Source organism: Alicyclobacillus sp. CIJ1 (genome assembly GCF_057538885.1).
Map to the genome: position 1 here is coordinate 111,294 of NZ_BAAJPH010000117.1, position 112,877 is coordinate 224,170.

Sequence of the window (112,877 nt, forward strand, 5' to 3'; positions counted from 1 at the left end):
AGGACGCGGCGCAGTCCGCTTACCAAGCGTCTAAAGACGCGGCGCAACAAGGCGCCGAAACGGTGAAGGACGCGGCAAATCGGGCGGCGGAAGCCACCAAGGACGCGGCACAGAAGGCCGCCGAACCGACGAAGAACACGGTCGAACAGGTGAAAGACAAAGTGACTTCGAACGCGGAAGTGACCCCTTCGGAGGCGCGCGTGGAGGACGCGAAGCAGACGGTGAAGGAAGGCGTGGAATCGGCGAAGGACGCCGTCCAGCGCGGGTTGGAGCAAGCCAAGGAAGCCGTGGAGCGCGGCGCCGACGCGGCGAAGGACGCGGCGGATCGAGCAGCCGACAAAGCGAAGGATCAGTTGCACGAGTAGCGCGCGAAATAGCGCTTGGGGGGAATGAAGGTGAATCTGTTTGACCGCTTGCTCTTGTTCGTCCTGTCCGTCGTAGCCCTGGTCCTCGGCGTCGCCGTGGTGCTCGTTGGCGCGGCCGTCCCCATTGGCTGGGCTCAAATGGAGCTTACTCGACAGCCGTACAACATCGTGACGATGGTCGTGGGCGGCGTGACCGCCCTCATCGCCATCCGGTTCCTGTTCTTCCGGCGGCGGCGGGATCCGAAACTGGACGCTGTGATGGTTTCGGGCGATCACGGCCCCATCCGCATTACCTATGACACCATCGTGCAATTGGCCAACCGGCGCGGATCGCAGCTCAGAGGCGTGGCCTCTTTCGAGACGGTCGTGCGCCAGGGCCAGGGAGGACTGATTCTGACGCTGCGCATGCGCGTGTTGCCCGACATCGACATCGCCGCGCTCGCCAAGGAAGCGCAGAACGCAGTCAAGTCGTACCTGGAAGAGACGACGCACGTCCCTGTCGAGCGCGTCCTCGTCCAGGTCACAGAACTCGGCGACAGCAACCGAGCCATGCGCGTTTGGAGTGGTACCGGTGCGTGAGACCCTGCGAGGCGCTTGGGAATGGTTCGTGAACCTGCCACATCGCTATCATGGCCTCATATTGGGCGTCGCCGTGTGGGTGGTCTGGATGATTGTCGGATTCTGGCGGATGGTGTTGCTCGCCGTGTTGGCAGCCCTGTTCTACTGGTTCGGGCGCCTCTGGGAGCAAGAAGGATCCATCGCCGGGATTGCGGAGCGGCTGCTAGCTCAATTGGCCAGTCGCAGGCGCCCCCGCGACGGCATGTGATCAAATAAAGCCGCCGAGCACAGGCTCGGCGGCGTCTTTCGTCTTCGTGTCTTCGTGCTTCTATCAACGGTTGGCCTCGCCGAAGTCGACGCCTTGAACGTATACATGGATCTGCGTGTTGTCCATGCCAATGTACCGATTGAGCGCGTCCGCCACTCGCTCCTGCACGTTCACCGCCGTGTCATAGATGTTCACGCCGTACTGCACAATGATGTACAGGCCAACCTTGACGTCATCGCCATTCGGACCAATTTGGACATCGACACCGCGCTCCAGATTCTCGCGCCTCAGCACCTCGTTCAGCCGATCCATCACCTGGCGGCGCGGGGCCATGCCGGCCAACCCGGGACACTCCAGCGCGGCCATGCCGGCGATCTTCGCGACGACTTCTTCCGCAATCTGCACCTTACCCAGGCTGGTCTCCACCGTCTTCGGCATCCTATCACTCCTACAGGATTCATAACTTTCCTCTATTGTACCATGTATTTTGGCATGTCGCAAAGGATTTTTCATCGATTTCAATCCAGCGCTCGTTCATCGAAATCTTCCGGCACATGTGGCGAAACTGTGTTACAATGAGAGCCACATGCGAATGTCGGCCATATCGCGGCCTCAGAGGGGATTTTCATGAACGACGCGCTGCGCTTGAAGATTTGCGATCTCCTTCACGAAAACGCGAAACTCAGCCCTGAAACCATCGCGCGCATGCTCGGCGAGACGCCGGACGTGATCGAAAACACCATCCGAGAGTTGGAGCAGGAAAAGGTCATCCTGCGCTACTCGGCTGTCGTCAACTGGGATAAGCTCCCTGTCAATCAGGTGACGGCCGTGATCGACGTCAAGGTGCTCCCGCAGCGGGAGGTAGGCTTTGACGCCATCGCGCGCAAGATCTACCGGTTCGACGAGGTGAAATCCGTCTCCCTCATGTCAGGGGGTTACGACCTTCAGGTGACGGTCGTCGGGAGAGACCTCCGGGAGGTGTCCCGGTTCGTTTCCGAGAAACTGGCGACGCTCGAAAACGTGACGTCCACGGCGACGCACTTTCTGCTCAAGACGTATAAATCGGATGGCGTCATCTACGACGATACAGATGGAGAAAGGCGACTGATGATCACGCCATGAACACGCTGTATGACCGTTTGTCGCCCGTCGTTCGCAACCTCCCCCCGTCCGGCATCCGCCGCTTCTTCGATCTCGCCAGCCAGATGCAGGACGTCATTTCGCTCGGCGTTGGCGAGCCCGACTTTGTGACGCCTTGGCACGTCCGCGAGGCGTGCATGTATTCGCTGGAGCAGGGGTACACCACGTACACGCCCAACCGGGGGCTCCCTGAACTGTGCGTGGAGATCGCGAAATACCTCACCAAGTTTGGCCTGACGTACGATCCGTCTCACGAAATTCTCGTCACCGTTGGGGGCAGCGAGGCCATTGATCTTGCCCTTCGCGCGCTGGTGTGTCCGGGCGACGAAGTCCTCATCCCCGTGCCAACGTATGTGAGCTACAAGCCGTGCGCGCTGCTCGCGGGCGCGGATGTGGTGGAACTGCCCACCTACGCGGAGCACGGATTTCGCCTCACCGCGGACGCGTTGGAACGAGCCATCACCCCGCGCAGCAAGGTGCTCGTCCTGTGCTTCCCGAACAATCCGACCGGCGCCGTGATGGACAAGGAGGACCTCCAGGCCATCGCGGACGTGGTCCTGCGCCACGACCTGTTTGTGGTGTCCGACGAGATCTACGCGGCGCTAACGTATGGCAGCCAGCACGTGAGCATCGCCGCCATCCCCGGGATGCGCGAGCGGACCGTGGTGGTGAGCGGCATGTCCAAGGCGTACGCCATGACGGGCTGGCGCATCGGCTACGCGGCCGGACCAGAGCCCATCATCTCGGCCATGCTCAAGATTCACCAGTACACCATCATGTGCGCGCCCCACATGGCGCAGCGGGCCGCGCTCGAGGCGCTGCGAAACGGAGACGACGAGCGGGATCGCATGGTGGAGAGCTATGACAGGCGGAGAAAACTCATTGTGGCGGGTCTGAACGAGATTGGGCTTCCGTGCCACGAGCCGCGCGGCGCGTTCTACGCGTTCCCCGACATCCGCCCCACCGGGCTCAGCTCGGAGCAGTTTGCTGAGCGCCTGCTTCTGGAACAGGGCGTGGCCGTGGTCCCCGGGAATGTCTTTGGCGATCCCGGCGAGGGGTTTGTCCGCTGTTCCTACGCCACCTCCGTGGAGCTGATTGAAGAGGCACTCCGGCGAATGCGCGCGTTTGTGCAAAACCTCGCGTATCACCCGGTGCGGTAGAACGCGGCGCGGGCGCTGATGAAGCGCACAGTTCAACCGAAAAGCGCGCTGTGCATCTGTCCTCCGCGGGCGCAACCTGCGCCAGGCCAGCGCTCTCTCACACTGTCTCCTGCACCGTCACCGCCGCGGCGCGCTTCGCGTCGCGTGCAAGGAGGGCTCCGGTCAGGCCGATGGCTGTGAATAGCACAGGGATGAGCAGGCCCACGTGAAATCCGAAGGCGCGATCGTCCGGAAACTGGTCGAGGGCCGCGCCGAACAGCGAGGGCAGGAGAACGGCGCTCAGAAATCCGCCCATGTTGGCAAAGCCAGACACCACGCCGACGCGGTCGACGGGAAACGTCTGTCGAACGATGGCGAACGTCAGCGAGCTGCCGCCGTTGCCAAAGCCAATGAGGGCAAAGAGGAGAGGCACGAGGACAAACCACGGGCGCACGCCCATGGCAAACCATGCGAGCCAGCTCAGGAACGTGACGGCGTGGACGAGCGCGTAGAGCCGCTTCACCTGGCCAAATCGGCTGGCGAGCCAACTGGTGAGCGGCCCACCGACCATGGCGCCCACAAGTCCCACCATGAGGATGGCGCTCGCCGCCGATCTCGCCATGTGAAACACCTGCATGAAGTAGGCCACGCCCCACGATCCCATGAAGCCCACGTACGTGCCGACGAGGCCAAAGTGACACATGGCGAGCGCATAGGCCTGCCGCGAGGTGAACGTCTGGCGGATGGCCTCGCGGACGCTCGCGGGCCGCACCGGCTCGCCCGCCCGTTGAATCTCCCCGGCAAACATCCGCCTCGGCCGCCGCACGAGGACCTCATACAGCGCCGCACAGAGCCCAAAGAGAACCAGGCTCACGCCCACAAACAGGCTGCGCCACCCCCACGCGCGGATCCAGAGCGCGTACGGCACGGTCGCGGTCAAAGAACCGAAGCCAGCCGCGACGCCGATGACGCCGAGCAGCGCGACGAACTCTTGGGCTCGGAACCACTCGTTGATGACGGCGACCAGGTTGACGAAGATGGTGGCATCTCCCACGCCCACAAGGAAGCGGGCCACCAAGAGCACCCAGGCGTGCGTGGCGACGCCCGTGAGCAGCGTGCCGAAGGCGTTTGTCAGGGCCCCGAAGATCAAAAAGCGATTCGGCCCAAACCGATCCGCCAAGATGCCGACTGGCACCTGGAGGATGGCGTACGCCAGAAATTGCATGCTGTCCAGCAGGCCAAGCGCGCCCGCCGAAATGTGAAACTGGTTCATCCACTGGTTGGTCACCAGTCCCGGGGCCGTGCGCTGGCTAACGATGAGGTAATACGCCGCGAGCGCGGTGAAGAACACCACCCATCGATATGGGCTTTCCTGACGGGTCAATCTCGTCACTCCCTCGAGAAACGAGAGAAAACGGAGGCCCAGTACAGCCTCCGTTCTCTCATCTTCCGCGTCCATTGTATCGCGCGACCGGCGGATGGGCCAGTCGGCGAGTGACATCACTTGCGCATCGTGCTGATATCGATCACGAATCGATACCGTACGTCCGATTTCAGCACGCGCTCCCAGGCCGCGTCGATCTCGTCGGCCGAGATGATTTCAATCTCGGGCGTCACCCCGCGTTCCGCGCAGAAGTCGAGCATCTCCTGCGTCTCGCGGATGCCCCCGATGCAGGAGCCCGCAAACGTCCGGCGCTGCGTGATGAGCGCAAACGCGTTCACCTCCAGCGGCTCCGGCGGCGCACCGACATTGACCAGCGCACCGTCTGTCTTCAGAAGGCCCAGATACGCCGTGATGGGGATCTTCGCCGAGACCGTGTTGATGATGAGATCAAACCGGCCGGCGAGTTGGCGGAACGTCTCGGGATCGCTCGTCGCGTAGTACGCCTTCGCCCCGAGGCGCAGCCCATCTTCCTTCTTGCGCAGCGACTGGGACAGTACCGTGACTTCGGCTCCCATGGCCTTCGCGAGCTTCACGGCCATGTGCCCCAGCCCACCGAGGCCGACGACGGCGACTTCTTTGCCGGGCCCCGCCTGCCAGTGGCGCAGCGGCGAGTACGTCGTGATGCCCGCGCACAAAAGCGGAGCGGCCTTGTCGAGAGGAAGGGCGTCCGGGATACGAAGGACGAAGTCCTCCTTCACGACGATGTGCGTGGAGTACCCGCCCATGGTGTACTGCCCGTAGCGGTCGACGCTGCCGTACGTCTGGATGTTGCCTTTCACGCAGTACTGCTCATCGCCGCGCTTGCAGTTCTCGCATTCGCCGCACGAGTCGACCATGCAGCCGACGCCGACGCGATCGCCCGGCTTGAACTTGGTCACCTGGCTGCCGACTCGCGACACGACGCCGGTAATCTCGTGTCCGGGGACGAATGGATAGCGCACCTCGCCCCACTCACCGCGGGCCGAGTGAATGTCCGAGTGGCAAATGCCGCAGTAGTGAATTTCAATCAGCACGTCGTCGGGCTGAAGTTCGCGACGCTCAATCTCGATGGCGTGAAATGGGCTTTCCTTGCTCAACACACCGCGAGCTTGTGCCTTCATGTGAAGACCTCCTCGCTTCCCTATTACACATGGATGTAGTAAGCTGCAATCGTGTACCATTGTAGCGCAAGCCGGGCTTTGCGCGATGGACACATCGAGTCGCGCTGCGCATTAGTACACACTCGCGACAACGTTGTTTCGAATCCGACGCTGTGTTTTGCGAATGCCCATCATGCATGCAATGAGGAGGCATCGAGTTACCCGATGGACCGCCGTGTGGTGAAATCGCGCCAGGCCATTCGCGATGCGTTCGTGGCGCTCATGAAGGAGAAGGATTTCGATCACATCACGGTTCAGGACATCACCGACCGCGCCAATGTGAGCCGAAAAACCTTCTATCTGCACTTTCTCGATAAATACGACCTGTTGGATCGCGTCATCGAAGACGCCATCCGCGAGATGGACGAGTTTGGCCAATGCGTGTGCGATCTCGACTGGGTACCCGCCACTGAGCAGTGCTTTCAGTACCTAGCGGATCGGTACGACTTCTTTGGCACCATGCTCACACAGGCTGGCGCTCCGTACTTTCGCCGGCGATATGTGGAATCCTGTATGACCTCATTCCGAGAGGAGATTCGCAAAGTCGTAGGGCGCCATCCCCTGCCCGAAGAGGATGCCATCCTTCAGTTCGTGGTGCACGCCTACGTGGGAACGGTGGAGTGGTGGTTACAGCAGGGGATGCCCTACTCGCCCAAGGTGATGGCGGATCGGGTGGGGCGCATGCTCGAAGCGGTTTACGCACAGCTGCCGTCGCTGCGGCAACCCGTGCGCGCGGGCGAGAACTCGCCCACCTCGCTCGCCCAGCTCGAGGCCGGCGCGTGATGGCAGAAGGCGCTCCCCCTCCTCGGGCGTCGAGCGTCGGAGAGGGAGCATCGGCGATGCCCGCAGATCACGAAAGGGCCAGGATGGCTTCGCCCAGTACGTCGACGATGCGCTGCACCTCGGCCTCGGAGACCACGAAGGGCGGACACAGCGTGACGACGTTGTTGCCGCCCGGCGTGGTGTCCCCGTTTTTCCCGACGATCACGCCGCGCTGCCGACACGCCGCGACCACGCGCCCGACGAGTTCTGGCGCAAGCGGCGCACGCGTCGCGGCATCTTCCACCAACTCCACCCCCGCCAACAGGCCAAACGTCCGGATGTCGCCCACGTGAGGCAGGCCCTGCAGGCGTTTCAGTTCTGCCGCGAGCAGATCTCCGAGGATTCGAGCGCGATCGACCATGTTCTCTCGCTCCATGATATCGAGCGTCGCGAGGCCCACCGCACAGGAGGCCGGATGGCCGCCAAAGGTGTTCACGTGGCGAAGATGCGTGTACGCCTCGTCCCTCGCGAACGCCTCCTCGAATAATTCCGCCCGAACCGCCGTCGCCGCGAGCGGGAGATAACCGCTCGTGATCCCCTTGGCCATGGTGACAATGTCGGGGCGCACGCCATAGCGCTGATGCCCAAACGGCGCGCCCGTCCGCCCAAAGCCGCAGATCACCTCGTCCACGATGAGTAGCGCGCCGTGCCGATCGCAGGTCTCGCGCAGTTTGGGCAAGTACCCGTCGGGCGGCACCAGGACACCGCCGCCCGTGATGACGGGCTCGGCGATCACGGCCGCGACCGTCTCGTCCACTTCCCATCGCATCACGTCGTCCACGTATTGCGCGCACTCCATCGCACACGTCGACGGCTCCTTCCCAAACGGGCAGCGGTAGCAATCCGGCGGCGGAACGTGGACGAAGCCAGGCGCGAGTGGCTCGTAGCGAAACTTGCGGTCAAACTGCCCCGAAGCGGCGAGTGCCCCCATCGTGTTCCCGTGGTACGCGCGGTACCGGGAGACCACCTTCCATCGGTGAGGCTCGCCTCGTTGGGCATGGTACTGCCGCGCAATTTTGAAAGCCACCTCGTTGGCCTCGGAGCCGCTGTTGGAGAAGAAGATGCGGTACTCGGCCCCAAGCCACGTGGAAAGCCGCTCCGCCAACTCGATGGCGGGCATGTGCGTGTGGGTCAGCGGATAATACGGCATCTCCGTCATCTGACGGTAGGCCGCTTCTGCGAGTTCTTTTCGCGAATAGCCCAGATTGACACACCATAGCCCTGACATCGCGTCCAGATAGCGGCGCCCCTCGGCGTCGAGAACGTACGCGCCCTCGCCGCCCACCACCGCCATCGGATGCCTCGCCGCCTCGTGCGTCACCATTCCGTGCCACACGTAGCGCCTGTCCTTCTCAAGCCACGCCGACGCACCCGCGCCAACCAACTCCTTGTCGACCGCCATGGGCATCCCTCTTTCGCGTCCGTGGGTGAATCAGGTTGAGACCAGTGTACCATACGTCTCTGGCCTGCGATCCCGGTAGAATTGCCAAGTCTCGCGGACCTCGCGAATGACTTCTCGGTCCATATCCGCAATGACCACCTCATCCCGATCTCGAGCAGCCACCTTCACGAAATTTCCCCGGGGATCGACGAGATACGACTGCCCGTAAAACTCCCCCATGTTCCACGGCGCTTCCCAGCCTACGCGATTGATGGCACCCACATAGTAGCCGTTTGCCACCGCGTGCGCAGACTGCTCCAACTTCCAAAGGTATTCCGACAGCCCTGCGACCGTTGCGGACGGGTTGAACACAATTTCGGCACCGTTGAGGCCGAGAATGCGGGCCCCTTCCGGGAAATGACGGTCATAGCAGATGTACACGCCCACCTTCCCGTACCGCGTGTCGAAAACAGGATAGCCTCCAGTGCCAGGCTTGAAGTAATACTTTTCCCAAAACCCCGTTTCCGGACGTTCGCCAGCCTGCACGTGTGGAATGTGGTGCTTCCTGTATTTCCCCAAATAAGTCCCATCTGCGTCGATCACGGCCGCTGTATTGTAGTAGACCCCAGGCATCGCTTCCTCGTATAGCGGAACCACGAGCACCATCTCGTGCCGCTTGGCCACCTCCTGCATCCATTGAACCGTGGGTCCGCCTGGCACAGGTTCGGCAGCCCGATACCACTTCGGCGACTGTTCCGCGCAGAAGTACGGAGCAAAAAACAACTCCTGCAGACACGCGATCTCGGCTCCCTCCGCGGCAGCCTCCTCGATCATCGCCACGTGCTTTTCAATAGCCGCCTTTTTGTGCTCCTCCACGCTTCGATCGCCTGGAAGCTCGTGCTTCGCTTGAATGAGCGCAATTCGGACGTACCTCGACACCTATGCCCCTCCTCGCTGTCACGGGTGTGCGCTGACGTTTGTCACTGGATGCGCGCCGGCGAGTTCAGCCATGGCACCATTTCGATGCATGCGACCGGACACACCGCTTCGCAAAGATTACAACCCACGCACTTCTCCACGAACACACTCGGCACGCGGGCTTCGGTATCTCCCGGTGCGATGGCTTGATGAGCGGCATCCAGGCACGCGATGTAACACTTGTAGCAGCCGATGCATCGGTCAGCGTCGATGGAAGCCACCACACGGTGGTCGAGATCGAGCGACCCAAACGGCACGTAGTTCGGCAGCGCCTTCCCCACAATATCGCGCACGCCACCAATCCCATTCTCGTCCAGAAAGCGGTTCAGGCCGTCGACCAGATCTTCGATGATGCGAAACCCGTGTTGCATCACCGCCGTACACACCTGCACGGCCGAGGCTCCCAACAGCAGGAACTCCACCGCGTCCTGCCAGGTAGAAATTCCGCCGATGCCCGAAATGGGTACGCAGACGGCGTCGTCCTTGGCACATTCAGCCACCATGTACAGCGCAATGGGCTTGACGGCGGGTCCACAGTACCCACCGTGCGTCCCGAGCCCCGCAACCGTTGGCCGGGGCACCCATGACTTCAGATCCACACCGATAATGGAGTTGACGGTGTTGATCAGACTAATGGCGTCCGCTCCGCCTGCCACTGCGGCCCTTGCAGATGCGCGAATGTCGGTCACATTCGGGGTCAGCTTGGCGATGACAGGCACCGTCGCAGCGGACTTGACCCACGCTGTCTGGCGCTCAATGAGATCCGGGTGTTGCCCGACGGCCGCGCCCATCCCGCGCTCCACCATGCCGTGTGGACAGCCGAAGTTCAGCTCGATCCCGTCGACGCCCGCATCCTCCACCTTGCGCACCGCTTCTTGCCACTGCTTTTTGTCCGGTTCAATCATCAGGGACGCCACGACAGCTCTATCGGGGAATCGGCGCTTGACTTGCCGAATTTCCGCCAGATTGTCTTCAAAAGGCCGGTCTGAGATGAGTTCGATATTGTTAAAACCGACCATCCGCTTATCTGCAAGGTGAAGCGCGCCGAAGCGCGAAGACACATTGCGCACCGGCCGATCGGTGAACGTCTTCCATACCGCCCCTCCCCATCCCGCTTCAAACGCGCGCTCCACCTGAAAGCCCGTATTGGTGGGAGGAGCGGATGCGAGCCAAAAGGGATTGGGCGAGCGGATGCCTGCCATTTCGACTGTCAAGTCGGCCATGCGAACCCCTCCGTCGCTAGCCCATTTTCAACACGCCGTGACAGGACGTCTGTCAGCATCGCGCGCGCAGCCCGTTTCCCTTGTTCAACGGCAACAACCACCGTCGCGTCTGCCCCTTTCCCGCTCCACACGCAATCCCCAGCGGCATACACTTTGGGGCGACGCGTGCGCCCTTGTTCATCCACTGTGACGACGCCGTCGCGGTGCGGGACTTGGAAGGCGTCGAGCAGATCCCGTCGACGCGTTTGCCCGATGGCGACAATGACCTGGTCTGCCGACAATCGCTCCTCACGTTCCGCAAGCCGCCATGCACCGGACGGATCGAGCTCAGTCTGACGGCATCTGACTTCCTGGACCGCGCCATCGCCCACGAATCCTACCGGCATAAGCCGCCAACGAAATTGCACACCTTCCGATTTCGCAAACGCATACTCGAAGCGATATGCCGTCATTTCCTTCTCGGAACGCCGGTACACGATGGTCACGCGTTCCGCACCCAGGCGGCGCGCCGTGGTCGCAGCATCCATCGCGGTGTTTCCGGCCCCAATCACCACCACCTCGCGACCCGCACGCGCGCGCCCCTCCTTGGCCATCCGCAAAAACGTGAGGGCGTCGATGACGCCATCGAGGTCCTCGCCCTCAATGCCCAACCGCTTACCTGCGCCAAGCCCGCACGCGAGCAGAACTCCGTCGTACGAATCCAAAAGCTCATGGGGCCGCACATGCGTCCCGACTTCCACCCCTCTTTCGAAACGAACACCCAGCGAGAAAATCGTCTCCGCTTCGGCAACTGCCACGTCCGCCGACAGCCGAAACGACGGAATGCCGTACGTGTTAAGACCTCCCGGAGATTGTTCGCGCTCGTAGACAGTGACCTGCGCACCGGCGAGCGCGAGTTCCTTCGCGGCAGCCAGTCCCGCCGGCCCCGCGCCAATAATGGCAAATCGATACGGAATGGGCTGAGACGGCGGATCATACAGCACCACACCACGCTCGAGTACCGCATCCGTCGCGTACTGTTGCAGACGGCCGATTTCCACAGGTCGCGAGGATTTCCCCCAAACACAAGCGCCTTCGCACAGTTCGTCCGTCGGACACACCCGCGCGCAACTCGAACCAAGCGGGTTCGCGTCAAAAATGGTCTTGGCCGCGCCCACTCGGTTGCCCGACGCAATTTTGCGAATGAACAGCGGAATGTCGATCCCGGTCGGGCAGGCCCGAACACAGGGCGGATCCTCGCAGAACAGGCACCGCGCGGCCTCCGCCATCGCTTCCACGTCGCTCATCGTCGAAGACCAAGGTCCTTGAACGACCTCTGCACCCATCCTCTGCGCCACCTCCATTCGCCCGTTCATGCGTCGACGAGTTCCGCCTGAAGCTGGCGCGAGTCGTCGAAAGGCACTTTCTCTCCGTACGCGGCGGAATACGGGCTGCATGGTACAAATCGCCCGTCCTGCAAGGTACCCACGTACTTCCCCTCTTGGACGATCACGTTTCCTCGAAGCAGGACCCACTGCGGCTTTCCCTGCACGACAAACCCTTCGTACGCGTTGTAGTCGCTGTTTTGATGCTGCGTTTGTGCCGTGATCGTGGTGCTGCCGGACGGATCGTAGATGAGAAGATCCGCGTCTGCGCCCACGGCGAGCGTCCCTTTCCGCGGGTACAGGCCCATCAGTTTTGCGGGTTGGGTGGAGATGAGATCCACCATGCGAGACAACGAGATTCTTCCTTGGCTCACGCCGTAGGTGTAGATGAGCTGCACCCAGTTTTCAATGCCATTCAGTCCGTTCGGGATCTTGCGGAAGTCGTCCCTGCCCATGTGCTTCTGCTCACGGAAATTGAACGAGCAGTGATCCGTCCCGATGGTCTGCAGAACGCCTTCGGCCAAGGCCGTCCAGAGCGCCTCCTGATGCGACGCATGGCGGAGAGGAGGAGAACACACGTACTTGGCACCCTCAAATCCAGGCAGCGCCAGATAAGATTCGTCGAGCAGCAGATACTGTGGGCAGGTCTCTCCGTACACGCGCTGTCCACGGTGACGCGCGCGCCGAATCTCTTCCATTGGCTCGCGCCCAGTCACGTGTACAATGAAGAGCGGTGCGTCGGCAAGTTTCGCAAGCGCAATGGCTCGCCGCGTCGCCTCGGCCTCCACTTCCAGCGGACGACTTTCTGCGTGATATCGAGGCGCTCGTTTGTTGGCTTCATACAGCCGATCTTGCAGCAGCACGACCGCATCTCCGTTTTCTGCGTGCACCATGACGAGCGCACCGACCTCGCGCGCGGCCAAGAGCGTCTGGAATAGCGCCGTATCGTCCACCATCATCTCGCCCTTGTACGCCATGAACACCTTGACGGTTGTGACGCCGCGTTTCACTGCCTCGGGGATTTCCGCAATCACCTCCGGCCGAGGGTCCGTGATGGCAACGTGAAGGCCATAGTCAATCGCGGTGCGGCCATCGGCCTTGTTTCGCCATGTTTCAATGGCCTCCACTAGCGTGCCCCCACGCCGCTGAATGGCGAAGTCCACAATCGTTGTAGTTCCTCCGATAGCAGCCGCAATCGTTTCCGTGTCCCAATCCGCGCTCACTGTGCCGTTAAACGGCATTCCCATGTGCGTGTGCTCGTCGATGGCGCCGGGCATGACGTACATGCCCGGCGCATCGATGATGTGAGCTTCGCCCGAAGGCCTTACAAGACCCACCTGGCGGATGACGCCGTCCTCAATCCACACATCTCCCACAAACACGTCCGACGCCGTCACAATCATCCCGCCGCGAACCCAAACTGCCGTCACGTCGCTCGCCTCCTGCCTACTCGATGTCCCCGACGAGCCAGTCGTCCTCGTGGCGCACCGGATCTTCACCCAATGTCATGAGCATCGCGTAACAGAGACCTCCCACGAAAAGCCCCAAGAACCAAGAGTAGTTGTACAATTCCGACAGAGAAGGCACCAGCAGCCCGATGAACGAGGCCAAAAGCCCTGCGCCCAGCGCAACCAAGGCCTTTGGATTCCATCCGGCGCGGTAGCGGAACCCGCCGTCCGCCGTGTAAAAGGCGTCGACTTCGTACTGCCGCTTTCGCACCAAGTAGAAGTCCGCCATCATGATGCCTGCAACAGGTCCCAGCCCACCTCCTATCGCATTGAGCACGCTGAAAATCACGCCGCCGTTGTCGTACCACGCCCAAGGGGCGAACAAAAAGCCCACGACAATCGCAATGAGCCCGGCTCGCACGAAGTTGAGCCGCTTGGGGAACATGTTGACGAGATCGTAGGCGGGTGAGACGAGATTGGCGGCGACATTGACCGACAACGTGGCGACAACCAGTGCGAGACAACCGAGCACCTGCACCACCGGATTGTGAAAGTGCCCGATGAGTTGAACCGGGTCAATCACGGCTTTGCCGAACGCGATCAAGGTACCCGAAGTAATGACAATGCTCATGAACGAGAACAGGATGGCTGTGCCCGGAAGCCCAATGGCTTGCCCCACCACTTGGTCTTTTTGCGAACGCGCAAAGCGCGTGAAATCCGGGATATTCAGCACGAGCGTGCTCCATGAGCCGATGAGCCCCGTCACGGTGAGGCCGAACACGCTCCAGAATTTCGCGCCGTGCAGTCGAGACGGCTCTGCGAACGCCGGTCCGAACCCGTGCGCGACGGATAGCGCCCAGCCTACGAGTCCGAGCCCCAAGACAATGACGAGTGGCCCGGCCCAGAGTTCGAAGTGGCGAACCCGTTCAATGCCGTGCGACACAATCCACGCGTGTAACAGCCAAAATGCGAGCACAGCAATCAGCATGTTCAAGCCCATGCCGATGACGTGATGAGCGCCGAGATGGTTCCAACCAGGAATGAGCGCGCCGAGCACGGTGGACAGCGCCTCGCTGCCCGAGTACGCCTGAATCGAGAACCAAAAGATGGCCACGAACGCCCGGAAAAAGACTGGGATTTGAGCACCTCGGTGACCGAACGCGGCCCGAGCGAGCACGGGAAAAGGCAACCCATATTTGGCTCCCGCGACACTGTTCAGGCACATCGCGAGGATGAGGATGGCGTTGGCCACCACCACGGTGAAGATGGCTTGCGAAACGCTCATGCCAAGCCCCAAGAGGCTTGCAGCCGTCTCGTACGAGACGATGTTGTGCACCATGCCCATCCACACGGTGGTGAAGTTGACCCAACTCCACGTCTTTTTTTCGGGGGAAACGGGGGCCAAGTCCTCGTTGTATAGCGACGGATCATACGGCTGTGTGAACGACGTCACGCTTTCGACCGGTTGCGCCACGGATTCTCTCCCCTTTCGAAATCGAGAATGTGATCTTGCTTCGGATCTTAGAGAGAGAACCGAACACCAGCAACCAGATATGTAATGTTATCTTACTTAAACCGCGTTTTCGTGCGATGTCTCCGAAGTGACCCGTCGACCTTTGTGCGCCATTCACAACCTATATGTCATGATATCTATCATCCATATGCAATGCCCAGGAGGTCCGCCAGCGTTCCTGCCACAACACGCGTGGCGAGGGCGAGATCGCGCAGGCTCACGCGCTCGTCCGCACGATGTCCGCGCGCATCCGCGAGGTGGCGCGGCCCTGCGCCGTACATGATGACCGGAATGCCGAAGGATGCGAAATGCCGCGCGTCCGTGTACAGCGGCACCCCCTCTGCCGGAAGGTGTTCGCCGATGACAGCGAGCGCATTCCGTTCAAGCGCTTCGTGAAGTGGCGTACCAAGAGCAAGGGGGCGCAAGCTTTCGGCGCGCAACAGTTGCGTCACCTCACAGCGCACGTCCGGGAACGGACGAACGCTCTCCGCGATGACAGCTCGCAGCTCTGCCTCGACGAGATCCAGATCCTCTTCGGGAATGACACGGCGATCCAGCCGGATCACACATGCGTCTGGCACGACGTTGGTGTGGATGCCGGCGTGGCAGGTGCCCACCACTAGCGTGGGCCGTTCAATGCCCGGCACCCGCGAACGAAGGGTGCCGATCTCGTCCCGATACCGATACAGGCGAGTCAACAAGGCGTTCCCCGCCTCCAGCGCATCCGCGCCGAGATGGGGCATGGCCGCATGGGCGGATCGCCCCGTGAGCCGGACTTCCAGGTGCAAACAGCCGTTGTGTGCCACGCCCAGGGTGTACGTCGAACCCGCGCACAGGGCGTAATCGGGCGCAATCGCGCCCCGCTCCAACAGCCGGCGCGGGCCGAGGTGACCGCCAGTCTCCTCGTCCATGTTGAAGACCAGCGCGACTCGCCCGCGCCCCGCCGCGCCGAGGCGTTTCACCGCCAGCGCCGCAAACGTGTAGACGGCGATGTCGGATTTGGATACGGCCGCCCCCCGCCCGTAGAGATAGCCGCCGTCGATCACGCCTCCATAGGGCGGGTACGTCCAGCCAAGGCCCGGAGGCACCACGTCGCCATGCGCGTTCAGGACCACTTCAGGCCCTCCGTCCCCGAACGACAGCCTGGCGATGACACTGCCGGCGGCCACCTGCCCATAACGAGCAGCCTCTTCTCCCTCGACGAGATCGGCCTCTACGGATTCGATGCCGAGCCGCTCCAAGGACACCTTCAACTTCTCCAGCATGGATCGCGCGTCGCCAGGCGGATTGTCCGTCGGCGTTTGCACCAGGGACTGAAGAAACGCCACCTCCTCGCTTATCGCGTCGTCGACCAGCCGCCACAGATCAGGCTTGCACGGCATGGCTCGGCACCCCCGTTTCCCCGAAGGCCCGCCGCATCACCCGTTTGGCGGATCGGTCGGCTCGCTTCAGAACGTCGCCGCGATCGAGCGTCAGAACCACGCCGCCCTCCATCACGATCCGCCCGTGAATGATGCTCATGACCACGTTGTCGCGCGTCGCCGAGTAGACCACGCGGCTCACGGGATCCACGCCGACGGAGGGATAGGTGTGAAAGTCTCGGAGATCCAACAGAATGATGTCCGCGAGCTTGCCGGGTTCGAGGCTCCCCATTTCGCTCGCGAGACCGGCCACGTGCGCGCCTCCCACGGTTGCCATGCGCAAAACGTCGCGCGCCGACAGCGCCAGCGCACCGCGCGTCACCTTCTGCAACATCGCGGCATACCGCATCTCGTGGAACATGTCGAGATTGTTGTTGCAGGGCGCTCCATCGGCACCCAGGCCCGTTTGGCAGCCCGACGACAAGAGCGCGGGAACATCGGCGATCCCAGAAGCCAATTTGCAATTGGAACCGGGGCAATGAGCGACGCGCACGCCGCGGCGCGCCAGGATTTGGCGCTCATGCTCATCCAGCCAGACGCAGTGAGCCAAGATGAGCCGTTCGTTCGCCAAACCCAGGTGGTCCAGATAGACCACGTTGCGCATGCCTCGGCTGGCCTCCACGAGCGCGATCTCGTCCCGATTTTCAGCCGCGTGCGTGTGAACGTCGACCTGGTACTTGAGAGACAAATCGCGGACCGCCGTGAGCAATGGCTCTGAGCACGACAACACGAAGCGCGGGCAGAACGCGTACCGAATGCGCGACTCGTCTCGGCCGTGCCACGCCTCAAGCAGGCGCACGCTCTCCTCCAGCGAAGCCTCCGTCGTCTCCTGCAGCCCGGGTGGCACGGCTTTTCCGTCATCCATCATGGCCTTGCCAGAGACGGCACGGATGCCCGTCTCTCGAATGGCGTGAAAAGCAGCCTCCGTGTGGTGCACCGTCTCCATATCCACGATGGTCGTGGTCCCGCTCCGAATCAATTCGCCAATTCCGAGCATGGCGGAGTCATAGACCGACTCCTCGTCGTGCGCCGCTTCGAGCGGCCAGATTCTCGTTCTGAGCCAATCCAAGAGTTCCAGGTCATCCGCCATGCCGCGGAACAAGGTCTGACAAAGGTGAACGTGCGTCTGCACAAATCCCGGCATCGCGACGAGCCCCTTCGCCGAGATGACGCGATCGACATCGCCCGGGTGTCCCACATCGCCCACAGCAGCGATTCGCGAGCCATCGATGAGCAAGTCTCCTTGGACGATCTCGTCGCGAGCATTCATCGTGATGATCTGCGCGTCGTGAATCCAAATCCGCATGGCCGACCTCCTGCGCGCCGGTGGCGCAAACCGATTTTCGTCGAGGATAGCAGATGGTGAGCATCTTGTGTGAGATATATTGACCAAAATGAAGCTCTTCGTTTTTGGAATCCCCATTGCGTAAGATGTATTGACGCAAACGACCGGCGCTCTGTACAATCGCACCAAGTTGCGTGGCGAGGTGAGGACAACGAGTATGGCACCGAGTGCATGGCGAGAACTGACGAAAGCCGCCTTCTTGGAGATCTACGGAGACTCCTTCGAACACTCCCCGCACTTCGCCGCCCGCCTCTATGACCTCGGCCCATTCTCCGATTGGGCGGAGGTTGAGCGCGCCGTGCGTTCCGTCGTATTCCAGGCCCCGCTGCCTGAGCAGGAGGCGCTCATTCAGGCGCATCCTCGCCTCGGCCAACAAAGTCCCATGAGCGCGTTGTCCTCACAAGAACAGCGTCAATCGGGACTCGCGAGCCTTGACCCCGAGCGAGCAGCCGAACTTCAACAGCTGACGCGAACATACGAGGAGAAGTTCGGATTCCCCTTCATTCTCTGCGTACATGGAAAGCATGCCGAGGACGTCCTCGCATCCGTCCGCGAGCGCTTGAACCAGACTCAGGAGGCCGAATTTCAGCGAGCCCTGGAAGAAATCTGTCGTATCGCACTTCAGCGCCTGAAGGCTCGAGGCGCTGTGACGCGATGATGAAGGAGGTCGTGAGGATGGAGAGCCGCTCCCCGCTCGGCATCTACTACGGAAAAGACGATGTCTACGTGTATCGCACGTGCCACACACCCCTTCGCGCCTGGACGCGGATTCACGAATCGCCTGTCGAATTTCGCAATCAGACCGTCTTTGGCGCTCGGGTCCGAATGGCCGTCGAAGGCGACGCGTTCCTGCCGTCGTTTCGCGATGGAGACAATCGGGACGTGATCGCCACGGACTCGATGAAAAATTTTCTGCTTCGGCACGCCGCACTGTACGAAGGCCCTTCACTTGATGGTTATCTTGCGTTTGCAGGGCGCCGCTTCCTCGAAACGTATCCTCACGTGCGCGCCGTAGAGCTCTACGCAGACGAACAAGTGTTTCGTCCGGTCCCCGTGCCTGGAGCGGAAGGATTCGAGGACAGCACCCTCGTCTTTCTCCACAGCCGCAACGAATGGTCCACCGCCGAACTCCGCATGGAACGCCGTCCGGACGGAACCCCTTGCGTGGTATGGCATCGATCCGGCCTGGACGGTCTGCACCTGATCAAGATCCGCGGCAATTCGTTCGTCGGCTACATCCGCGACGAATACACCACTTTGCCGGAAGACGCCAACCGGCCCCTGTACGTGTTTCTCAGCGCTCGGTGGACATACGTCGATTTCCAGAGCGCGCTTTCGGATCAAGCGACAGGGTACGTCCTTGCGGAGCAAATCCGCGATCTCGCAGGAGCGGTCTTCCACGCCCTGAATACGCGGTCCATCCAACACCTGATCCACCGGATCTGCGCGCTAGCGCTGGTCCGTTTCCCGCAGCTCGAGTCCATCACGTTCCAATCGCAGAACCGGACGTGGGAGCGCATTGTCGAAACAGCAGACGGACGCGGACAAGTCTACACCGAGCCCCGCCCGCCTTTCGGCTTTCAGGGAATCACCATGACGCGGGACGACCTGGCGGAACAATGGCCACACTTCGAGGCGGAATGGGAGACCGCAACATGATTCGCGGGTGTATCACGACGCACATTCTCGATCTCGCCCTGGGAGCTCCTGCTAGCGGGATTGAGGTGGAACTCTGGCGTCTTGTTCCACAAAGGCAACCTTATCGCGTGAGCAAGTGCAGGACCGGACCCGATGGCCGTCCGCCCCGGCCCTTGTCAGAAGATCACGCCATCGAAACAGGGGAGTACGAAATCGTTCTTCACACAGGGGCGTACTACGCTGCAAAAGGCAGGTTAGCGAGCGAAGAAACCCTATTTCCTGTCGTACGTGTTCGATTCCACATCAGCGCACCTTCACAGCACTACCACGTCCCCGTCCTCATCACCCCGTCCAGCTTCACGGCGTATCGGGGCAGTTAGCCCCATACGCCGCACACCCGATAAGTCTGCGGATCCGCGCGAGTCATCAGCCGATGAATGTGCAGCGCCAGCCGGATCTGCAGCGTCGCATCAGGGTCTTTCAGCGACATCTTGCACAACTGCTCGCATTTGCTGAGACGGTACAAAACAGTGTTTCGATGCAAGTACAGTTGCTTGCCTGTCTCCGCCACGTTTCCGTGCAAATCGAGAAACGTGGCCAACGTATGCAGTAAGACATCTCGCTCATCCGTCGGCAGCGCGAGAATGGGCCCGAGGACGGATTTGAGGAATTCGCACAGTTTTTCACGAGGAAGAAGATGCACGAGATCTGAGAGATTTCGCACACAGGCCATTGCAATGACGGGACAGTCCCCCGCTCGGCGCTGCTCGTCTTCCAACGCGCTCCATGCGTCCTTCAGCGATCGCGCCAAACCCTCCGCGCTGCCCACTGGATTGCCAACCCCAATCGACACGGGGTATCCCATGGCTATCCAAGCCTGGGTTTGGAGGGCGCGAAACGTCTCCTCCGTTCCCACCTGGTCCTGACTGGGAAGATGGCGGACGACGGCCACATGTCGATTCCACAGGAAAACAGCCACATCTTCCCCCGCTTCCCGGAGCCATCGTTTGCTCCACTCCGCGAGCCGCTCCATTTCGCGCGACCGAGGGATGGCCGGCCGGATCTGCGTGTCGCGAGATATCACAAACGGTCTAAGCAAGACACATTGGTGCAGCGCGGCGCGGTGAATACCGTAAGGCTTGCCGGCCGTGACGATCTCGGCCTCGGTCGCAAGTTCTCCGGAGACCACCGCCTCAAAGTACGATTCCGACGCACGGCACGCGCCATCGCGCACCGCAAGCCGCTTCCCCATTTCCACAGAGAGAACGGGCATGACCTCAGCCATCATGCGTTGAAAACCCGGCAGATGACTCACGCGTCCTCCGACCGCGACCAGATACGCACACGGGTGATCGAGCCACACAGGAAAAGCCTCGACCTCGGTTCCTCGACTGCCGGATCGCACGCACATCCAAAGGCTCTTTCCCGGTTCGGCCGACACAGCTGTCCAGCGACCGGGCAACACCTCCGTCTCTCCCACGCCGTCACTCGCCGCCAACTGTTCTCCCGTCCATTCCAACAAGGCGAACGGGCGGCCGATAGCCCTTTCCAACGAGTTGAGGAGATCGTCCAAGCTCCTGCCCTCCATCATCCATCTGGCAAACTCCCTTTGCGCTCGCATCGATTCCAACCATTCAGCTGCCCGCCGGTCCATCAGATGGGCAATACAAGCCGACACAATCTCCCCCAAAGCGTATGTGTTCGGCAATTCGATCAGCGGAAACGCCGCTTCACGTGCTGCGTCCACAACTTCTTCAGGGATCGAGAACCAAAAGCGCTGGGTTTTTAATGCAAGTCCTGCACACCCCTTCTTCGTCATCTGGCGAACCAGTTCGACCAGCTTCTCGGTATCTCCTTGGAGAGCGTAAGCCGTTGTAACGAGAAGTTCGTGAGGCTTTAGGAAGTCGAGAATATCCGGCGCGTCCATCATGTTGACGGACTCGACCGTACGCCAAGCTCCCTCTTGTCCAGCAAGCCAACGAGCGCCTTCAAAAACCGGAAGCGCGAACAAGTCTGACACACGCATGGCCCTGCCCCCTCGGGTTATAAAACATAACGTTAGAGTCCGGAAACTCACGGCTATATGCGAATTATACGATGATTTTCGCGGAATTTGAGTATCAGATCTATCGATTTTCTCACATTCATCCGATTACAATGAGGCTGAACTCAAACTTTGTCATGATCATTTACATCTCCATGAAAGGACGATGCCAGTGTACGACGTCGTTCTGCGCAACGGGCTCGTCGTGACGGAATCCACTGCGCTGATGATGGATTTAGCCATTACCAATGGGCGGATTGCGGCGATGGGCTCCATTGAGGGCCGCGCGGCGGTGCAGGTGGATGTATCGGGGCACTGGGTGATGCCTGGCGTCATCGACGCACATGTACACCTCAACGAACCGGGCACCGACTGGGAGGGATTTGAGACAGGCTCCCGCGCGCTGGCCGCAGGAGGATGCACGCTGTTCGTGGACATGCCGTTGAATGGCGTCCCTCCGACGATCAACCCCGCGGCGCTCATGGAGAAGAAAGCCTGCGCAACAGGTAAGTCCGTCATCGACTTCGCGTTCTGGGGTGGGCTGGTGCCTCATCGCTTGGATGAGCTCGAGCCGCTCGCCGAGGCAGGCGTTCTCGGGTTCAAGGCGTTCCTCTCCGCGCCCGGTGGTCCCAGCGCAGACCACGGTTATGTGCAAGTCGATGACGCAACGTTGTATGAAGGGATGCGCATTCTGGCGCGATTAGGCCTCCCCTTGCTCTTGCACGCGGAGAACGGGGCCATTGCCGACGCAATCCGGAGTCAGTTGGAACGGGAGGGGCGCCTGACGGCCCGCGACTACGCAGCCTCGCGGCCCCCCGAAGTGGAGTGGGAAGCGGTGCAACGAGCGCTCACACTTGCCGAGGCGACGGGCTGCCGACTGCATTTCGTACATATCAGCACCCCGGAGTCTGTAGATCGAATTCAAGCGGCCAAGCGAAAGGGCTTGGACGTGACACTAGAAACATGCCCTCACTACCTTGCGCTGACTGTCGACGACTTTGAACGGCTTGGACCCGTGGCCAAGTGTGCACCACCCCTCCGCGATGAACAGACGCGCCTCGCACTTTGGGATCGCCTTCGTCGAGGACTCATCGACGACGTGGCGTCGGATCACTCGCCGTGTCCAATGGACATGAAACGGCCCGCATCCAGCAATTACTTCGAGGTTTGGGGTGGAATCGCCGGAGGACAGTCGACCCTGGAGGTCATGCTCGACGAAGGCCTGCGCCAAGGACTGCGACTTGTAGACGTGGCCCGCCTCACCGCGACGCATCCCGCCAAGCGGCTGGGCGTATATCCCCGAAAAGGCGTGATTCAAATTGGATCCGATGCCGATCTCGCCATCGTCAACCCGGCCGAGCGCTATACGCTGAGACCCGAACATCTGTTTCAACGCCATCGCCACAGCCCGTATATCGGCAGGACGTTCTCTTCGCGCGTAGTGCAAACGTGGTGCCGTGGCCATTTAGTGTATCAGGCACACGGAGAGCCCACATTTCCAACCGCAGGCATTGGCCAATGGATTCGGCCTACGCACTCGTCTCATGCGGAAGGGGCGTGAAAGCATGTCCATTTCTCACACGCCGAACTTGCGGCCGAGCGCTCAATCCTTGGGTCACGAAGCAGTGCATCTGCTGCAATCGTTGGCCCAATTCGGCAGCGTGCCGGAGGGGGGTATCACGCGCCTCGTCTATACCCCCGCGTGGCGGGAGGCACAAGCGTGGCTGGAACGAGAGATGACGTCCAGAGGACTCCTGACGTTCTGGGACGACGTGGGCAACCTCTACGGCCGTTCCGAAGCGGCCCCTCCCGGTGGACGCCGCATCCTCACAGGCTCTCACGTGGATACAGTCCGCCAAGGCGGACGCTTTGACGGCGCTGCCGGCATCGTGGCCAGCCTCATCGCCGTCAGTTGGCTGCGAGCCACGTACGGCCCGCCCAACTTGCCGCTAGACGTCGTGTCGTTTGCAGAAGAAGAGGGGGTGCGCTTCCCGGTCGCCTTCTGGGGATCGTCGAACGCCTTAGCGGCGGCAGAAGGCCGCGAACCAACTCCCCTGCCTCGCGTGCTCGATGAGGACGGGATCGACATCGAACGCGCCATCCGGGACGCGAATCTACCTCCCGCATCCTGGCGATCCCGACAACCGGTCGGCGCCTACGTGGAACTTCACGTGGAGCAGGGCTCGAAGCTCGAGGAGGCCGGCGTGGATATTGGTGTCGTCACCGCGATTGTCGGTCAACGGCGTTATTGGATCGAAGTCGTGGGCCGCGCGGGGCACGCGGGAACGGTATCGATGCAAGCGCGAGTCGATGCCATGGCATGCGCTTGCAGTCTGCTGAACGAACTTCTTGAACGGGCCGCGGTCATTCCAGACCTTACGCTGACGGCGGGACAGTGGCTTATCGAACCTAACGCCGTCAACGTCATCCCTGGACGGGTGACATTTTCCTTAGACGTGCGCCATCCCTCCGAGCGGCAGCTTGACCTGTTTGTTCGCGAGATAGAAAGCGTGTGCTCAAGCATCGCCGCCGACCGCCGCGCCTCCGTGCACTTGACCTCGTGGATGAAGCAGTCCCCCGTGCCGATGGATCCATCCATCGTCTCACTGATCTCAAGCGTCAGCAACGATGCGGGATGGAGTTCCATGCCCCTTCTCAGTGGAGCAGGCCACGACGCGCAGACGTTTGCGGGCAGCGTGCCGTGCGGGATGATTTTTGTCCCGAGTCGAGGCGGCGTCAGCCATGCGCCGGATGAATTCACATCGGGCGACGCACTCGGGCGCGGAATCGACGTCCTCATCCGCGTGCTCTACGCGCTGGCGTACGAGTCGTATCTCCCTTAACCTAAACCTGCGTGTCCTTGTCAGCGACAGGAGGCCACCGCCGTAGGGCGGCAGCCCCCTGTCGTGTTTCCGGGCGCTATCCTTCGTCCCTGTGGTCCGTTTCCTCCATCACACGTCGCACCGCGCGCAGAATCGATAGATATCCGGTGCATCGGCACAGGTTTCCGGACAGCCAAGCGCGGATATCCCCTTCGCTGGGCGACGGCAGGGCGTGAAGCAGAGCCCGGACCGCCATCACCATTCCTGGCGTGCAGTAGCCACACTGAAGCGCCCCTTCCTCCACAAACGCGCGCACAATGCGGTCAGTTTCGAGATCGTCCGCGCCTTCGATGGTGACCACAGACCTCCCGCGCAGCCGAAACGCCGGTGTCATGCAGGCGAGTGCGGGGCGTCCATCCACCTCGACAGTGCAAGCTCCACATCTTCCGATCCCGCACGAAATCTTGGTGCCCATCATCCCAAGTTCGTCCCGCAACACGCGCACGAGCGGCGTACAGGGTGGCGTCTTCACCATCACCGGCTTTCCATTCAGGACGAACTCGACGCAATCCGCTCCCGGCCCGAGGACGTCCATTCCTTGGAGGCATCGCTTGGCATCCAGCGCCACAAGGTCTCCCCCCTCTTCGCCATCTCGTCAAGCAGTACATCCTGACGAACCGGTAGCGCCGTAATCCACACGCCTATCGCGTCGTGAATGGCTGCCGCAATGGCCGGTGCGACGGCCACCGTGCCGATCTCCCCCACGCCACGCGGTCCGTGATCGTCCTCCACCTTTGGGATGATAGCCTCCAGTTCCATCTCCGGCGCATCCAACGCCGTGGGAATGAGGTACGTGTCCAGATTGCGCGTGACGTAACGCCCTTCGTCCATCAGCGCATCTTCCATGAGCGCGAATCCCATCCCCATGACGCCACCGCCTTCAATCTGCCCCACGTACCCCATTGGGTTCACCACGCCGCCAGCCCACACGCCTTGGTGCAGGCCAGTCACACGCACCTCTGCGGTCAGCAGATCCAAGTCGACCTCGGCCACCACGCCGGCGAAGGAGTAGAGGTAGTGAGCGCCGTCCTGAGCCCACGTGTCCGGCGTCACGGGAAAATGGGATGCAATCTCGACCTCCGGCAAGTCGTCTCCTGCAGCGGCCGCGAGATCCGCGTACGACGCCACGAGGCGCCCGGCGTTGCGCTCGTGCACCCCGCCGGGTCCTAGGCGGAGCTCCGACTCGCGGCGTTCGGCAACACGAGCCGCGAGGGACAACATCTTCGACTCCCAGCCGGGTCGAATGCGCTTGAGCGTGTGCCACACCATGCCCGTCGCTCGAGAGGCCGTGGATGAACCTGATCGCGGCACCCGAGACGTGTCGCCGAGCACCACCTCCACGTCTTCAACCGCACAATCGAGCAACTCCGCGGCCAGGAGCGGAATAGCAGCCACGATGCCTTGACCGCACTCCTCAAACCCAAACGCGAGCTCAATCTTCCCATGACGCGTCAAACGCACCCGGCCCCCGGTGTGATCCGGCCGCCGCAGCCCGAGCCCCCCGCCGTGCATCGTGACAGCGATGCCTATCCCTCGGCGATGGTAAGCGGACGCACGGGTCCTGGCATGCCGCGACTGAACCTCCGCGCGCTTCCGCTCCACAAAGGCGAGGACTTCGTCCGCACCTTCCGTCGGCGCGATGGTTTGACCAAGTGGCCCGCGATCCGAATGGGCGCGAAAGTTGCGCCTGCGCACCTCGAGCGGATCCATCCCCAGCGCGGCCGCCAAACGGTCCATCTGTCCTTCAAGTGCAAACGTCACCTGGTTCCCGCCGAAGCCGCGAAACTCCCCTGCCACGCCGCAATTGGTATGCACCGAGTAACCGCGCACGCGGACGTGATCGATGACGTAAGGACCGGTGGCATGCTCCACCGCGAAATCAAGCACCGCCGGGCCCAGCGTCGAATACGCGCCCGTGTCAGCCACGATGCGCACGTCGTGCGCGAGGATGCGGCCGTCCCGAGCGGCTCCCGTACGCATCCAGATTCGCATGGGATGGCGCTTCAGCCCCGAGCGAACGGACTCCGCCCGGGATTGGTGAATTTTCACGGGCTTCCCGGTTGCGAGCGCGAGCAGTGCCAGATACGGCTGGACGTTCAACTCATCTTTGCCCCCAAACGAACCTCCAATGGGGCTTGACACGATGCGAATGCGTTCCTCAGGCCAGCCAAGGATGCGGGCCAACTGGGCGCGATCGCCATAGCCGTGCTGCGTTGGGGCGTACAACGTGAGTGACCCATCCGGCTCGGGTATACACAGGCCGCCCTCGGTCTCCATATAGGTGTGCATTTGGCGGGGCGTCTCGTACACCGCTTCGACGATCACGGCCGACGCGGCAAACCCTTGCGTCACGTCGCCTCGCGAAAATGTCCTGCGATGCAGCAGGTTGCCTGTCGGATGGAGTTTGACGGACGTTCGCCTCAGCGCTTGCTCTGGCTGGGCGACCACCGGAAGAGGCTCGTATTCCACTTGGATGGCCGCGAGCGCTTGTTCGAGCGAAGCACGGGAATCCGCCGCAACCGCGGCGAGAACGTCGCCCACGTACCGAACGCGGTCTTCACAGAACACAGGTTGATCCTGGATCACGATTCCGTATCGATTCAGCCCTGGGACGTCACGCCATGTGAGCACAGCGCGAACTCCTGGGATCTGCTGCGCACGAGATGTATCGATATGGCGGATGCGCGCATGGGGATAGTCACTTCGCAGCACGCCGCCAATCAGCATGCCGGGATGATGCAGATCCGTCAGATACCGCGTACGTCCGCGGGCCTTTTCCCAGCCGTCCGGGCGCGGAATCCATGTTGGTAAGCTCCGAAGTTGGTCGCGATCCACCGCTCACCCCTCCTCCAGCGCACTTGCCACAAACGCGGTCACCAGATTCGCCACTACGACTCGCCGATATTCCGCAGTGGCGAACGCGTCGTCATAGGTCCACATTTCCGACTGAATCATGTGGTGAAGTTCGCGCAAGAGAGACGGCCGCAGTCGCTCTCCGCGAGCCAGAGCTTCGACCTTCGGGAGCCGGTGCGGCCAGTGTGCGCCCCCGCCCACAGCTACACGCAGGGCACCGACTGTGCAAGCATCGTCGACTTCAAGGGAGGCGGCAATGGTCACGAGCGCGGGTTGAAAACCGGCCCTCCGGCCGACCTTCCGCATAAAGTACCGAGCGCGCTCCGATTCCTTCGGAATGTTCAACCTTGTGATCAACACATTGGAAGCTGTGTCGCGAGAGTTCAACCATTCGGAAACTGACTTCTCCTCCATCTCGCCTTCATTCCAAGTAAGTAAACTTGCTTGGGAGACGAGCAGGTAGGGCACCAAGTCGCCCTGTGCCGCGAGGTTTCCAATCAAGGTTGCCTGTTCGCGCAGAGCTGGAGCACCGACAAAGCGACACACCTGGTGCAGATGAGGCCAACGTCTGCGGACGGCGGAACTTCGTATCGCCTCCGCCAGCGTCACCCGCAGTCCTACCTGGAGCCCGTCGTCATCTTCGACAGGCGCGCGGTCCTCGTTGGCAATGTCATCGACGCAGATCCATTCGCTCGGCACGGCATCTCCAGAAGCAGCGCGCAGCTGTAACCACGTTGAACCGGCCACGTAGCATGCGCTATCCCCGAATGCTTGTTTGCATGCCCACGCCTCGGCGAACGAGGTCGGCAGCCATACACGTGGCTCTGTCACGCCCATCACCTCCCAGCGACATCCAAAGTGACGTCGCACGGGCGTAATCCGCCGGCGTGTCGACGTCGAAAATCAGGTAATCGTCCCACAACGCCCTGCGCGCGTTGGACACAGGGCTCTGAGCGAGCAGCGGACCTAAGCCGCGATCGCCCGCGAGCTCGGCGCGAAGCTCCCAAACAAGCTCCGTTCGCACGATGAGGGGCGGCATGGGCGGGCCATGGCCAAACGAGACATACGCCGCTTCGGCATGTCGCGAGAGCGTGTGGACGAGATCGTCCAACAGGGCGGACGTCACGAAAGGCTGATCGGCAAGGGCGAAGAGGATCGCATCTGCGCCTACATCGCGCGCGGCTTCGACTCCACAGCGCACGGATGCCGACAAGGGCAGACCGACGGGCATGGTGCGAACATGCACCGGCTTGCGACTGAAGGGTAGCGTCAGTGAAGCGCTCCGGGTTTGAACCCAGACGACCTCGTTGACCTCGCTCTGCAGGAGCGACCGCAGCCCCCACTCGCCGAGTGGGGCATCCCCGAGCGGCAGCGACAGTTTGTCACAGCCCATTCGTGTGCTTCGACCTGCTGCGAGATACACGCCGACGACCTTCATGTCCATCCCGCCTCTGCCGTGTCCATCAAAACGCCGCGGGCGTGAGCCTGCCTGCGCCTACTTTGGGTGCGAATGAGTTCTGCCACGATGCTCACGGCGATCTCGTCGGGCCCTTCTGCACCGATGGGCAGTCCCACCGGCGCGTGAACGCGGTACCCGGCCGGTAGATTAGAGCGTATTCGCGCTGCGCGCTTGCGCGACGCGAGGAGCCCCGTGTAGAACGGTGAAACGCGGGCGAGGTGGCGCAAAATCGTCAGATCGCGCTCATACTGATGCGTGATCACGAGGACGTGATCGTAGGACGACACCCTGGCGGCCGCGACCGCTTCCTCTGTGCCGGTCAGAAGGAGCTTTGCGTGCGGAAAGCGCGCACGGCGCAGGAGTTCCTCCCGCCAATCCCACACCACCACGTCGAAGCCCGCGCGGTGCGCGAGAGACACAATCGGCGGCACATCCGGGCCGGCTCCGAAGATCACCAGGCGAGGACGGGGCTCATAGTACACGTCCCATTCGGTTTCGGCAGGCACGCCTACCGCAGGTTTGACGGGAACGCTGTAGCGAGCCACGAGGCGACCGCCGACGTCGCACATGACAGTCACGCATCCGAGCCCTTGATGCCACACGCGGCGGACGCGCGCAAGAGGAATGGACGACGGAGATGGCCATCCCGCATCCGCGCTTGGTAGGGCCCATGCTGCCAGGATGCCTGCAAACATGTGCTCGAGATTATCGGTCCACGGCTCCAATAGGACGGTCAGAACGCCGTCGCAACCGGCGCCCGGTCCAAAGCCGAGATCGTCCGTCCGGCGGAGGTCGTAGACAAGAAGTTGGGCGGTGTCGCGGACACCATCGGACTCCACTCGTGCGCGCAGATCCGCCTCAAGGCATCCTCCCGAGATGACGCCTAAGCTGCGGCCGTTGGGATGAAAGGCCATCAGCGCACCGGAAGGCAAGTAGGACGATCCGGCGACGTGCACGAGGCTCGCGACAGCCCAGTTCGATTCAGCGTGCAGACTGGAGAGAAAGCGAGGCACATACATCGCACTCACCCTGAAGGTATGAAATCTAACATGAAGGCGACGCTTTCGCGTCATTTTACGCGTGAACCGTCGACATTTCAATCACTATACGTCGTAATTCTTAACAAAAAGGTCAGCTGCACTTTTGTGAGATCCACCGAGTTCGGAAGTTACCTTTCGGAACTCGCAATGGTCGGGGTTGACCATGAGGCGTACAATGTAAGAGGATGGTGAGGTGAACCCATGGAAACGCATGACATGCGCCGCGGGGTGGTGCACTCCCGCGTGACGCGGCTTCAGGCCATCGTGATGTGCTCTACGCTCGGCCTGATCTGCGCCGCCTATGTGGCCGTCGGAACACTCATCCGCAACCTACCGGCTCGTTCTCCAGAATGGTACTGGTTAGACCTTCCTGGTTTCGCACTGCTGGCTTGGGTCGCGGCCGCGTATGCCATGTGGCGAGGCGATGGCGAAGAAATCGCGATCCGTTGGCAAGAAGGTTCGCCTACCTGCGAGATCGCGGGAGGTTCCCATCAGGGGACTTGGACGGTATTGGGCAAGTCGAGCAGCTCGAGCGACTGGGTGGCCGCAGTGATGTTCCTCACGGCCTGTGCCGCAGGTATAGCAGCCTTGGGCGTCAAGGAGCTTGTGCAGGCGCATGATGCCCACGGGCTGGCGCAGGGCCTTCAGACGCTGTGTGATGCCGCGGGTCCCAGCCTGCTGATTCTCTTGAACTGGCCATTCCATGCGCGGCCTTATCGCCACGTGATGACCCTGCGGCGCGGTACGGAGCGGATGCGCGTCTTGACTTGATGGGAAAGCTGAATCACCCGGCTGACGCAGTCGCTCGCCGGTCACGCCAGTTCGTCCTCGATCCAAGTCAGGTACTTGCCAATGCGGGCATCCGGGTTGTGGCGCAAGGACTCGATGTCCTGCCGCACGGGAATCTTGCCTGCCATATAGAAGATGCGGGCTGCGGTCCCGACTGCCAAAGCGTCCTGCGACGGCATATCGCCGTAGCCGTGTTCAAAATGCGCCCAGCATTCCAAGGCGTCGGGCCGATTTTTGAGGTGCAGTTTGACCACGCCGTGATCGAGGGCCCTGTGTCCGTATCCGCATTCGTCGAAATCAAGACAATACCAGCTTGGTTCCCGCACCACAATGTTTCCGAAATGAAGATCCGCGTGGATGAAGCGTCGATCCGGCTCGAGAGCGCGGAACCTCTTCTCGATTTCCTCCGCCACGGAGACACAACGCCTTTTGTTCACCGCGCTCAATGACTCGAACTGAAGCAAATGGCGAAGCGGCTCTCGCACCGCGCGTTGAATATCGTACACGGGCCGATTCAAAGCCCAATCCTCGGGCTTCGATTGCATGATGGCGTCCGCGCCGATGTGGAGCGCTTTCATCAATTCCCCAAGACGGCGATAGTCTTCGCTGGAGGGTCTCTCGGGCGATTCCCCTTCGATGAACTCAAAGACCGCGTACAAGCGTTCACCGTCTGAACCGACGAGCCGTGTGGCGAAGTCTCCTGCTGTATTCGCAATCACGTTGGGCACGTTGATGTCATTGCGCAGCGCACACATCCACGCAAGTTCGGCCAGTATCTCCTGTTCACGGTACCTTTCCCGTCGATAGCGCCTCAGAATGTATCGCATCCCTCGGGTTCGAACGAGAAACGTATCGTTCTCCCCCTGATGAAGCAACTGAAAGTCCGTGTCGTCCTGATGCCAGCCATACAAGGCTGCAAGCCTCAGCCTTTCTGGATGGCCCAAATGACCCGAGCTGCACGAAAGCATGTCGTCACCTCTTTTCCTCAGGCGATGGCGCGATTCCTTGCGCGGCAGCGGCGCGGTAACCCGCATGGGCGGGCCAAGCCAAAAAGCAAAAGGCGAACCGGGGCTCTCCCGGTCCGCCTCTCGTCTTCATTCCACCGTCACGCTCTTCGCCAGGTTCCGCGGCTTGTCGACGTCGTTGCCCCGCGCCACCGCGGCGTAGTACGCCAGCAGTTGCAGCGGAATCACCGCCGCCACGGGCGCGAGGAGCGGCATCGTCTTGGGCAAATAGATCACTTCGTCCACCGTCTTCTCGAGGTCCTCGTTGCCCACCCACGTGAGCCCGAGGACGAACGCGCCGCGCGCCTTCACCTCGACGATGTTCGACAGCGTCTTCTCATACAGTTCCGGCTGCATCGCGAGCGCAATGACCGGCACGCCATCCGTGATGAGCGCCAGCGTCCCGTGCTTCAGTTCGCCCGCCGCGTACGCCTCTGCGTGAATGTAGGAGATTTCCTTGAGCTTCAGCGCGCCTTCGAGCGACACCGCGTAGTCAATGCCTCGCCCGATGAAGAACGTGTCGTGCGCATCCTTGTAGCGCTTCGCAAACGACTCAATTTGCGGCGCCGTGTCCAGCACCTGCTCCACGACCTGGGGCAGATTGTCGAGCGCCGCCAGCACCTCGCGCGCCTTCTCCTCCGCGAGCGTGCCGCGGCTCAATCCGAACCGCACGGCCAACAGATAGAGCGCCACGAGCTGTGTGGTATACGCCTTCGTCGAAGCCACGGCGATCTCCGGCCCCGCCCACGTGATGATGGTGCTGTCCGCCTCGCGCGCGGCCGAGCTGCCGACCACGTTAGTGATGGCCACCACGCGCACGCCGCGCTTCTTCATCTCCCGCATGGCCGCCAGCGTGTCCGCCGTCTCACCCGACTGCGTGATGGCGATGACCAGCGTGTGATCCGTCACGATGGGATCGGAATACCGGTATTCGGACGCAATCTCCACGTTGACGGGAATGCGCGCGAACGCCTCGATGGCGGCCTTACCCACGAGGCCCGCGTGCCACGACGTGCCGCATGCGACGATGTGAATCCGGTCGATGGCCCGGATGTCCTCATCCTCAAGGCCGAGTTCTGGAAGCTCCACGCGGCTGAGATCCTCCGACACCCGGCCGCGAAGCGTATCCCGAACCGCGCGCGGCTGCTCGTGGATCTCCTTCAGCATGAAGTGGGGATAGCCCCCGCGCTCCGCGCTGACGGCGTCCCAGGTGACGTGATACACCTCTTTCTTCACAGGCTCGCCATCCATCGTGAAGCACTCGACGCCGTCGCGCCGCAGGACGGCCATTTCACCGTCCTCCATCACGTAGATGTCGCGCGTATATTCGAGAATGGCCGGGATGTCCGACGCCACAAAGTTCTCCTTCTCGCCGAGGCCGATGATCATCGGGCTTGCTCGGCGAATCGCGACGATCTCGTCGGGATGGTCCTTCGCCATGACGACAAGCGCATACGCGCCGCGGATCCGCTTGCCGACCGCGATCATGGTCTCGAACAGATCGCCGTTATACATCTCTTCAATGAGGTGCGCCACGACCTCCGTGTCGGTCTCGGACCGGAACTCGTGCCCGAGCGCCACGAGCTCTTCGCGCAGCGAGAGGTAATTCTCCACAATGCCGTTGTGCACGATGGCGAATCGGCCGCTGCAGTCCTGATGCGGATGCGCGTTCTCGTCCGACGGCTTGCCGTGCGTCGCCCACCGCGTGTGGCCGATGGCGATGTGGCCCGAGATGGGCATCTGAGCGAGCTTTTCTTCCAGATTCGACAGGCGGCCCACCGCCTTCACAATCCGGATGTTCCCGTCCGCCAGCGCAGCCACGCCGGCCGAATCATAGCCTCGATATTCGAGCTTCGCCAAGCCGCCGACGACGACGTCTTTGACATTCCTTGGGCCGATATAGCCGACGATTCCACACATGAAGCAGGTATCCTCCTTCATCCGATCTGCTCGCCTCTGTCCCACCGGTCGCCCGGTGGATTTCAGGCTTCGCTTGCGGCGCGATCGGATTGGCGCCGGGAGGCATCCGCCGAATCTTTCGCCGACCTCCTCCGCGTCAACTCGGCCACAGCCGAGTCCAGGCGCTTGACATGCGCTGCGTATCAGATTCACAGCCGCATGTGACATTCTACGAGAAAACGCCCATCGGGTTCCTCGCCTGGCATCCCTCCCTTCAGCGGACCTCACTTAGGGTCACGCGCCGAGTTCGGCCTGGATGACCTGCACAATCTCGCCCACCACGCGGCGCAAGAGCTTCTCGTCGAGCCCCTCCACCATGACGCGCACGAGATTCTCGGTCCCCGACTCGCGCACGAGCACGCGCCCGCTCTCACCGAGTTCGGCCTCTGCCCTGCGCAGCGCGTCCTGGATGGCCGCGTTCTCACGCCATGCGCGCTTGTCGCGCACGCGCACGTTCTCCAGGATCTGCGGGTAGCGAGTCATGACGCGGGACAGTTCGGACAGCCGCTTGCCGCTCTCCACCATGGTCTCCACCAGCTTGACGGCTGTCAGCATGCCGTCGCCCGTGGTGGTGTGATCGAGCAGGATGATGTGCCCGCTCTGCTCGCCGCCGAGCGACGCGCCCTCCTCCCGCATCCGCTCCATGACGTACCGATCTCCCACGGCCGTGCGCAGCACGGTGATGCCGAGATCGCTCATGGCTTTGACAAAGCCGAGATTGGACATGACGGTAGCGACGACCTTATCTCCGCGCAACTCTCCCTTTTCCTTCATGGCGCGCGCGAGAATGGCCATAATGAAGTCGCCGTCCGCCACCTCGCCGTTCTCGTCCACCGCGATGCACCGATCCGCATCCCCGTCGAACGCGAGCCCCACGTCCGCGCCGTGCTGCAGCACCGCGCGCTGCACGATATGCGGATGCGTCGAACCGCAGTCCACGTTGATGTTCACGCCGTCCGGGTTCGCGTGGATGACCATGACGTCCGCGCCGAGCCGCCGGAACACCTCGGGCGCGATGAACGATGCCGCACCATTCGCGCAGTCGAGCACCACCTTGAGCCCGTCAAACCGCACGCGGGCGGCCTGCACCAGAAAGCGGATGTACGCCTCCGTCGCAGGCTCGTCGTACATCCGGCCCACGCCGTCGCCAATGGGGCGCGGCAGCGTATCGGTTTCTTCGGCCAACAGGGCCTCCATTCGCTCCTCCATCTCGTCCAGGAGCTTAAATCCGTCGCCGCCAAAAAACTTGATGCCGTTGTCGGCCACGGGATTGTGCGACGCCGAGATCATCACGCCTGCATCCGCCCGAAGAAGCCGCGTGAGATACGCCACACCAGGCGTGGAGATGACGCCGAGGCGGAGCGCATCCACGCCCATCGATAAAATCCCGCTCACCAGTGCGGTTTCCAACATATCACCGGAAATCCGGGTGTCCTTGCCGACGACGATGCGCGATCCCGGCCGGCGCGCCGTCAGCACATAGGCGCCGACTCGCCCCAGCCGGAACGCGAGCTCCGGCGTGAGCTCCTGATTCGCTACGCCGCGCACGCCGTCGGTGCCAAACCACCTGCCCATCGATGCACGCTCCTCTCTCACAACGCAAACATTGTGCCACAGAAGGCGGTCCGTGCAAAGATGAAGTCTTTGGCGGGTCACGGCATCGCCTGCACCGTAGCGGTGCGCGCAGAGATGCTCACCGCAGACAGCCCTGCGGGCAGGTGAACCTGGATGGGCAACGCGGCCGTGCCGCGGCTCATGCCAGACGCGTCTACGTACGCCTGAACCTCGCTCGCGTCCTTCTCGACGGCCTGGACGGCCGACTGCGCGCCCGTCACCGTGACCGTCACCGTCCGAGGCCCAATCAGGCGGACGCCCGTCGCTCCCGTGATGGTCACCGGGATGTTCGACAGCGTCGCCATCGCCGAGGGCTCCACGTCGATCACGGCCGTCACCGCCGCGGGCGACACGCTCGTCATCCCCGGGAGGAGCGGAATGGGAACCGACACCGTCGTCGACTTGGCGAGGCCTGTCACATCAACGGGCACGCGCAGTCCGCCTCGCGGAAGCTGACCCGCCGGCAGCCCCTGTTCCACGGCGCTCGACGGTTCCAGGCGTACCGACGCGATGGCGTAGCCCGCCGCCGGATTTCCCGTCACCGCAGGTGCCAGGGTCACGGTCTGGCTGGCCGAGGTCACCGGCAGCGTCACCGCAATGGCAGACGGCGTCACGGTCACGCCCGGCACCGCCTTGCCCGCACCATCTAACGGCAGAAGATCCACGAGTTTCGTCTCCGTCTGCGAAAGTCCGCTCGCGTCCACCACGCCCGCCACTTCCGCGACCGACTGCACGCTCGATGCGGCACCCGAGATCTCGACCACGCCCGAGCCGAGCTGTGGCTTGCCGAGCACGTAGCCCTGGCTGGGCACTCCCACGACGCTCAGCCGAATGGGCCGCTCCACAGTGACCTTGGGCTCGAGGGTGACCGTGATGGTGGCTGGCGTGAGCGTGTAACTGCGCACGCTGGCCGGCATGTTGAGGGCTGCCACATGCAGCGTGTACGTGCCAGGGCCCAGATCCTGCGCATTCGCGACGATCTCGGCCTTCATCATATCGCTCGCGAGCGTCGGCAGGCGCAGGAGCGTGGTGGTCACCCGAGCCGTGACCGTCGGCACCTGGGACACCAGCACCTCATCCGCCGAGGTCTCCACGCGTACAGGCAGTTCGAACGACTCCGTGACGCCCGTCGAGGCCGGCTGGTTACCGCTCTGCTCGGCATGAACCGCCAGCCATAAGATGCACGCGAGCACGAGTGCGATGATCCGAAGCGCCACGTTGTTATTGAGCAGCCGGTCCATCATCGCGACTCCGCCTTTCGATTCCAGAAAGAAAGCGCACTCGTCTTCTGCGGGACGAGCAGCTTCATTAAAAGTTCGTTGAGCGCTTCCTCGTCGAGATGGCCGTGCATCACGCCATCCACGCAGACGGAGACCTGCCCCGTCTCCTCCGACACAATGACGCTCACCCCGTCAGACTGTTCGGTGATGCCGAGCCCCGCGCGGTGCCTCGTGCCGAGTTGCTTGTCCAGGTTGCGGTTCTCTGTCAGCGGCAGCACGCATCCCGCAGCCATGATCTGCGTACCCCGCACAATGACGGCCCCGTCGTGCAGCGGCGTGTTGGGGATAAACAAGTTGATGAACAACTCCGTGCTGACGCGCGCCTCCAGGCGCGTTCCCGTCTCAATGTATTCGTTCAGGCCCGTCTGGCGCTCGATGACGATGAGCGCCCCCGTTTTCGTCTTCGCGAGCACCTGACAGGCCTTGACGATTTCGTTCACCGTATGCACCATGTTCGGCTCCTCATGCAGGAGGAGATTGAAATTCCACAGGCTTCCGCGCCCGAGTTGCTCGAGCGCGCGCCGCAGTTCCGGCTGAAAGACGACGGGAATCGCAAACAACCCAATTTCGATGATGCGATTCAGAAGCCAGTTCGAGGCGGACAGGTTCAGCAAACTCGAGACCATGGTCACGACCACGACGACAATGACACCTTTCAGGAGCTGTACGGCTCGAGTGCCCCGAATGAGGAGCAACAGGTAGTAAATCATAAAGGCCACGAACAGGATGTCAATGACGTCCTTGAAGCCAAAGTCCCGGATTGCCGCGAACCACGCATCCATACAAAGCCCCCTGCCCGTCGGGGAGTCTCGTTCCCATTGTTTCCTACCCGCGGCCCCGAGTCAAGACAGCCTCTACCAACCGCTCATTCACGCTCGCCACGCAGCCCGCCTGCGCGTGGCCCTCGCGCGTTCCTTCGATCTCGCCCGCTGCAGCGCGCGAAAAAACGCCTTCGCGAGGGCCTCATGCCCCTCATCTGTGGGATGAATCGGATTGCGGAACAGCCGCAGATCCCGGAACTGCCCGCTCCGGTAGTGCTCGACGTAGTCCGGTTCGTGCCCTCGAAACACCTTGTACGTCTCCACCACCACGAGCCCGTGTCTGAGCGCGATCCGGCGGACGCGATCGTTATACTCCTGCGTCACCTCCTCCGCCAGGGCAAAATTCGGAAAGGGATTGTAGAGCGTTGCTATGCCGAACGTGCTGTGCGGACGTTTGCACCACTCCACGAGGCGTTCGACGTCCTCCTCAGAGCGACGCATGACGTCCTGGATCAGGTCGGCGCGCCGCGTGAGAATGGCGGGCGCGCTTCGAAGGAGATCGTTCCCGCCAATCATGAGCGTGACAATTTCGGCTTCCTCCACGATGCAGGGCGGAAGGTCCTGAAGCGATTTGAACAGCTGCCTCGCGGTCCAGCCGGGCTTCGCCTGAATGTGTAGCGTTGTGCGAACCTGGCGGGCAAAGCGGGCGCGCAGGCGCTCCGCAAACCTTTTCTCTGGCGCACTCGCCCCGTAGCCATATGTAATGGAGTCGCCGAGCGCGAGCATCAGCATGGTCATCGCCTCCTGGGTGAGTCGCTGATCGTAAGCTATGGGCTTACCCCGCGATTGGTCACAAGAGGCGCCCAGGTGCCAATGGCGAGATCGCATAGGAGGTGTGGCTGCTGCAAACACTGCAGGCAGAATCCAAAGGGAGGTTGGCCAATGCGGAGCTTCTGGCATCGACTTCGGATGGGCGTGGCTGCGATGACGGCGGCATGCGTGTGTGCGCTCTCCTGCATGAGTCTCCAAGCCGAGTCGGTACGCGCCGCCGACACGAAGGCTCAGGCCCCGAAGGCCGTGTATAAGGTGGACACGAACGAAAAAGTGGTGGCCCTGACCTTTGACATCTCCTGGGGGCATCGCACGCCCGAGCCGGTCTTGGAGACGCTGAAGAAATGCGGCGTGACGAAGGCGACGTTCTTTCTGAGCGGGCCGTGGACGATGCACCATCCCGAGATCGCCAAGAAGATCAAGGCCATGGGGTATGAAATCGGGAGCCACGGCTACCTGCACAAGGACTATTCGAATTACCCGGATTCCTGGATCCGAGAACAGGCCATGCTCGCAGACAAGGCCATTCAGCAGGTCACGGGCGTCAAACCGAAACTGTTCCGGACGCCGAACGGAGACCTCAATCCGCGAGTCATTCGCTGCCTCACGAGCATGGGCTACACGGTGGTGCAGTGGAACACCGACTCGCTCGACTGGAAGAACCCAGGCGTGGACGCGATTGTCAACCGCGTGACGAAGCGGGTGGTGCCGGGCGATATTGTGCTGATGCACGCGAGTGACTCGTCGAAGCAGATTGTGGAGGCGCTGCCGCGGATCGTGGAAAACCTGCGCCAGCAGGGGTATCGGTTCGTGACGGTGTCCGAGCTCCTCGCGGGCGCCAACGTGCAGTCCAAGGTGCAGTGACCGGTTGGGGGCCATCGCGGCCGCCTGGGATAGGTCGTCGGTCCGAGTCGCATACTGACGGTAAACCGGGTGTTGAGGAGGGGCTTGGCGTGAACAGCAGGCTTGCGCGCCTCGTGGCAATCGGGCTCGCGGCTCTCGCCGTCACTGGCTGTGGCATGAACGCCGGGGCTGACGTGAGCGCAAGCGGAGAGGGCGGGGGCGGGAACTACACACAGACGAAACAGATGGTCGTGGACATCCTGAATTCCAAGGAAGGCCAACAGGCGCTCTTGGACACCCTGAAAAATCCGGAGTTCAAGAACCAGCTAATCGCTTCCCCTGACGAGGTAAAACAGGCGCTCACGGACTTCATTCAGTCGAAACAGACCCAGACCTTTCTGACCGAGGCCGCCAAGGACCCGCAGTTCGCGGCGGCGCTCGCCAAGGCCGCGCAGCCCGAACTCAAGGATACCGTCGAGAGCCTGATGAAAGACCCGAACTTCCAGCAGGACATGCTGGTGCTCCTGCAGTCGAACGAGTTCATGAAGTCCCTGCAGACGATGATGCAGGGGCCTGAGTTCCGATCCGAACTGCAGAAGGTGATCCTCCAGACCCTCGCCTCGCCGACGTTCCAGGTCCAGTTCCAGCAGACCGTGCAGGACGCTGTGCAGAAGGCGATGCAGGCCGGACAGGCCACGGCAGGGGGACAAGGCCAGGGCGAAAAGGGCGGATCGCAGGAGAAGTCGAACAATTCGTCGGAGGAGTCGGGATCGTCCTCGTGATGAAGGTTGAACAGGGGACAAAGGAAAACGGCACAAAGGCGTCGAGCCATGTCCCGGCTTGGCGCGTGTGTGCCGTTTCACATGGATACCCGGCTTCGCATGGACGCCGCGCGCGTGCGGGTCGTCACGCCCGCAGCTCGCGATCTTGAGCGAGGCCCATGGCCTCCGCGACGCGATCGGCCAACTTGGCGAAGACCTGGCCGTGCAAAGAGTCGGCGGAGAAGATCCCCGCGCGCTCCTTCTCCTGATTGGCAATCGGAATCTCAGCGAGGAGGGTGGTGTTGAGCGCCGCAGCCACGCGTTCGCCACCGCCCCGTCCAAACAGGTACGCAGTCTCCCCGCACGAGTCGCACACGAAGTAGGCCATGTTTTCGACCACGCCGATGACCTGGTGGTTCGTGCGCACGCCCATCAGGCCTGCGCGCACCGCCACCTCCGCCGCGGCAGCCTGCGGAGTGGTGACGATGAGCTGCTTGCTCTGCGGCAGAAGCGTGTGCACATCCAGCGCCACATCCCCTGTGCCGGGGGGCAGGTCCAGCAGCACGATGTCCACCTCGCCCCAGTGAACTTGCCCGAAGAAGCTGCGCAAGGTCTTGCCCAACATGGGGCCGCGCCACACGACGGGCGTGTTCTCAGGCACGAAGAACTGCATGGACATGATCTTCACGCCCTCAGCCTGTACGGGCATGATGAGATCCTCGATGGTCGCTGGCTTCACGCCCTCAATGCCGAAGATCACCGGAATGCTGAAGCCGTAGATGTCCGCGTCGATGAGCGCCACCCGATGGCCCTTTCGCGCAAGAGCTACGGCCAGGTTGGCGGTCACGGTGGACTTGCCGACGCCTCCCTTGCCAGAGGCGATGGCGAGGAACTGGCGCCCCTGCTGGCGCAAGATGGGTGGCAGCTCCGCCTGCTGCGCTTCGGCGTTCGCACGTCCCATGCCGCGCACCTTGGCGGCGAACTGTGCGCGCTGTTCGTCCGTCATGTGACCCACGCGTACCTCAATCTCGGTCACACCGTCGAGTTGTGACAGACGCTCCCGGATCTCCCGTTCAATGACGTTCGATAGCGGGCAACCGCGGATGGTAAGCAGCACGTCCACGGTGACCTTGCCGCCTTCGATCTCGACCGACGGCACCATATCCAACTCCACGATACTGCGGCCGACCTCCGGATCCTTCACGTCCCGGAGCGCTTCGATGACCTGCTCGCGAGTCACCATCTATCGAAAAACCTCCTTGTCCGTACACACCTCGAAAAACACACGCGACGCTGCGTTTAGTGTACATCATCAGGCGGGGGAAACCAAACGCGCGGAGACGACCTGGTAAGCGTTCACGCCTTGGTCCAGCCAGTTGATGACGTAGCGGGGCCGCGGCTGTTCCTGTCCCACGAACCATGCAGACCAGCCGGGATCGAGCGCGTAAGGCGGATGGGCAAGCGGGCGGATCGGCACGGAAGACGGGGGCTGCACGCCGATGTAGAGAAGAGGCAAGAGATCCCCCTCCCAGCTCCGGATGACGAGGTGCTGGAGGACGATGGCGGATCGATTGGTCAGGATGTAGACAGGGCGCCCTTCCCAGTCGAAGGGCGCCCGTTTGAGGACGAGCGGAAGCGCATGGCCCGACGATGTCTCCGCGCGAGCGGCGGAGGCTGGGCGCCCGACGAAGTCGGCGACCAAGGGCGACCAAGCCATGAGACCGAGTCCCCCGATGGCTATGGCCACGAGCCCTACCCATCTTCGCCGCCGCAAGCTTACCCCTCCCGTGCGCTGCGTTCAGCCGCCGTCTTCCGGCACCTGCTGAGCGGCCGGATCGCTGAAGTAGCGGACCAAGGCTTGGTACATGGCGAAGGCCACGCGCTCCTGATAGGCCTCCGTGGTGAGCGCACGCGCCTCCTCTGGATTTGACACAAATCCGATTTCCGCCAGGACGGTCGGCCCTTCAATTCGCTTGAGCAAAAACAGGGTCCGATTCGACTGCACGTCGCGGTGCGTTGGCAGCAACTCCGATCTGAACGTCTCCTGCATGACGGTCGCGAGCTGCTTGGCGTGTGGATTGGTCTTCAGGTACAGGACCTGAGCGCCGCGCCAGTCGGGAGATGGTGCGCTGTTGCAGTGAATCGAAACAAAGGCGTCGACGCGCTGGCGGCGAACCACATTCAATCGGCCGCGCAGATCGCCCAGATGGCGCTGTCTCATGGCGCGATCGCGCTCTGTGGCGAGATCCGTATCCGTACTCCTCGTCATGACGACCATGGCGCCGCCCTGTTGCAGGTAGCGCGCGAGCTTAAGTGCCACCGAGAGGGTGATGTCCTTCTCCTCAATGCCGCCGACACCTCGCGCCCCGGAGTCGCGGCCGCCATGGCCAGGATCCACGACAATGACTTTGCCCTGGATGCCGGTCGCTTGTATCCCTGGTTTCACCGTATGCTGAAGCGGACGAAACCATGCCGCCCGCGCATCCTGTACAGGTACCGCGAGAGAGGTCGCCCCCACGAGCATCGCCATCGCGGCGAACGCGAGCGGCACGTGCCTGTGCTTCCCGTGCATGATCATGCCCCCCTCCGGCGCAACATGCTGCCCTCAGTGTGCGCAGCAAGGCGCCAGATCATGAGACGCGGCCCTCGTGGAAGGGTGGGCTAGCTACCGCGATGCGCAAGCGCAGTGGCGACCTGGGACGCGCGACGCCGTCAAACCGCAAAAGGCTGTCCCCATCCCCGTGACACCGGGACAGGAACAGCCTTTCCAACACAACGCGCCGCCGCGTGTCGCAATTCAGCGCTTCGAGAACTGCGGTGCACGACGGGCAGCCTTGAGCCCGTATTTCTTGCGCTCCTTCATACGCGCATCGCGAGTCAGGAGTCCTGCACGCTTGAGCGTCGGGCGCAGATTCGGATCCACTTTCAGGAGCGCGCGAGCGATGCCGTGACGGATGGCACCCGCCTGACCGGAGATGCCGCCACCGCGCACGTTCACGTACACGTCGTACTGGCCCATTGTATCCGTGAGCAACAGCGGTTGCTTGACAATCAGCTTGAGCGACTCGAGCCCGAAGTACTCGTCCATCGGTCGCTTGTTCACCACAATCTTGCCGTCGCCCGGAAGAAGGCGCACGCGAGCGACGGAGGTCTTGCGACGGCCCACAGCCCAGTATTGAACGCTTGCCAAGTTGCAGCCCCTCCTTTACTCCCGCGTCTCGCCGGGTACGAACGGAATCGGTTTTTGCGCCGCATGCGGATGCTCAGGTCCCGCATAGATGTGCAGCTTTTTCAATTGACGACGGCCGAGCGAGTTGTGCGGCAACATGCCGCGGACAGCGTAGTACAGCACGCGCTCCGGATGCGTGTTCAACAGGGTTCGCGCCGTCGTAACCTTGAGACCGCCCGGGTAACCGGAGTGGCGATAATACTTCTTTTGATCCAGCTTGCGGCCCGTGAACACAACCTTGTCTGCATTCACGACGATGACAAAATCGCCCGTGTCAACATGAGGCGTGAACTCCGGCTTATGCTTGCCTCGCAAAATCATTGCAATCTGCGTCGCCAAGCGGCCCACACGCCAGCCCGTGGCATCAATGACGTACCACTTGCGCTCGACCGAGCCGGGCTTCGCCATGTATGTCGTACGCATCAACGTTCCCTCCGAACGATGCAATTTGACCTACCGATGGAACGGGGGAATCGAGTGGGTCAAATACCTGCACAATTTTATTATAAATCGGCATCCAGATCAATGACTTTCCCGCCGTACTCAGGCGGATACTCCACGTTCCACAGACACAAACCGTGCGGCGGCGCCGTCTCGCCGGCCAGCCGCCTGTCCCGGGCCTCTAAGATGACGGGAATGCGATCCGGCCTCTCCTTGCCACGGCCGACCTTGACCAGGGTTCCGACCAAGATCCGCACCATGTATTGCAAGAATCCGTTCCCCTCGAATTCGATGTGGAGGCGCGGTCCGTCCCGCAGGAACTCGATGCGATCAATCCGGCGCACCTTATCCCGCTGGGGCGCCTCGGCCGCACAGAACGAGGTGAAGTCGTGCTCACCCAGGAGATAACACGCCGCCTCTTGCATCGCGGCGAGATCGAGCGGTTCTGGATGATGCCAGCTGAATCGGTACCAGTAGAGGCTCGGCAGACGGGCCAAATCCAGCGTGTACCGGTAGGTCTTTCGGACGACGGAAAAGCGGGCGTGGAACCCCTCGTCCACCTCGTCGGCATCTCGGGGCAGCAAATCCGCAGGCAGGCGCCGGCGCAGGACGTGCACCATGCGGTCCGCAGGCGGGCCATAGGGCAGGTCAAAGTGGACAACCTGAGCGCGCGCGTGCACGCCCCTGTCCGTCCGGCCCGAGCCTTCGACCGGGATCTCCACGCCAAGCATGCGGCGCAGCTCGTCTTCCAGCACGCCTTGCACCGTGCGAAGCCCTTCTTGACGGGCAAAGCCGTGGAAGCCCGACCCGTCATAGCCCAACACGAGTCGTATGCGGCGCCCACGGCTCACACGCCCCACCCTCACACGAGTTCGATCACGACCATCGGCGCAGCGTCACCGCGGCGCGGGCCCACCTTCACGATGCGCGTGTACCCGCCGTTGCGGTCCTTGTAACGCAGCGCGATGTCTCCAAACAGCTTCTGAATGGCGTCCGGTCCCTCGCCGAGCGGCGACAGCTTTTCACGCCGCACGTAGCGGGCCACCAAGCGGCGCGAATGCAGGTCCCCGCGCTTCGCCAGCGTGATCATTTTCTCCGCGATGGAGCGCAGTTCCTTGGCCTTGGCTTCGGTGGTCTGAATGCGCTCGTAGAGGAACAGATCCGTCACAAGGCTGCGAAACAGCGCCTTGCGGCTCGAAGAGGTCCGATTCAACTTGCGATATGCCATGCGTCTCCCTCCCTTGCTGCGAATCGCTCAGTCGTCCTTGCGCAAGCTAAGCCCAAGGGCATGCAACTTCTCGACCACTTCCTCGAGCGATTTCCGGCCGAGGTTGCGGACCTTCATCATCTCTTCTTCCGACTTCGCGCAGAGCTCCGCCACCGTGTTGATGCCCGCGCGCTTCAGGCAGTTGTACGAGCGCACCGACAGATCTAGCTCCTCAATCGGCATGTCGAGGATCTTGTCGTTGTGCGCGTTCTCCTTTTCGACCATGAGATCCGTGTCCCGCGCCCGATCCGTCAGACCGACAAACAGCATCAAGTGTTCCGTCAGGATCTTTGCTCCGATCGAGACCGCCTCGTCCGGCGCCACGCTTCCGTCCGTCCACACCTCGAGCGTGAGTTTGTCGTAGTCCGTGATCTGACCCACGCGCGTGTTCTCCACAGAGAAGTTCACGCGCGAGATGGGCGAGTACAGCGAGTCGATGGGAATGAGCCCAATCTCCTGCTCCTCCGGCTTGTTGCGGTGTGCCGGCACGTATCCGCGCCCCCGGCCGGCGCGCATCTCCATGTAGATGCGCGCGCCCTCGGTCAGCGTCGCGATGTGCAGGTCAGGATTCATGATGTCGACGTCCGAATCCGCGCGGATGTCGCCAGCCGTCACCACTCCCGGGCCCACGGCGTCGATGATCAGCGTCTTCTCTTCGTCGGAATGAATTTTCAACGAGAGCCGTTTGAGATTGAGAATGATCTCGGTGACATCCTCGACGACTCCAGGAATCGTGGAGAACTCGTGCAGCACGCCCTCAATTTTCACCGACCGCACCGCTGCCCCCGGGATAGAAGACAACAGGATGCGGCGCAGTGAGTTGCCGAGCGTCGTCCCGTAGCCGCGCTCCAGCGGTTCGCACACGAACTTCCCGTAGTCGCCGGTTTGCTCCACAATCTCGATCCGCGGCTTCTCTATCTCGATCATTCCTAATCCTCCTTGGGAGTGGTACTCGTCGACGCTCGGAGCTGGCTAGACGATCCAGCGTTCACCCCGCATTAACGAGAGTAGAACTCGACGATCTGCTGCTCCTGCACCGGGGCGTCGATCTCGTCGCGCGCAGGGCGGCGCAAAACCTTCGCCGTCCAGTTTTCGGCGTCGAGCTCGAGCCAAGCCGGGATGGTGCGGCTCGGAATGAGTTCGGCGAGTTCCTTCAGGCGGGCGTTGTCGCGGCTCTTCTCGCGAACCGACACGACGTCGCCCTCCTTCACCAGGAACGAAGGAATGTCTACACGCCGGCCGTTCACCTGAATGTGACCATGGCGCACCAACTGGCGAGCCTCCGCGCGGGACGCCGCAAAGCCAAGCCGGTACACGACATTATCCAGGCGGCTCTCGAGCAGCTGGAGCAACGTCTCACCTGTCACCCCGCGACGGCGAGCGGCTTCCTCGTAATAACGTTCAAATTGGTTCTCCAGCACCCCGTAGTAACGGCGAGCCTTTTGCTTCTCCCGCAGCTGCATGCCGTATTCCGTGGTGCGCTTGCGACCTTGTCCATGTTGTCCCGGTGCGTACGGCCGCTTGTCGACAGCGCACTTCTCGCTGAAGCATCGCTCACCTTTCAGGTAGAGCTTGATGCCCTCGCGGCGGCACAGACGGCACACGGGCCCTGTATACCTTGCCATTCTAGGATGGACACCTCCAATAGTTGTTATACCTGGTCAACCCCTGAATCCCAACGCCTCGTCAGACGCGGCGGCGCTTCGGCGGACGGCACCCATTGTGCGGGATGGGCGTGACGTCTCGAATTCCGGTGATCTCAAGCCCTGCTGCCTGAAGCGAGCGAATCGCAGCCTCACGGCCGGCACCCGGGCCCTTCACCAACACCTCGACAGACTTCATCCCGTGCTCCATGGCGGAACGCGCCGCCGCCTCAGCTGCGAGCTGCGCAGCATACGGCGTACTCTTGCGCGATCCCTTGAAGCCCACCGTGCCGGCAGATGCCCACGAGATCACGTTGCCAGCCGGGTCCGTGATGCTCACGATGGTATTGTTGAACGTCGACTTGATGTGGGCCACGCCCACCTCGATGTTCTTCCGATCGCGGCGGCGCGGGCGAGCACTCGTCGACGAGCCACGGCGCTTGGTGACCTTGTTTGCCAACGATGACACCTCCAGAGATTACTTCTTCTTGCCTGCGACCGTGCGACGCGGACCTTTCCGCGTGCGCGCATTCGTCTTCGTGCGCTGCCCGCGCACTGGCAGCCCGCGGCGGTGACGGATACCCCGATAGCAGCCGATATCAATCAGCCGCTTGATGTTCATCGCCACTTCTCGGCGAAGATCGCCCTCGACCTTGTAGTTGCGCTCGATCTCTTCGCGCAACCGAACCACTTCGTCCTCGGTGAGATCCCGGACACGCTTGTTCGGATCAATGCCCGTGGCCGCGAGGATCTTGTTGGACGTCGTGCGGCCGATGCCGTAGATGTACGTCAGTCCGATCTCGACGCGCTTATCGCGCGGCAAGTCGACGCCGGCAATACGTGCCATGTACAGACTGCACCTCCAATGTGCTTCGTCCGCGCTGGGCTTGTACAGGACCGCGCCTCGCGTGTTCTGCCCAGTCCAGCGACTCCATCAGTGATTTGTATGCAAACACGAAGACAGTCCCTTCACGCTCACCCGCGGGCGCATGTGCGATGCAGCCGCAGGTCGCGTGGAAGGACCAGCCGCGCTGTCTTCGTGGAAGCCCCGAACGAACCCGCCGTGGCGGTTCCTATGGTCAGCCCTGGCGCTGCTTGTGTTTTGGGTTCTCGCAGATCACCATCACGTTGCCCTTGCGGCGAATCACTTTGCATTTCTCGCACATGGGCTTGACGGAAGGACGGACTTTCACTCTTACCCCTCCTCCACTTGCGGTATCATACCGCAACGACTCCGCGAATGCCAGCACTCCATTACTTGTAGCGGTACGTAATCCTGCCACGGGTCAGATCATACGGCGACAACTCAACTGTGACGCGATCGCCGGGGAGGATCTTAATGTAGTGCATCCTGATCTTCCCCGACACGTGCGCCAGCACCTTGTGCCCGTTCTCCAGCTCCACGCGGAACATCGCGTTCGGCAGCGGTTCGATAACCGTGCCTTCGACTTCAATCACATCGTCCTTTGCCATCTCATGTCCCCCCTTGTTCACGTTCTTGTCCGTTTGCCGTTTGCGCCTCCAACAACATTCTCACCGCGTGGCGGAGCTCCGCATTCGTCACGCGGCCGCCTTCCATGAGCTTCTGGGCAATGCCTTCAGCCATCCGATGAATTCTCCGAACATGGGCGACATTCTTCTTCTTGGGCTTCTCGACGCGGCGCACGTCACCGTCGGCAATGCGCACGAATCGGTCGCCCTCGTGGGCGAGGACCACCGCGACGAGACCTGCGTCCCGCCCTTGGATCACCTCGACGTACGAACCGATCGGAGGGAGTTCCCGAGGTGCACCCATCGCGCTCTGCTTCACCTCTTAAACGGGGCCAGGGCCGCGACGACGTCCTCGTGTACCTTCTCGATCGGCTGCTCCCCGTCGATCCGCTTGAGCAGTCCCCGCTCCTCATAGTACGCAATGAGGGGTTCCGTCTGCTTGAACTGCTCAAGGCGAGTCGCGACCGCCTCCTCGGTATCGTCGGGGCGTTGGTACAGCTCGCCGCCGCACACGTCGCAGATCCCCTCTACCTTCGGCGGCTGGAACTTCACGTGGTACGTCGCCCCACAGGACCGACATATGCGGCGCCCCGTCAAGCGTTCCTTGAGCACCGAAGGGTCGACGTGGATGTACAGGACGCAGTCGAGCGGCTTTCCCAGCTCCTGAAGCAGGTCATCGAGTGCCCGCGCCTGCGGAACCGTCCGCGGGAAGCCATCGAGCAGAAACCCTTTCTCCGCGTCCGGCTTCTGCAGCCTGTCGCGCACCACCGCGACAGTGGTCTCATCAGGCACCAAGCGCCCGGCGTCGAGATACGCCTTCACTTGTCGGCCGAGATCGGTCCCTGACGCGATAGCTTGCCGAAACATGTCTCCCGTCGAGACGTGGGGAATGCCGAACTCCGCTTGAATCTTCGCGGCCTGCGTTCCCTTTCCGGCGCCCGGCAATCCAATCAAAATGACCTGCACGGACATCCCCCTCCTTGCACGAACGACGTGCGCATGCACTGTCACTCGCGGATGAATCCCCGGTACTGGCGCTGGAGCAGTTGGCCTTCCATCTGCTGCATCGTCTGCAGCGCAACGCCGACAAGAATAATGAGCGACGTGCCTTGAATGTTGTAGTCGGTGAGGTTCATGGCGCCCAGAAGAATGAACGGCAATACGGAAATCACGCCCAGGAACACGGAACCGAACACGGTGACCCGGTTGATCACCTTCACGATGTACATCTCGGTCTCATGGCCTGGCCGCACGCCAGGAATGAAGCCCGCATGCTTCTGCAGTTGCTCCGCCAGCTGTTGCGGGTTGATCTGAACGTGCGTGTAGAAGAACGTGAACAAGATGATGAGAATCACTTCCGCGCCCATGAACCACCCGGTCTGCGGGCTCAGATAGCGCAGAATGAACTCGGCCCAGTGATGCGATTGAAAGTACGACGCGATCGTATACGGCAGAAACAGAAGCGAAATGGCGAAAATCACCGGGATCACGCCAGCCGCGAGCAACTTGATGGGGATGTACGACTGCTGGCCCGAATACACCGTCCGCCCCACCACGCGCTTCGCGTACTGCACCGGAATCTTTCGTTCCGCCTGCTGGACAAATACGATCAGCGCGAAGATGACGACGATCCCCGCGATGAGGATCAGCGTCTTCAAGATCCCGAGAAAGAGGTGGCCAGACTGATTCATGAACCAGTTGGCGTAAACCTCTTGCCCGAGAGTCGAGAAGCGAGACAGGATGCTCGTGAAAATGAGAAGCGAGATGCCGTTGCCGACGCCCTTCTCCGTGATCATCTCGCCGAACCACATGAGAAGCGTGTCACCGGCCGTCAGCGTGACGACAATCACGACGTACGACCACCAGTTGTTGGCCCCCGGCAGCAAAAGCCCTGATCGCGCAAACATATACGTGAAGCCCGCGGCCTGCAGCAGACCGAGAGCCACGGTCAGATAGCGGGTGACCTGGGTCAGCTTCTGCCGCCCTGACTCGCCCTCTTTCTGCCACTCCTCAAACCGCGGGATCACGCCCGACTGCAACAACTGGACGATGATCGACGCGGTGATGTACGGCGTGACACTCATCGCGAAGATCGAAAAGCGATAGAATGCGCCGCCGGAAAACATGTTCAACAAGCTGAACAGCGCGTTGTTTCCGGCTCCCGCATTCAAGGCGCTCACGTTCATGCCGGGCACCGGAATGTAGGTCCCAATCCGGTACACGGCAAGAACCATCAGCGTGAACAGGATCCGTTTGCGCAGGTGCTTCAGACGCCATAGGTTGGCGATGGCCTGCCACACGTCAGATCACCTCGACGGTGCCACCCGCGGCCTCAATCTTCGCCTGCGCCGAGGATGAGAACGCGTGGGCTTTCACCGTCAGGCTCACCTGCAACTCGCCCTTGCCGAGAATCTTGAGACCGTCTAGCGGTTCGCGAATGATCCGGCGCTCGAGCAACAGCTCCGGCGTCACCACCGTCCCGGCGGGGAAGACGTTCAGGCGATCCACGTTGACCGTCGCATACACCTTCTTGAAGCGGGCATTGGTGAACCCGCGCTTCGGCAGGCGCCGGAACAGCGGCGTCTGACCACCTTCGAATCCCGGGCGAACGCCACCGCCGGATCGCGCCCACTGGCCCTTCGTGCCGCGCGTGGACGTCTTCCCGTGCCCGGAGCTCGTGCCGCGGCCCACGCGCTTTTTGCGGTGCTTGGAACCTTCAGCGGGCTTCAGCTCATGCAGTTTCATCCGTCACACCCCCCTCTTACTCGTCGACCTCAGTCACTTCAACCAAATGACGAATGCGGTTCACCATGCCGCGAATGACCGGCGTGTCCTCCCGCACGACTGTCTGGTACAACTTGCGGAACCCAAGTGCCGCGGCCGTCTTGCGCTGCACGGGTTGGCGTCCGTTGGGGCTGTGAACGAGCCGAATTGCAAGCTTCTTCGCCACCGTGTACGCCTCCTCTTTACAGAATCTCTTCAAGCGACTTTCCGCGAAGCCGCGCGACTTCCTCCGGCCGCTTCAGCTGCTTCAGCGCGTCGATGGTCGCATGCACCATGTTGATGGGGTTGTTCGACCCAAGCGACTTGGTGACGATATCCTTGATACCAGCCAACTCGAGGACGGCGCGCACCGGTCCACCTGCGATCACGCCGCTGCCCGGGGGGGCCGGCTTGATGAGGACCTTCCCTGCGCCAAAGTGGCCGAGCGCCTCGTGCGGAATGGTGGTCTTCCGGATGGGCACCTCGATGAGATGCTTTTTCGCATCCTCAATGCCCTTGCGAATGGCATCCGGAACCTCTTGCGCCTTGCCGAGGCCCGCGCCCACATGCCCTTGGCCGTCGCCCACCACCACGAGTGCCGAGAACGAAAAGCGCCGTCCGCCTTTGACGACCTTGGCCACGCGGTTCACATGGACAACCCGCTCCGTCAGCTCCAATTGATTCGGGTCAATGCGCACGTGTACACCTTCCTCCCTCTTGTTTAGAAGTCAAGCCCCGCTTCACGTGCAGCGTCTGCAAGCGCCCGCACGCGCCCGTGGTACAGGTATCCGCCGCGGTCGAACACGACCTTCTTGTAGCCTTTCGCAAGCGCGCGCTCCGCGATCATGCGTCCGACCTTGCGCGCACCTTCCACGTTGCCGCCGTTGCCCTCGAAGCCCTTCTCCAGGCTCGATGCAGCCGCGATGGTGTGCCCAACGGTGTCGTCGATCAGCTGCGCGTAAATGTGCTTATTCGACCGGAACACGTTCAGCCGCGGCCGTTCGGGCGTTCCGAACACCTTGGCCCGAACCCGCACGTGACGCCGCTTGCGCGTTTCGTTGCGGTTTGGCTTCGTAATCACGCTGTTCACTCCTTTGCTCACGCGGCGCAGCCGCCGGCATCACTTCTTACCGGTCTTACCGACCTTGCGCCGCACGTTTTCCCCTTCGTAACGAATGCCTTTGCCCTTGTATGGCTCGGGCGGCCGGATGGACCTGACTTTTGCCGCGTAAATGCCGACGAGCTCCTTGTCGATGCCCCGGACGACGATCTTGTTCTGCGCCGGCACCTCCACCTCGATGCCCTCCACCTGCGGGAGGTCCACCGGGTGAGAAAACCCAACGGACAGCGTCACCTTGTTGCCCTGCTTCGCCGCGCGATACCCGACGCCCACCAGCTCCAGGCTCTTCGTGTACCCGTTCGTCACGCCTTCCACCATATTGGCGATCACGCTGCGCGTCGTGCCGTGCAGTGCGCGATGCAGCTTCTCATCGGACGGGCGCTCCACGATGACCTGATTGTCCTGCACGATGACCCTCATCTCTGGGTGCACGCGGCGCGTGAGCTGGCCCTTGGGCCCTTTCACCGTCACTTCCGTGCCGTTGACCGACACTTCGACCCCTGCCGGGATCGGAATGGGCTTGCGACCAATACGAGACATTTCCTGCACCTCCCGTCGTCCCGACTTACCACACGTAACAGATGACCTCGCCGCCGATGCCAAGCTTGCGCGCTTCGCGGTCCGTCATGATCCCCTTCGACGTCGAGATAATCGCGATTCCAAGTCCGCCCAGAACGCGCGGCAGGTCCTCATGACCCACGTACACGCGGCGACCCGGCTTCGAAATTCGCTTCAGACCGGTGATCACGCGCTCATTGTTCTTTCCGTACTTCAGGAACAGCCGGATGGTGCCTTGCGGGCCGTCCTGGATGTACTCGGCGTCCCGGATGTAGCCCTCGTTTTTCAAGATCTCCGCGATCGCACGCTTCACCTTCGAAGCCGGAACCTCTACCTTCTCGTGGCGAACGAGGTTCGCGTTGCGAATACGCGTGAGCATATCTGCAATCGGATCCGTCATCATGCGAGCTCGCCTCCTTCCACTTCCCGATTACCAACTGGCCTTCTTGACGCCAGGCAACTGTCCCTTGTATGCCAGCTCGCGGAAGCAGATGCGGCACACGCCAAACTTGCGATACACCGAGTGCGGCCGACCGCAGATGCGGCACCGGGTGTACGCGCGGGTGCTGAACTTCGGCTTCCGCTGCGCCTTGATAATCATCGACTTCTTGGCCACCGTAGGACCTCCCTCTTCATTACTGGCGAAACGGCATTCCCAGTTCGGTCAAAAGCGCGCGCGCTTCTTCGTCCGTCTTCGCAGTCGTGACCATCACGACTTCCAGACCGCGGACCTTATCGATCTTGTCGTAGTCGATTTCCGGGAAGATCAACTGCTCGCGCAGGCCTAGCGTGTAGTTCCCTCGGCCGTCGAACGAACGCGGCGACACGCCGCGGAAGTCGCGAACGCGCGGAAGCGCGAGATTCATCAGCTTATCCAGGAAGTGATACATCCGCTCCCCACGCAGCGTGACCTTCACGCCGATGGGCATGCCCTGACGCAGGCGGAAACCTGCAATCGACTTCTTCGCCCGCGTGACGACCGGCTGCTGTCCCGAGATGGCGCGCAGGTCTTCCACCGCCGCGTCGATCACCTTCGGGTTTTGCGTCGCCTCGCCGAGCCCCATGTTGATCACAATCTTCTCAAGCCGCGGAACCTGCAGCGGATTTTTGTAGTTGAACTGCTTCATCAGTGCCGGAACCACTTGGGTCCGGTATTTCTCCAACAAACGAGCCAACGCTGTTCCCTCCTTTCACCTGGCTACTCAGTCAAGGATTTCGCCAGACTTTTTCGCGTACCGGACCTTACGCCCGTCCTCGAGGAATTTATATCCCACGCGCGTGGGCTCGCCCGTCTTCGGATCCACAATCATCACGTTCGACACGTGAATGGGGGCCTCTTTCTCCACAATCCCACCCTCGGGATGCTGTGGATTCGGCTTCGTGTGGCGCTTCACGATGTTCACGCCTTCGACGACCACACGGCCCTCCTTCGGATACACCTTCAGGATTCGCCCCTGCTTCGACTTGTCCTTGCCTGCGATCACGACCACTTTATCGCCGGTCTTCACACGCAGCTTTGGCACGGTCACACCCCCTCCTTCCGGCCTTCCGGTCACAGCACCTCGGGTGCCAACGAGATGATCTTCATGAAGTCGCGATCGCGCAACTCGCGCGCGACCGGACCAAAGATACGCGTCCCGCGCGGGCTCTTGTCATCGCGGATGATCACAGCAGCGTTCTCGTCAAACCGGATATACGAGCCGTCGCTCCGGCGAATCCCACGCTTACTCCGCACGATGACCGCCTTCACGACGTCGCCCTTCTTGACAACGCCCCCGGGTGTTGCACTCTTGACGGACGCCACGATCACGTCGCCGATGTTCGCGTATTTGCGATTGGAACCGCCGAGCACGCGGAAGCACATGATCTCCTTTGCGCCCGAGTTGTCAGCAACCACAAGCCGCGTTTGCGGTTGAATCATCGCCATATCCTCCCTTCAGCAGGCGCCTCGATCAGACAATCTCCGCGCGTTCCACAATCTCGACCAAGCGCCAACGCTTCTCCTTGCTGAGCGGCCGCGTCTCCATAATCCGAACGACGTCGCCGATCTTCGCCTCGTTGTTCTCGTCGTGCGCCTTAAACTTCTTCGTACGCCGAACCGTTTTGCCGTAGAGCGGGTGCATCACGCGCTCTTCGACGGCTACCACGATGGTCTTGTCCATCTTGTCGCTTACAACCTTGCCGACGCGCACCTTGCGCTGTTTGCGCTCATTCTCCGCCATCACAAAGAACCTCCCTTCTCAGCCGATGCCCAACTCGCGTTGGCGCAGGATCGTCTTTGCGCGCGCGATATCCTTGCGAACCTGCCGAATGCGCATGGGGTTCTCCAATTGACCCGTAGCGAGTTGGAAGCGGAGGTTAAACAACTCGTCCTTCAGCCCGTCGATGCGGGCCTTCAGCTCCTCGTCACTCAGACTCCGAAGCTCAGTTGCTTTCATTCGCGTCACCACCCACTTCTTCACGAGTCACGAACTTGCACTTGATCGGCAGCTTGTGCGCGGCAAGGCGCATTGCTTCGCGCGCCACTTCTTCACTCACCCCGGCCACTTCGAACAACACGCGGCCCGGCTTCACAACAGCAACCCACATCTCCGGCGACCCCTTACCGCTACCCATACGGGTCTCAGCCGGCTTTTTCGTCACGGGCTTGGACGGAAAGATCTTGATCCACACCTTGCCACCGCGGCGCATGTAGCGCGTCATCGCGATACGGGCGGCCTCGATCTGCCGGTTCGTCACCCAGGCGGGCTCGAGCGCTACCAGCCCATAATCGCCAAACGCGACTGTCCGTCCGCCCTTCGCGCGTCCCTTCAGGCGACCGCGATGCTCCTTGCGGTACTTCACGCGCTTTGGCATCAACATGGTCCATCAACCTCCTTGAACCGCTTCAGAAGCCGCCTCCGCCTGGGCGTTCTTCCGCTTCGGCAACACTTCTCCCCGGTAAATCCAGACTTTCACGCCGATGCGGCCGTACGTGGTATGCGCCTCCGCCAGCGCGTAGTCGATGTCCGCCCGCAGGGTCTGCAGAGGAACCGTCCCCTCCACGTAGCCTTCCGTGCGAGCAATCTCAGCGCCACCCAACCGGCCAGAAACCTGGACGCGGACGCCCTTCGCACCTGCGCGCATCGACCGCTGGATCGCCTGCTTCATCGCACGGCGAAACGCCACACGACGCTCAAGCTGCTGCGCAATGCTCTCCGCCACCAGTTTCGCGCACAGATCCGGCTGCTTGATCTCCGAAATCGAGATGTGGACGCGCTTGCCGGTCAGCTTGTTCAATTCGTTGCGCAGCGCGTCGACCTCCTGACCGCCCTTGCCAATGACCATACCGGGCTTCGCTGTGTGAATCGTCACGTTGATCCGATTCGCCGCGCGCTCAATCTCGACCGAACCAATCGCCGCATCTTTGAGGCGCTGCATGACATAGTTCCGGATCTTCAGGTCCTCGTGGAGGAGCTCCTGATAATCCTTCTTATTGGCGTACCATTTCGCTTCCCAGTCCCGGATGATCCCAATCCGAAGGCCGATTGGGTTGACTTTTTGCCCCATGCAGGCAATCCCTCCTTACCGTTCCGCCAGGACGACGGTGATATGGCTCGTGCGCTTAAAGATGCTAAAGGCACGGCCCTGAGCGCGGGGATGCCAGCGCTTCAGCGTCGGCCCCTCGTCGACGTAGATCTCCTTGATGTAGAGCTTATCGACGTCCATATTGTGATTGTTTTCCGCGTTGGCCATCGCGGATCGAAGCACCTTTTCCACCAGCGGGGACGCTGCTCGCGGCGTGAACTTGAGGATGGCGAGCGCCTCTTGCACGTTCTTCCCGCGCACCAGATCGACGACAAGGCGAGCCTTCCGCGGAGCGATGCGAAGATAGCGCGCAACCGCCCGAGCCGTCCGCGTTTCCGACTGCGTCGATGCCATGACACGACCTCCTTCGTTTGGGGCTGGGCTCTACCAGCCGCCCCAGTATGCTCCTATCACGTCAGCGCGAGCGCGACGACTTCTCATCCCCGGCGTGTCCGCGGAATGTGCGCGTCGGGACGAATTCGCCGAGCTTGTGTCCGACCATATCCTCGGTGACGTACACTGGCACATGCTTCCGACCGTCATGCACTGCAAACGTGTGCCCCACGAATTGCGGGAAGATGGTCGAGCGGCGCGACCACGTCTTGATGACCTTCTTCTCGCCCGAGGCGTTCAGCGCCTCGACCTTCTTCATGAGATGGGCGTCACAGAACGGACCCTTCTTCAGAGAACGACCCACTGCGAACGACCTCCCTTCCAAGTCAACGTGACTTTCGAATTACTTCGTGCGGCGACGCACGATGTACTTATCCGTCGGATGGTTCTTCTTGCGCGTCTTCTTGCCCAGCGTCGGCTTACCCCAAGGTGACATCGGCGACTTGCGGCCAATCGGCGCCTTGCCTTCGCCACCGCCGTGCGGGTGATCCACCGGGTTCATCGCAGAACCGCGAACCGTCGGCCTGCGCCCCAGCCAGCGGCTGCGACCAGCCTTGCCGAGTGTGATGTTTTCGTGGTCCAAGTTCCCCACCTGGCCGATGGTCGCACGGCACGAAAGATGAATCTTCCGCACCTCGCCCGACGCGAGCCGGACCTGCGCGTAGTCGCCCTCCTTCGCCATCAGCTGGGCGCTCGCACCTGCCGCACGCGCCAGTTGCCCGCCGTGTCCCGGGTGGAGCTCAATGTTGTGGATGATGGTACCCACCGGGATGGACCGAAGCGGCAGCGCGTTGCCGACGCGGATATCGACGTTTTCTCCGCTGACCACCACGTCGCCAACCTTGAGGCCGTGCGGCGCGATGATATAGCGCTTCTCGCCATCCAGGTAGTGAAGCAGAGCGATGCGTGCAGACCGGTTCGGATCGTATTCGATGGTAGCGACCTTTGCCGGCACGCCGTCCTTGTTGCGCTTGAAGTCAATGATGCGGTACATCCGCTTGTGACCGCCCCCGCGATGGCGCACGGTAATGCGGCCCTGGTTATTCCGCCCCGCCTTCTTCTTCAGCGGGACGAGCAGCGACTTCTCCGGCTTATCCGTCGTGATCTCTTCGAACGTCGAGACCGACATGAAGCGGCGGCCAGGAGAAGTCGGGCGATACTTTTTGATCCCCATCGAGACGACCTCCTTGTCAGTGGACTGCGATCACGACTCGCCGAAGAAGTCGATCGTCTTCGAGCCGGGCTTCAGCTTCACGATAGCCTTCTTCCAGTCCGGCGTACGGCCGACGAATTTCCCGACCCGCTTCTTCTTGCCGCGCACGTTCATCGTGTGGACGGATTCCACCTGAACGTCGAACAACTTCTCAATCGCCTTACGGATCTCGACCTTGTTCGCGCGGCGATCGACCTCAAACACATACTTGTTTTCTTCCATCAATTCCGTCGAGCGCTCCGTGATAATCGGGCGCTTGATCAAATCGCGCGGATCCATCAGGCGAACACCTCCTCCACCTTCTGAACGGCGTCCTTGGTCAGCACGAGATGGTCGTGACGGAGGAGTTCATACACGTTGAGACCCGCGGCCTCCATGTACTTCACGTTGGGAATGTTGCGCGCCGATAGATAGACCGGCTGCTTCTTCTCGCCGTCGACGATGAGCGCCTTCTCCACGTTCAGGTTGCGCAGGACGCCCACCATGTCCTTCGTCTTCGGCCGTTCAAACTCCAAGCCTTCCACCACGACAATCTTGCCCTCTTGCACCTTGGAAGACAGAGCGCTATACAGCGCAGCGCGCCGCACCTTCTTAGGGACCTTAAAGGCATACGAACGCGGCACCGGACCGTGCACGACACCGCCACCCCGCCACTGCGGAGCGCGAATGCTGCCCTGCCGCGCCCGACCTGTCCCCTTTTGGCGCCAAGGCTTGCGCCCGCCACCGGAGACTTCCGCGCGCGTCTTTGTCTTGTGCGTCCCGCGGCGCCGAGCGGCGAGATACTGCAGGACCACGATATGCATCAAATCCGGCCGGATCGGCGCGCCGAAGATCTTCTCGTTCAGCTCAATCTCGCCCACCTGCTGGCCGGCCGTGTTCAATACAGCCACTGTCGGCATGTCGTCTTCCTCCCTTCGGTCAGGCTTTACTTCTTGACGGGTTGCTTCACAGCAGACCGAATCGTCACGAACGAATTCCGGGGCCCAGGAACAGAACCCTTGATCAGAATCACGTTCTTCTCTGCATCAACCTTCACAACCTCGAGATTTTGCACGGTCACGCGCTCGCCGCCCATACGACCCGCCATGGTCTGACCCTTGAACGTGCGGTTCGGCGCGATGGAGCCGAGAGAACCCACGCCGCGATGGTACTTCGAGCCGTGCGCCATCGGTCCGCGATGCTGGTTGTGGCGCTTAATGGGGCCTGCAAAGCCTTTACCTTTCGATACACCCGTCACATCGACGATATCGCCAGGCGCGAAAATGTCCGCCTTCACCTGTTGGCCGACCTCGTACTCCTCCACGTTCACGCCCCGGATTTCGCGGATGTACCGCTTGGGAGCCGTGCCAGCCTTCGCAGCGTGACCCACTTCCGGCTTCGTCGCCCGGCTCGCTTTCTTATCCGCAAAGCCCAACTGAATCGCCTCATAGCCGTCCTTGTCCAGGACGCGCTTCTGAAGCACGACGCACGGGCCCGCCTCGATCACCGTCACCGGCACGACGTCTCCGTCCTCAGTGAAGACCTGCGTCATGCCGAGTTTGCGCCCGAGAATCCCTTTCAAAGCGTGCACCTCCTCGTCACACGTTACAACGCATCCACGCGTTTCACCCTATGATCAAAGCTTGATCTCGATGTCCACACCCGAAGGCAGATCGAGGCGCATGAGCGCATCCACCGTCTGCGGCGTCGGATTGTGAATGTCGATCAACCGCTTGTGCGTGCGAATCTCAAACTGCTCTCGCGAGTCCTTGTACTTGTGAGGAGCGCGAAGAATCGTATACAGCTCGCGATCCGTCGGAAGCGGAACAGGCCCGGACACCTTCGCACCCGAACGTTTCGCCGTTTCGACGATGCGCTCCGCCGACTGATCCAACACCGTGTGATCATAAGCCTTTAAGCGGATTCGGATCTTTTGCTTCGCCATATGTTTTCCCTCCTTTGTCGCCCAATTCGTTGGACATACTCAGCGGAAATTCCCCCAGCGGTATCCCATATGGCGCTGGACACATGGGCAACCTTCCGCCTCATCGCCTTCAGAGACCAACGCTCGATATTATACTAGAGGCCCTGTGCCCTGACAAGAGTTGTGACCCATGCGAAAGGCTCCAACGAGCGCACATGGGCGCTCTTCCACAAGCGAGAAGGCGGCCTACTGACCGCCTTCTCGCGCGCTCACCCTGATGGAATTGCTGCACCTGAACGTTATTGGAGGATCTTGGTCACGACACCAGCACCAACGGTGCGCCCGCCTTCGCGGATCGAGAAGCGGGTACCCTCCTCGACAGCGATGGGAGCAATGAGCTCCACCGTCATGGAGACGTTGTCACCAGGCATCACCATCTCGGTGCCTTCCGGCAGCTGAACCACGCCCGTGACGTCCGTGGTGCGGAAATAGAACTGCGGCCGGTAGCCGTTGAAGAACGGAGTGTGACGGCCACCTTCCTCCTTCGTCAGGACGTACACCTCAGCCTCGAACTTCGTGTGGGGATTGATGCTGCCCGGCTTGCACAGCACCTGACCGCGCTCGACGTCCTTGCGCTCCACGCCGCGGAGCAGCGCACCGATGTTGTCACCCGCCTGCGCCTCATCGAGCAGCTTGCGGAACATCTCGATACCCGTTGCAACCGTCTTGCGGCGCTCCTCGCGCAGACCGACGATCTCGACCTCATCGCCGACCTTCAGGGTGCCGCGCTCGACGCGCCCGGTTGCCACCGTACCGCGACCCGTAATGGTGAACACGTCCTCAATGGGCATCAAGAACGGCTTCGACGTGTCGCGCTCCGGCGTCGGGATGTACTCGTCCACCGCATTCATCAGCTCTTCGATCTTCGCCACCCACTGCGGGTCGCCCTCGAGAGCCTTCAGCGCAGAGCCGCGGATGACCGGGACTTCGTCGCCGGGGAACTCATACTCGTTGAGAAGCTCGCGAACCTCCATCTCGACGAGATCGAGCAGCTCTTCGTCGTCCACCATGTCGCACTTGTTCAGGAAGACGACGATGTACGGAACACCGACCTGACGGGACAGGAGGATGTGCTCGCGGGTCTGCGGCATCGGGCCGTCCGCGGCCGAGACCACGAGGATGGCGCCGTCCATCTGCGCAGCACCCGTGATCATGTTTTTCACGTAGTCCGCGTGACCAGGGCAGTCGACGTGCGCATAGTGACGCTTGTCCGTCTCGTACTCGACGTGCGCCGTGTTAATGGTGATTCCGCGCTCGCGCTCCTCGGGAGCCTTATCGATGTCCTCGTAGCGCTGCGCCTTCGCCTTACCCTTCGCGGCCAACACCGTCGTGATGGCAGCGGTCAACGTCGTCTTACCGTGGTCGACGTGGCCGATGGTCCCAATGTTGACGTGGGGTTTCGTGCGCTCAAATTTTTCCTTAGCCACCAGAACTCACTCCTTATTCACCTTTGTTCTTCTTAATAATCCCCTCTGCGACGTTCCGCGGAACCTCGTCGTAGTAGGCGAGTTCCATCGAATACGTGCCGCGCCCTTGCGTGCGCGATCGCAGGGAGGTCGAATAACCAAACATCTCAGCCAGAGGCACGTATGCCTTGATGACGCTGGCGTTGCCGCGCGTCTCCATGCCTTCCACGCGGCCGCGGCGGGCGTTGATGTCTCCGAGGATGTCGCCCATGTACTCCTCAGGCACCGTCACCTCGACGCGCATGACAGGCTCAAGCAGGATGGGGTCCGCCTTCTCGGCGCCAGCCTTAAGGGCCATGGAGCCAGCGATTTTGAACGCCATCTCGCTCGAGTCGACCTCGTGGTACGAACCATCGTACAGCGTGGCCTTGATATCCACGAGCGGGTAGCCCGCCAGCACACCGTTGCGCATGGCTTCCTGGATACCTTCTTCGACAGCGGGGATGTATTCCTTCGGCACCACACCGCCGACGATCTTGTTCTCGAACACGAAGCCCTGCCCGCGCTCGAGCGGCTCCAAGATGAGCTTGACGTGGCCGTACTGACCGCGTCCGCCCGACTGCCGGACGAAACGCCCCTCTTGATCCACGCGCTTCGTAATCGTTTCGCGGTATGCCACCTGGGGCTTGCCCACATTGCATTCGACCTTGAATTCGCGCTGCATGCGGTCGACGATGATCTCCAGGTGCAGCTCGCCCATCCCCTGGATGATGGTCTGCCCCGTCTCCTGATCCGTGTAGGTCCGGAATGTCGGGTCTTCCTCCGCCAGCTTCTGAAGCGCGATGGCCATCTTGTCCTGGTCCGCCTTCGTCTTCGGCTCGATAGACACCGAGATGACCGGATCCGGGAAGTCCATCGACTCCAGAATCACCACGTTCTTCTCATCGCAGAGCGTGTCGCCGGTGGTCGTATCCTTGAGACCCACGGCAGCCGCGATGTCACCCGCGTAGACCTCATCGATCTCCTCACGGTGATTCGCGTGCATCTGCAAAATACGCCCAATGCGCTCCCGCTTGCCCTTCGTCGAATTCAGGACGTACGAACCCGACTGCAGCGTCCCGGAGTACACTCGGAAGAAAGCGAGCTTCCCGACGAACGGATCGCTCATGATCTTGAACGCGAGTGCCGCAAACGGCTCGTCGTCGGACGAGTGGCGCTCCACTTCTTGGCCGTCGGGCGTGAACCCCTTGATGGCCGGGATGTCGTTTGGCGCCGGGAGATACTCCACGACCGCATCCAACATGGGCTGAACGCCTTTATTGCGGTACGACGAACCGCACAAGACCGGGAACAGAAGCCCTTTACACGTACCCTCGCGCAGCCCGGCCTTGATCTCTTCGACCGTCAACTCCTCGCCCTCGAGGTACTTCATCATGAGTTCCTCGTTGACTTCGGCGACGGCCTCAATCATCTCGGCGCGCTTCTCTTCAGCAAGCGCCTGCAACTCAGGCGGAATGTCCGTGTTCTCGGCGCGTGTGCCGAGATCGTCCGTATAGATGATGGCCTTCATCTCGATGAGATCGACCATCCCCTTGAAGGTATCCTCCGCGCCGATGGGCAGCTGAATCGGGACCGCCTTGGCACCGAGGCGCTTCTTCATCTGCTCCACGCACCCAAGGAAGTCAGCGCCCACGATGTCCATCTTGTTGACGTAGGCGATACGAGGAACGTGGTACTTGTCAGCCTGCCGCCACACCGTCTCGGACTGGGGCTCGACGCCCATTTTGGCGTCGAAGACCGCTACCGCGCCGTCGAGCACGCGCAGCGAACGCTCCACTTCGACTGTAAAGTCCACGTGGCCTGGCGTGTCGATGATGTTAATGCGGTGCCCCTTCCATTGACAGGTCGTAGCGGCGGACGTGATGGTGATTCCGCGCTCCTGCTCCTGGACCATCCAGTCCATCGTCGCGGCACCTTCGTGCACTTCGCCGATCTTGTGGACGCGGCCCGTGTAAAACAGGATACGCTCGGTCGTGGTCGTCTTACCGGCATCGATGTGAGCGATAATGCCGATATTCCGCGTCTTCTCGAGCGGGAATGCGCGTGCCATCGCGCCGCCTCCCTTCTAACCGTCAGATTACCAGCGATAATGCGCAAACGCCTTGTTGGCTTCCGCCATGCGGTGCGTGTCCTCGCGCTTGCGAACCGCGCCGCCCGTGTTGTTCGCAGCATCCATCAGCTCTGCGGCCAAACGGTATTCCATGCCTTTCTCGTTCCGCAGACGGGCGTACTGGACCAGCCAGCGAAGACCCAGCGAAACGCGGCGCTCCGGCCGAACCTCCACAGGCACCTGATAGTTCGAACCGCCCACGCGGCGAGCCTTGACCTCCAGCACCGGCATCACATTTCGCAGCGCCGCCTCAAAGACCTCCATCGGATCCTTGCCGGTGCGCTCACGAATGATATCAAACGCCTTGTACACAATGCGCTCAGCGATGCCCTTCTTCCCGTCGACCATCACCTTGTTAATCAGGCGAGCCACCAACTTGTTGTTGTACACGGGATCCGGCAACACGTCACGCTTTGGGACGGGCCCCTTTCTCGGCACACTGCCCCCTCCTTTCCAAGGACATCATCAACGTCTCCATGCACATCATCAACATCGAAGCGATGTTCGAGAATCCTCAAGCAGCCGTGAGACCTTTACTTCTTCGGCCGCTTCGCCCCGTACTTGGAGCGACCCTGCATGCGATCCTTCACGCCAGCCGCGTCCAACGCACCGCGGACGATGTGGTAGCGCACACCAGGCAGGTCCTTGACACGCCCGCCGCGGACCAGCACGACGGAGTGCTCCTGCAAATTGTGCCCGATACCGGGGATGTACGCCGTGACCTCAATGGTGTTGGTCAGGCGGACACGCGCATACTTCCGCAACGCCGAGTTTGGCTTCTTCGGCGTCATGGTGCCCACACGCGTGCACACGCCGCGCTTCTGCGGAGACGGCAGGTTCGTCAGCTTCTTGGTCTGGCTGTTGTAGCCGAATTGCAGCGCAGGCGCCTTGGACTTCTTCACGACGGCCTTCCGGCCTTTGCGCACCAATTGGTTAATGGTCGGCACCCGTGCACCTCCTCTCAAGTGTTCCAATCCTCGCGGTTGACCCTCTCGCAAGACCACAGACCCTGGTGGTTCATCGGTCCGCAAACAAAAACACGCCACAGCGAAGCCCCGCTACTCTGCCAGGATGCAGGCGGACGCCGCGCCGACCTCAATGCCGCAAGCCTTCCCGAGTTGCCTCATGGTGTCGACCCATTCAATCGGAACCCCGAGCTTCGACGCCAACTGCACCACAGGTTCCGTCACTCTCGGCTCGGCATCCTTCGCGACATACACGCACACCACGCGACCAGACGGTTGCCTCAGCGCCTTGAGCGTCTGGTTGGTGCCGACGGTCTTCTTCTTCGCTTGGCGTATGTCGTCAAGGGACACCGCACGATCCTCCTCAATGGAAAACATCGTGCTGACGCACACTAGGGAATTCTATCATCGCGATTTCCGGGCTGTCAACCAAACGCCGGTCGACAGCCCGAATTTCCCAGCGACTGGGCCCTCGTCATTCGGCGCTCGAGACAGCCTCGGTTTCGGCGCCCTCTTCGCCCGTCGCAGCCGCTTCTGCGTCGCCCGGACGGACCACCTCGGGCTCGACATTGCGATATCTCACCATGCCCGTGCCCGCCGGGATCAGCTTGCCGATGATCACATTCTCCTTCAGGCCGAGCAGGCGATCGACCTTGCCCTTAATGGCCGCCTCGGTGAGCACGCGCGTCGTCTCCTGGAAGGACGCGGCCGAGAGGAACGAGTCCGTCTCAAGCGACGCCTTGGTAATGCCGAGCAACGCCGGACGCGCCACGGCAGGCTCTTTGCCGGACAGCAGCGCCTCCCGGTTGGCCGCCTCGTACTCGAACAAATCCACGTACGTCCCCGGCAACAGGTCCGTATCGCCTGCGTCGAGAATGCGAACCTTGCGCAGCATCTGCCGGATCATGACCTCGATGTGCTTGTCGTTGATGTCCACGCCCTGCAGCCGGTAGACGCGCTGCACCTCGCGCAGCAGATAGTTCTGCACGCCCTGCAGGCCCTTCACGCGAAGCATTTCCTTCGGGTCCACCGAGCCCTCCGTGAGCTCTTCGCCAGCCTCCAACTGCTGGCCGACACTGACCCGAATGCGCGATCCGTATGGAATCTGGTACGTCTTCGTCTCGCTCTCGCCAGTGAGCTCAATTTCGCGCTTGTCCTTGCCCTCACGGATGTCGGTGATCACGCCGTCGAACTCCGCGATCACGGCCTGGCCCTTGGGGTTGCGGGCCTCGAAGAGCTCCTGTACGCGCGGCAGACCTTGCGTGATATCGTCACCCGCCACGCCGCCCGTGTGGAACGTGCGCATGGTGAGCTGCGTACCCGGCTCGCCGATGGACTGCGCCGCGATGATGCCGACCGCTTCGCCCACCTCGACCATGTCCCCCGTCGCCAAGTTGCGGCCGTAGCAGAGCTGGCACACCCCGTGGCGCGTGCGGCAGGTCAGGACGGAGCGGATGGTCACTTCTTTAATGCCCGCCGCGACAATCTTGTCCGCGGCCTCCTCGTCAATCATTTCATTCTTACCGACGATCTTCTCGCCCGTCTCCGGATGGTACACATCCTGGAACGCGACACGACCTTCCAGGCGATCGCGCAGGTCTTCGATGACCTCGCTGCCGTCCCGGATCTCCATCACGCGCAGGCCCTTGTCCGTGCCGCAGTCGTGCTCGCGCACGATGGTATCCTGCGCCACGTCGACGAGGCGCCGCGTGAGATAACCCGAGTCCGCCGTGCGCAGCGCCGTATCAGCGAGACCCTTGCGCGCGCCGTGGGTCGAGATGAAGTACTCCAACACGGACAGGCCCTCACGGAAGTTGGACTTGATGGCCAGCTGGATGATCTCGCCCGACGGGTTCGCCATGAGTCCGCGCATGCCCGCGAGCTGCGTGATCTGCGAGTTGGAACCGCGCGCACCCGAGGTGGCCATCATGTAAATGGGGTTGAATTGGTCCATGCTCTCCATGAGAATGGACGAAATCTGCTCCTTGGCCTCCGACCAGATCTGGCTGAAGGTGACGTACTGCTCCTCTTCCGTGATGAGGCCGCGCCGATATTGAAGCTTCAGCTTGTGCTCTTTGGCCTCCGCTTCGGCGATGATGCGCTTCTTCTCTTCTGGCACCACGATGTCGCTGATCGAGATGGTAATCCCGGCGAGCGTCGAATAATGGAAGCCGAGCCGCTTCACCTTGTCGAGGATCTCGGCCGTCATCGTCGTGCCGTAGCGACGGAAGCATTCGGCCAGAATGTTCCCCAGATCCTTCTTGATGATGGCCTTTGGGATCGGCCGCTTGAGAATCGCCTCGCGGATGTCCACGCCCTTCTCGAAGATGAACGTCTCGTCCGGCGGACCGCCGAGCAGGTTGGACTTCGCCGCAGAGTTCAGATACGGGAAGTCGGCCGGGAAGATGCTGTTGAAGATGAGCTTGCCCGGCGTCGTGATCAGAAGCGCATTCGCTTGTTTTTCCGTAAACGACGTCTTGCCAACCGCCTTGGCCGGCAGCGCGATGCGCGACTGCAGCGTGATGAGCCGCTGATGGAGCGCATACTCCACCTCGGACACGGACGCAAAGACTTTGCCCTCGCCGGGCGCGCCCTCGCGCTCGATGGTCAAATAGTACGATCCCAACACCATGTCCTGCGTCGGCGTGACGACCGGCTTGCCGTCCTTCGGGTTCAGGATGTTGTGCGCGGCAAGCATGAGCAACCGCGCCTCCGCCTGAGCCTCGGCGGAAAGCGGCACGTGCACGGCCATCTGGTCGCCGTCGAAGTCCGCGTTGTACGCCGTGCAGACCAGAGGATGCAACTTGATGGCGCGGCCTTCGACAAGGACAGGCTCGAACGCCTGAATGCCCAAGCGGTGCAGCGTCGGCGCGCGGTTCAACAGCACAGGATGCTGTTTGATCACGTCCTCGACGACATCCCAGACTTCGTCCGACACGCGTTCAACCTTGCGCTTCGCGCTCTTGATGTTGTGCGCAAGCCCGCGCGCCACCAGTTCCTTCATGACGAACGGCTTGAACAACTCAAGCGCCATCTCTTTCGGCAGGCCGCACTGGTACATGCGCAACTCGGGACCCACCACGATGACGGATCGACCAGAATAGTCGACCCGCTTGCCGAGCAAGTTCTGGCGGAAGCGGCCCTGCTTGCCCTTCAGCATGTGCGACAGGCTCTTGAGCGGCCGATTGCCAGGCCCCGTCACCGGGCGACCGCGCCGGCCGTTGTCGATCAGCGCGTCCACGGCCTCCTGCAACATTCGCTTCTCGTTCTGCACGATGATGTCGGGCGCGCCGAGATCGAGCAGTCGCTTCAGGCGGTTGTTGCGGTTGATGACGCGGCGGTACAGATCGTTCAGGTCGGACGTGGCGAAGCGGCCGCCGTCCAGCTGCACCATGGGACGCAGGTCCGGCGGAATGACCGGCAGCGCTTCGAGGATCATCCAGCTCGGCTTGTTGCCAGACTGGCGGAACGCCTCGATGACCTCCAGGCGCTTGATGGCGCGGTTGCGCCGCTGCCCTTGGGCCGTGCGCAGTTCTTCGCGCAGGATCTCGACCTCGCGGTCGAGATCGATCTCCTGCAGGAGCGTGCGAATCGCCTCGGCGCCCATGCCTGCCTTGAACGCGTAGCCGTACTTCTCGCGGTAGGATCGATACTCTTTCTCCGAGAGCAGCTGCTTCTTCTCGAGCGGCGTGTCGCCAGGATCGGTCACGACATACGACGCGAAGTAGATGACTTCCTCGAGCGCCCGCGGCGACATGTCGAGGATGAGCCCCATGCGGCTCGGGATGCCCTTGAAGAACCAGATGTGCGAGACAGGCGCCGCCAGCTCGATGTGCCCCATACGCTCGCGGCGCACCTTGGACCGCGTGACCTCGACGCCGCAGCGGTCACACACGACACCCTTGTAGCGGATCCGCTTGTACTTGCCGCAGTGGCACTCCCAATCCCGCGTCGGGCCGAAGATCTTCTCGCAGAACAGCCCCTCCTTCTCCGGGCGGAGCGTGCGGTAGTTGATAGTCTCCGGCTTTTTCACCTCGCCGTGGGACCAGGAGCGGATCTTTTCCGGCGACGCGAGCCCAATCTTCATGAACTCAAAGTTGTTCAGGTCAAACAACTTGTGCACCCTCCAATCGTCGTGCCTGGGTATCGGTCTCGCACAGGGTCAATCGCCGACCTCGTTGTACTCCAGGTTCAGATTGAGCTTGTCGGGGCTGTCCTCGTCGTCGTCCATCTCCTTCATCTCGATCTCGCGCTCGTCGCCGCTCAAGATCTTCACGTCCATCCCCAGGCTCTGGAGCTCCTTGATGAGCACCTTGAACGACTCTGGCACACCTGGCTCCGGCACGTTCTCGCCCTTGACGATGGCCTCGTACGTCTTCACGCGCCCCACCACGTCGTCCGACTTGACGGTGAGAAGCTCCTGCAAGGTGTAGGCCGCGCCGTACGCCTCTAGCGCCCAGACCTCCATCTCGCCAAACCGCTGGCCGCCGAACTGGGCCTTGCCTCCGAGCGGCTGCTGAGTGACGAGCGAGTACGGACCCGTGGACCGCGCGTGGATCTTGTCGTCCACCAGATGGTGCAGCTTCATCATGTACACGTATCCCACAGTGACGCGGTTTTCGAACGGTTCGCCGGTCCGACCGTCGTACAGGACCTGCTTGCCGTCCTCAGGCAAGCCCGCCTCGCGAAGCGTCTCAAACACGTCCTCCGGCTTGGCGCCGTCAAACACGGGCGTCGCCATCTTCAGCCCCAGCACCTTCGCGGCCATGCCCAGGTGCGTCTCCAGCACCTGACCGATGTTCATACGCGACGGCACGCCGAGCGGATTCAGCACGATCTCGACCGGCGTCCCATCCTCCAAAAACGGCATATCCTCTTCCGGCAGGATGCGTGCCACCACGCCCTTGTTGCCGTGGCGTCCGGCCATCTTGTCGCCTTCCGAAATCTTGCGCTTCTGCGCGACGTACACGCGCACCAACTGGTTTACGCCAGCGGGCAACTCGTCGCCGTTCTCGCGCGTGAACACCTTGACGTCTACGACAATGCCAGCACCGCCATGCGGCACGCGCAGAGACGTGTCTCGCACCTCGCGGGCCTTCTCGCCGAAAATCGCGTGCAACAGCCGCTCTTCCGCCGTGAGCTCCGTCACGCCCTTCGGCGTCACCTTCCCGACGAGGATGTCGTTCGTGGTGATCTCCGCCCCAATGCGGATGATCCCGCGTTCGTCGAGGTTTTTGAGCGCGTCTTCGCCGACGTTCGGAATGTCGCGGGTGATCTCCTCAGGCCCGAGCTTCGTGTCGCGCGCCTCAATCTCGTACTCCTCGATGTGAATGGACGTGTAGATGTCCTCCTTCACCATCTTCTCGGAGATGAGAATCGCATCCTCGTAGTTGTAACCCTCCCAGGTCATGAACGCGACGAGCACGTTCCGCCCGAGAGCCAGCTCGCCGTTTTGGGTGGCCGGCCCATCCGCGAGAATATCCCCGACTTTGACGCGATCGCCCTCGCGCACAATCGGCCGCTGGTTCAGGCAGGTGTTCTGGTTCGAACGCGCGAACTTGATGAGCTTGTACTTGTGGACGTTGCCTTTCACGACCTGCCCGTCCACGACGGCTTCCTCGCGCACCCAGATCTCGCGCGCCGTTACGCGTTCCACGACGCCGTTGTGCTTCGAAACCACACAGACACCAGAATCCTTCGCCGCTTGGTACTCCATGCCCGTCCCCACGAGCGGCGAATCGGTCACGAGCAGCGGCACCGCCTGGCGCTGCATGTTCGACCCCATCAGCGCGCGGTTCGCGTCGTCGTTCTCGAGGAACGGAATGAGCGCCGTCGCCACGGACACGACCTGCTTCGGCGAGACGTCCATGTAGTCGATGCGATCCCGGCTCACGGTGATCACGTCTTCGCGCGAGCGCACCGTGATCTCCTCGGCCACGAAATGGCCGTCCTCGGTCAGCGGCTCGTTCGCCTGCGCGATGAGGTAGTTTTCCTCCTCATCCGCCGTCAGGTAGTCAATCTGATCCGTCACCACGCCCGTCTCTGGATCGACGCGCCGGTACGGGGTCTCGATGAAGCCGTACTCGTTCACCCGAGCGTAGGTCGAGAGCGAGTTGATGAGACCGATGTTCGGGCCTTCGGGCGTCTCGATGGGGCACATGCGGCCGTAGTGCGAGTAGTGCACGTCGCGCACCTCGAAACCGGCCCGCTCGCGCGTGAGGCCGCCGGGGCCAAGCGCCGAGAGGCGCCGCTTGTGCGTAAGCTCGGCGAGCGGATTCGTCTGATCCATGAACTGCGAAAGCTGGCTGGACCCAAAGAACTCCTTGATGGCCGCAATCACCGGGCGAATGTTGATCAGCGCCTGCGGCGTGATGGCGCTCGCGTCCTGGATGGACATGCGCTCGCGGACCACGCGCTCCATGCGGGAGAGCCCGATGCGGAACTGGTTTTGCAACAGCTCGCCCACCGAGCGCAGGCGCCGGTTGCCCAGATGATCGATGTCGTCCGTCGTCCCGACGCCGCGCAACAGGTTGAAGAAGTACGAGATGGCGGCGATGATGTCCGACGGCGTGATGTATTTGACGTCCGCTGGCAGTTCGCCGTTCGAGATGACGTGCAGGATCTTTCCGTCCTCTGCCGGGCTGAAAATCTTCACCATCTGCAACGGGATCTCGTCCTGTTCAAACAAATCCCGCGTGCCTCGGATGGTGAACCTCCCCACCTTGCCAGACAGACGAGGGATGATCCGATCCAGCGTGCGGCGATCCAGCACTGTCCCGGCTTCCGCGATGATCTCGCCCGTCTCCTCGTCGACGAGCGTCTCCGCCAGCCGCTGGTTCAGCAGGCGATTTTTCAGGTGGAGCTTTTTGTTGATCTTATACCGGCCGACCGCGGCGAGATCGTACCGCTTGGGATCGAAGAACCGCGATGCAAGCAGGGCACGCGCGTTCTCGACCGTAGGCGGCTCACCGGGGCGCAGCCGCTCGTAGATCTCGATGAGCGCCCGCTCCGTCGAGTCCGTCGTATCCTTGTCCAGCGTGTTCTGCAGGTACTCGTCCTCGCCCAACAGTTCGATGATCTCGGCGTCAGACGACAATCCCAGCGCCCGAAGCAGCACTGTGATGGGCAGCTTGCGCGTGCGGTCAATTCGGACGTACACGACGTCCTTCGCGTCTGTCTCAAACTCCAGCCACGCGCCGCGGTTCGGAATGACCGTCGCAGCGAACGTGCGTTTGCCATTCTTGTCGATCTTGCTGCTATAATAGACGCTAGGGGAACGGACAAGCTGGCTCACAATGACGCGCTCCGCGCCGTTGATGATGAAGGTGCCCGTCTCGGTCATGAGCGGGAAATCGCCGAGAAACACCTCTTGCTCTTTGACCTCGCCCGTCTCCTTGTTGAGAAGGCGAACCTTCACGCGAAGCGGCGCCGCATACGTCACATCGCGCTCCTTCGATTCTTCCACGTCGTACTTGGGCTCGCCGAGGCTGTAGTCCACGAACTCAAGCACAAGGTTCCCGGTGAAGTCCGTGATGGGAGAGATGTCCGCGAACGTCTCGCGCAGGCCCTCCCGCAGGAACCACTCGTACGACTTCTGTTGGATCTCGATGAGGTTTGGGAGATCGAGGACCTCGCGAATGCGCGCGTAGCTGCGGCGCTCCGCCCATCCGTACTTGACCATGTGTCCCTGCAAAACCGTCACCCCTCAAGCGGATTTATTGGACGATGCGCAAAGGAGGCTTTGCATCAGAGGTCTTCTTGAGCTCGGACGAGCCAAGTCAGACAAAGAGACAAGCGCCGCACACAAAAAGACACCAGGACGACGCCCAATGAGCGACCGCCTGTTCTGGACTTTTGCGTGCAGCACTTCTCTTTCAACTCGGCATGCTAGACGATGATGGACACGCCAGTCGTATTCACCTATTCCCCAAAATGATGGATTTTATGCGCGAAGAGGAGGCATCCGTCCAAACAACTCAGTTTGCATTGGTTGATGATATCACATGCTGGGGCTTCGATCAAGCGAAAGATGGCCTGCGACTCCGATGAATCTCAGGAGTTTCCGCCGCACTGCCTCAGGAACCTTCCCGCACCGCGCAGAATACGAAGTATCCCGCCTTCCGATGCGCGATGTCGACCCGCGCGAACAACTCCCGCAGTTTCACCTCTGTCGACGGTGCCCCGTGCTTCTTTTGAATTACCACCCACAGCTTGCCCCCTGGCTTCAGCGCTCGGCGCGCCTCCTCGTACAGGCGAAACACCGTGGCCTTGCCCGCGCGGATCGGCGGATTCAAAAGGACGTGATCGAACCGGAGCTCGATTTCTGGCGGGATGCCGTCGTGATGAAGCACCACGGGCGGAGGGACCACATCGGCCGTATTGCGGCGCGCGAGCTCAACGGCCCGGCGATTGACGTCGATCATCCACCACTTTACGCCGGGATACGCGCGGGCGAGGATGGCCGTCACCGGGCCATAGCCACAGCCGAGATCGAGCGCAGAAGCCGCACCGGTGAGGTCGACCGCTTCAATCAGGCGGCGCGTCCCTTCGTCCAAGCCCGCTTTGCTGAACACACCGCGATCTGTCACCAACTCCACCGTGATGCCGCGGGCCTGAACCCGGACCACACGCTCTTCGCTCGGCGCAGAAGGGTCTCCCTGAAAGTAATGCTCCACATCGCCACCTCCGGTAAGCGAAAGGGGTGCCCATCGGGCACCCCTCGACGCTCTGCGTGTTTACTTGATTTCGACCGAAGCGCCGGCCTCTTCGAGTTTCGCCTTGATACTCTCGGCCTCTTCCTTCGAGACCTTCTCCTTGATGGGCTTCGGCGCGCCGTCCACGAGATCCTTCGCTTCCTTCAGGCCGAGGCCCGTGATCTCGCGCACTACCTTGATGACGTTGATCTTCGAAGCGCCCGCGGACGCCAGGATCACGTCGAACTCCGTCTGCTCAGCCTGAGCCGCCTCACCAGCGCCCGGCGCCGCGCCCGCAAACGCAACCGGCGCAGCCGCCGTCACGCCGAACTCTTCCTCGATAGCCTTGACCAGCTCGTTCAACTCGAGCACCGTCATGTTTTTCACAGCTTCCAAGATCTCAGCCGTGGTCATCACAAAGCCCTCCTCATCCGATGAGTTTTCGCATCAACGCGCAACTTGCAACGCCCGAATGCGCGAGCATCCGGTTCACTCGGCCGCTGCAGTCGCTTCGCCGCCCTGCTTTTCGGCCACCTGCGACAACACATACGCCAAATTGCGCATGGGCGCCTGCAGGACGCTGAGCAACATCGACAAGAGCCCCTCGCGCGACGGCAGTTTCGCGAGTGCTTCAATCTCTTTCGCATCGACGACCTTGCCCTCGACATATCCGCCCTTCAGCTCGAGCGCCTTGTGGTCGCGCGAGAACTCATGCAGGATCTTCGCCGGCGCGACGGGATCGTCGTAGCTGAAGGCGATAGCCGTCGGCCCCGTCAGGAACGGCTCCAACCCCTCAATCTCGGCCTGCTGGGCCGCACGCGTCGTCAGCGTGTTCTTGACGACGGAGTAATCGATCCCGGCCTGGCGCAGGCGCGCGCGCAGCTCGGTGTCCTCCGCCACCGTGAGGCCCCGGTAGTCGGCGAGCACGATACTCTTGCTGCGGCGCATCCGCTCGGCGACGGACTGCACAATCTGCTCTTTTTCGGCACGGCGAATCGCCAAACCGCCCACCTCCCCGCAAAAGATGACCTTTACACAGCGAAAGGCGCCTCGACGACGCGAGGCGCCCACGAAATTCGACATGCCCATTGCACATCGGTGCGGGTAACGCCTCGGCAGGCAACTTTCACTGCCCTGGACGGGCAGACCTGCTGTCTACGGCCTTTCGCTATGGATGTTATAGCATACGAACACGGTTCTGGCCAGATCTCGCTGACTCACTCGCCGACCGCCGCGCGCTGCGGGTTGACGCGGATGCCAGGCCCCATGGTGGACGACACCGTCACGCCCCGCACATATGTGCCTTTTGCAGCTGGCGGCTTCGCCTTGACGAGCGCGCTCATCAGCGCTCGGAAATTCTCGACGAGCTGCTCCTTCTCGAACGACGCCTTGCCAATCGGGCAGTGAATGATACCTGCTTTGTCCAAGCGGTACTCAACCTTACCGGACTTGATCTCATTCACCGCGCGCGCGACGTCGAACGTCACCGTCCCGGTCTTCGGGTTTGGCATCAAGCCACGGGGACCGAGGATGCGGCCGAGACGCCCGACCGCGGGCATCATGTCCGGCGTCGCCACAGCGACGTCGAAGTCCAGCCAGCCCTGCGAGATCTTCTGAATCAGGTCTTCGTCACCGACGAAGTCCGCGCCCGCCTCCTGGGCCTCCCGAGCCTTCTCGCCCTTGGCGAAGACGAGGACCCGAGGCGTCTTGCCGGTGCCGTGCGGAAGCACGACCGCGCCGCGGACCTGCTGATCCTGCTTTTTCGGATCCACGCCCAGGCGGACCGCGACCTCCACCGTCTCGTCAAACTTGGCGGTGGCGGTTTTCTTCACGAGGTCCATCGCCTCTTCGACGTCGTACAGTTTATTCCGATCCACGAGCTTATGAAGCTCCTGGAGACGCTTGCTGACCTTTGCCATGTCACTCACCTCCGCGTGGTAATCGGTTGTGGAAACCTCCCACGGGCTCCCGCTTGCCGTCAGTCGACAACCGTGATGCCCATGCTGCGGGCCGTACCTTCGACCATCCGCATGGCGGCCTCGATCGACGCAGCATTCAAGTCTTGCATCTTCTGTTCGGCAATCTCGCGAACTTGCGCTCGCGTCACCTTGCCTACTTTGACGCGGTTCGGCTCTGCCGAACCCGTCTCGATGCCAGCCGCCTTCTTGAGCAACACGGAAGCCGGCGGGGTCTTCAACTCAAACGTGTACGAGCGGTCCTCATACACGTAGATGACGACCGGAATGATCAAACCGACCTGATCGGCCGTGCGGGCGTTGAACTCCTTACAGAAGCCCATGATGTTGCCCACTTGCGCTTGACCGAGCGCAGGACCTACCGGCGGCGCAGGCGTTGCCTTCCCGGCTGGAATTTGCAGCTTCACAACCTTGACGACCTTTTTCGGCAACACAGCCACCTCCTTCACACGAGATGTGGTGTTCGGGGTTTGCCCTCCCACAGAAAACCATCTATGGCAAGCCTAGCTTTGGCCAGGCTACAGAAAGCCGCCGGCATGAGGCCGACGAACTCACTGCCGCATCTCAGACCGCGCAAACCACACCTTAAGGCAAGTGCTCCACCTGGGTAAAGTCGGCCTCCAGCGGCGTTTCGCGCCCGAACATGGAGACGAGAACCTTGAGCTTCTGGTGCTCCGGATGAACCTCCTCAACCGTCCCGACCATGTCCGCGAACGGGCCGCTGATCAAGCGCACGACGTCGCCGACCTTGAACTGTGCCACGGGCTTCGCTTCATTCACACCCATGGAACGCAGGATCTGTTCGACCTCGTGAGGCATGAGCGGCACAGGCTTCGATCCGGCGCCAGGCGATCCGACAAAGCCGGTCACGCCCGGCGTGTTGCGCACGACATACCAGGAGTCGTCCGTCATGATCATCTCGACCAGGACGTAACCTGGGTACGTCTTGCGTTGCACCACGCGCTTTTTGCCGTTTTTGATCTCGACAGCCTCTTCCGTAGGCACGACGACGCGGAAGATCCGGTCTTCCATGCCCATGGTCTGCACGCGGCTTTCGAGATTGCTCTTGACCTTGTTCTCGTAGCCGGAGTATGTGTGAATCACATACCACTGCTTCTCAAGATTCTCCATTGAGCAGGGCGAGCAGCCCGCCACCCCCATGACGCGTTAATCTACGCCGATGGCCGACATCGCCGCAGAAACGCCGATGTCAAACGCCCAGATGAGCACACCCAAGATGGCACACACCAAAAGGCAGGCCGCCGTATACACCACGACCTCACGGCGCTTCGGCCAACGAACGCGCTTTAACTCCCGGAACGATTCCTTGAAGAAAGCGACGATGCCCGTGCGCTTCGCGTGCTGATTCAGTTCCACGAGGGTATCGTTCGGTTTCGCCACGTTCGATGCTCCTTTGTGAGCCATAAACGGCGCCTCAACGGGTCTCGCGGTGCGTCGTGTGCGAGTTGCAGGTGGGGCAATACTTCTTCAGTTCCAGACGATCCGGATCATTCTTCTTGTTCTTCGTCGTCGTATAGTTCCTCTGTTTGCACTCCGTGCAAGCGAGGGTGATGATCTCGCGCATTGTGGCACCTCCCCGTGTCAGCCGACCACGAAACCGATGTCTCGGTCATGGACGCAGAAACAGAAGAACCCCCGAACCGGGGCTCATACCTGCACAACATTATCATATCACGTTGCGCACCGTCAAGTATTTCTCCAGTTTCCGCTTGACCCGTTGAAGCGCGTTGTCGATGGATTTGACATGCCGAGCGAGATCCACGGCAATCTCCTGATACGAACGCCCGTCGAGATACAGCATCAACACTTGGCGCTCCAAATCGCTCAGCAATTCGGCCATCTTACCCTCAATATCGTCAAACTCTTCCTGGTTTATAATCAGCTCTTCCGGATCCGCGACGCGCACGGTACAGATGACGTCGAGCAGCGTGCGATCCGAATCCTCATCATAAATGGGCTTGTCCAGCGAAACATAGGAATTGAGAGGAATATGCTTTTGTCTCGTGGCTGTTTTGATAGCGGTGATAATCTGGCGCGTGATGCACAGTTCAGCAAACGCCTTGAAGGAGGAGAGCTTGTCTCCGCGAAAATCGCGGATGGACTTATAGAGTCCAATCATGCCTTCCTGCACGATGTCTTCCCGATCAGCCCCAATGAGAAAGTACGACCGCGCCTTGGCCCGAACAAAATTCTTGTATTTGTGAATCAAATAGTCGAGCGCGTCGGTGTCGCCTCGATGAACAGCCTCAACCAACTCTTCGTCCGTCATGTTCTCGTAGGGCGCCGTGTCGTACGGCGGGGCCGCATCGGCGTCTCTAGGTGTCGGCTGCGTCGACAAACTCTATCACCCCGAGCCTCGTGAATGAGGCCATTATACATGATGCCAGTTGAGAGGATCAATTGCGTTGAGACAGCAAAATAGGCGTCAGGACGCCATTTTCGACACGTTCAGCCTATCGCCGTCGCCATCGTTCGAGCTGATTCGCCAAATCACCCGTGAGTGCATCCCGCAGCGTCCGCCGCTCGCCGGCCGAATGGCGCTTCGTCTCGCGCTCGATGTCCTCCCTCATCTTCTCGAGCCGCACCAAGAGCTCGTTCGCAGAAATGCGCAGCGCGCCCCCGCCGAGCGCCACCTGCTGCTCCGCCGCATCCGACGTGGCCACCGTGATTTCCCGGTATTCATCCCGCAGTTCGTACACCAACCGCTCAATTCGCGCGTCCGCCGTCTCCCCCGATTCCGTGAAGACGACGCGCACGCCCGCCTGCTCCTCCTCGTGGCCCAGGCCAGCCCTGCGGTGCGCATCGTACACGACGATCACGTCCTCGCCGTACATCGCGCGGTACTGGCTCAACAGGTCCTCGATTTCGCGGCGAGCCTCCTCCAGGTCCTCAATCTGCGCCAGGCTTCGCCCCGCCCGCCGCGCGATGACATTATAGCCATCCACAATGACGAGGCGCGTGAAACGCCCCTTACGCCCGCTGGCGGACCGCTTCATACAGCAGGACCCCCGCCGCGACCGAGGCGTTCAGACTTTGCACTCGGCCCAGAATCGGGATGGACACGACAAAGTCGCACTGCTCGCGAACCCACCGTCGCATCCCTTGACCCTCGGAGCCGATGACCACGGCCGTGGGCCCCCGGTAATCGACCTCGGTATAAGGCACCTTGCCCTCGACGTCGGCGCCGACAATCCAGTACCCCGCCTGCTTCAGCCGCTGCAGCGCCTGGGCAACGTTCGCCACACGCGCCACAGGCATCGTCTCGAGCGCACCTGCTGCGGCTTTTGCGACGGCGTCGGTCACCTGCACCTGGCGGCGCTTGCCAATAATCACGCCCTGCGCCCCCGATGCCTCCGCCGTCCGCAAAATCGCCCCAAAGTTGTGCGGATCCGCGATCTCGTCGAGCACCACGACGAGCGGGGCAAAGCCCGTGTCGCGCCGAATGACGTCGTCGAGATCGACATAGGCGTAGGGTGCCACCTGCGCAATCACGCCCTGGTGTGCGCTCGCCATTTCGTCCAGCCTGCTCCGAGGCACAAACTGCACCACGATGCCGCGAGATCTCGCCTTGGCCACAATGGCGTCGATGCCTGAAGCGCCTTCCGCTACCCACACCTTGTTCACGGGCCGTTCGTTCTCCAATGCTGCCAGCACCGCGTGCCGGCCCTTGACGAGATCGCCCGCCTCCGCTCCTTCTGCCGATCGGCGCCGCACGCCGTCTCTCATCGACATGTTCAAGACTCCCTCGCTTGATCATTTTGCGCATCCAGCGCCGCGAGCGCATGGGTGGCGATCTCGTCGAGCCGCTCCCGCTCGCCTGTGGCGTACAGGTAGCCCAGCAGCGCCTCGAAACCGGTCGCGAGCCTGTAGACCACCACATCGACGTTCCGGCGCGTATGGGACGACTTTTGATTCCGCCCGCGGCGAATCACGTCTCGCTCGGCGTCCGTCAGCACGGGCTCGAGCAGCCGAAGCGCCTCAGCCTGCGCGACGGCGGAGACGTAACGTGTGGCCTGCCGCTGCAAATCGCGCGGACGAAGAATGCCGAGATTGAGGCAGTGGTTGCGCGCATAGATCTCCCACACCGCGTCGCCCAGAAACGCGAGCGCAAGCGGCGAGACCTCATCCACCCGCCAGTTCACCTTCATGATTCGTAGCTCCAACGTGTGCCGTACGGCGTGTCCTCGAGCACGATACCGCGGTGCCGGAGATGGTCGCGAATCTCGTCCGCCCGGGCAAAGTCGCGCCGCTTCCGGGCTTCGGCTCGCTCCGCAATGAGCCGCTCGATCTCGTCCTCCAACCGCTCCTCTTCCTTCTTCGGAATGCCGAGCACGCCGAGCAGTTCGACGAAGAGATCCCGGTACAGGCGGAGATCGCCAAGCTTTACGCCGCCTTCTTCGAGGCGCGTGTTCACCAAGCGCACGCCGTCGAAGATGGCTGCCATCCCGTCCGCCGTGTTGAAGTCGTCGTCCATCGCTTCGATGAAGGCACGTCGGATGTGTTCCACGTCAGCATGCGCCTGGGCGGACGGGACTTCGTCCGCGCGATCGAGCGCCCCTTGCATCGCCTTCAGGGCCTCCGCGCGGTGGTCCAGGTCCCGGATCAAACGGTCGATCCGCGACAGCGCCTGCTCCGCCTGATCGAGCGCCTCCTCGGTGTAATTCAGCGGGTTCCGATAGTGCGCGGACAGGAGGAAAAAGCGCACGGCCCTCGGATCCCGGCGTTCCAGGAGGTCGCGGGCCATAATGAAGTTGCCCGTAGACTTGGACATCTTCTCGCCGTTGATATTGAGCGTGCCGTTATGCAGCCAATAACGGGCGAAGGTCTTGCCCGAATGTGCCTCGCTTTGGGCGATCTCGTTCTCGTGATGCGGGAAGATGAGATCGCGCCCGCCCGCATGGATATCGATCTGCTCGCCGAGATACAGGTAATTCATGACGGAGCACTCGATGTGCCAGCCCGGGCGCCCCGGCCCCCAAGGGCTCGGCCACCACTCCTCGCCGGGCTTGGCCGCCTTCCACAGCGCGAAATCCGTCGGATCGTCCTTTTCGTCCTGCACTTCAATGCGGTAGCCCGCGCGCATGTCCTCCGGCGACTGGTGAGAAAGTTTGCCGTACTCCGGGAAGGAGGACGTGTCAAAGTAGACGCTGCCGTTTCGCTCGTAGGCGTGGCCGCGATCGATCAAATCCTGAATGAAGCGAATGATCTCGTCGACGCACTCGGTCACTCGCGGGTGCACGGTCGCGGGCCGGATGAACAGCTTGCCCGCGTCCTCGAAATAATAGCGAATGTTTTCCTCGGCGAGCTCACGCGGACTCACGCCGAGCTCCTGCGCGCGTTGAATGATGCGATCGTCGATATCGGTGAAGTTCTGCACGAAGCGCACTTCGTACCCTCGGTACTCCAGGTAGCGGCGGATGGTGTCGAAGACCACGAACATGCGCGCGTTCCCGAGGTGGAAGAAGTGATAGACCGTCGGGCCACACGCGTAAAACCGCACCTTGCCGGGTTCGAGCGTCTGAAGCGGCTCCTTCTTGCCCGTCAGGCTGTTGTACAGGACAATCGCCACGCGATCCTCACCTCCCCTGATGCTCTGGCGCTTGTGCAAGCGCGAGGGCGCGGCGCATGCGCTCCACCGCCATCTCTTTCGGAAGAAGCGCCATCGACTTCTGCAGATCAGGGCCGTGCGTATGACCGGTCACGGCGGCCCGCACGGGCATGAACAGGTCTCGTCCCTTCACGCCAAGCGTCCGCCCTACCGCCTGCAAACGGGCCCGATTGGCCGCCTCATCCCAGGACGGATCTTGTTCGCACGCCGACAGATACGCGCGAACCACACGAGCAGCGCTCTCAGTCGCGAGCAGCGCACGCGCTTCTTCATCGTACGCCACTTCGGGCTCAAGCCACACGCTCGCGGCCGTGAAGAATTCCCGCGCACAGGCGAGGCCGTCCTGGACAAGGGCCACGGCCCGCTCGAGCCACTCGTCGTCCACGTACGGCGGGAACGAGTAGTTCAGGCGCACAGCCTGTTCGCGAATGAGCCGAACCGCCTCTTTCGGGTCAAGCGACTTGAAGTACTGGTTCGCCATCCAGCGGAACTTGGCGACGTCGAACACGGCACCGGCGCGCCCGACGCGGTCGAGATCGAACCGCGCACAAAGTTCGTCCAAACTGAACATCTCGTCTTCATCCCCGGGAGACCATCCGAGGAGCGCCAAGAAGTTCACGATGGCCTGCGGGACGTAGCCCTGCTCCCGGTAGGCCGAGACCGGCAGGACATTCGGATCTCGTTTGGATAATTTCTTCCGCGCCTCATCCAGGACAATCGGCAGATGCGCGAATTGCGGAGGCTGCCAGCCGAACGCCTCGTAGATGAGGAGCTGGCGCGGCGTGTTGGACAAATGCTCCTCGCCTCGAATCACGTGCGTGATGGCCATGAGATGATCGTCGACGGCCACCTGAAAGTTGTACGTGGGCATGCCATCCCGCTTGAGGATGACAAAGTCTTTCAGATCCTCGCGCTCGAAGGCGATCTCGCCCCGAACGAGATCTCGCACCACGATGGGCGGGCCAGACGGCGCGCGGAACCGGATGGCGTGCGGCTCGCCCGCCTGGATGCGGTTCAAAGCCTCCGCCGGATCGAGCGACGAACAGGTCCCTGTGCAGCCCATCGCGCCCACACTCGGGCCGTCGTCGCCGTCCTCGTCCGGGCGAGCTTCCTTCGCCTCGCCCTGATGGCAGAAGCACGCGTACGCCATCCCGGATTCCAGCAGTTTCTGCGCATGACTGCGATAAATCGGAATTCGCTCGCTGCACCGATACGGCCCGTACGGCCCGCCCATGTCGAAACCCTCGTCCCACGTTAGGCCGAGCCAGCGGAATGTCTCCACAAAGGCGTGCTCCGCCCCGGGGACGTTTCGCTCTACATCGGTGTCCTCGAGCCGCAGGACGAACTGCCCGCCGGTATGACGCGCGTAGAGGAAGTTGAAGAGCGCCGTGCGCACCCCACCGATATGAAGATGGCCGGTCGGACTAGGAGCGAACCGCACGCGCACGCTCACGGGGCCTGCCCCCTCTCCGCAAGCGGCACCACCAAGGCCACCGCCTGCGCGGCGATACCTTCCCCGCGCCCGATGAAACCCATCTTCTCGTTAGTGGTAGCCTTGATGGACACGTCGCGCTCGTGAACCTGGAGCACCTCGGCAAGGCGCCTCCTCATCTCGGGCACGTGGGGCAGCAACTTCGGCCGCTCCGCGATGACCATCACATCCACGTTCCCCACGCGATACCCCTCGCGCTGGAGCATGGCGACCACCTCGCGCATCAGTGACAGGCTGTTGGCGCCCTCGAACCGGTCGTCGTCCGGCGGAAAGTGCTGCCCAATGTCGCCGAGGCCAAGGCTGCCGAGCAGCGCGTCCATGATGGCGTGCGCGATGACGTCAGCGTCCGAATGGCCGAGGAGCCCAAACGGGGCATCGATGCGCACGCCGCCCAGCACAAGCGGCCTGCCCTCCGCAATCCGGTGCACATCATACCCGAGTCCAATCCGCATGTTCCGCCCTCCCCCACCGTTCGCGCGCCAGCCAGCGCGCGTAGTCGAGATCGGCAGGCGTCGTGATCTTGCCGTTGAACGCCGTCGACGTCACGGCGACGACCGGCACGCCCGCCGCTTCCATCGCCCCACTGTCGTCCGTGGGGGAATCGTCCGCCGAATAGGGACGCTCCAGGTACACGTGCGACGCGAGATCGGCCCGAATCGCCTGAGGCGTCTCCGCGAGAAACAGCTTGTCCCGAGGAATGGTCTCTTGCACCAAGCCGCCCTCCACGCGTTTGACGGTGTCTCGACAGGGCGTTCCGAGCACCGCACCGCCGAACCGTATGGCGGCCTCAAACACGCGCCGCACGTCCTCCTCGGCCACGAAGGGACGGGCGGCGTCGTGAATGGCGAAGACGGACCGAGCCGGATCGACCTGATGACGAGCCATCAGCTCCAGCGCGCACTTCACGCCCGACACAACAGACGCGTGGCGCGTCTGCCCGCCTTCTGCAAAATGAAGTTCGCGGCCGGCGACACGCGCCTCCTCCTTCATGCGATGGACGTCCCCCGGAGACGCCACCACGACAATCTCATCGGCACCGCCGCTGATCATGGCTTCAACCGAGCGAAGCCACATCGGGCGGCCGGCGAGATCGAGAAACTGCTTTTTGAAACCCATGCGGCGGCCTTCACCGGCCGCCACCACGATGGCCACCCACATCCGCGTTCCCCTTCCCCAACGTCCCGTAGCATGGAAAGGTCGAGGACGCGCTCCGCGCCCTCGCCCTCCGCAGCGCCACTCGTAATACCTTCCGCGCACGCGCCGATTCGTCACTCACAGCGCCTTTTCCAACAGTTTGGGTTTCGCGAAGATCATGCGCCCCGCGGACGTCTGCAGGACGCTCGTCACGAGCACGGTGATCTTGCCGCCGATGTACTCGCGCCCGCCCTCGATGACAATCATCGTGCCGTCATCCAAATAGGCCACGCCCTGATTGTGTTCCTTGCCGTCCTTGATGACGTGGACCTGCAGTTCCTCACCCGGTAGGACGACCGGCTTGAGGGCGTTGGCGAGGTCGTTGATGTTCAGGACCTGCACGCCCTGCAACTCGCAGATCTTATTCAAGTTGAAGTCGTTGGTCACGACCTTGCCCCGCATCTGTTTTGCGAGCCGGACGAGTTTCGCGTCGACTTCCTGGATGTCGTCGAAGTCGGTCTCGACAATTTGGACCTGGACCTTCGACTCCTTCTGGATGCGATTCAGGATGTCGAGCCCGCGGCGCCCGCGGTTCCGCTTCAGCGCGTCGGAAGAGTCCGCGATGTGCTGGAGCTCAGCCAGGACGAAGGAAGGGATCACAAGCGTGCCGTCGAGAAATCCGGTCTCCACGAGATCCGCGATCCGGCCATCGATGATGACGGACGTGTCGAGGAGCTTTGCGTCCCCGGGCCTGAGTCCCGACTTCTTGTCTTTTCCGTCGGAACGGTCGCGATCGCGCGAGAGGCGCCCCGCCAACAAATTCCACAACTCCTCGCGCTTGGTGAACCCGATGCGCAAGCCGAGGTAAGCGAAAAACACCGCGACGAAAAACTCCACCGCGACGCCGACCAAGGGAATCGCGCGAATTTCGGGCGAGAACAGGTATGCGACGACAAGTCCTATGACCATGCCGATGGTGCCGCCCAGAATATCGGCCAGGGGCGCGCTCTTCAGCCGCTCCTCCAGCCATCGCAAAAGCGCGGAAACGTATCCTGCGAGCGAAACGGTCGCCACCAAAAACAGCGCGCCGCCCACGGCGGCACCGAACCAGTTGGTCGTCACAAACGAGCGATGCAGATGAAACACATCAAGGAATAAGTCCGGACAAAGCTGATAACCTAACAAGACACCGACAACCACGAAAAACAGGTGCACGACCTTCTTCATCATCCGACGTCACCTCCTGTGCCTAGTATGCACGTCCTCTAGCCCATCCTAACCGATGCACTTCCAAAACACCTGGAATTTTGCCGACGGACGAGATGGTTCAACGGTTTTGAAAAAATTGGAGCACCATGTTCAGTGTAACATGTTTCAGGCTGCGCGTAAAGCGATTCCATGGTCTGCATGAGCGCACAAGGATTACTTCTTCGTGCCGTGGGCCATGTCGCCGTCTCCACCTTTGCGACCGACGATGGACGAGCGAATGGCATGGACCATGCCGTACGCGGCGTACAGCCCCAGAACGGCGAAGATCAGGACGTCGGTGCCGACAATTTGGAACCGCAGGATACAGGCGATGAGAAGCGCAAACAACGGCACCAGGACGAGAACGGACTTGGGATAAGACAGGCGCTTGAAGTTAGGATAGGGAATCGAGCTCACCATCAAGAGCGACAGGAGCACGGTGGCTGCCGATAGGAGGATCGACGCCGGCTCGAACGCGGATTGGGTCAGGGCGAGCGTAGCTTCGACGCCTCCCGCAGCCGTGATGGGCAAACCGATGAAGGTGTCGGAGGGACCCCGCTGGGTGTGAAAACGCGCCAGGCGCAGGGCGCCGCAAAGAGGAAACAGGATAGCGACGAGATGGCCCAGGATGCCGAGATGCTTCAGCACCTCGTGATACATGATCATCGCCGGCGCGACCCCGAACGTCACCATATCGGACAGCGAGTCAAGAATTCGGCCAAATTCGCTTTCCGCTCGAAACCAACGCGCAACGCGCCCGTCCAAGCCGTCGATGATCATGCCAAAGACAACGAAAAGCGCACTGAGACCAGCCCGACCTGCCTGCAGGATCAGCATCGAACTGAGCCCGGCAACGAGATTGAGGGCCGTCAGCGCGTTGGGAATCCATCGAATATACAAGCCTCACGCCTCCCGGGCGGGTCAAATCTGACGATCAATCAGCACTTGCTCCTGAATGCGTCCGAGTCCATTTTGAATCATGCGGGCGCGGACCGGGCCGACGCCCTCCACCTTATCCAGGTCCGCCATGGACGCCTTGAGAATGTTGGACAGGACGCCGAAGTGCTCGACGAGGTTTTCAATCACAGGCTGGGGCAACCGGCTGATTTTGTTCAAAATCCGGTAACCGCGCGACGGAACGCTTTCCTCCAGCTGATTGACGCTCGGCGGATAGCCAAGAATGCGCGCCAACAGCGCCCCGTCGAGCAGTTCCTCGGACGAGAGGCTGTGGATCTGCGACATGATTTGATGCGGCGTGTGAGGACACTCGGGATGGACGAAATCCTTGATGAGCAGGTACGCCTGCTCGTCGACATCCGAGACGAGTTCCTCCAGCTGCATGCTCACCAATCGGCCCTCGTTGCCGAGCTCGATGATGTAGCGGCGGATCTCGTTGGTCACCCGCAACACGGTCTCGAACCGCTGAAGGACGCGCGTGACGTCCTCCAGCGTCACGGCCTCCTCGAATTCCAGGGCACTCAGATCCGTGAGCTCCTGCTCCAGGACCGTCTTGTATTTTTCAAGCGTCTGTAGCGCCTGATTGGCTTTGGCCAAGATGACGCTGATGTCGCGCAGCACGTATTTCAAATTGCCTTGGTATAGCGTGATCACGTTTCGGCGCTGCGAGATGCAGATGACCAACTGGCCGCTCTGGCGAGCCACGCGCTCCGCGGTCCGATGCCGCGTCCCGGTTTCCGAGGTGGGGATGGTGTGGTCCGGGTTCAGCGTCGTGTTGGCGTAGTGGACCTTCTTGGCATCCTCGCTGATAATGATGGCGCCGTCCATCTTGGCGAGCTCATACAGATGGGACGGCGTCAGATCGCACTGGATGGCGAAACCGCCGTCCATCATGGAGAGCACCGTCTCTGTCGCGCCGACGACGATGAGCCCGCCCGTCTTGGCGCGCAGAATGTTCTCGATTCCCTCTCGGAGCACGGTCCCTGGCGCAACCATGCGCAAGATTTTATTGATGGCAGCTTCCCGCTTGGCGTCGTCCTTCACAATGTCACCTCAAAAGGCTTGATCGATCGCGTCCTGCACAGAGCGAACCTGCACAATCTCCATACCAGGCACGGCCTCGGGCACAGACTGCCCAGCCGGAACGATGCAGCGATGAAAACCAAGTTTACGCGCTTCGCGAATGCGCTCGGCGAGCCGCGTCACAGCGCGCACCTCGGCCGTGAGGCCCACTTCCCCGATGTACACGCCTGGCCGCAAGGGGCGATCCCGGTGGCTCGCGACGAGCGCCAACGCGATGCCGAGATCGGCCGCGGGCTCCTCCACACGGACCCCGCCCGCGATGTTCACATACGCGTCACAAGACCCGAGCTGCATGCCAAGCCGCCGCTCCAAGACTGCCAGGAGCATGTTCATGCGCTGTAGGTCGGCCCCCGTCGTCATGCGGCGCGGCGTGCCGAACGACGTGGAGGCGACGAGCGCCTGCACTTCGAGAAGAAGCGGGCGCCGCCCTTCCATGGCGCACACCACGGCCGAGCCGGGGGCAACCTCACGGCGCTCCGACAGAAAGAGCTCGGACGGATTCGAAATCTCGCGCAGCCCGTCGTCCCTCATCTCGAATACCGCAAGCTCATTGGTCGATCCAAACCGATTTTTGACGGCGCGCAGCACTCTATACATATGATGGCGATCGCCCTCGAAGTATAAGACGGCGTCGACCATGTGCTCGAGCATGCGCGGCCCCGCGATGGCCCCGTCCTTTGTCACGTGTCCGACAATGAAAGTGGCCATGCTCTCCGCCTTGGCCACACGCAAAAGCAGTCCCGTGCATTCCCGAACCTGCGCCACGCTTCCGGGCGCAGAGGCGAGGCCCGGGCGAAACACGGTCTGGATGGAATCGACAATCAGGAATTGAGGTTTCAGTTCCACGGCCGCTTCCAGGGCTGCGTCGAGATCGGTCTCCGCGAGCACGTATAGCTCGCCGTGCACCGTGCCGAGCCGTTCCGCCCGCAGGCGAATCTGCGTCGCACTCTCCTCGCCCGAAATGTAGAGCACGCGGTGCCCGTTCTTCGCGATGGCGTGCGAGACCTGCAGCAACAGCGTCGACTTGCCGATGCCGGGATCTCCGCCAATCAGGACAAGGGAGCCAGGAACCACGCCGCCCCCCAACACGAAATCGCACTCGGACAGGCCCGTGCTCAACCGGTTCTCCGCTTGGGCCGGGATGGACACGATGGGCTTCGGCACCACGCGCGCCTTCGAAGGCGCGAATCGGCCGCTCGGCGCCACCTCTTCCTCCACCAGCGTGTTCCACTCGCCACAGGCGGGGCAGCGCCCCATCCACTTTACTTCGACATGGCCACACATCTGGCACACGTATCGCGTCTTGACCTTCGGCAATCCGCCTCGCCGCCTTCCAAGTCCTCATCAACATGATACAGAACTCTCCGCGTACGTCCATGCCAGACGCGAAATTTCTGCGTGCAGGGGAGTGAAAGCGCCCACAGCTTACAACCCAATGGGGGCAGCTGAGCGTGCGCGTGCACGTTCAACTGCCCCCTTGACGGTCTGTACGCTTGTTTCGGCGATCACGCCCCCGCGCCGACCGGCTGCTCGTTCACCTTTTCGATCCGCAACTTGTCGCCGTCCACGCCGAGCAGGACGCGATCGCCCTTCTTGATCTCGCCCGCAATGAGCGCGGACGAAAGGAGATCCTCGACGTTGCGGACAATGGCCCGCTGCAGCGGCCGCGCGCCGTACTGCGGATCGAACCCGACCTTCGCGAGGAATTTCTTCGCCTCGTCCGTGAGCTCGAACTCGATCTCCTGCTCTTTCAGGCGGCGCTTCAGATTGTCCACCATCTTGTCCACGATCCGCTCGATGTGCGTCTCATCCAGCGGGTGGAACACGATGATCTCGTCGATGCGGTTGAGGAACTCGGGCCGGAAGGTGCGCTTGAGTTCGTCCATCACCTTGTCTTTCATGCCCAGATACTTATCCTCTTCCCGCTTGAAGCCGAGCGCACCGCCCTTGCGCAGCTCCTCGGCGCCCACGTTCGAGGTCATAATGATGACCGTGTTGCGGAAGTCAACCGTGCGACCCTTGCCGTCCGTGAGCCGGCCGTCGTCCAGCACCTGCAGCAGGATGTTGAACACTTCCGGATGCGCCTTTTCGATCTCGTCCAAAAGCACCACGGAATACGGCTTCCGGCGCACCTTCTCGGTCAACTGACCGCCTTCCTCGTACCCCACGTATCCCGGCGGCGATCCGACGAGCCGCGACGTGGAGTGGCGCTCCATGTACTCCGACATGTCAATGCGGATAAGCGCGTCCTCATCGCCAAACAGCGCTTCAGCGAGCGCACGCGCGAGCTCCGTCTTGCCAACGCCCGTCGGCCCGAGGAAGATGAACGAACCAATGGGCCGCTTCGGGTCTTTCAGGCCAGCGCGCGCCCGGCGAATCGCCTTGGCCACGGCCTCGACCGCCTCGTCCTGCCCAATGACGCGCTCGTGCAGGATCTTCTCCAGGTTGAGCAGCCGCTCCGACTCGTCCTGCTGGAGCTGCTGTACCGGGATTCCCGTCCACGACGACACGATGTGGGCAATGTCTTCTGCCGTCACGCGCACGTCGTCCAGCTGCTGCGTCTTCTGCCACGTCTCCTTCAGCCGCTCGAGCTCCTCCTTGATCTTCTGCTCCTCATCGCGCAGGCTGGCCGCCAGCTCGAACTCCTGGCTCTGCACAGCGGCGTCCTTCTCGCTGCGCACCTTCTCCAGTTTCTGCTCCAGTTCCTTGAGGTTCGGAGGAGCGGTGTGCGTGCGCAACCTCACGCGCGAAGCGGCTTCGTCAATCAGGTCGATGGCCTTATCCGGCAAGAACCGATCCGAGATGTACCGATCCGACAGCTTCACCGCGGCCTCGAGCGCTTCGTCCGTGATCTTCACGCGGTGATGCGCTTCGTACCGATCCCGCAATCCCTTGAGGATCTCCAGCGCCTCCTCCGGCGACGGCTCGTCAACCATGATGGGCTGGAAGCGCCGCTCGAGCGCCGGATCCTTCTCGATGTGCTTGCGGTATTCGTCGAGCGTGGTCGCGCCGATGCATTGGAGCTCGCCACGAGCAAGCGCCGGCTTCAGGATGTTGGACGCGTCGATGGCGCCCTCCGCGCCGCCCGCCCCGATGAGCGTGTGCAGCTCATCGATGAACAGGATGACGTTTCCGGCCTGGCGGATTTCATCCATGATCTTCTTCAACCGATCCTCGAATTCACCGCGGTACTTGGTACCGGCGACCACCGTGCCCATGTCGAGCACCATCACGCGCTTGTTGCGCAGTGTCTCCGGCACATCCCCCGTCACAATCCGCTGCGCCAGCCCTTCGGCGATGGCGGTCTTCCCGACGCCGGGTTCGCCGATGAGGACCGGGTTGTTCTTCGTCCTCCGCGACAACACCTGAATCACGCGCTCGATTTCCTTCTCTCGCCCGATGACGGGATCGAGCTTGCCGTCGCGCGCCATCTGCGTCAGATCGCGCGCCAGGCTGTCGAGCGTCGGCGTGCCGACGGAGGCGTCTTTGTCGCCCGCGATGTCCATGGCGTCGCCGCCCAAGAGCTGCAGCACCTGCTGGCGCGCCTTGTTCAGATTCACGTTCATGTTAGCGAGCACGCGCGCCGCAACGCCTTCGCCCTCGCGAATGAGACCCAGCAGCAGGTGCTCTGTCCCCACGTACGAGTGACCGAGCTTCCGGGCTTCGTCGATGGACAACTCAATGACCTTCTTCGCCCTCGGCGTGTAGGTCATCGCCGTGACCGGGGTCTGCCCGCGGCCCACCATCCGCTCAATCTCCTGTTGCACCTTGTCCGCCTGCACGCCGAGCATCTGCAGGGCTTTCGCCGCAATCCCCTCGCCTTCGCGGATCAGGCCGAGCAAGATGTGCTCGGTGCCCACGCCCGGGTGATTCAGGCGAGAAGCCTCTTCTTGCGCCAGCGCCAACACCTTCTGAGCTCTCTCCGTAAACCGTGCATACATCATCCATGCACCTCCGTATCATTCATTCTCAGCCGATCCCGAATTAACTGCGCGCGCCGCACGTCGCGCTCGTTCGGGCTCAGCTCGCGATTGTAGTATTTTTGCAGACAGGCCGGCTGCGTGAGCACCATCAGTTCCTTCAGGATGCCGGCCGACACGCCTTGGATAATGCCGAGATCGATCCCCAGTCGCACGTCCGACAGCCGCTCCAACGTCTCCTTCGAATCCATCTTGCGCGCATACGCCAGGATGCCAAACGAGCGGCTGACGCGGTCCTCGAGCTGGATCCGGTTGCGCTCCATCAGGAGTTTGCGCGCGTTCCGCTCCTGCTCGATGATCTGTTGGACGACGCTCATCAGATTCGCGATGATCTCTTCTTCGCTCTCGCCCAGTGTGATCTGGTTCGACACCTGATACAGATTCCCGAACGACTCCGACCCTTCGCCGTAGATGCCGCGAACCGCTAGCCCAACCTGGGACACGGCGGTAAGCAGCCTCTGAATGCCACCCGTGAGCGCGAGGCCCGGCAGGTGCATCATGACCGATGCGCGAATGCCGGTTCCGACGTTGGTCGGACAGGCCGTCAGATAACCGTATTGATCGTGATACGCGTAGGTCAAGGTCTGCTCAAGGGCGTCGTCCACCTGGCTCGCTAGATTCCACGCTTCCTGCAAGCGAAGCCCTGGAAGGATGCACTGGATGCGCAGGTGGTCTTCCTCATTGACCATAATGCTGACGACCTCGTCGTCGCGGAGGACAATGGCGCCATGCTTCTCTTGCTGCGCGAGATCGGGACTGATGAGATGCTTTTCGACGAACATCTGGCGATCGAGCGGCGTGAGATCCCGGCAACGGATGAACTCGAACTTGCCAAGCCGCTTCATGGCGTCGTTCTCCGCGGCCTGCCGCACGAGTTCCATGACCTCGTTGGCGTGCGCGTCGGTCGCCAGCGTGGGAAACGGGAATCCTTTCAGGTTTCGGGCGAGCCGGATGCGACTTGTGAGCACGATATCGTCTTCGGGCCCGGTTTCTTTCATCCATTTGCTGATGGTTCGTTTGACAAAGTCTGCGAGGGACATCTCCACACCTCCTCACTGCGCGCCCTGTTCCAGTTTGCGGATTTCGTCGCGCAGTTGCGCCGCGCGCTCGAACTGCTCCTGCGCCACGGCCTGCTGTAGTTCCCGGCGGAGCTGCTCCAGCTTGCGCGCCAACTGTTGGCGCTCGCCCGCCGAGCCCGGGACTTTTCCCGTGTGCCTGAGACCATTCTGAATGCGCCGCAACAGCGGCTCAAGCCGCGCCGAAAACGCGTCGTAGCAGTCCGGGCAACCGAACCTGCCGATCTGCGTGAACTGGTTGTACGTCATTCCGCACGTTCCGCATCGCTGCTGGGCCTGGGTGGTGACAGGCGCGAATCCCGAGGACGACTCCATGTTTAAGAGCCCGCTCAAGAGCTTATTGAAGTCGAACGGGCTTCCCATCAGAAACGGATTGGGAAACACGTCGCCCTGTTCTTTGGCGCATACCTCGCACAGGTGATAGGCCGTTTGCACACCGTTGATGATTTTCGTCACGTGGACCGTCGCCGGTCGCTCATGGCACCGCTCGCAAAGCATCGGTCCCACCTCGCTTTCAAGGTTTTCGGTGCGCTGCCAACGCCTGCAGCGCACTTGCCAGCAACTTCGCCCGCAGCCGATCTCGATATGGAAGGTCGAGTGCGAGCACGTCCCGGCGCAACATGGCGGAAATCAACGCGGCTTCGCGGTCCGTCAACCACCCGTCCCGGTGCAGGCGTTCGATCAGCGCCTCGCTGGCGGACTGGCTCACCTCGTCCCCGAGCGATCTCAGCACGTCCCACAGCAGGTGATCCTTGTCGAGCTTCACGCGCCGGATGCGGATATACCCGCCGCCGCCGCGCTTGGACTCGACGATGTACCCGTGATCCGTCGTGAAGCGCGTGCTGATGACGTAGTTGATCTGAGACGGGACGCAGTGAAACTGCTCCGCGAGCTCATTGCGCTGAATCTCGATCACGTCAAGCCCACTTTCTTCCATGAGTCGTTTCAGATACGCCTCGATGATGTCGGAGATGTTGCTTGCCATGATGACAACCCCTAACGCAGCACCGTCCTCTGAAGTTCCATTTGACTTTGATCTTTTGACTTTGACTTTTCTTGACCTTATTATACACCTGCCTGCGGGAAATGCAAGAGGGGTTTGGTTCTAGTGTGCACAAAAATCCAATGCATTCTGCGCCCGCGCCTCTCACCGCACAAAGTCCCGTTCAACGGTGACATGCACAAGGTTTAGCCCGCCGTCGATGCGCTACGAAGGTTCGATGCAACGCCCGCTGAGTCCCATGCAAGGTCTCATGTGCATTCGAGACGGGATCGCCCACTTCGCCCGGTTTACGCTTGCCTCGCATGCAAAAATTCGCGGGCCGGCCCGCCCGAGCGAGGGAAAGGTTCATGCTTCCGCTGTCGGTGTTGCACGATATCGTTCATCGCGCCCGCGAAGGAGATGACGTCTGTCTGCACGCGCTTTTCGACATGTTTCGTCCCCTATTGCGAGGCGCCGCCAAGCGGTATGCGCGCGTCGCCGGGTACGACGAGGCGTATCAGGAGGCGTGCGCCGCGTTTCTGCACGCCATTGCAACACATCACCCAGACGCTGCCCCGTTTCCGGCATACGCCGCAAGTCGAGTGTATGGCGACACCCGCACCGCCATGCGAAGATGGTGGTTGGCGCAGGAGCGAACTGCGTTCCAGAGGGAATCCGAAGAGGGGAGCAACGAAGATTGGGACGAAGAACCGGAGCGCAGAGGCCCTTCCTGCTCCGCGGGGGGAGATTCATTCGACCGCGTGGACCAGCGCCTGACCCTTTTGCGCCTGGCGCGCGAAGCGAGGCTCGCGCCACGAGAAGCCGCCTGGCTCGCGCTCGAACTGGCCGGGCTGGACACGAATGAGATGGCAGAGCAACTCGGCGTCAGCCCCGCGACCATCCGCACCTGGCGCATGCGCGCCGTGCGCAAGATGCGCGAGCGGGCTTTGAACGCGGGGCTGTCCCTGAGCGATCTGTGAGCATTTGACCAGGCGAGGCCGTATCAGGCCTCGCCATCCGCAATGGCAAACAGAATGGTGGCTTCCGCCACCAGCTTGCCATCCACATGGGCCCGGCCCGTTCCTCGGCCCATTCGGCCCTTCATGCGGTCGATCACGACTTCCATGTCCAGCCGATCTCCGGGCCGCACCTCACCGCGGAAGCGCGCGCCGTCGACACCCGCGAGCAGCGGGCGCTTCCCGCGGTAGGCCGGATCGGCCAAGATGGCGACGCCGCCAAGCTGCGCCATCGCCTCAATGATGAGCACCCCCGGCATAATGGGATAAGCGGGAAAATGGCCTTGAAAGTGAGGTTCATTGGCAGTCACGAGCTTGTACCCCACCGCGCGGCCGCCATCGATCTCCGTGACGCGATCGACCAGGAGAAACGGGTAGCGATGCGGCAGAATTTGTTGAATCTCCTCGATACTCAGGGGAAGTTTCTGCTCCATCAAGGACCTCCATAGGGTGGGACGCCTCAATACACGCGGCGCCGCACAGGAATGATTTTCATGCTCCGGACGTAGATCACAGTAGTGACGTACGACAGGCCCACCGTGAACCAGAGTACCATTTCACCGGCCGAGGGCGTGGGCCACGCGAGGATACAGAACGAGATGCCGAGGTAGTAAAAGCAAGTCGTGATCTTACCCCACCAGTTCGCCTTCGGCACCGCGCGTTTGCCCTGGAAGTAAAAGAACGCTGCGCCCGCAATCATCGCGACGTCTCGGAAGACGAGGAGAGCGGCAACCAGCCAGGGAAGGCGTTCAGACGCGAGCAGGGTGAACAGGACGGACACCATCATGAGCTTGTCCGCGAGCGGATCGAGCAACTGGCCCGTGTACGTCTCCAATTTGTACGTGCGAGCGAGATAGCCATCCAGAACGTCGGTGAGACCTGCGAACAGCAACACGGATAAGGCCAAGATCTTGTGCGGACTTTCCACACCATAAAATGCCCACAGATAGCACGGAATCAACAGCAGACGCAAGAGCGTCAACAGATTGGGCAGGTTCACGCGATCGCCTCCTCAACCTCCCGACGTCCGGATGGTATCTGCCAACCCGAGCAACTGATTCGCGATGGAGACGGCCTGTGCATTTTCCTCGTAGAAATCCTGCGCAGCGACGAGCTCAGCCATCGCAGCGGTCTCGTCCACGTTAGACTCGTTTACCGCTCCTTGGATCACGGACGAATTTCGCGCGGGAACCGCGACCCCGCCCGAGGCCAGTCGGTACAGACCGTTGCCTTCCGGAATGAGATGGCTGGACGGCTCCCCGATTTCCACCAACGCGAGTTTCGCGGTGCGTCCACGTCCGAATTGCACAGTGCCGTCCGGCGCGACGGTCATGGACGGCGCGTCCGTCGGCTTGACGATGGGCTGACCGCTGGTAGAGAGGACGGGGTCACCCGATTGGGTCGCGAGCACGAACGAACCATCCGCGCGCCGGCTCCAAATGAAGTTGCCGGCCCGGGTGTACATACGGCCCGAAGGCGTCTGCACGACAAAGAATCCGGGCCCCTCGATGGCAAGATGCGTCGGAATGCCCGTGCGCATCACGGCGCCTTGGCTGAAATCCCGCTCTTCGCCCGTCCGCGCAACGCCCGTGCCCCCGCGCCATCCAAGAGGCGTCACGCGGTCGGCTGAGGAGGGATCCGTCGCGTTGCCGTACACCTGCATCGTGAGCAGATCCGCGAACGTCCCCCGCTCGGCCGCATACCCCGGTGTCTCCAGGTTCGCCAGGTTGTCCGCAATTTGGTCGATCCAAGCGTTGGCCGCCTGCATGCCGGACAACCCATTCCACATCATCTGGCCCATGCGCTCGCCTCCCGCGCTCAGCTGCCCTGAACTCTGCCGATATCCGTCACCGCGACATTCAACAGGGAATCGACGGACTGCGCCACGCGCTGATTGGCCTCATAGGCGTTTAGCGCCTGCATCATTTGAGCCATCGTGGCCGCCACATTCACATTCGACGATTCAAGCGCGCCGAAAACCATCCGCCCCGTGCCAGCGCGCAGAAGCGGTGCGACGGCAGATGGCTGGTACGAACTGCCGACCATGTATTCGCCTTCGCCGAGCGGCTGGAGTTGCGTCACATCCGCGTCCACGAGGCCCAATCGACCTCCGGCCACGAGGTTGCCCTGGGCGTCGTAGACGCGAAACGACGGCTGTCCATTGGCATCATACACCGGCGTCCCGCTCTGCGAAAAGATTTGCGTGCCATGGTAGAGCGGGTTGATCACGATCCGCCCTCCCACCAGGACACGTCCCGCCGCGTCCAGCGGGGCGATGGCGTGCCCTGCCGCATCCACCACGACGTTGTTGGCGTTGACTTGCAGGGCGCCGTCCCGCGTCACTGCGAGGCCTGGCTGGCCGCTGGCATCCTCGTAGTTTACGGGTAAAAACGCGTGATAGCCCATGTCATCCGCGCTTCCCACGCGGATGGCATACGGATCGCCCGTTTCGCTGCCCGGCGTGTAGACCACCTGCCCCGCCGCATTCTCAATGACGTACGAAGGCCGCCCCGCGGCGTCATACACAGGCGAACCGTCTTCGCCAACAAGCTCCGACCCTTGATAGGCCGGATTGCGGACCGCAAACAGCCCTGGAACCGGCTGTCCATTCGCCCCATAGACCGCGAGCGGCATGCCCCCTGCAGTCAGCCTCGCGCCCGCGCCCACCGTCACCGGACCTGCCACGGGTTCAACGCCCTGCGGCGTAAGCGCGTAGGCCACCTCTCCTGACGTGAGGGCGTCGACGATGGCGAGATCGAGCGGCCGTCCCGTCGTCTCAAGCCCACCTTCGGCGAAGGAGGGAACTCCTTCCTGAAAATCCACGCCGCCGCCCATCTCGCCGATGCCGATCCCGGCCGCCCCGTCGCCGTACGAATAACGTTCCATGGCGAACACCGGGTCCTCCATGAGCTCGCCGATGGAAGCCTTGAAGCCCGGGGTCTCCTGGTTGGCCAAGTTGTTCGACAGAAGCTGCTCGATCCGATCTTCCGCCGCCATGCCCGAGGCGGCCGCCGTGAGCCCCTGGATCATCGCCCGACACCTCCGTCACCGCCGCGACCGACGCCGGCCGCGATCGCGATACTTGTTCCACTCGGGGCTCTCCAGCACGCACCCCGTCCCAATGACGACGCAGTGCATCGGATTTTCCGCGATGTGCACGGGGATCTCCAGCTCGGACTGCATGAGCTTGTCCAGGCCGTCCACGAGCGCCCCGCCACCCGTCAGCACGACGCCTTTGTCGAAGATGTCGGCGGCGAGCTCCGGCGGCGTCTCTTCCAGTACCGACTTCGTCGCCTGCACAATCGCGTACACCGGCTCCTGCAGGGCCTCGCGGAGTTCCTCCGAGTGAACTGTGACCGTCTTCGGCAAGCCGGTCACCATGTCTCGCCCACGCACGTCCGTGCTCTTCTGTCGCCCGCCTGGAAACACCGTCGCCAGTTCCTTCTTCAATTCCTCTGCCGTCCGCTCGCCGATCATCAGGTTGTACACCCGCCGGATGTACTTGACGATGGCCTCGTCGAGCTTGTCCCCCGCAATCCTGAGCGACGTCGAGGTGACTACATCACCGAGCGAAAGCACCGCAATATCCGTCGTGCCTCCGCCAATGTCGACGACCATCGAGCCGCTCGGTTCAAAGATGTTGAGTCCTGCGCCGATGGCGGCGGCCTTCGGCTCCTCAATCAAATCCACCTGCTTGATGCCGACCGCTTCCGCCGCCTCTCGAACCGCCTTCTGCTCGACGGAGGTGATGCCCGCGGGGACGCAGATCATCACACGCGGGCGCCCGAAGAAACGCTTGCCGATGGTTTTGTTGAGAAAGTGTCGGAGCATGATCTCCGTCACTTCAAAATCGGCGATCACGCCTTCCCGAAGCGGACGAATGGCGACAATGTTCCCCGGCGTTCGCCCCAACATGCGGCGAGCTTCTTCGCCAACCGCGACAACTTGCTTCGTCACCTGATCTATTGCCACGACCGATGGTTCGTCGAGTACAATCCCTTGGCCTTTGACGTGCACCAGCACATTGGCGGTGCCCAGATCTACACCAACGTCCCTTGAAAACATGTGCGGCGAGTCCTCCTACGTGTAGAGCGTACGAGATTGGGGAAGGTCGTGCGTCTGCTCGCATGAATGGAGTGGGGATGCAAGGATGTAGTTCTACAGTCCGCTCGAAACTCCTTTGCGCCGCTCGATCTTCTTCGGCTTCACGGCCGACCCAGCCCGCTCATCGTCTCCCTTATGATACTTCATTTTGGTGGCTTCGCCACCGCGCAAGTGACGGATCGCTTTGTGGTACTCCAAAATTTCCTTTACCTTGCTGGCCAACTCCGGATTGATCTCCGGAAGGCGTTCCGTCAGATCCTTGTGCACGGTGCTCTTCGAAACGCCGAATTCGCGCGCGATGGTGCGAACCGTGTTGCGCGTTTCGACAATGTACTCCCCAATCTTAAGCGTACGCTCCTTGATGTAGTCATGCACTCCCCTCGCCTCCCCGTGGCAGGTCAGTTGGTCTGGTTTATGTATATGAGGGGGTGTACACCGTATGCCGCGCCAGGCCTGGCCATTTCGAATCTTCCGGGGAGTTTCGACATCGCACGACCGTGCGCGGAAACGAGGGGAATGGTGATCTTTTTCCGGGAAATACGTCGAACGCGCTCGATAGACAAAGGAAAAACGCCCGCGCTGTAGCGGGCGTCTGGGCTACCCTCTCGTTGCGTGTCATTGCTTGGGGAGAAGCGACTCGGGGTCGATCGGTTGACCGTTTTGGTTGACTTGGAAATACAGATGGTTGCCCTGGCTCTGCTCGAACAGGTTGGTCGATGTCGTGCCGATGGGATCTCCGGCGGAGATGGTCTGGCCCGGTTTCACGTCCACCGAACCCAGGGACTGATACGTCTCGGTGTAGCCGTCGGGCGAGCTGACGACCACTTCGTAGCCGTAGAGCGGCTGATTGGTCACACTTTCGACGGTGCCGCGCTGCGCGGCCACCACCGTGAACTGCCTGCCACCGGCGGCGCGAATATCAATGCCCTTGTGCGGATAGAATGTGTTGTCGTACTCGACCACCGCCGCGGCCTGTTGCTTCAGGGATCCATGCACCGGGAAAAATCCCATGGTGACCGTAGCGTCTGTTCCCTGCGCGTATGGCCAAACCCAAGGCTCTAGCCCATTCGACGTGGTGCCCGTCTGCGACGTTTGGTTCGTCTCTGTGGTGGTCACCGACGTGGGCGTGCTGTTCGTCTCGATACGCGCATAGATGACACCGATCACGACCGCAGCCGCTCCAAGGTACATCGCCGGGTAGACCCATCGCTTCGACAGCCACTTGCGCACAGGACTCTGATTTTGCGCTTGCGGCGTCTCAGGTTTTGGATCACGCTGTTGCTTTTCATCCATGTGGCGCTCACCTCAGTAGTGAGTCTCGCCACGCGGACGGCTGTCTATACGTGTCGCCCTCAAATTTTGGGTAGAGTTAGTTACCGAAGTTTCCCAATCCCTGGACGATGGGCTGCATGTCTTCCAATCGGGCGCCAGGATAGAAGTGCGCCAGGATGGCGGCGTAGGACATGCCGCGCGACGCGAGCGCATCCGCCTCGTGCAAACTCATGCCGAGATCGGAACCTCGACCGTAGCAGGTGAAGACAAGCCGGTCTCCCCGCGCCACCCAGGTGAAATCGTCCGAGGCTAGTCCAAGATTGGCTGCGAACGCGGGACCTCCCCACACTTCGTCTCCCGCTTTCACGGCTTGCACAAAGCCGTCGCCCGACCGCACGGCGCGAAGGACGCTGAAATCGCTCAGGTGGGCCGACAGCGCCTGGTTGAACGCGCCCAACGTATAGGTGATGGTCGACAGACGAGCCGGACTCGAGGCGTCGTCTGGACAGGGTATGCTTTTCAGGTAAGGCAGCGGATCGCCGAGCGCCGTGGCAGCGGATCGCGTCCGCCCGGTGGAGATCTGGCAAAGAAACGCGAGAATCGGCTGGCCGCCGTACGTTAATATTCTCCCGTCCGTCGCTTCAATCGCCGCCTGCGCGCGAGCGATGAACGCAAGCGCGGCCTGGGCGCCGATGGAAAGTTCCAGCTCGTGCTCGGTCTCCATGGCCAGGTCGAGCGAAGGATTGTCCGTAAGATCAGCGCGCTCGCGACGAGCTTGGAGCGAGGGATGGAGCATCGCGCGTACGGCGTAAGTGCGAACGGCGACGCTCGCGGCCTCGAGGCTGGCCATCGGGGCGCTCGGGTCGCAGTTAGCCAAAAGAACTTCCAGCACGTACGTGTTGAGGGGGATAGGCCGAGCCTCGCCTGCTTCTCCTTCGAAGACGCGGACTTGAACTCGAGCGTCGCGCCCTGCAATCCACGCGGAGACGTCGGGCATGGGCGAGCGCTGGAGCGCTTTGGCAATCCCCACGGGGAGGAGAACCATCGCGGCGAAGGCAAGCGCGAGTCGCACCGCGAACTGGAGAATGCCGCGCAGGGGGCGTGACTGGGACATGGCTTTCATCCTCTCGATCACGTTTCGAGGGCGCGCGCCGCTTCTCTGGAGCATGCGAGGACAACCCGTTCAATGCAGCGTATGCGACTCGTGAAGGGGATATGCCCGAATGGGCGGCGGATGACCCGGGCCACGGTTCACCATGCCGCATTCGACACCACAACGAAACAAACCGCAGAACCCTGTGCGAAGGGCCTGCGGTTTGTGGACCAGTGAAGTGTTGCACGCTGGTATCAGCCTACGGATTTCGCCATGGCGATCTCGGCGTCCCCTTCGATCCGCTCGAGGCGCGCGCCGAGTTGCTTGAATTTGCCGACGAGATCGTCATAACCCCTGTCGATATGATGAAGTCCGTATACTTCCGTCTGACCCTCGGCGAGGAGGCCCGCGATGACCAGCGCCGCACCTGCGCGGAGATCCGTCGCGGTGACCCGGGCCCCGGTCAGACGCGGCACGCCCTCAATGACGGCAGTGCGTCCCTCAATGTGAATATTCGCCCCCATGCGCTGCAACTCCGCGACATGCATGAATCGGTTCTCGAACACGGTTTCGGTCACGGTGCTCGTCCCTTGCGCCACCGTGAGGGCGGCGACCATCTGCGCCTGCAAATCCGTCGGGAATGATGGGTAATAGTGCGTCTTGACGTCGAGCGGCTTCATGCGACCCCCCTGACAGGGCCACACCTTGATCCCTTCGACGTGATCCTCGATGACAGCCCCGGCCTCCTCGAGCTTCGCGATGAGCGACATGAGGTGATGGGACAGTGCATTCTCCACGTAGACGCCTCGTCCGATGAGTGCGGCCGCAATCAGAAACGTGCCTGCCTCAATCCGGTCGGGGATCACGGCATGAGTCGCGCCCCGCAGCCGGTCCACGCCCTCGATGCGAATGACGTCCGTCCCCGCGCCTCGAACGCGAGCCCCCATCGCGTTCAGATAGTTGGCGAGATCCACGTTCTCCGGCTCTTTTGCGGCGTTCTCGATGATGGTCTGTCCTTTGGCCAGGACCGCCGCCATCATAATGTTCTGCGTCGCGCCCACGCTCGGCACGTCCAGGTAGATGCGAGCACCGCGCAGGCCGCCGCGAGGCGCGCGAAAATGCACGTAGCCGTTTTCCACGACGGCGGTGGCGCCGAGCGCTTCGAGCCCCTTGATGTGAAGATCCACCGGCCTTGGCCCGATATTACACCCTCCTGGCAAGGCCACCATCGCCTCGCCGAAGCGCGCCAGAAGAGGTCCCGCAACCACAAAGGAAGCGCGCATCTTGCGGACCAACTCGGCGGGCGGACACACGCTGAACAGGCGCCGCGCGTCGACGCGGATGGTGCATCCGTTCCACTCCAGCTTCGCGCCGAGCGCCGAAACCGTGTCCGCCATGACGCGCACGTCGAGGAGATGCGGGACCTCTTCGATTTGACTCACGCCCTCCTCCGCCAAGAGACTGGCTGCGAGGATAGGCAACACCGCATTTTTGGCTCCGCTGACGCGAACGGTTCCCTCCAGGGGATATCCACCCTCAATTACGATTCTTCCCATTCCGCTACCTCCGCACGGCTTTCCTGAGCCTCGCGAAGCGGCGGCGCGGATGCGTCCTCAATACGTCGCGATCACAAGAGGAGAGCCCACGTACACGTCGGTCCCTTGCCGGAACGAGTCGTCGTGCACGGCCACCTGGACGTTCACCCGCCGATGGTCGCCCGACAGCACGTACACCGGTGCGTGGGCACTGTACCCTGACAGGCTCGTCTCGAGCGGCGTGCGAATGCCTTCGACCGCCGCAGCGCCCACCGCTCTCAAGGCCGCGATCGCCATTTCGTCCGCTTCCGCCTCGCTGACTTCGCTCGGTTTGAAACCAGCTATGTATGCGCTCATCTGCGGCGTGCCGTTGACGGACGCCACCGTGCGCTCCACCTGGTCATATTGCGATGAAAATTGGCCTTCCGTCAAGTTCGAGCTGGATGCTGTCACCGTCATCACGGTCTCCGGCTGGCCGTCTCCTGCGCCGCTTGGCGCCCCGGGAAAACTCGTCAAAACCACCTCAGCCCGCGTGCCGCCGGGCCAGGCGCCGACAGCGCGCCAGTACGTCTCATTCGCGAGTTGGGCGACCTGCGTCTTGACGCTGACGAGGCCCAACTCCTGCACGACCTGGCCGCCGAGCGCTGCGAGTTGCGCCGAGTCGAGAAACGAATCGTTCAACTGCGTCCAGTCGTGGATGAGATACGCGTTCGGCGTGGCCCCTGTCGCGCGGAGGGCGCTCATGAGAAATTGGTACTGCGCGCCTCCGTCGGATGGCACAGCGCTGGCAGTGTGGGCACTGGCCGTGCCCGGAGGATGCGCGATGACCGCGCCGAGCGCAATCCAAAGCGCCATCCACATGGCGCGCTTCAGGCTTTGTTTCCCGCGGCGGCGCACGAGACGAGCCCGCCGAATGACTCTAGGGTGTGCCATGGCGGATACCTCCATCCGATCCTGGAAATCAAGGCTCTCTAGGATTTCACCTGATTCCAGTCTCGACGGATCCCGCCCGGGCTATACCCTGTGCACGGAGGTCTCATAGATTTCGTAGAGCAAGACCCTCACCGCGACCTCAAAGCGCACTATTGAGCAACTGCATCGCCCCCAGAAGAATAAGACCGACGACGACAGATAGCACGCCTCCGGCGAGTGCGAGGAAGAACCGCAAGAGCTGGGCCTGGCCCGCGAATGGGTGGTGCGTGAACTTGTCCCATTTGAGCGCGCCGAGCGCCCACCAACTCGCCACGACACCGAGGAAGAAAACCAAGAGCAGAACGATCCCGTCCGCCCCCAGGGTGGCACTGACGCGATAGACCAACGGCACCCAGTCACCTCCACTCGCCATCGCCGTCCCGGCGCTGAAACGACACTGGCCGCCTCCCAACCTGTTCGTGAAGAGACGGCCAGTTGCCCAAAACCATCATACCACGGAATTAAGCGCTCGGAACACTTGCGTGGAGAAATCCGTTTAGGCGCTTATGCTCTTCCACCGCCTGCAGCCGCAGTTCCGCGCGCATGAGCGCCTGACGCGCGCGTTCCGCTTCCTCGTCATCCACCGCCGCTTGCAGCCGCTTCTCCGCGCGGTCCTTAGCGCGAAGGGCGCGATCGACGTCGATTTCCTCAGGCAACTCCGCGGTGTCCGCCAGAATGGTGATCTTCTCCGGCAGAACCTCGACAAACCCGCCCGAGACCGGTACGACGTCCTGGCGATCGTCCGCCAGTCGAATGCGCACCAGGCACGGCTTGACCGCCGTCGCGAGCGGCATATGGCGGGGCAAGATGCCGATTTCGCCATCGCCGCCCCGCAGGATCACCATGCGCACGTCCATCGACAGCACGATCCGCTCCGGCGTGACAATTTCGAGCGGCACGGTCAACATCTGCGCTCACCTCACTTCCGGATGGGATCAGGCGTAGCCGTCCTTGCGCGCTTTCTCGATCACGTCTTCAATCGCGCCGCAATAGCGGAAGTACGTCTCCGGGATGTCGTCGTGCTTGCCCTCTAGGATCTCCTTGAACGAGCGCACGGTATCCTTCACCGGCACGTACTTGCCCGGCGTCCCGGTGAACACCTCGGCCACGAAGAACGGCTGCGACAGGAAGTTCTGGATCTTGCGCGCGCGCGACACAATGAGGCGATCCTCGTCGGTCAGCTCATCCATGCCGAGGATGGCGATGATGTCCTGCAGCTCGCGATACCGCTGCAGCACGGCCTGGACACCGCGCGCCACCTGATAATGCTCTTCGCCCACGATGTCCGGCTGGAGCGCCCGCGACGTCGAAGCGAGCGGATCCACGGCCGGATACAGGCCCATGTCGGCGATCCGGCGCTCCAACACGGTCGTCGCATCGAGGTGGGTGAACGTGTTGGCCGGCGCCGGGTCGGTGTAGTCGTCCGCCGGGACGTACACCGCCTGGATGGACGTGATGGATCCGCGCACCGTCGAGGCAATGCGCTCCTGAAGCTGGCCCATTTCCGTCGCAAGAGTGGGCTGGTAACCCACGGCTGACGGCATGCGGCCGAGAAGCGCAGAAACCTCGGAACCTGCCTGGGTGAAGCGGAAGATGTTGTCGATGAAGAACAGGACGTCGCGCTGTTCGACATCGCGGAAGTACTCGGCGAGCGTCAGGCCGGAAAGCGCCACGCGGAGGCGCGCACCGGGTGGCTCGTTCATCTGGCCGAACACCATGCACGTCTTGTCGAGGACGCCCGACTCCTTCATTTCATGGTAGAGGTCGTTACCCTCGCGCGTCCGCTCGCCGACGCCGGCAAACACCGAATAACCGCCGTGCTCCTTCGCGATGTTGTGAATGAGCTCCTGAATGAGCACCGTTTTGCCGACGCCCGCGCCGCCGAACAGACCGACCTTCCCACCCTTGACGTATGGAGCGAGCAGATCCACAACCTTGATGCCGGTTTCGAAGATCTCCGTCTTCGTCGTCAGATCCCCGAATGCGGGCGCGGGACGGTGGATGGGCCAGCGCTCCGCAGCATCGACGGGTCCCTTCTCGTCAATGGTTTCGCCGAGCACATTGAAGATGCGCCCCAAGGTGCCCGGCCCTACCGGCATCGAGATGGGCTGTCCTGTATCGACGACTTCCACGCCACGGACGAGCCCGTCGGTCGACGACATGGCGATGGTGCGAACCACATTGTCTCCGAGGTGCAGTGCCACCTCGAGCGTCAGATGCACGGGCAGATCGCCCTCGTAGTCAATTCGGAGGGCATTGTTGATTGCCGGCAGTTGTCCCTCTGGAAAGCGGACATCGACCACCGGGCCCATGACCTGCACTACATACCCTTTGTTCACGAATGTCCCTCCTTGCGGCCGTTTCCTTTGTTATTTCAACGCTTCCGCGCCACCGACAATTTCTGCAATCTGGGTCGTGATCGCCGCCTGGCGCGCTCGGTTCAACGACAAGGTCAGTTTCTCGATCAGCTCAAGCGCGTTGTCGGTCGCGTTGCCCATGGCGTTCATGCGCGCAGCATGTTCGGAAGCCTTCGCGTCCAACACCGCCTGATAGACCAGCGTCTCGGCATACCGCGGAAGGAGAGCCGCGAGCACCGACTCCTCGTCAGGCTCAAACAGATAATTGCGCCGTGGCCCCTGTGCGTTCTCTGCAAGCGAGGCCAGAGGTAGTACTTTGCGCACCACCGGGCGCTGAACCGCTGCGTTGATGAACTCGTTGTAGATGAAATACAGCTCGTCGAACTCCTCGCGCTCGTACGCCGCGACGATGTTTTCCGCCAGATGGCGCACGGAGTGATACGTGGGCGTATCCGGGAGATCGACGACCTCGGCCGCGATGGGCAGCCCACGGCGCTGGAAGAAGTTCCGCCCTCGCTTGCCGACCGTGTAAATCGCGTACGAGGCCTTGTCTCGCTTGCCGAACTCCTGCATCGCGGCGCGCACGACTTGCGCGTTGTACGGCCCGGCCAGGCCGCGATCGGCCGTGATGACGAGGTAACCGATGCGCCGCACGGGCCTCACCGCGAGCAGCGGATGCTTGACATGCCGCGCCGAGAGCGACAGGTTCGCGAGCATCTCCTGCATCTTCGAGAGGTACGGTTTTGACTGTTGCACCGCATCCTGCACGCGGCGCAACTTGGCGGCCGCGACCATCTCCATCGCCTTTGTGATCTGCGCGGTATTGCGGACGCTTTTGATGCGCCGCCGGATATCGCGCATGCTATTTTGCGCCATCGCCCGTTCTCACCACCGGTTGGGGCCAAAGCCCCGATTCATGCGGCACGGCCCACGAAGGGCCGTGCATCACCCGTCCATCAGGGCACAAACGTCGGCTTGAACTTCGCCATCGCTTCTTTCATGAGCTCGATGGTATCGTCCTCAAGCGACTTGCGCTCCTGCATCTGTTGGAACACCTGCGGATACTCGCGATCCAGGAAGGCGAGCCACTCGCGCTCGAACTTTTGCACGGCCTCCACCGGGATGTCGTCCAGATAGCCGTTCACACCCGTCCAGAGCGACGCGACCTGCCGATCGAACGTCAGCGGGTGATACTGCGGCTGCTTCAACAACTCTGTCATCCGCTCGCCGCGGCGCAAGGTGTCCTGCGTCGCCTTGTCCAGATCGCTGCCGAACTGGGTGAAGGCCTGGAGCTCGCGGTACTGGGCGAGATCCAGCTTCAGCGTGCCGGCGACCTTCTTCATGGCCTTCGTCTGCGCCGCCGATCCCACGCGGGACACCGACGATCCGACGTTAATCGCCGGCCGCACGCCCGCAAAGAACAGGTCCGACTCGAGGAAGATCTGGCCGTCCGTGATCGAGATGACGTTGGTCGGAATGTACGCAGAGATATCGCCCGCCTGGGTCTCGATGAACGGCAGGGCCGTGAGTGAGCCGCCGCCGTGCTCGTCGTTGAGCTTTGCGGCGCGCTCGAGGAGGCGCGAGTGCAGATAAAACACGTCACCCGGATACGCCTCGCGACCTGGCGGACGCCGCAGCAAGAGCGACATCTCGCGGTATGCGGCGGCCTGTTTCGACAGGTCGTCGTACACCACGAGGGCGTGCTGCCCGTTGTACAGGTAGTACTCCGCCATCGCACACCCCGCATAGGGAGCGAGGAACAAGAGCGGAGCAGGCTCCGACGCGCTCGCCACGACCACCGTGGTGTACTCCATGGCGCCGTAGCGGCGGAGCGTCTCCACAACTTGCGCCACCGTCGACTGCTTCTGCCCGATGGCGACGTAGATGCACTTCACGTCCTTGCCCTTTTGGTTGATGATGGTGTCGAGCGCAATGGCCGTTTTTCCCGTCTGGCGGTCGCCAATGATGAGCTCGCGCTGACCACGTCCGATGGGCACCATCGAATCGATGGCCTTGATACCCGTTTCGAGCGGCTCATGCACGGAGCGGCGCACGATGACGCCCGGCGCTGGCGACTCGACGGGACGATACTCCGTGGCCTCAATGGGGCCCTTGTTGTCAATGGGTTGACCCAGCGCGTTCACGACGCGCCCCAAGAGCTGCGGACCCACGGGCACCGTGACCAGGCGGCCGGTGCGGCGCACCTGTTCGCCTTCGCGGATGCCCTGCACGGAACCGAGCACCACGACGCCGACGTTGTCCTCCTCCAGGTTCAGCGCCATGCCGTACACGCCGCTTTCAAACTCGACCAGCTCGCCCGCCATGACGTTGTCTAAGCCGTAGAGGCGCGCAATCCCGTCGCCCACCGACAGCACCGTGCCCGTGTCGCGCACCTCGGCCTTGACCTCGAACTGCTCGATCTGTTGCTTGATGAGCGCGCTGATTTCATCCGGACGAATGCTCAACGTATTCCCTCCTTACGCACTGCGCGGGCTAACAGGCGATCGCGGAACTGGCGCAAGGCGTTTGCCGTCGTCGCGTCCAGCACGCGATGGCCCATGTGAATGCGGACGCCCGCGATGAGCGCCGGATTTTCAATGACCTTCGGCACTACCGTCTTGCCGCACGCCTCCGTGAGCCGGCGGACCAACTCGTCGAGATCCGCCTCCGTCAGCGGTTGCGCCGTCTCGATCTCGACGCGAACGCGGCCGTTCAAGGCGTCCGCGAGCTCCTGGTAGCGATCCGCCACGAGCGCTACGTATGACCCACGCCCTCGGTCCAGCAGGATCGCCAGAAACCGCGCGACGTCAGGGCGCAGCGGCTCCCCGAGCACGCCTTCGAGCGCCTTGATCTTAGATTCCGTGGCAACGACCGGACTCGCGAGAAATTGCGACAACTCTTTGGATGCCCCGAGGAACGCGCGGATCTTGCCGAGCTGTGCGCCGATGTCCTCCACTGCGCCATGCTCTTGTGCGTACGACACGAGCGCGCGCGCGTACCGATTCGCCACCGCGCCGGTCAGCATACGAGCTCACCCAACTTGCTCTCGGCCTCTTCCACGAGTTCCTTGTGCAACTCGGCCGTGACGTGATCGCGCAGCAACTTGGTGGTCAACTCGACAGACAACTCCGCCACGCGCTTCGTGACGGCGGCCAGGGCCTCGTCGCGCTCGCGGACAATGGCTTGGCGGCTCTCCTCGAGAATCCGAGCTGCCTCCTCTTCGGCCTTCTGCACAATCTCGCGCGCCTGCTCGTCCGCGCGGATGCGAGCTTGATCCAGCAGGTTCCGCGCTTCCTTGCGCGCCTCTTCCAACAAGCGCTGTTGTTCGGCCAACAGCCGCTCTGCTTCTTCGCGGCTCTTCTCGGCCTCGCTGATCTGGGTCTCGATATGAATTCTCCGCTGTTCCAACATTCGCGCCAGCGGCTTGAACGCAAACCGCTGAATGATGAAGAACACGATGAGGAACGAGATCACGGAGAAGATGAACGTTCCAACTTGAAAGATGCCGCCCACCTGGAACACTCCCTCCTCCTTGGATTGGCATCCGGCTTACACGAGCGCCCGGCGCGAGGAGCCGGGCGCCCAGGCATCAGAACGCGCCTTTCGTGAAGAGGATGATGATACCGAATGCCAGCGCGATGACCGGGAACGCCTCGACCAACGCGACACCAAGGAGCGCGCTGCCGAAGATGGAGCCGCGCGCTTCAGGCTGGCGAGCGACGCCTTCGACGTACTTGCTCATGACCATGCCGTCGCCGACGCCAGAGCCGACGGCCGCCAGGCCGAGCAGGAGCGCCACTGCAATGTCGTAAATCGCTTTGACCATGTCGAGTTGCATCAGTCTGTTCCTCCTTTTGTTGATGGACGTAAACTTCGTTCGCGCAAGCCCTTCCGAACGCCGAGCGTCAGTGCTGGCTGTCCGCTTCAAACGACTTCATGCCGATGTACAGGCACATCAGGATGCTGAAGACGTAGGCTTGAATCGTCGCCACAAAGCCGCTGTACAGCAGCCAGGCGATGATGAACGGAAGCTGCCAAGGGATGAAGTGGAACGCAAACGGCGCGCGCAGCAGGAGCCCTAGCAGGATCTCGCCGGCGAAAATGTTGCCGAAAAGTCGCATGCCGTGCGTCAGAGGATTTGTGATTTCCTCCAACAGTCCGAACGGGGGATGGCGGAGCAAGTGGCGAAACCACTTGACTGGATGCCGCAGTCCCCTCGCGTGGCTGATGAGCCACACCAGAATGGCGAGCCCGAGCGCCATGCTCATGTTGGACGTCGGAGAATCAAAGAGTTCCACGTCCCCCTTCGCCGACTGAAGGTCGGACGGGCTCAAGCCCCAGACGTGAGCATGCGGATCGAAGTGCACTGTGATGGTCATGATGAGCCCGAGCCAGTTGGCGACGAACAGAAAGAGCAACATGATGAACGCGAGAGGTCGCACGAACCGCCGCGATTCCTCGCTCGGCATCACATCTTTCGCCATGCTCTCGGAGAAGTCGAAGGCCCATTCCACGAGGTTCTGCAATCCGCGAGGGTGACGCATGTCCATGCGCGCCACGGCCAGACGCAGCAGAACGAAGACGATGAGCCCCGTGAGAAAGATGGTCGCAATCACGACGACGTTCGTCTGCCAGATGGTCCCCGGGAATAACGTCGGGAAGACCGGCACGTTTTCACCTTCTTTCCGTCATCCTTGTTGATCAGGCGGGTTCTTGGCATACCGATACATCCCAATAATGATGAACACAAAACTCAGGGCGTACCCGACCAAGGCTGCGTAGGGATTGAACAGCGCCCGGAACTTCAGCGCGATGACCATGATGACCACAATCAGCGCAAGCCGCGCGAACATGCCCACCATCCCAGAGGCGAAGAGTACCTGCCCTTGAACGTTGTCGTTCAGATGCCCCTGGCGGATCATGCTGAAGATCACGAACAGGCCACCCATCTCACCCAACAGCAGACCACTGAAGACGGGCCGCGCCTCCCTAAAGACAGCGACACCAAGCGCGGTCAACAACATCAGGCCGAGCCACGACCATTGAATGGCTCGCAGTCGCTTCATGAGGGAATTGGCACTCATCGTCGGTCTCCTAGAACCTGTTTGACGAGGAACGTTAGGCCCGACACGCCGGCCATCACGCCGAGCACCACGCCCGCCACCGTCGGCCAGAGCCGATGGACATGCAAACTCACGACATGCCCCACAAACCCCAGGCCAACGATGCACCCAGCGAGTTGCAGCGTGGCTCCTGAGTAGACGGCGAACAACGTCCAGTCACTCGGCTGCTTGCGCGCAGAACGCGCCTCGTTGCGGTCTTCGTCTGCGAACGCACACACCACCTAGAACAGATTGAAGAGAGGGACAAACTTGTGTGATGCAAGAGATTGAGTGGAGCTTTTGCAACATTCCACCACATACCTATAGGGTTTCCGCTTGCAAGCCAGGATAACCATAGCAAGGAAGGCGTTTCCAGAAATGGGCGCGCTAGCTCACCCTTCTCGTAGGGCGAAACGCCTGTTTGTATGGTGAAATGCCAGAACCCTCGCCTATAGTACACTAGCCCAAAATTCGATGTCAACGCAGAAACCCTGCGGAATACCAGGGATTTTGCCCGGCTGTCCCGGTTTGTTCACAAAATCCTCGACCCGGGTGCCTCGTTACCCGGATGCGCACTCTCCATCCACAAATGGAAGTGAAAGCGCAAGCACATACTGGAAATCCTCATCGATGTTGAAACGGCCCCTCGGACTCCAGATAGCGAAAAGGCTGGGGGCGCTCAGCCAGGCCAAAGTGATATAAGATAGCTTGCACGATGCGCTCCGAAGCGCGGCCGTCGCCATACGGATTCTTGCGCAACGCCATATCCCGGTATGCGGCTTCATCCGTGAGCAGGCGTTTAGCCTCGGAGAAAATGGTTTCCTCGTCCGTTCCCACGAGCTTCAGCGTCCCCGCCTCAATGCCTTCCGGCCGCTCGGTGGTATCCCGCAGGACCAGCACAGGCACACCGAGCGACGGCGCCTCCTCCTGAATGCCGCCGGAATCCGTGAGGATCAGCGTTGCGCGCGCCATGAAGTTGTGGTTGTCGATCACGCCGAGCGGATCCAGCAGATGGATCCGCGGATGGCCGCCGAGGATGGAAAACACCGTGTCGCGGACGCGCGGATTCAGGTGGACGGGGTAGACCAAATGGAGATCTTCAGCAAGATCCACCACCCTGCGAGCCGCGCGGCAGATGCTCTCGAGCTTCTCTCCCCAGTTCTCCCGGCGGTGGCTAGTCATGTAAATGAGGCGAGCGCCATTGGGCATCCCGTCCAACACGGGATGCGTGTACGCTTTGCGGACGGTTGTGCGCATGGCATCGATAGCCGTGTTCCCCGTCACAAAGATGGCCTCCTCCGGCCGACCCTCCTGCCTGAGATGCGCTGCAGCGACGTCGGTCGGGGCGAAGAAGAGATCGCAGAGCACGTCGGTCAACTGGCGATTCATCTCTTCTGGGAACGGGCTGTATTTCTGGTACGTCCGAAGCCCCGCTTCCACATGGCCAATGGCAATTTGTTGATAAAACGCGGCCAGGCTCGCGGCGAACGTCGTGGTCGTGTCGCCGTGCACCAGAACCAGGTCGGGCTTGCGCCGCTCGAGCACCCCCTCCAGTCCGGCGAGAGCCTTCACGGTGATGGTCGCCAGCGTCTGTTTCGGCTCCATGATGTCGAGATCGTCGTCCACGCGAATGGAGAAGACCTCCAACACCTGATCCAGCATCTCGCGGTGCTGCGCGGTGACGCACACGAGCGACTCAATCTGAGGATGCGCTTCGAGCGCCTTGACAAGCGGAGCCATCTTGATGGCCTCAGGCCGCGTTCCGAACACGGTGAGCACACGGACGGGCGTTAATTTCAACGATAGGACCCCCTCATTGTCTTTCGCCGGCTCGTCCGAGCGAAGCGTCTACTTCGTCCCGAAGAGGCGATCCCCCGCGTCGCCGAGGCCCGGGACGATGTAGCCGTGATCGTTCAGATGGTCATCCACAGCGGCGAGGTAGATGTCGACGTCCGGATGGTGTTCCTGAACGGCCCGGATACCTTCGGGGACGCCGACGAGGCACATGAGTTTCGGGCGCTGCGCCCCGCGCTCCTTCACCGCTCGGAGCGCTGCCACGGCGGATCCACCTGTGGCGAGCATCGGGTCGACCACGTACACGTCCCGCTCCTCCAGATGAGCCGGGAGTTTGCAGTAGTATTCGACGGGCATCAGCGTCTCGGGATCGCGATATAGCCCGATGTGACCGACCTTCGCCCCGGGGATTAAGTTCAAAATTCCTTCGACCATGCCGAGCCCCGCGCGCAGGACCGGCACGATGGCGAGCGTCTTGCCCGCGATGACCTTCGCCGAGGCGACGCCCACGGGCGTCTCCACCGTAACCTCTTGCAGAGGGAGATCGCGCGTGATCTCGTAGACCATGAGCATCGCAACTTCCTGGACGAGCGCGCGAAACTCCTTCGTCCCCGTGTTCTTGTCGCGAATGAGGGTCAACTTGTGCTGAATGAGGGGATGGTCAAGCACATGCACCTGTCCCAAGGAAAACGCTCCTTTGTCAAAATGGGGCCGCCCTCGTGGGCGGCGCTCAACCAAGGCATTTCATTCGACGTAGGACAAAGTCGGATAGAGCGGAAACCGTTCCGTCAAGCTGTCCACACGAGCGCGCGCCTCGCGCTTCACCTCGTCGTTGAAGTCGCCGAGGAGGACGAGCTTGAAGATCTCAGCAATCTCCTGCATCGCGCCCTCGTCCATGCCGCGCGACGTCGCAGCTGGCGTGCCGACGCGGATGCCGCTCGTCACCATTGGACTTTCCGGATCGAACGGGATGGCGTTCTTGTTGACGGTGATGCCGATTTCGTCCAGCCTCCGCTCGGCTTCTTTGCCGGTCAGGCCCGCGCTGCGCACGTCGATAAGCATCAGGTGGTTGTCGGTGCCGCCGGACACAAGGCGGAACCCGTACCCTTTGAGCGCTTCGGCCAGCGCCTTCGCGTTCTTCACAATCTGCTCCTGGTACGCCTTGAACTCGGGTTTCAAGGCTTCGCCGAACGCGACGGCCTTCGCCGCAATCACGTGCATGAGGGGACCGCCCTGGACGCCGGGGAAGTTCGTCTTGTCGATAAGCTTGGCGACGTCCTTCTGACAGAGGATGAACCCGCCGCGCGGACCCCGAAGCGTCTTGTGCGTCGTGGACGTCACGAAGTGCGCGTGCGGCACGGGGGACGGGTGAAGCCCCGCGGCAATGAGGCCCGCAATGTGCGCCATGTCCACCATCAGATACGCGCCGACCTCGTCCGCAATCTCCCGCATGCGTTTGAAGTCGATGACGCGCGGGTACGCGCTCGCGCCGGCGACAATCATCTTCGGCCGATGTTCCTTCGCGACCTTGAGCACCTCGTCGTAGTCGATGAGATGGGTCTCCGGGTCGACGCCGTACGAGACGAACTTGTAAAGCTGCCCAGAAAAGTTCACGGGGCTGCCATGCGTCAAGTGGCCGCCGTGCGCGAGATTCATGCCGAGCACCGTGTCGCCCGGCTTGAGGACACTGAAGTAGACCGTCATGTTCGCCTGCGAACCGCTGTGCGGCTGGACGTTCGCGTACTCGGCGCCGAACAGTTCCTTGACGCGATCGATGGCGATGCGCTCGACCACGTCGACAAACTCGCACCCGCCGTAATAGCGCCGGCCTGGGTAACCTTCGGCGTATTTGTTCGTCAAGACGGACCCGAGGGCCTCGAGCACGGC

The 112,877-nt window shown here is 61.9% G+C and carries 130 protein-coding genes (2 of these 130 cut by a window edge); 15 read left to right on the top strand and 115 right to left on the bottom strand.

The window, feature by feature from the left end; genetic code table 11:
* The 3 genes in view from AC27E8_RS09450 to AC27E8_RS09460 are tightly spaced (at most 24 nt apart) and all read left to right on the top strand, a layout consistent with a single transcriptional unit that may run on beyond the window.
* A protein-coding gene (locus tag AC27E8_RS09450; RefSeq protein WP_487099186.1) for an Asp23/Gls24 family envelope stress response protein crosses the window boundary here: on the top strand, positions 1-365 show its final stretch. It extends 595 nt beyond the left edge of the window; only the last 365 of its 960 coding nucleotides appear in the window; its start codon lies beyond the left edge, outside the window; the stop codon is at positions 363-365.
* Positions 366-389: 24 nt separating this feature from the next.
* Positions 390-944 (top strand): alkaline shock response membrane anchor protein AmaP, encoded by a 555-nt coding sequence (amaP, locus tag AC27E8_RS09455; RefSeq protein ID WP_487099185.1) that lies wholly within the window; start codon positions 390-392, stop codon positions 942-944.
* Positions 937-1,191, top strand: coding sequence for a DUF2273 domain-containing protein (locus AC27E8_RS09460; protein ID WP_487099184.1), 255 nt, complete (start codon positions 937-939; stop codon positions 1,189-1,191). Before amaP ends, AC27E8_RS09460 begins: the two co-directional genes overlap by 8 nt.
* A gap of 63 nt (positions 1,192-1,254) precedes the next feature.
* Here AC27E8_RS09460 and AC27E8_RS09465 read toward each other — a convergent pair whose 3' ends face one another.
* On the bottom strand, positions 1,255-1,629 hold the full coding sequence (locus AC27E8_RS09465) for an Asp23/Gls24 family envelope stress response protein (RefSeq protein WP_487099183.1): 375 nt from the start codon (positions 1,627-1,629) through the stop codon (positions 1,255-1,257).
* A 189-nt stretch (positions 1,630-1,818) separates the two neighbouring features.
* Between AC27E8_RS09465 and AC27E8_RS09470 the strand changes: the two genes are divergently transcribed.
* On the top strand, positions 1,819-2,313 hold the full coding sequence (locus AC27E8_RS09470; protein ID WP_014465682.1) for an Lrp/AsnC family transcriptional regulator: 495 nt from the start codon (positions 1,819-1,821) through the stop codon (positions 2,311-2,313).
* Positions 2,310-3,491, top strand: coding sequence for an aminotransferase class I/II-fold pyridoxal phosphate-dependent enzyme (locus AC27E8_RS09475; RefSeq protein ID WP_487099182.1), 1,182 nt, complete (start codon positions 2,310-2,312; stop codon positions 3,489-3,491). The genes AC27E8_RS09470 and AC27E8_RS09475 overlap by 4 nt, the downstream gene beginning before the upstream one ends.
* A gap of 97 nt (positions 3,492-3,588) precedes the next feature.
* Here the strand turns inward: AC27E8_RS09475 and AC27E8_RS09480 are convergent, their stop codons facing one another.
* Positions 3,589-4,854, bottom strand: a complete 1,266-nt coding sequence (locus AC27E8_RS09480; protein ID WP_487099181.1) for an MFS transporter — start codon at positions 4,852-4,854, stop codon at positions 3,589-3,591.
* Between the two features lie 116 nt (positions 4,855-4,970).
* Positions 4,971-6,014 (bottom strand): NAD(P)-dependent alcohol dehydrogenase, encoded by a 1,044-nt coding sequence (locus tag AC27E8_RS09485; RefSeq protein WP_487099180.1) that lies wholly within the window; start codon positions 6,012-6,014, stop codon positions 4,971-4,973.
* A 204-nt stretch (positions 6,015-6,218) separates the two neighbouring features.
* On the opposite strand from AC27E8_RS09485, the gene AC27E8_RS09490 reads away from it, so the two are divergent.
* Positions 6,219-6,836 carry a TetR/AcrR family transcriptional regulator gene (locus AC27E8_RS09490; RefSeq protein WP_487099179.1) on the top strand — a complete coding sequence of 206 codons (618 nt, stop codon included), beginning with the start codon at positions 6,219-6,221 and terminating at the stop codon, positions 6,834-6,836.
* 67 nt (positions 6,837-6,903) lie between these two features.
* On the opposite strand, the gene AC27E8_RS09495 is transcribed toward AC27E8_RS09490, so the two are convergent.
* The 8 genes from AC27E8_RS09495 to AC27E8_RS09530 form a co-directional block, all read right to left on the bottom strand.
* The gene (locus tag AC27E8_RS09495) at positions 6,904-8,283 is read right to left on the bottom strand and encodes an aminotransferase (protein ID WP_487099178.1); all 1,380 of its coding nucleotides are present in this window, start codon (positions 8,281-8,283) and stop codon (positions 6,904-6,906) included.
* Positions 8,284-8,307: 24 nt separating this feature from the next.
* On the bottom strand, positions 8,308-9,195 hold the full coding sequence (locus AC27E8_RS09500; protein ID WP_487099177.1) for a nitrilase-related carbon-nitrogen hydrolase: 888 nt from the start codon (positions 9,193-9,195) through the stop codon (positions 8,308-8,310).
* A 41-nt stretch (positions 9,196-9,236) separates the two neighbouring features.
* Entirely contained in the window at positions 9,237-10,457 is a 1,221-nt protein-coding gene (gene preA, locus AC27E8_RS09505) for an NAD-dependent dihydropyrimidine dehydrogenase subunit PreA (RefSeq protein WP_487099176.1), read from the bottom strand.
* Entirely contained in the window at positions 10,445-11,782 is a 1,338-nt protein-coding gene (locus AC27E8_RS09510) for an NAD(P)-dependent oxidoreductase (protein WP_487099175.1), read from the bottom strand. Before AC27E8_RS09510 ends, preA begins: the two co-directional genes overlap by 13 nt.
* Before the next feature lie 26 nt (positions 11,783-11,808).
* Complete coding sequence (gene hydA, locus AC27E8_RS09515; RefSeq protein WP_487099174.1) at positions 11,809-13,251, bottom strand: dihydropyrimidinase; 1,443 nt, start codon at positions 13,249-13,251, stop codon at positions 11,809-11,811.
* 16 nt (positions 13,252-13,267) lie between these two features.
* Positions 13,268-14,743, bottom strand: coding sequence for an NCS1 family nucleobase:cation symporter-1 (locus AC27E8_RS09520; protein ID WP_487099173.1), 1,476 nt, complete (start codon positions 14,741-14,743; stop codon positions 13,268-13,270).
* 179 nt (positions 14,744-14,922) lie between these two features.
* The gene (locus AC27E8_RS09525; protein WP_487099172.1) at positions 14,923-16,164 is read right to left on the bottom strand and encodes a M20/M25/M40 family metallo-hydrolase; all 1,242 of its coding nucleotides are present in this window, start codon (positions 16,162-16,164) and stop codon (positions 14,923-14,925) included.
* Complete coding sequence (locus AC27E8_RS09530; RefSeq protein WP_487099171.1) at positions 16,148-17,509, bottom strand: 5'-deoxyadenosine deaminase; 1,362 nt, start codon at positions 17,507-17,509, stop codon at positions 16,148-16,150. The genes AC27E8_RS09525 and AC27E8_RS09530 overlap by 17 nt, the downstream gene beginning before the upstream one ends.
* Positions 17,510-17,705: 196 nt before the next feature.
* Here AC27E8_RS09530 and uraD point away from each other — a divergent pair, with 196 nt between their 5' ends.
* Genes uraD through uraH form a run of 3 tightly spaced genes read left to right on the top strand, consistent with a single transcriptional unit; the run spans position 17,706 to position 19,566 of the window.
* On the top strand, positions 17,706-18,206 hold the full coding sequence (gene uraD / locus AC27E8_RS09535) for a 2-oxo-4-hydroxy-4-carboxy-5-ureidoimidazoline decarboxylase (protein WP_487099170.1): 501 nt from the start codon (positions 17,706-17,708) through the stop codon (positions 18,204-18,206).
* Positions 18,207-18,223: 17 nt separating this feature from the next.
* On the top strand, positions 18,224-19,207 hold the full coding sequence (pucL, locus tag AC27E8_RS09540) for a factor-independent urate hydroxylase (RefSeq protein WP_487099169.1): 984 nt from the start codon (positions 18,224-18,226) through the stop codon (positions 19,205-19,207).
* Positions 19,204-19,566, top strand: coding sequence for a hydroxyisourate hydrolase (uraH, locus tag AC27E8_RS09545; protein WP_487111461.1), 363 nt, complete (start codon positions 19,204-19,206; stop codon positions 19,564-19,566). Before pucL ends, uraH begins: the two co-directional genes overlap by 4 nt.
* Here the strand turns inward: uraH and AC27E8_RS09550 are convergent.
* The gene (locus AC27E8_RS09550) at positions 19,563-21,212 is read right to left on the bottom strand and encodes a PucR family transcriptional regulator (protein ID WP_487099167.1); all 1,650 of its coding nucleotides are present in this window, start codon (positions 21,210-21,212) and stop codon (positions 19,563-19,565) included. The genes uraH and AC27E8_RS09550 overlap by 4 nt on opposite strands.
* Before the next feature lie 184 nt (positions 21,213-21,396).
* On the opposite strand from AC27E8_RS09550, the gene allB reads away from it, so the two are divergent.
* Both allB and AC27E8_RS09560 read left to right on the top strand, forming a co-directional pair.
* Entirely contained in the window at positions 21,397-22,791 is a 1,395-nt protein-coding gene (gene allB, locus AC27E8_RS09555; RefSeq protein ID WP_487099166.1) for an allantoinase AllB, read from the top strand.
* A 4-nt stretch (positions 22,792-22,795) separates the two neighbouring features.
* Positions 22,796-24,073, top strand: a complete 1,278-nt coding sequence (locus AC27E8_RS09560; protein WP_487099165.1) for a hydantoinase/carbamoylase family amidase — start codon at positions 22,796-22,798, stop codon at positions 24,071-24,073.
* A 76-nt stretch (positions 24,074-24,149) separates the two neighbouring features.
* Here AC27E8_RS09560 and AC27E8_RS09565 read toward each other — a convergent pair whose 3' ends face one another.
* Genes AC27E8_RS09565 through AC27E8_RS09585 form a run of 5 tightly spaced genes read right to left on the bottom strand, consistent with a single transcriptional unit; the run spans position 24,150 to position 29,443 of the window.
* Positions 24,150-24,647: a (2Fe-2S)-binding protein gene (locus AC27E8_RS09565; protein WP_487111468.1), complete on the bottom strand. Its 498-nt coding sequence runs from the start codon at positions 24,645-24,647 to the stop codon at positions 24,150-24,152.
* Positions 24,602-26,947 (bottom strand): xanthine dehydrogenase subunit D, encoded by a 2,346-nt coding sequence (pucD, locus tag AC27E8_RS09570; protein WP_487099163.1) that lies wholly within the window; start codon positions 26,945-26,947, stop codon positions 24,602-24,604. Before pucD ends, AC27E8_RS09565 begins: the two co-directional genes overlap by 46 nt.
* Before the next feature lie 3 nt (positions 26,948-26,950).
* On the bottom strand, positions 26,951-27,796 hold the full coding sequence (locus AC27E8_RS09575; RefSeq protein ID WP_487099162.1) for an FAD binding domain-containing protein: 846 nt from the start codon (positions 27,794-27,796) through the stop codon (positions 26,951-26,953).
* Positions 27,723-28,403 (bottom strand): nucleotidyltransferase family protein, encoded by a 681-nt coding sequence (locus AC27E8_RS09580; RefSeq protein ID WP_487099161.1) that lies wholly within the window; start codon positions 28,401-28,403, stop codon positions 27,723-27,725. The genes AC27E8_RS09575 and AC27E8_RS09580 overlap by 74 nt, the downstream gene beginning before the upstream one ends.
* Positions 28,400-29,443: an XdhC family protein gene (locus tag AC27E8_RS09585; protein WP_487099160.1), complete on the bottom strand. Its 1,044-nt coding sequence runs from the start codon at positions 29,441-29,443 to the stop codon at positions 28,400-28,402. The genes AC27E8_RS09580 and AC27E8_RS09585 overlap by 4 nt, the downstream gene beginning before the upstream one ends.
* A 222-nt stretch (positions 29,444-29,665) precedes the next feature.
* Here AC27E8_RS09585 and AC27E8_RS09590 point away from each other — a divergent pair, with 222 nt between their 5' ends.
* Positions 29,666-30,235 carry a hypothetical protein gene (locus AC27E8_RS09590; RefSeq protein ID WP_487099159.1) on the top strand — a complete coding sequence of 190 codons (570 nt, stop codon included), beginning with the start codon at positions 29,666-29,668 and terminating at the stop codon, positions 30,233-30,235.
* A gap of 41 nt (positions 30,236-30,276) precedes the next feature.
* Here the strand turns inward: AC27E8_RS09590 and AC27E8_RS09595 are convergent, their stop codons facing one another.
* From AC27E8_RS09595 to AC27E8_RS09620, 6 genes are all read right to left on the bottom strand, one after another.
* Positions 30,277-31,221 carry a phosphotransferase enzyme family protein gene (locus tag AC27E8_RS09595; RefSeq protein WP_487099158.1) on the bottom strand — a complete coding sequence of 315 codons (945 nt, stop codon included), beginning with the start codon at positions 31,219-31,221 and terminating at the stop codon, positions 30,277-30,279.
* Positions 31,222-31,347: 126 nt separating this feature from the next.
* Positions 31,348-33,177, bottom strand: a complete 1,830-nt coding sequence (gene glmS / locus AC27E8_RS09600; protein ID WP_487099157.1) for a glutamine--fructose-6-phosphate transaminase (isomerizing) — start codon at positions 33,175-33,177, stop codon at positions 31,348-31,350.
* 273 nt (positions 33,178-33,450) lie between these two features.
* On the bottom strand, positions 33,451-34,791 hold the full coding sequence (glmM, locus tag AC27E8_RS09605) for a phosphoglucosamine mutase (protein WP_487099156.1): 1,341 nt from the start codon (positions 34,789-34,791) through the stop codon (positions 33,451-33,453).
* A 77-nt stretch (positions 34,792-34,868) separates the two neighbouring features.
* The gene (locus AC27E8_RS09610; RefSeq protein WP_487099155.1) at positions 34,869-36,074 is read right to left on the bottom strand and encodes a CdaR family protein; all 1,206 of its coding nucleotides are present in this window, start codon (positions 36,072-36,074) and stop codon (positions 34,869-34,871) included.
* Positions 36,071-36,892 carry a diadenylate cyclase CdaA gene (gene cdaA, locus AC27E8_RS09615; protein WP_014465702.1) on the bottom strand — a complete coding sequence of 274 codons (822 nt, stop codon included), beginning with the start codon at positions 36,890-36,892 and terminating at the stop codon, positions 36,071-36,073. The genes AC27E8_RS09610 and cdaA overlap by 4 nt, the downstream gene beginning before the upstream one ends.
* An 87-nt stretch (positions 36,893-36,979) precedes the next feature.
* Entirely contained in the window at positions 36,980-37,663 is a 684-nt protein-coding gene (locus tag AC27E8_RS09620) for an SGNH/GDSL hydrolase family protein (protein ID WP_487099154.1), read from the bottom strand.
* A 150-nt stretch (positions 37,664-37,813) separates the two neighbouring features.
* Between AC27E8_RS09620 and pdaB the strand changes: the two genes are divergently transcribed.
* Positions 37,814-38,566: a polysaccharide deacetylase family sporulation protein PdaB gene (gene pdaB, locus AC27E8_RS09625; RefSeq protein ID WP_487099153.1), complete on the top strand. Its 753-nt coding sequence runs from the start codon at positions 37,814-37,816 to the stop codon at positions 38,564-38,566.
* Positions 38,567-38,655: 89 nt separating this feature from the next.
* Positions 38,656-39,327 carry a spore germination lipoprotein GerD gene (gerD, locus tag AC27E8_RS09630; protein ID WP_487099152.1) on the top strand — a complete coding sequence of 224 codons (672 nt, stop codon included), beginning with the start codon at positions 38,656-38,658 and terminating at the stop codon, positions 39,325-39,327.
* A gap of 124 nt (positions 39,328-39,451) precedes the next feature.
* On the opposite strand, the gene AC27E8_RS09635 is transcribed toward gerD, so the two are convergent.
* From AC27E8_RS09635 to AC27E8_RS09970, 68 genes are all read right to left on the bottom strand, one after another.
* Positions 39,452-40,549 carry an Mrp/NBP35 family ATP-binding protein gene (locus tag AC27E8_RS09635; protein WP_487099151.1) on the bottom strand — a complete coding sequence of 366 codons (1,098 nt, stop codon included), beginning with the start codon at positions 40,547-40,549 and terminating at the stop codon, positions 39,452-39,454.
* Positions 40,550-40,618: 69 nt separating this feature from the next.
* Complete coding sequence (locus AC27E8_RS09640) at positions 40,619-41,080, bottom strand: hypothetical protein (RefSeq protein WP_487099150.1); 462 nt, start codon at positions 41,078-41,080, stop codon at positions 40,619-40,621.
* 24 nt (positions 41,081-41,104) lie between these two features.
* Positions 41,105-41,878 (bottom strand): N-acetylmuramoyl-L-alanine amidase, encoded by a 774-nt coding sequence (locus AC27E8_RS09645; RefSeq protein ID WP_487099149.1) that lies wholly within the window; start codon positions 41,876-41,878, stop codon positions 41,105-41,107.
* Between the two features lie 225 nt (positions 41,879-42,103).
* The gene (gene rpsI, locus AC27E8_RS09650) at positions 42,104-42,496 is read right to left on the bottom strand and encodes a 30S ribosomal protein S9 (protein WP_014465709.1); all 393 of its coding nucleotides are present in this window, start codon (positions 42,494-42,496) and stop codon (positions 42,104-42,106) included.
* A gap of 15 nt (positions 42,497-42,511) precedes the next feature.
* The gene (gene rplM, locus AC27E8_RS09655) at positions 42,512-42,958 is read right to left on the bottom strand and encodes a 50S ribosomal protein L13 (protein ID WP_041695507.1); all 447 of its coding nucleotides are present in this window, start codon (positions 42,956-42,958) and stop codon (positions 42,512-42,514) included.
* 80 nt (positions 42,959-43,038) lie between these two features.
* Positions 43,039-43,827 (bottom strand): tRNA pseudouridine(38-40) synthase TruA, encoded by a 789-nt coding sequence (gene truA / locus AC27E8_RS09660; RefSeq protein ID WP_487099148.1) that lies wholly within the window; start codon positions 43,825-43,827, stop codon positions 43,039-43,041.
* Positions 43,828-43,838: 11 nt separating this feature from the next.
* Positions 43,839-44,204, bottom strand: a complete 366-nt coding sequence (gene rplQ, locus AC27E8_RS09665; protein ID WP_008339728.1) for a 50S ribosomal protein L17 — start codon at positions 44,202-44,204, stop codon at positions 43,839-43,841.
* 27 nt (positions 44,205-44,231) lie between these two features.
* Entirely contained in the window at positions 44,232-45,170 is a 939-nt protein-coding gene (locus AC27E8_RS09670; protein ID WP_008339730.1) for a DNA-directed RNA polymerase subunit alpha, read from the bottom strand.
* A gap of 71 nt (positions 45,171-45,241) precedes the next feature.
* Positions 45,242-45,868 (bottom strand): 30S ribosomal protein S4, encoded by a 627-nt coding sequence (gene rpsD, locus AC27E8_RS09675; protein WP_012811918.1) that lies wholly within the window; start codon positions 45,866-45,868, stop codon positions 45,242-45,244.
* Between the two features lie 61 nt (positions 45,869-45,929).
* On the bottom strand, positions 45,930-46,346 hold the full coding sequence (rpsK, locus tag AC27E8_RS09680) for a 30S ribosomal protein S11 (protein ID WP_008339734.1): 417 nt from the start codon (positions 46,344-46,346) through the stop codon (positions 45,930-45,932).
* 18 nt (positions 46,347-46,364) lie between these two features.
* Positions 46,365-46,733 carry a 30S ribosomal protein S13 gene (gene rpsM, locus AC27E8_RS09685; RefSeq protein WP_012811919.1) on the bottom strand — a complete coding sequence of 123 codons (369 nt, stop codon included), beginning with the start codon at positions 46,731-46,733 and terminating at the stop codon, positions 46,365-46,367.
* A gap of 232 nt (positions 46,734-46,965) precedes the next feature.
* Positions 46,966-47,079, bottom strand: a complete 114-nt coding sequence (gene rpmJ, locus AC27E8_RS09690; RefSeq protein ID WP_008339738.1) for a 50S ribosomal protein L36 — start codon at positions 47,077-47,079, stop codon at positions 46,966-46,968.
* Between the two features lie 61 nt (positions 47,080-47,140).
* Entirely contained in the window at positions 47,141-47,359 is a 219-nt protein-coding gene (infA, locus tag AC27E8_RS09695) for a translation initiation factor IF-1 (protein ID WP_006445797.1), read from the bottom strand.
* Between the two features lies 1 nt (position 47,360).
* Positions 47,361-47,681, bottom strand: a complete 321-nt coding sequence (locus tag AC27E8_RS09700; RefSeq protein WP_487099147.1) for a KOW domain-containing RNA-binding protein — start codon at positions 47,679-47,681, stop codon at positions 47,361-47,363.
* A gap of 11 nt (positions 47,682-47,692) precedes the next feature.
* Entirely contained in the window at positions 47,693-48,343 is a 651-nt protein-coding gene (locus AC27E8_RS09705) for an adenylate kinase (protein WP_487099146.1), read from the bottom strand.
* A 41-nt stretch (positions 48,344-48,384) separates the two neighbouring features.
* The gene (secY, locus tag AC27E8_RS09710) at positions 48,385-49,677 is read right to left on the bottom strand and encodes a preprotein translocase subunit SecY (protein ID WP_012811922.1); all 1,293 of its coding nucleotides are present in this window, start codon (positions 49,675-49,677) and stop codon (positions 48,385-48,387) included.
* Position 49,678: 1 nt separating this feature from the next.
* Complete coding sequence (gene rplO / locus AC27E8_RS09715; protein WP_008339756.1) at positions 49,679-50,122, bottom strand: 50S ribosomal protein L15; 444 nt, start codon at positions 50,120-50,122, stop codon at positions 49,679-49,681.
* A gap of 16 nt (positions 50,123-50,138) precedes the next feature.
* Entirely contained in the window at positions 50,139-50,327 is a 189-nt protein-coding gene (rpmD, locus tag AC27E8_RS09720) for a 50S ribosomal protein L30 (protein WP_014465720.1), read from the bottom strand.
* A gap of 16 nt (positions 50,328-50,343) precedes the next feature.
* Positions 50,344-50,838 (bottom strand): 30S ribosomal protein S5, encoded by a 495-nt coding sequence (rpsE, locus tag AC27E8_RS09725; protein ID WP_487099145.1) that lies wholly within the window; start codon positions 50,836-50,838, stop codon positions 50,344-50,346.
* 23 nt (positions 50,839-50,861) lie between these two features.
* The gene (gene rplR / locus AC27E8_RS09730) at positions 50,862-51,221 is read right to left on the bottom strand and encodes a 50S ribosomal protein L18 (RefSeq protein WP_487099144.1); all 360 of its coding nucleotides are present in this window, start codon (positions 51,219-51,221) and stop codon (positions 50,862-50,864) included.
* A gap of 39 nt (positions 51,222-51,260) precedes the next feature.
* A complete protein-coding gene (gene rplF, locus AC27E8_RS09735; RefSeq protein WP_487099143.1) occupies positions 51,261-51,800 on the bottom strand; it encodes a 50S ribosomal protein L6 in 540 nt (179 codons plus the stop codon).
* A 25-nt stretch (positions 51,801-51,825) separates the two neighbouring features.
* Positions 51,826-52,221, bottom strand: a complete 396-nt coding sequence (rpsH, locus tag AC27E8_RS09740) for a 30S ribosomal protein S8 (RefSeq protein WP_014465724.1) — start codon at positions 52,219-52,221, stop codon at positions 51,826-51,828.
* A gap of 27 nt (positions 52,222-52,248) precedes the next feature.
* Positions 52,249-52,434, bottom strand: coding sequence for a type Z 30S ribosomal protein S14 (locus AC27E8_RS09745; RefSeq protein ID WP_008339767.1), 186 nt, complete (start codon positions 52,432-52,434; stop codon positions 52,249-52,251).
* Between the two features lie 19 nt (positions 52,435-52,453).
* Positions 52,454-52,993 (bottom strand): 50S ribosomal protein L5, encoded by a 540-nt coding sequence (rplE, locus tag AC27E8_RS09750; protein WP_041695512.1) that lies wholly within the window; start codon positions 52,991-52,993, stop codon positions 52,454-52,456.
* 27 nt (positions 52,994-53,020) lie between these two features.
* Positions 53,021-53,332: a 50S ribosomal protein L24 gene (gene rplX / locus AC27E8_RS09755; protein WP_035469237.1), complete on the bottom strand. Its 312-nt coding sequence runs from the start codon at positions 53,330-53,332 to the stop codon at positions 53,021-53,023.
* A 38-nt stretch (positions 53,333-53,370) separates the two neighbouring features.
* Positions 53,371-53,739: a 50S ribosomal protein L14 gene (gene rplN, locus AC27E8_RS09760; RefSeq protein WP_008339772.1), complete on the bottom strand. Its 369-nt coding sequence runs from the start codon at positions 53,737-53,739 to the stop codon at positions 53,371-53,373.
* A gap of 31 nt (positions 53,740-53,770) precedes the next feature.
* On the bottom strand, positions 53,771-54,040 hold the full coding sequence (gene rpsQ, locus AC27E8_RS09765) for a 30S ribosomal protein S17 (protein ID WP_008339774.1): 270 nt from the start codon (positions 54,038-54,040) through the stop codon (positions 53,771-53,773).
* Between the two features lie 18 nt (positions 54,041-54,058).
* Positions 54,059-54,256, bottom strand: coding sequence for a 50S ribosomal protein L29 (rpmC, locus tag AC27E8_RS09770; RefSeq protein WP_008339776.1), 198 nt, complete (start codon positions 54,254-54,256; stop codon positions 54,059-54,061).
* The gene (gene rplP, locus AC27E8_RS09775; RefSeq protein ID WP_487099142.1) at positions 54,243-54,680 is read right to left on the bottom strand and encodes a 50S ribosomal protein L16; all 438 of its coding nucleotides are present in this window, start codon (positions 54,678-54,680) and stop codon (positions 54,243-54,245) included. Before rplP ends, rpmC begins: the two co-directional genes overlap by 14 nt.
* A gap of 6 nt (positions 54,681-54,686) precedes the next feature.
* The gene (rpsC, locus tag AC27E8_RS09780) at positions 54,687-55,367 is read right to left on the bottom strand and encodes a 30S ribosomal protein S3 (protein ID WP_012811927.1); all 681 of its coding nucleotides are present in this window, start codon (positions 55,365-55,367) and stop codon (positions 54,687-54,689) included.
* Between the two features lie 15 nt (positions 55,368-55,382).
* Positions 55,383-55,739 carry a 50S ribosomal protein L22 gene (gene rplV, locus AC27E8_RS09785; protein ID WP_014465730.1) on the bottom strand — a complete coding sequence of 119 codons (357 nt, stop codon included), beginning with the start codon at positions 55,737-55,739 and terminating at the stop codon, positions 55,383-55,385.
* A 61-nt stretch (positions 55,740-55,800) separates the two neighbouring features.
* Entirely contained in the window at positions 55,801-56,082 is a 282-nt protein-coding gene (rpsS, locus tag AC27E8_RS09790) for a 30S ribosomal protein S19 (protein ID WP_008339784.1), read from the bottom strand.
* 39 nt (positions 56,083-56,121) lie between these two features.
* The gene (gene rplB / locus AC27E8_RS09795; protein ID WP_014465732.1) at positions 56,122-56,952 is read right to left on the bottom strand and encodes a 50S ribosomal protein L2; all 831 of its coding nucleotides are present in this window, start codon (positions 56,950-56,952) and stop codon (positions 56,122-56,124) included.
* A gap of 30 nt (positions 56,953-56,982) precedes the next feature.
* The gene (rplW, locus tag AC27E8_RS09800) at positions 56,983-57,270 is read right to left on the bottom strand and encodes a 50S ribosomal protein L23 (RefSeq protein ID WP_012811930.1); all 288 of its coding nucleotides are present in this window, start codon (positions 57,268-57,270) and stop codon (positions 56,983-56,985) included.
* Entirely contained in the window at positions 57,270-57,890 is a 621-nt protein-coding gene (gene rplD, locus AC27E8_RS09805; protein ID WP_008339787.1) for a 50S ribosomal protein L4, read from the bottom strand. The genes rplW and rplD overlap by 1 nt, the downstream gene beginning before the upstream one ends.
* Positions 57,891-57,916: 26 nt before the next feature.
* Entirely contained in the window at positions 57,917-58,552 is a 636-nt protein-coding gene (gene rplC / locus AC27E8_RS09810; RefSeq protein WP_081462294.1) for a 50S ribosomal protein L3, read from the bottom strand.
* Positions 58,553-58,606: 54 nt separating this feature from the next.
* Entirely contained in the window at positions 58,607-58,915 is a 309-nt protein-coding gene (gene rpsJ / locus AC27E8_RS09815; protein WP_008339792.1) for a 30S ribosomal protein S10, read from the bottom strand.
* Between the two features lie 278 nt (positions 58,916-59,193).
* Positions 59,194-60,381, bottom strand: a complete 1,188-nt coding sequence (tuf, locus tag AC27E8_RS09820) for an elongation factor Tu (RefSeq protein WP_014465735.1) — start codon at positions 60,379-60,381, stop codon at positions 59,194-59,196.
* Between the two features lie 13 nt (positions 60,382-60,394).
* Entirely contained in the window at positions 60,395-62,470 is a 2,076-nt protein-coding gene (gene fusA, locus AC27E8_RS09825; protein WP_487099141.1) for an elongation factor G, read from the bottom strand.
* Between the two features lie 27 nt (positions 62,471-62,497).
* Complete coding sequence (gene rpsG / locus AC27E8_RS09830; protein ID WP_041695513.1) at positions 62,498-62,968, bottom strand: 30S ribosomal protein S7; 471 nt, start codon at positions 62,966-62,968, stop codon at positions 62,498-62,500.
* Between the two features lie 95 nt (positions 62,969-63,063).
* Positions 63,064-63,477 (bottom strand): 30S ribosomal protein S12, encoded by a 414-nt coding sequence (gene rpsL / locus AC27E8_RS09835; RefSeq protein WP_008339808.1) that lies wholly within the window; start codon positions 63,475-63,477, stop codon positions 63,064-63,066.
* A 111-nt stretch (positions 63,478-63,588) separates the two neighbouring features.
* Positions 63,589-63,846: a ribosomal L7Ae/L30e/S12e/Gadd45 family protein gene (locus AC27E8_RS09840; RefSeq protein WP_008339811.1), complete on the bottom strand. Its 258-nt coding sequence runs from the start codon at positions 63,844-63,846 to the stop codon at positions 63,589-63,591.
* Between the two features lie 124 nt (positions 63,847-63,970).
* Entirely contained in the window at positions 63,971-67,609 is a 3,639-nt protein-coding gene (gene rpoC / locus AC27E8_RS09845) for a DNA-directed RNA polymerase subunit beta' (protein ID WP_487099140.1), read from the bottom strand.
* A 48-nt stretch (positions 67,610-67,657) separates the two neighbouring features.
* Positions 67,658-71,176, bottom strand: coding sequence for a DNA-directed RNA polymerase subunit beta (gene rpoB / locus AC27E8_RS09850; protein WP_487099284.1), 3,519 nt, complete (start codon positions 71,174-71,176; stop codon positions 67,658-67,660).
* A 394-nt stretch (positions 71,177-71,570) separates the two neighbouring features.
* On the bottom strand, positions 71,571-72,170 hold the full coding sequence (locus AC27E8_RS09855; protein WP_487099139.1) for a class I SAM-dependent methyltransferase: 600 nt from the start codon (positions 72,168-72,170) through the stop codon (positions 71,571-71,573).
* Between the two features lie 60 nt (positions 72,171-72,230).
* The gene (gene rplL / locus AC27E8_RS09860; protein ID WP_014465742.1) at positions 72,231-72,605 is read right to left on the bottom strand and encodes a 50S ribosomal protein L7/L12; all 375 of its coding nucleotides are present in this window, start codon (positions 72,603-72,605) and stop codon (positions 72,231-72,233) included.
* Positions 72,606-72,677: 72 nt separating this feature from the next.
* Complete coding sequence (gene rplJ / locus AC27E8_RS09865) at positions 72,678-73,190, bottom strand: 50S ribosomal protein L10 (protein WP_487099138.1); 513 nt, start codon at positions 73,188-73,190, stop codon at positions 72,678-72,680.
* A 215-nt stretch (positions 73,191-73,405) separates the two neighbouring features.
* Positions 73,406-74,107: a 50S ribosomal protein L1 gene (rplA, locus tag AC27E8_RS09870; protein WP_014465744.1), complete on the bottom strand. Its 702-nt coding sequence runs from the start codon at positions 74,105-74,107 to the stop codon at positions 73,406-73,408.
* A 59-nt stretch (positions 74,108-74,166) separates the two neighbouring features.
* Positions 74,167-74,595, bottom strand: coding sequence for a 50S ribosomal protein L11 (rplK, locus tag AC27E8_RS09875; RefSeq protein ID WP_035469244.1), 429 nt, complete (start codon positions 74,593-74,595; stop codon positions 74,167-74,169).
* 154 nt (positions 74,596-74,749) lie between these two features.
* Positions 74,750-75,295, bottom strand: coding sequence for a transcription termination/antitermination protein NusG (nusG, locus tag AC27E8_RS09880; RefSeq protein WP_014465746.1), 546 nt, complete (start codon positions 75,293-75,295; stop codon positions 74,750-74,752).
* Positions 75,296-75,331: 36 nt separating this feature from the next.
* Entirely contained in the window at positions 75,332-75,565 is a 234-nt protein-coding gene (gene secE, locus AC27E8_RS09885; protein ID WP_237699965.1) for a preprotein translocase subunit SecE, read from the bottom strand.
* 34 nt (positions 75,566-75,599) lie between these two features.
* Entirely contained in the window at positions 75,600-75,749 is a 150-nt protein-coding gene (gene rpmG, locus AC27E8_RS09890) for a 50S ribosomal protein L33 (RefSeq protein WP_008339831.1), read from the bottom strand.
* 102 nt (positions 75,750-75,851) lie between these two features.
* Entirely contained in the window at positions 75,852-76,523 is a 672-nt protein-coding gene (gene sigH / locus AC27E8_RS09895; protein WP_041695517.1) for an RNA polymerase sporulation sigma factor SigH, read from the bottom strand.
* A gap of 115 nt (positions 76,524-76,638) precedes the next feature.
* Positions 76,639-77,181 (bottom strand): YacP-like NYN domain-containing protein, encoded by a 543-nt coding sequence (locus tag AC27E8_RS09900; RefSeq protein WP_487099137.1) that lies wholly within the window; start codon positions 77,179-77,181, stop codon positions 76,639-76,641.
* The gene (gene rlmB / locus AC27E8_RS09905) at positions 77,156-77,923 is read right to left on the bottom strand and encodes a 23S rRNA (guanosine(2251)-2'-O)-methyltransferase RlmB (RefSeq protein WP_487099136.1); all 768 of its coding nucleotides are present in this window, start codon (positions 77,921-77,923) and stop codon (positions 77,156-77,158) included. Before rlmB ends, AC27E8_RS09900 begins: the two co-directional genes overlap by 26 nt.
* Positions 77,920-78,333 (bottom strand): Mini-ribonuclease 3, encoded by a 414-nt coding sequence (locus AC27E8_RS09910; RefSeq protein WP_014465751.1) that lies wholly within the window; start codon positions 78,331-78,333, stop codon positions 77,920-77,922. Before AC27E8_RS09910 ends, rlmB begins: the two co-directional genes overlap by 4 nt.
* Entirely contained in the window at positions 78,330-79,754 is a 1,425-nt protein-coding gene (gene cysS, locus AC27E8_RS09915; protein ID WP_487099135.1) for a cysteine--tRNA ligase, read from the bottom strand. The genes AC27E8_RS09910 and cysS overlap by 4 nt, the downstream gene beginning before the upstream one ends.
* Before the next feature lie 7 nt (positions 79,755-79,761).
* On the bottom strand, positions 79,762-81,246 hold the full coding sequence (gene gltX, locus AC27E8_RS09920; RefSeq protein ID WP_487099134.1) for a glutamate--tRNA ligase: 1,485 nt from the start codon (positions 81,244-81,246) through the stop codon (positions 79,762-79,764).
* A complete protein-coding gene (gene ispF, locus AC27E8_RS09925; RefSeq protein ID WP_487099133.1) occupies positions 81,243-81,737 on the bottom strand; it encodes a 2-C-methyl-D-erythritol 2,4-cyclodiphosphate synthase in 495 nt (164 codons plus the stop codon). The genes gltX and ispF overlap by 4 nt, the downstream gene beginning before the upstream one ends.
* A complete protein-coding gene (locus tag AC27E8_RS09930) occupies positions 81,715-82,443 on the bottom strand; it encodes an IspD/TarI family cytidylyltransferase (protein WP_487099132.1) in 729 nt (242 codons plus the stop codon). The genes ispF and AC27E8_RS09930 overlap by 23 nt, the downstream gene beginning before the upstream one ends.
* Positions 82,444-82,557: 114 nt before the next feature.
* Positions 82,558-83,649 (bottom strand): PIN/TRAM domain-containing protein, encoded by a 1,092-nt coding sequence (locus AC27E8_RS09935; RefSeq protein WP_487099131.1) that lies wholly within the window; start codon positions 83,647-83,649, stop codon positions 82,558-82,560.
* Positions 83,650-83,841: 192 nt separating this feature from the next.
* Positions 83,842-84,567, bottom strand: a complete 726-nt coding sequence (gene pssA, locus AC27E8_RS09940; RefSeq protein WP_487099130.1) for a CDP-diacylglycerol--serine O-phosphatidyltransferase — start codon at positions 84,565-84,567, stop codon at positions 83,842-83,844.
* 21 nt (positions 84,568-84,588) lie between these two features.
* Positions 84,589-85,668 carry a DNA integrity scanning diadenylate cyclase DisA gene (gene disA / locus AC27E8_RS09945; protein ID WP_014465758.1) on the bottom strand — a complete coding sequence of 360 codons (1,080 nt, stop codon included), beginning with the start codon at positions 85,666-85,668 and terminating at the stop codon, positions 84,589-84,591.
* Positions 85,669-85,677: 9 nt separating this feature from the next.
* Entirely contained in the window at positions 85,678-87,024 is a 1,347-nt protein-coding gene (gene radA / locus AC27E8_RS09950; protein ID WP_014465759.1) for a DNA repair protein RadA, read from the bottom strand.
* A gap of 188 nt (positions 87,025-87,212) precedes the next feature.
* Entirely contained in the window at positions 87,213-89,651 is a 2,439-nt protein-coding gene (locus tag AC27E8_RS09955; RefSeq protein WP_367306727.1) for an ATP-dependent Clp protease ATP-binding subunit, read from the bottom strand.
* A complete protein-coding gene (mcsB, locus tag AC27E8_RS09960) occupies positions 89,648-90,727 on the bottom strand; it encodes a protein-arginine kinase McsB (RefSeq protein ID WP_487099129.1) in 1,080 nt (359 codons plus the stop codon). Before mcsB ends, AC27E8_RS09955 begins: the two co-directional genes overlap by 4 nt.
* A gap of 12 nt (positions 90,728-90,739) precedes the next feature.
* A complete protein-coding gene (locus tag AC27E8_RS09965) occupies positions 90,740-91,261 on the bottom strand; it encodes a UvrB/UvrC motif-containing protein (RefSeq protein WP_487099128.1) in 522 nt (173 codons plus the stop codon).
* Between the two features lie 16 nt (positions 91,262-91,277).
* Positions 91,278-91,748, bottom strand: coding sequence for a CtsR family transcriptional regulator (locus tag AC27E8_RS09970; RefSeq protein ID WP_206830636.1), 471 nt, complete (start codon positions 91,746-91,748; stop codon positions 91,278-91,280).
* A gap of 365 nt (positions 91,749-92,113) precedes the next feature.
* Here AC27E8_RS09970 and AC27E8_RS09975 point away from each other — a divergent pair, with 365 nt between their 5' ends.
* Positions 92,114-92,725: a sigma-70 family RNA polymerase sigma factor gene (locus AC27E8_RS09975; protein WP_487099127.1), complete on the top strand. Its 612-nt coding sequence runs from the start codon at positions 92,114-92,116 to the stop codon at positions 92,723-92,725.
* 23 nt (positions 92,726-92,748) lie between these two features.
* Here the strand turns inward: AC27E8_RS09975 and fabZ are convergent, their stop codons facing one another.
* The 24 genes from fabZ to AC27E8_RS10095 all read right to left on the bottom strand — a co-directional run.
* On the bottom strand, positions 92,749-93,195 hold the full coding sequence (fabZ, locus tag AC27E8_RS09980) for a 3-hydroxyacyl-ACP dehydratase FabZ (RefSeq protein WP_014465768.1): 447 nt from the start codon (positions 93,193-93,195) through the stop codon (positions 92,749-92,751).
* A gap of 26 nt (positions 93,196-93,221) precedes the next feature.
* Complete coding sequence (gene pgsA, locus AC27E8_RS09985; RefSeq protein WP_487099126.1) at positions 93,222-93,761, bottom strand: CDP-diacylglycerol--glycerol-3-phosphate 3-phosphatidyltransferase; 540 nt, start codon at positions 93,759-93,761, stop codon at positions 93,222-93,224.
* A 12-nt stretch (positions 93,762-93,773) separates the two neighbouring features.
* A complete protein-coding gene (locus AC27E8_RS09990) occupies positions 93,774-94,562 on the bottom strand; it encodes a flagellar hook-basal body protein (RefSeq protein WP_487099125.1) in 789 nt (262 codons plus the stop codon).
* 17 nt (positions 94,563-94,579) lie between these two features.
* Positions 94,580-95,791, bottom strand: a complete 1,212-nt coding sequence (locus AC27E8_RS09995; protein WP_487099124.1) for a flagellar basal body rod C-terminal domain-containing protein — start codon at positions 95,789-95,791, stop codon at positions 94,580-94,582.
* A gap of 15 nt (positions 95,792-95,806) precedes the next feature.
* Entirely contained in the window at positions 95,807-96,826 is a 1,020-nt protein-coding gene (gene mreB, locus AC27E8_RS10000) for a rod shape-determining protein MreB (RefSeq protein ID WP_487099123.1), read from the bottom strand.
* 93 nt (positions 96,827-96,919) lie between these two features.
* Positions 96,920-97,240, bottom strand: coding sequence for a sporulation transcriptional regulator SpoIIID (gene spoIIID / locus AC27E8_RS10005; protein ID WP_012811963.1), 321 nt, complete (start codon positions 97,238-97,240; stop codon positions 96,920-96,922).
* Positions 97,241-97,480: 240 nt separating this feature from the next.
* Positions 97,481-98,158: a peptidoglycan DD-metalloendopeptidase family protein gene (locus tag AC27E8_RS10010; protein WP_487099122.1), complete on the bottom strand. Its 678-nt coding sequence runs from the start codon at positions 98,156-98,158 to the stop codon at positions 97,481-97,483.
* A 76-nt stretch (positions 98,159-98,234) separates the two neighbouring features.
* Positions 98,235-99,251, bottom strand: a complete 1,017-nt coding sequence (locus AC27E8_RS10015) for a SpoIID/LytB domain-containing protein (protein ID WP_487099121.1) — start codon at positions 99,249-99,251, stop codon at positions 98,235-98,237.
* A 233-nt stretch (positions 99,252-99,484) separates the two neighbouring features.
* Positions 99,485-100,786, bottom strand: a complete 1,302-nt coding sequence (gene murA, locus AC27E8_RS10020) for a UDP-N-acetylglucosamine 1-carboxyvinyltransferase (protein WP_487099120.1) — start codon at positions 100,784-100,786, stop codon at positions 99,485-99,487.
* Between the two features lie 57 nt (positions 100,787-100,843).
* Complete coding sequence (locus AC27E8_RS10025) at positions 100,844-101,698, bottom strand: YwmB family TATA-box binding protein (protein ID WP_487099119.1); 855 nt, start codon at positions 101,696-101,698, stop codon at positions 100,844-100,846.
* 139 nt (positions 101,699-101,837) lie between these two features.
* Complete coding sequence (locus AC27E8_RS10030; protein ID WP_487099118.1) at positions 101,838-102,089, bottom strand: DUF1146 domain-containing protein; 252 nt, start codon at positions 102,087-102,089, stop codon at positions 101,838-101,840.
* A 109-nt stretch (positions 102,090-102,198) separates the two neighbouring features.
* Entirely contained in the window at positions 102,199-102,645 is a 447-nt protein-coding gene (gene atpC / locus AC27E8_RS10035) for an ATP synthase F1 subunit epsilon (protein WP_487099117.1), read from the bottom strand.
* Between the two features lie 27 nt (positions 102,646-102,672).
* The gene (atpD, locus tag AC27E8_RS10040; protein ID WP_014465780.1) at positions 102,673-104,076 is read right to left on the bottom strand and encodes a F0F1 ATP synthase subunit beta; all 1,404 of its coding nucleotides are present in this window, start codon (positions 104,074-104,076) and stop codon (positions 102,673-102,675) included.
* A 30-nt stretch (positions 104,077-104,106) separates the two neighbouring features.
* Entirely contained in the window at positions 104,107-104,970 is an 864-nt protein-coding gene (gene atpG / locus AC27E8_RS10045; protein ID WP_014465781.1) for an ATP synthase F1 subunit gamma, read from the bottom strand.
* A gap of 80 nt (positions 104,971-105,050) precedes the next feature.
* Positions 105,051-106,559 carry a F0F1 ATP synthase subunit alpha gene (gene atpA, locus AC27E8_RS10050; protein ID WP_008339891.1) on the bottom strand — a complete coding sequence of 503 codons (1,509 nt, stop codon included), beginning with the start codon at positions 106,557-106,559 and terminating at the stop codon, positions 105,051-105,053.
* A complete protein-coding gene (gene atpH / locus AC27E8_RS10055) occupies positions 106,556-107,119 on the bottom strand; it encodes an ATP synthase F1 subunit delta (RefSeq protein ID WP_487099116.1) in 564 nt (187 codons plus the stop codon). The genes atpA and atpH overlap by 4 nt, the downstream gene beginning before the upstream one ends.
* Entirely contained in the window at positions 107,113-107,616 is a 504-nt protein-coding gene (gene atpF, locus AC27E8_RS10060) for a F0F1 ATP synthase subunit B (RefSeq protein ID WP_487099115.1), read from the bottom strand. The genes atpH and atpF overlap by 7 nt, the downstream gene beginning before the upstream one ends.
* A 67-nt stretch (positions 107,617-107,683) precedes the next feature.
* Positions 107,684-107,932, bottom strand: a complete 249-nt coding sequence (gene atpE / locus AC27E8_RS10065) for an ATP synthase F0 subunit C (protein WP_008339894.1) — start codon at positions 107,930-107,932, stop codon at positions 107,684-107,686.
* Between the two features lie 67 nt (positions 107,933-107,999).
* Positions 108,000-108,764, bottom strand: a complete 765-nt coding sequence (atpB, locus tag AC27E8_RS10070) for a F0F1 ATP synthase subunit A (RefSeq protein WP_487099114.1) — start codon at positions 108,762-108,764, stop codon at positions 108,000-108,002.
* A gap of 18 nt (positions 108,765-108,782) precedes the next feature.
* Positions 108,783-109,178 carry a hypothetical protein gene (locus tag AC27E8_RS10075; RefSeq protein WP_487099113.1) on the bottom strand — a complete coding sequence of 132 codons (396 nt, stop codon included), beginning with the start codon at positions 109,176-109,178 and terminating at the stop codon, positions 108,783-108,785.
* Positions 109,175-109,435, bottom strand: a complete 261-nt coding sequence (locus tag AC27E8_RS10080) for a hypothetical protein (protein WP_237699966.1) — start codon at positions 109,433-109,435, stop codon at positions 109,175-109,177. Before AC27E8_RS10080 ends, AC27E8_RS10075 begins: the two co-directional genes overlap by 4 nt.
* Positions 109,436-109,820: 385 nt before the next feature.
* Positions 109,821-110,936, bottom strand: coding sequence for a non-hydrolyzing UDP-N-acetylglucosamine 2-epimerase (wecB, locus tag AC27E8_RS10085; protein ID WP_487099283.1), 1,116 nt, complete (start codon positions 110,934-110,936; stop codon positions 109,821-109,823).
* A 108-nt stretch (positions 110,937-111,044) separates the two neighbouring features.
* A complete protein-coding gene (upp, locus tag AC27E8_RS10090) occupies positions 111,045-111,674 on the bottom strand; it encodes a uracil phosphoribosyltransferase (RefSeq protein WP_008339900.1) in 630 nt (209 codons plus the stop codon).
* A gap of 60 nt (positions 111,675-111,734) precedes the next feature.
* Positions 111,735-112,877, bottom strand: the 3' portion of a protein-coding gene (locus AC27E8_RS10095; protein WP_487099112.1) for a serine hydroxymethyltransferase. 114 nt of this gene lie beyond the right edge of the window; only the last 1,143 of its 1,257 coding nucleotides appear in the window; the start codon falls outside the window, past its right edge; its stop codon occupies positions 111,735-111,737.

Excerpts from the sequence above, each read along its gene's own strand:
- amaP (WP_487099185.1), top strand. The coding sequence starts at position 390 with ATGAAGGTGAATCTGTTTGACCGCTTGCTCTTGTTCGTCCTGTCCGTC.
- AC27E8_RS09465 (WP_487099183.1), bottom strand. The coding sequence starts at position 1,629 with ATGCCGAAGACGGTGGAGACCAGCCTGGGTAAGGTGCAGATTGCGGAA.
- AC27E8_RS09470 (WP_014465682.1), top strand. The coding sequence starts at position 1,819 with ATGAACGACGCGCTGCGCTTGAAGATTTGCGATCTCCTTCACGAAAAC.
- AC27E8_RS09475 (WP_487099182.1), top strand. The coding sequence starts at position 2,310 with ATGAACACGCTGTATGACCGTTTGTCGCCCGTCGTTCGCAACCTCCCC.
- AC27E8_RS09485 (WP_487099180.1), bottom strand. The coding sequence starts at position 6,014 with ATGAAGGCACAAGCTCGCGGTGTGTTGAGCAAGGAAAGCCCATTTCAC.
- AC27E8_RS09490 (WP_487099179.1), top strand. The coding sequence starts at position 6,219 with ATGGACCGCCGTGTGGTGAAATCGCGCCAGGCCATTCGCGATGCGTTC.
- AC27E8_RS09495 (WP_487099178.1), bottom strand. The coding sequence starts at position 8,283 with ATGCCCATGGCGGTCGACAAGGAGTTGGTTGGCGCGGGTGCGTCGGCG.
- preA (WP_487099176.1), bottom strand. The coding sequence starts at position 10,457 with ATGGCCGACTTGACAGTCGAAATGGCAGGCATCCGCTCGCCCAATCCC.
- AC27E8_RS09510 (WP_487099175.1), bottom strand. The coding sequence starts at position 11,782 with ATGGGTGCAGAGGTCGTTCAAGGACCTTGGTCTTCGACGATGAGCGAC.
- AC27E8_RS09525 (WP_487099172.1), bottom strand. The coding sequence starts at position 16,164 with ATGCCGTGCAAGCCTGATCTGTGGCGGCTGGTCGACGACGCGATAAGC.
- AC27E8_RS09530 (WP_487099171.1), bottom strand. The coding sequence starts at position 17,509 with ATGCGGATTTGGATTCACGACGCGCAGATCATCACGATGAATGCTCGC.
- uraD (WP_487099170.1), top strand. The coding sequence starts at position 17,706 with ATGGCACCGAGTGCATGGCGAGAACTGACGAAAGCCGCCTTCTTGGAG.
- pucL (WP_487099169.1), top strand. The coding sequence starts at position 18,224 with ATGGAGAGCCGCTCCCCGCTCGGCATCTACTACGGAAAAGACGATGTC.
- uraH (WP_487111461.1), top strand. The coding sequence starts at position 19,204 with ATGATTCGCGGGTGTATCACGACGCACATTCTCGATCTCGCCCTGGGA.
- AC27E8_RS09550 (WP_487099167.1), bottom strand. The coding sequence starts at position 21,212 with ATGCGTGTGTCAGACTTGTTCGCGCTTCCGGTTTTTGAAGGCGCTCGT.
- allB (WP_487099166.1), top strand. The coding sequence starts at position 21,397 with ATGCCAGTGTACGACGTCGTTCTGCGCAACGGGCTCGTCGTGACGGAA.
- AC27E8_RS09560 (WP_487099165.1), top strand. The coding sequence starts at position 22,796 with ATGTCCATTTCTCACACGCCGAACTTGCGGCCGAGCGCTCAATCCTTG.
- AC27E8_RS09565 (WP_487111468.1), bottom strand. The coding sequence starts at position 24,647 with ATGGACGTCCTCGGGCCGGGAGCGGATTGCGTCGAGTTCGTCCTGAAT.
- AC27E8_RS09580 (WP_487099161.1), bottom strand. The coding sequence starts at position 28,403 with ATGAAGGTCGTCGGCGTGTATCTCGCAGCAGGTCGAAGCACACGAATG.
- AC27E8_RS09585 (WP_487099160.1), bottom strand. The coding sequence starts at position 29,443 with ATGTATGTGCCTCGCTTTCTCTCCAGTCTGCACGCTGAATCGAACTGG.
- AC27E8_RS09590 (WP_487099159.1), top strand. The coding sequence starts at position 29,666 with ATGGAAACGCATGACATGCGCCGCGGGGTGGTGCACTCCCGCGTGACG.
- AC27E8_RS09595 (WP_487099158.1), bottom strand. The coding sequence starts at position 31,221 with ATGCTTTCGTGCAGCTCGGGTCATTTGGGCCATCCAGAAAGGCTGAGG.
- glmS (WP_487099157.1), bottom strand. The coding sequence starts at position 33,177 with ATGTGTGGAATCGTCGGCTATATCGGCCCAAGGAATGTCAAAGACGTC.
- glmM (WP_487099156.1), bottom strand. The coding sequence starts at position 34,791 with ATGGGCAGGTGGTTTGGCACCGACGGCGTGCGCGGCGTAGCGAATCAG.
- AC27E8_RS09610 (WP_487099155.1), bottom strand. The coding sequence starts at position 36,074 with ATGATGGACCGGCTGCTCAATAACAACGTGGCGCTTCGGATCATCGCA.
- cdaA (WP_014465702.1), bottom strand. The coding sequence starts at position 36,892 with ATGGATGCGTGGTTCGCGGCAATCCGGGACTTTGGCTTCAAGGACGTC.
- AC27E8_RS09620 (WP_487099154.1), bottom strand. The coding sequence starts at position 37,663 with ATGCTGATGCTCGCGCTCGGCGACTCCATTACATATGGCTACGGGGCG.
- pdaB (WP_487099153.1), top strand. The coding sequence starts at position 37,814 with ATGCGGAGCTTCTGGCATCGACTTCGGATGGGCGTGGCTGCGATGACG.
- AC27E8_RS09635 (WP_487099151.1), bottom strand. The coding sequence starts at position 40,549 with ATGGTGACTCGCGAGCAGGTCATCGAAGCGCTCCGGGACGTGAAGGAT.
- AC27E8_RS09645 (WP_487099149.1), bottom strand. The coding sequence starts at position 41,878 with ATGCACGGGAAGCACAGGCACGTGCCGCTCGCGTTCGCCGCGATGGCG.
- rplM (WP_041695507.1), bottom strand. The coding sequence starts at position 42,958 with ATGCGTACGACATACATGGCGAAGCCCGGCTCGGTCGAGCGCAAGTGG.
- rplQ (WP_008339728.1), bottom strand. The coding sequence starts at position 44,204 with ATGGCATATCGCAAGTTGAATCGGACCTCTTCGAGCCGCAAGGCGCTG.
- AC27E8_RS09670 (WP_008339730.1), bottom strand. The coding sequence starts at position 45,170 with ATGATCGAGATAGAGAAGCCGCGGATCGAGATTGTGGAGCAAACCGGC.
- rpsD (WP_012811918.1), bottom strand. The coding sequence starts at position 45,868 with ATGGCAAGGTATACAGGGCCCGTGTGCCGTCTGTGCCGCCGCGAGGGC.
- rpsM (WP_012811919.1), bottom strand. The coding sequence starts at position 46,733 with ATGGCACGTATTGCCGGCGTCGACTTGCCGCGCGATAAGCGCGTCGAG.
- infA (WP_006445797.1), bottom strand. The coding sequence starts at position 47,359 with ATGGCAAAGGACGATGTGATTGAAGTCGAAGGCACGGTTATCGAACCG.
- AC27E8_RS09700 (WP_487099147.1), bottom strand. The coding sequence starts at position 47,681 with ATGGGTGCACCTCGGGAACTCCCTCCGATCGGTTCGTACGTCGAGGTG.
- rplO (WP_008339756.1), bottom strand. The coding sequence starts at position 50,122 with ATGAAACTGCATGAGCTGAAGCCCGCTGAAGGTTCCAAGCACCGCAAA.
- rplF (WP_487099143.1), bottom strand. The coding sequence starts at position 51,800 with ATGTCTCGTATTGGTCGCAAGCCCATTCCGATCCCGGCAGGGGTCGAA.
- rpsH (WP_014465724.1), bottom strand. The coding sequence starts at position 52,221 with ATGATGACGGATCCGATTGCAGATATGCTCACGCGTATTCGCAACGCG.
- rplN (WP_008339772.1), bottom strand. The coding sequence starts at position 53,739 with ATGATTCAACCGCAAACGCGGCTTGTGGTTGCTGACAACTCGGGCGCA.
- rpsQ (WP_008339774.1), bottom strand. The coding sequence starts at position 54,040 with ATGGCGGAGAATGAGCGCAAACAGCGCAAGGTGCGCGTCGGCAAGGTT.
- rpmC (WP_008339776.1), bottom strand. The coding sequence starts at position 54,256 with ATGAAAGCAACTGAGCTTCGGAGTCTGAGTGACGAGGAGCTGAAGGCC.
- rplP (WP_487099142.1), bottom strand. The coding sequence starts at position 54,680 with ATGTTGATGCCAAAGCGCGTGAAGTACCGCAAGGAGCATCGCGGTCGC.
- rpsC (WP_012811927.1), bottom strand. The coding sequence starts at position 55,367 with ATGGGGCAAAAAGTCAACCCAATCGGCCTTCGGATTGGGATCATCCGG.
- rplV (WP_014465730.1), bottom strand. The coding sequence starts at position 55,739 with ATGGCATCGACGCAGTCGGAAACGCGGACGGCTCGGGCGGTTGCGCGC.
- rplB (WP_014465732.1), bottom strand. The coding sequence starts at position 56,952 with ATGGGGATCAAAAAGTATCGCCCGACTTCTCCTGGCCGCCGCTTCATG.
- rplW (WP_012811930.1), bottom strand. The coding sequence starts at position 57,270 with ATGGATCCGCGCGATTTGATCAAGCGCCCGATTATCACGGAGCGCTCG.
- rplD (WP_008339787.1), bottom strand. The coding sequence starts at position 57,890 with ATGCCGACAGTGGCTGTATTGAACACGGCCGGCCAGCAGGTGGGCGAG.
- rpsJ (WP_008339792.1), bottom strand. The coding sequence starts at position 58,915 with ATGGCGAAGCAAAAGATCCGAATCCGCTTAAAGGCTTATGATCACACG.
- fusA (WP_487099141.1), bottom strand. The coding sequence starts at position 62,470 with ATGGCACGCGCATTCCCGCTCGAGAAGACGCGGAATATCGGCATTATC.
- rpoB (WP_487099284.1), bottom strand. The coding sequence starts at position 71,176 with ATGGTCAAGTACGGATGGGCGGAGCGCCGCAGCTACGCGCGCATTCGC.
- rplA (WP_014465744.1), bottom strand. The coding sequence starts at position 74,107 with ATGGCAAAGGTCAGCAAGCGTCTCCAGGAGCTTCATAAGCTCGTGGAT.
- nusG (WP_014465746.1), bottom strand. The coding sequence starts at position 75,295 with ATGGAGAATCTTGAGAAGCAGTGGTATGTGATTCACACATACTCCGGC.
- rpmG (WP_008339831.1), bottom strand. The coding sequence starts at position 75,749 with ATGCGCGAGATCATCACCCTCGCTTGCACGGAGTGCAAACAGAGGAAC.
- AC27E8_RS09900 (WP_487099137.1), bottom strand. The coding sequence starts at position 77,181 with ATGAAGCGGTCCGCCAGCGGGCGTAAGGGGCGTTTCACGCGCCTCGTC.
- AC27E8_RS09910 (WP_014465751.1), bottom strand. The coding sequence starts at position 78,333 with ATGAAGGTGAACTGGCGGGTGGATGAGGTCTCGCCGCTTGCGCTCGCG.
- ispF (WP_487099133.1), bottom strand. The coding sequence starts at position 81,737 with ATGCGGATTGGACTCGGGTATGATGTGCACCGGATTGCGGAGGGCAGG.
- AC27E8_RS09930 (WP_487099132.1), bottom strand. The coding sequence starts at position 82,443 with ATGTGGGTGGCCATCGTGGTGGCGGCCGGTGAAGGCCGCCGCATGGGT.
- AC27E8_RS09935 (WP_487099131.1), bottom strand. The coding sequence starts at position 83,649 with ATGATGAAGAAGGTCGTGCACCTGTTTTTCGTGGTTGTCGGTGTCTTG.
- AC27E8_RS09955 (WP_367306727.1), bottom strand. The coding sequence starts at position 89,651 with ATGATGTATGCACGGTTTACGGAGAGAGCTCAGAAGGTGTTGGCGCTG.
- mcsB (WP_487099129.1), bottom strand. The coding sequence starts at position 90,727 with ATGTCCCTCGCAGACTTTGTCAAACGAACCATCAGCAAATGGATGAAA.
- AC27E8_RS09965 (WP_487099128.1), bottom strand. The coding sequence starts at position 91,261 with ATGCTTTGCGAGCGGTGCCATGAGCGACCGGCGACGGTCCACGTGACG.
- AC27E8_RS09970 (WP_206830636.1), bottom strand. The coding sequence starts at position 91,748 with ATGGCAAGCAACATCTCCGACATCATCGAGGCGTATCTGAAACGACTC.
- AC27E8_RS09975 (WP_487099127.1), top strand. The coding sequence starts at position 92,114 with ATGCTTCCGCTGTCGGTGTTGCACGATATCGTTCATCGCGCCCGCGAA.
- fabZ (WP_014465768.1), bottom strand. The coding sequence starts at position 93,195 with ATGGAGCAGAAACTTCCCCTGAGTATCGAGGAGATTCAACAAATTCTG.
- AC27E8_RS09990 (WP_487099125.1), bottom strand. The coding sequence starts at position 94,562 with ATGGGCCAGATGATGTGGAATGGGTTGTCCGGCATGCAGGCGGCCAAC.
- AC27E8_RS09995 (WP_487099124.1), bottom strand. The coding sequence starts at position 95,791 with ATGATCCAGGGGCTCACGGCGGCCGCCTCGGGCATGGCGGCGGAAGAT.
- mreB (WP_487099123.1), bottom strand. The coding sequence starts at position 96,826 with ATGTTTTCAAGGGACGTTGGTGTAGATCTGGGCACCGCCAATGTGCTG.
- AC27E8_RS10010 (WP_487099122.1), bottom strand. The coding sequence starts at position 98,158 with ATGGATGAAAAGCAACAGCGTGATCCAAAACCTGAGACGCCGCAAGCG.
- AC27E8_RS10015 (WP_487099121.1), bottom strand. The coding sequence starts at position 99,251 with ATGTCCCAGTCACGCCCCCTGCGCGGCATTCTCCAGTTCGCGGTGCGA.
- murA (WP_487099120.1), bottom strand. The coding sequence starts at position 100,786 with ATGGGAAGAATCGTAATTGAGGGTGGATATCCCCTGGAGGGAACCGTT.
- AC27E8_RS10025 (WP_487099119.1), bottom strand. The coding sequence starts at position 101,698 with ATGGCACACCCTAGAGTCATTCGGCGGGCTCGTCTCGTGCGCCGCCGC.
- atpC (WP_487099117.1), bottom strand. The coding sequence starts at position 102,645 with ATGTTGACCGTGCCGCTCGAAATTGTCACGCCGGAGCGGATCGTGCTG.
- atpG (WP_014465781.1), bottom strand. The coding sequence starts at position 104,970 with ATGGCGCAAAATAGCATGCGCGATATCCGGCGGCGCATCAAAAGCGTC.
- atpH (WP_487099116.1), bottom strand. The coding sequence starts at position 107,119 with ATGCTGACCGGCGCGGTGGCGAATCGGTACGCGCGCGCGCTCGTGTCG.
- atpE (WP_008339894.1), bottom strand. The coding sequence starts at position 107,932 with ATGCAACTCGACATGGTCAAAGCGATTTACGACATTGCAGTGGCGCTC.
- AC27E8_RS10075 (WP_487099113.1), bottom strand. The coding sequence starts at position 109,178 with ATGAGTGCCAATTCCCTCATGAAGCGACTGCGAGCCATTCAATGGTCG.
- wecB (WP_487099283.1), bottom strand. The coding sequence starts at position 110,936 with ATGGCTCCGCTTGTCAAGGCGCTCGAAGCGCATCCTCAGATTGAGTCG.